This is a genomic window from Brevibacterium pigmentatum, from assembly GCF_011617465.1.
Taxonomy (GTDB): Bacteria; Actinomycetota; Actinomycetes; order Actinomycetales; family Brevibacteriaceae; genus Brevibacterium; species Brevibacterium pigmentatum.
Window position 1 is genome coordinate 2,877,633 of the sequence record NZ_CP050153.1, and the last position, 115,343, is coordinate 2,992,975.

Below are 115,343 nucleotides of genomic sequence, written 5' to 3' on the forward strand. Positions count from 1 at the left end.
GCCGACGTTCGCACCGCCACCGCGCCCACTTCGCCCACCGCTCTGCTTCAGGAGGCCACCGCATGCTGACAGCTGCGACCATCGATTCCGCACTGCGCACCGCCCTCGACGAAGACGCTCCCTGGGGCGATATCACCGGCGAGGTCTTCATCCCTGCCACCGCCTCGGCGAGTGCCGATCTGCGTGCCCGCGAAGACGGTGTGCTCGCCGGGATCGAGGTCTTCGCCCGCGCCTTCACCCTCGTCGACCCGAACGTCACGGTCGAGCTCGCCGCCGCCGATGGTGACTCTTTCACCGCGGGTCAGGTGCTTGCCACGGTCACCGGTCCCGCCCGGGCGGTGTTACAGGCCGAGCGGATCGCGTTGAACTTCTGCCAGCGGATGAGCGGAATCGCCACTCAGACTCACGCCTTTGTCGAGGCCGCCGCGGGGCGGGCACGCATCGTCGACACCCGCAAGACGACTCCTGGCCTGCGGGCGTTCGAGAAGCATGCCGTGGTCTGCGGCGGCGGGCACAACCATCGCTTCGGCCTCTCCGATGCGGTCATGGCCAAGGACAATCACCTCGCCGTGCTCACCGGTGAGGGGCTCAGCGTCGCCGAGGCGATCCGCACCGCCCGTGCCCGTCTGCCGCATACGACGATGTTCGAGGTCGAGGTCGACCGGCTCGAACAGGTGACCGCCGTGCTCGACGGCGGCGCCGATATCATCATGCTCGACAACTTCACCCCTGCTCAGCTGCGCGAAGGCGTCGAGCTCATCGACGGCCGCGCCGTCGTCGAGGCCAGCGGAAATGTCACGCTGGAGACGATCCCGGAGATCGCCGCCACCGGCGTCGACGTCATCTCATCGGGGGCGCTGACCCACAGTGTCCGGGCAATCGACCTCGGACTCGACCTCTCCCTCGAGGCCTGAGATGACCGGGCGCCTCTACCTCGACACCGCGGCTGCGGCCCCCGTGCGCAGGGAGGCCCTCGAAGCCGCTTGGCCGTATCTGGCCGGGGCGTTCGGCAACCCGTCGAGCCACCACGAATTCGGGCGCGGGCCCGCCGAAGCCCTCACCGATGCCCGTGCTCGCGTGGCGAAGGTGCTGGGAATGAGGGCCACGGACATCACGTTCACCAGCGGCGGCACCGAGGCGGACAACCTCGCAATCATCGGCATGGCCCTCGGCGCTCGGACTCAGGGTCGGGCTCAGTCCCAGGGTCAGGCTGGGACCGCGGTGCCGCCTCGGCGACATATCGTCACTTCCCCCATCGAACACGAAGCCGTACTCGCCTCGGTGGAGTTCCTGGCCCGCGTCCACGGATTCACCGTCACCGAGGTGGCCCCGGCCTCCGATGGGACAGTGACCCCCGAAGCCCTCACAGCAGCGATCCGCCCGGACACCGTACTCGTGACCTTGGGTTATGCGAACAATGAGATCGGCACCGTGGCCGACATTCCGGCCTTGGCCGGCATCGCCCACGAGGCCGGAGCACTCTTCCACACGGATGCGGTGCAGGCGGCCGGATGGCTGACGCTGACCGGGTTGGGCGTCGATGCGCTCAGCTTGGCCGGGCACAAGGTCGGAGCGCCGAAGGGCATCGGTGTGGCCGCGATCCGCGCCCGCGTCCCAGTCGAACCGCTCATCCACGGCGGCGGTCAGGAGTCGGGACGACGCTCGGGCACGGAGAATGTGGCCCTGGCCGTCGCGTTCGCCACGGCCCTCGAACTCGCCGAGGCGGAGCGGCATGAGGCCGCCGATCGTGTCCGGGCCGTCCGCGATGAGTTCATCGCCACGGTCCTCAGCGCTGTGCCCGGGGCGTTCCTGACTGGCGCGGCGGGAACGGCCGGCCTTGACGGCCGGACGACTCGGACTCCGAATCATGCGTCGTTCTGCTTCTCGAACACCTCCGGTGAGGCGGTGCTGCTCGAGCTCGAACGCCTCGGGGTGACGGCTTCGAGCGGTTCGGCCTGCGCGGTCGGTTCCGACGAACCCTCGCACGTGCTCACGGCCTTAGGGATCGCTGCCGAGGTCGCGCAGACGAGCGTGCGCTTCACGTTCCCGTCCTCGATCACCCTCGAGCAGGGACGGGCGGCCGCACAGGCCGTCATCAACGCTGCCGAGAGCCTCGCTTCGTCCTTTGCGTGAACGGCGTCTCACGCCCGGGTTGATTTTGATCACCTTTGCGCCCACCAGGTGGGATAGCCCTATCTTTCTCAGTATTTTGGGGCGAGACTGAAAGAGAAGCATTCGCAACAGGGTGTGAGGGGGCCGCCATGGATCTGCTGATTCTGTTCATGATCGCAGTGATGTTCGCAACGATCGTCTTCTTCGTGGGACGATTCGCCTGCCCGAAGCATGACCGAGTGCCCCTCATCGAGGTCGATCACGTCCTCCTGTGGACCACCCTGCGCCGTGGCTGGCATGCGCTCGGATCGTTCGGTCCGCTCACACATTACCCGGATGGTCGTTCGGGAGCGTCTCGCGCCTGAGGCTGCTGACGGCTGTTGTTAGAGTGACAACATGCCTTCCCCTGCACAGCCGCATCGGAACCCACCGAGCGAGAGAGCCGCGCTCGTCTTCGCGATTGCCTCGATTCTCGTCTTCCTCGGGTTCTCCGTCTGGTTCTGGGTGCAGACGCCCGAGAACGTAGCCACTCACTTCGACTCCGGCGGACAGCCCGATGACTGGACGTCGAAGGCTGGTCTACTCTGGATCTTCGTGCCTTTGGGAGTCGGACTGCCCGCTCTCCTGTCGATTCGGCCGCTCTACGAGAAGTTGCCGGCCTCGCTCATCAATGCCCCGCACAAGGAGTATTGGCTCGAGCGCGGCGAGAAGACCTACCTCGTCGACTGCCTCATGGAGCTGCTGCGCATCACCGCGGGGCTCACCGCACTGCTCGTCGCGGCCATCCTCGTCATCATCGCAGAGGGGGCGCGTTCGGCGACGATGTCGGAGTGGCTGACCTTCGTCCCGACGGTCATCTTCCTCATCGCCACGGGGCTCGCCGTTTGGCGTTTCTACCGCAAGCTCACCCCGCCGAGGTGACCGCGCTCAGACAGTGACTTCCTGGGGCAGGAACACGGAGACGTCCCAGTTCTGCATGGCGTGTGCCGAGGCCCAGAAGTGGAGTTCGAAGACGCAGGCCTGCTCGAAGGCGGCGCGCATGCGGGCGGCTTCCTCGCTCGGGGCCTTCGCGAGCTCCTGTTCGAGGATCTGCACGGCGTGGCGGGTCGATTCGTCGAAGTCGGGAGAGTCGTAGGTCTGCACCCAGGTGCGGTAGGGGTGGTCGTCGGCCATCTGCCCGGCCCGGTCGACAAGCACCTTGCCCATATGGGCGTACACCCAGAAGCAGGGCAGCACTGAGGCCACGCCTTCGCCGTAGGATCGGCTGGCGGCGTTGGCGACGAGGAAGGACACGTAGCCCAGCGTCGTCGGGGAGGCCTTGAATCGGGAGCCTTCCGCGGTGAGCTCCTCCAGCGCCGAGGCGAGTCGGGCGTCGGCGAGCAGCTCTGCGTGCATCTCCTCTTCGACGGTGATCGCCTCGGCGGCAGATCCGGCCCAGAATCGGGATTCGTCACGGTCGACGGTCTTCGCGGCCAGGAACGACATGGCCTTGGCATATCCGTTCAGGTAGAGGCTGTCCTGCGAGATGTAATTGACGAAGGCCTTCGGATCGAGGCTGCCGTCGGCGAGCTGGGCGAGGAACGGCAGCTCTTCGATCTGCTTGACGATGGGGCCGACGCGGTCCCACAGCTGGGTGGTCAGTGGGCCGGCGGTAAAGGTGACGGTCATGGGAACTCCTTTGTGCTGGTGTGACGTGGTGATTCGTATGACGTGGTGGTTCGAGTGAGTTGGCGGTTCCGGTGAGGTGGTGGTCAGGCGGGATGGATACCTCAGGCGGGTCGACCGCGGACGATGTCGACCTGGTGGTCGATCGGTCCGTGGGCGCCCTCCGGATTCAGGCTCAGCTGCCAGTCCGCAGCCGAGGTGAGAGCGCGAGCAAGGTAATCGAGGGCGTTTCCGACGGCCTCGCCGAGGATGCCCGACCCGATCTCTGTGTGTTCGCGGCCGAGGACGGCCGCCTCGGCGGTGATCGCGGCTGACAGGGTGCACCCGGTTCCGTGCGTGTTCATCGTCGTCACGCGGGGGTGGGTGAACTCGCGGACCTGGCCATCGGCGGTGGCGAGGATGTCGATGACTTCGTCATGGCTGCCGTGTCCGCCCTTGAGCAGGACCGCTCCGGGCCCGCGTTCGAGCAGGCGCCGGGCCTGGTCACGCATGGCTTCAGTCGTCTGCGCTTCAGGTTCGTCGTCGGAGATCAGCAGGGCCGCCTCGGGGAGGTTGGGGGTGATGAGGTCGGCGACGGGCAGCAGGTGGGTGCGCACGGCGTCGACGGCATCGGTCTCGAGGAGGCGGTGGCCGGAGGTCGCGATCATCACAGGGTCGACGGTATAGAAGCCGAGCCGGCCTTCGGCGGCGCGGGCGACGACGAGTTCGACGAGGTCACGGCTGCCGAGCATTCCCGATTTCGTCGCATCGACGGGCAGGTCGCCGAGCACGGACTCGAACTGATCGGCGACGAAATCGACGTCGATCGGATAGACCCGGGACACACCGTGCGTGTTCTGCGCGACGAGAGCAGTGATGACGGTCGTGCCCATGGTCTTCCGCGCGGTGAAGGTCTTGAGGTCGGCATGGATTCCGGCGCCGCCGGAGGGATCGGTGCCGGCGATGGACAGGGTGATCGGCGGGCGGGTCGTCACTGTGCACTCCCGGTGAAAGCGGCGAGCAGCTCCTCGGCCGCAGTCTTCGGATCGTCAGCCATGCAGATCGCCGAGACCACGCAGATCCCGATCAGCCCACGTCCCTTCAGGTCAGGGGCACGATTGGCGTTGATGCCGCCGATCGCGACCGCGGGGATGCCGGCTTCTGCCACCAGTTCGCCGAGGCGGTCCGGTCCGATTCCGTCGGGGGCGTCTGCTTTCGTGGAAGTGTCAAAGACCGGCCCGATGCCGACGAGGTCGACGACTCCGGAGTCGCGGGCGGCGGCGAATTCGTCGCTGTTCGCGGCCGAGAGACCGATGAGCGGTTCCGCACCCAGGGCGGCGCGCACCTCGGCGACGGTGGTGTCAGTTTGGCCGACGTGGATGTGCACGTTCTCGCCTTCGTCGTTGAGGCGGCGGGCCACCTCGACGCGGTCGTTGAGGACGACGGGGACCGTGCGGTCGGTGTCGCGGGTGGCGGCTTCGACGGCGGCGATGACTTGGCGGGTGAGCGAGTAGAAGTCACCGTCGTCGATGTCTTTGTCGCGGACCTGGACGATGCCCACTCCCCCGGCGACGGCGGCCTGCACGGTCTCGGCGACGCTGCGACCGGCGGCCTCGCATTGCGCCGAGTCGGTGACGAGGTAGAGGCGCGTGTCGATTCCGGCGAAGCGGTCGGTCGCGGCGGCATCGTTCACGGTTGCGCCGTGCGGATCGTCGGTGATGTGGGCGGATCCGGCGGTCATGCCTGGACGCCTTCGCCGACGGTAAGCGTGTCGAGGCCGATTCTCGCCTGCGCGAGTCGGTCACCGTCGACGGTGTGGAGCGCGTCGAGGAAGTTCGCCGAGTAGCTGCCCGGACCCTTCGCACCATCGGCGGCGAGTTCCCCGGCGACCGCGAAGTGGGCGTGGGCGGCGACGACGGCTTCGAACTTCGCCGAGGCGGCCCCACCGTTCGCGGACTGCTCGGGGGCGCTGATTGCTGAGACGTCGGCGTCGGGGTCGGCCAGTCCGGCACGGGCGGCGGCCAGGTATGCGACGGTGACGGCGCCGAGTGAGCAGCCGGTGCCGATGACCAGCGGCATGAATTCGTGTCCGCCGGAGATCCGGGCGACGTGATCGGTGCCGTCGATGTGGGCGACGACGGCGTCGGTGGGTCCGGAGACCGCGACGATCGCGCCGGTCTTTCGCGACAGTTGAGCCGCGGCGGGAAGGACGGCATCGACTTCATCGGTGGATTCGACTCCACGACCACCGAGTCCGACTCCGGCGAGTGCTGCGATCTCGGAGGCGTTGCCGCGGATGGCAGTCGGGTGATCGGCGGCGGCCCGGCGGATGCGGGAGGTGCGGAAGTCGACGGCGCCGACGCTCACGGGGTCGAGGACCCAGGGCTTGCTGGCGGCGTTCGCGACGTCGATGGCTGCGTCGGCGGCGAGCAGCTGATGGTTCGAGGCGGTTCCGAAGTTGACGAGGATTCCGCTGGCGATTCCGGCGAACTGTCCGGCGTCGGCTTCGTGGTCGAGCATCGCCGGGGAGGCGCCGATGGCCAGGAGCACGTTCGCGCTGAACTGCTGCACCACGGTGTTCGTGATGCACTGGATGAGTGGATTGCTTGCGCGCAGTTGCGCATTGGCAGAACGCAGGTCGAAGTCAACCATGACGATCCCTTCGCTAGTATGGCCCAGATCAGGTTCGATGGGTGTTCTCTCAGCCTCGGTGTCCTCCGTGCGCAGCGTCTTGGTGCGAACGGATCCTCATGAGGCACCCCATGTCATTGGCTCCGACTGTATCAGCCCGGTCGGACACGGGGCGACTCCATACTCTGCTTGGATGCTCAGCACCGACCGCTCGACTTAACGTCGCTGTATCAAGCTATGCATTGCGCGCTCGATGCTAAGGCGAGCGGTCGGCAGAGGAAGCTTCACGCCCCACTACCCCCGCCCGACGTACCTCTGTCCGCGGCGGCTCAGCGCATCGATGACGACGGCGGTGAGCAGGACGAGTGCGGTGATGATCTGCTGCGCATCGGAGTTGAAGCCGATGAGATAGAGACCGTTGTTGATCGCACCGACGACCAGGGCACCGAGCACAGCGGCCCAAGCAGTACCGCGACCGCCGAACAACGAGGTGCCGCCGATGACCGCCGCGGCGATCGCATTGAGCAGATCCTGCGTGCTCACCAGCGTCGATCCCGCGTTCGTCGTCACACCGGTCTTGATGAACCCGAACAGCGCGGCCAACACACCTGCGGCCATGAACACGCTGATGCGCACCCAGGTCACGCGGATACCGGCTCGCCGGGCGGCCTCGACCTTGCCGCCGACGGCGTAGATCGAACGACCGTAGCGGGTCTTGCGCAGCACGAGGTCGATGACGATCGCGATGACGATCATCAGGAAGAACGGCATCGCCAGACCGAAGTCCTGGTTGACGAGGATGAGGAAGCCGAACACGATCGCGGCCAGCAGCACGATGCGCACGATCACCGACGTCCAGCTCGGGGCGCTGAGGCCTTCGCGGTGGCGACGCATCTTCGAATAGATGATGCCGCCGCCGAAGCCGATGATCGCAATCGCTCCGAAGATATAGGCCCAGATCGCCGGGAAGTAGAAGCTCGCGAAGTCGAAGGCGAAGGTGTCCGACATCGACAGGTTCTTCTGTGTGCCCAGGGTCGTCAGCGTCAGACCGGTGAATGCGAGCAGACCAGCCAAGGTGACGACGAACGCCGGGATGCCGACGACGGCGAAGAACCAGCCTTGGATCGCGCCGACGACCAGACCGAGCAGCAGCATGATGATCAGCGCCATTGCCGGGGGCACACCCTGCCTGACGACGAGGACACCGAGCAGGGAGGCTGCCAGACCGCCCAACTGCGCCAGAGACAGGTCGATCTCGCCGAGGAGCAGGATGAGGTTGATGCCCAGAGCAAGGATCGCGAGGAACGCCACCTGGGTGGAGAGATTGACGAGGTTGGCCGGCGAGATGAAGTTGGAATCGGCCGACTGGAAGACGATGACGATGACGATGAGGGCGAAGATGACGGGGAACGAACCCAGCTGCCCCTCTTTGACCCGTCGAATGAATGTTCCGACGATACCTTCGGACGAGATCCGCTCATCGGTGATGAAGGAGTTGCGGGTCATCGGCGCTCACCCCTCCGTGCGGCGCGTTTGGTCACGACATTGTCGCTGGCTCCGGTGATCGCGGCGACCAGCACGTCCGTGCGTTCGTCTCCGGGGAAGTCACCGGCGTCCTTGCCCAGGCGCAACACGTGCACCCGGTCGCACACGGCCTGCACATCGGCCATATTGTGGCTGACGAGCAGCACGCCGAGGTCGCGTTCCTTGAGCCGTTCGATGAGATTGAGCACCTCGGCCGTCTGGGCGACACCGAGGGCCGCCGTCGGCTCGTCGAGCATGACCAGCGAAGGATCGCCGAGGAGGGACCGGGCGATGGCGACCGTCTGACGTTGTCCGCCGGACAGTGCCGCGATCGGTACGCGCACGCTCGGGATCTTCGCCGACAGGCTGCGCAGCAGCTCCCAGGATTTGGCTTCCATGGCCACCTCGTCGAGGACTCCCCCACGGGTCTTCTCGTGCCCGAGGAACAGGTTGGCCACGACGTCGAGGTTCTCACACAGAGACAGGTCCTGGAACACGGTGGCCACTCCGGCCCTCTGCGCGTCCTTCGGGGAGGAGAATTTCTGCGATGTCCCATTCATGATGAGTTCGCCCTCATCGGCGGCGTGGACTCCGGCGATGACCTTGATGAGTGTCGATTTGCCGGCGCCGTTGTCGCCGACGAGGCCGACGACTTCGCCGCGACCGACGCTGAGATGGATGTCGGTCAGCGCTTGGACGGCGCCGAACCGTTTGTTGATTCCGCGCAGTTCGAGCACCGGCTCGCTGTCGCTGCCCGGCGTCCGCGTCGCCGCAGCTGCCGGTTCGGGTGTCTCTGGTGTCATCTGTTCCTACTTGTCGCAGTCGTTGACCCCGGCGGCCGGCGACCGGTGATGGTCGCCGGCTCGAGGTCGGTCACGTCAGATCATGAACGCTCACGCGCTCACTTCACGCCGGCATCGGCGCAGAGCTTCTCCACCTTCCCGGTGCAGATGTCCTCGGCCTTGATCTGATCACCGACGATGTCCTTGATGGTGTCGGTGGTGACGACCTTGGCTTCGACGAAGTCCGTGGGGGTGTCCTTGTAGGTCGTTCCTGCACCGACTTCCTCGCCCGCGGCCAGAGCCACGGCGGCCTTGGCTGCGAACTCGGCCTGCGGCGGAATCGACTTGTAGATCGTGGCGTACTGGTCACCTTTGAGGATGTTCTGCAGACCGTCCACCTCGGCGTCCTGACCGGTCACGACGGGATCGACCTTGGCCTTCTTCGTCGCGGCGATGACACCGCCGGCGGTGCCGTCGTTGGCCGCGTAGATCGCGATCGGCTTCTCACCCTTGCCCTGCAGCTGACCCTCGACCCACTGGCGTGCGTCGTCGGGGTTCCAGTCGAGGGTGTCGTGGCTGGCGGCGATGTCGACGCCCGCGCCTTTGAGGGTCTCTTCCGCACCGGCCTTGAAGTCCGCGGCGTTCGGGTCCTTCGGGTCGCCGTTCACCATCCAGACCGGTCCCGACTTCGGGTCGACTCCAGCTTCCTTGAGCCCGTCGAGGACGGCCTGGCCCTGCAGGTTGCCGATCTTCTTGTTGTCGAACGAGGTGTAGTAGGCCGCACCTTCGAAGAAGCGGTCGTAGGAGATGACCGGGATCTTCTTCGCTTCGGCCTTCGACAGCGCAGAGGAGACGGCGGAAGCGTCGACGGGGTCGAGGACGATGGCGTCGACACCCTCGGTCACGGCGGCCTCGACCTGTTGCTGCTGCTGAGTCGCGTCCTGATTGGCGTTGCGGTATTCGACCTTCGCGTCTGGGTTGGCCTCTTTGACGTACTTCTCGAAGTTCGGCTTGTCGAGCGACTCGTACCGGGTGGTCTTCGACTCGGGCAGCAGCAGTGCGATCGTGACATCTCCGTCACCGCCGGATCCGCTGTCTGCCTCGTCGTTTCCCTGGCCTTTCTGGTTGCCGCAGCCGCTGAGTGCAAGAGCACCGATCGCGACCGAGGCACCGAGGAGCGCCAGCTTCTTGTGGGACTTAAGGTTGTGCCTCATTGTGAACCTTTCAATCTTTCTGACAACGTTGTCAGGCTGTTGAATATGATTCGCCGAACGTCGCCTGCTGTCAACTGTTTCGTCAAAAGTTTTCAGCGGGTGTCGGGAGGCTCCTCACCGCTGCCGCGAACGATGACACAGAGCGCGTTGTCGAATTCCGGCACACCGTCATCGACGCGTTCGCGCCCGGTCGTCTCTGACGGATGCGGATTCCCACCCTCGCCGAGGCGGCCCTCTCCTCCCCCGGAATCGGTGGGTTCCGCGCCGGACCGGAGTCGTCGGACCGCCTCGGCGGCGAGGGATTCGACGTTGCGATCGACGACGGTGACGTCGAGGAGTTCGGCAGTGGGGAAATCGTCGATGCCGACCAAGGCCGGCCATTCGCCGAGGCGGCGGCAGGCGTCGATGGCACCTTGGGTCACGGTCGCGGACAGGGTGATGAGTGCGCTGGGGGCGCTGCGCGAGCCCAGCCAGGCGGCGACGACGTTCTTCGCGCTGGCTTCGTCGTGGGCGTCTTCGCGCATATAGGCGCGCCAGCCGACGCCGGTGCGACCGGCGATGGCGTCTTGGATTCCCTGCAGCCGGCGGGTGGTGATGAGGCTGGGCGAATGGTCGCCGATGACGCCGAGCGCCATATGTCCGTGCGCGAGCAGCTGTTCGGCCGCAAGGCGTCCCGCTTCACGGTCGTCACCTGCGACGACGCTGATACCTGGGCCGGTGACCGCGGGGTCGAGGGTGACGATTCGGATGCCCGGCGCCGAGGCGGCGCGTGCGTAGGTCTCGGCCGCCTCGGGGTGGGCGCGGATGACGATGATCCCGGTCAGGTCGTTGGCGAGGCATTCGTCGAGGAAGGCTTCCTCACGGTCCGGGTCGTCACCGACCACGGTCACCACCGGGCGCAGGTCGAGGGCGGCGAGTTCGGCTTCCACGGCGGCAAAGGCGCGGGCTTGGAAAGCGTCCCCGGCGTCGGAGAGGACGACGCCGATATAGGGTGAGCGGCCTCCGGCACGCAAGCGTCGGGCCGTGGGGTTGAGTCGGAATCCGAGTTCCTCGGCGGCGGTTTCGACCTTCTCCGCGGTTGAGGCGGCGACGTGCTTTTCGCCGTTGAGGACGCGGGAGGCCGTTTTTATGCTCACACCGGCGCGTTCGGCGACCGTGGCCAGGGTCGGCCGATCGTTTCGCTTCGCCATGTGCGCACCTTTGAGTCTGTGGACCGGTTCGTGACTCTGCGCATCGACGCGCAGGCAACCGTTGGAATGATACTAACCGGTGGGCATGAGGGATGAACGTACTCGCCGAGGCGGGACATCCTTCCGGAGTCCCGCCTCGGCGAGGTTGTTGTCGGTTCGGCTCAGCTGGCCACGGGGTTGGGCATGGTGCCCGCGTAGAGCAGCGATTCGGCTTGGTTGCCGATGTCGACCATCTGCTTCGTGTTCTTCAGCTGCAGTCGGTTGAGGCACGAATGGGCGAAGTGATCGGCGCGCAGATCGACGTCACCGCTGACCCCGCGTGCGAACTCCGGGTGCTCTGCCTCGTAGCCGTCGAGGGTCTCGGCGACGATCGTCCAGAATCTATCGGCCGGCAGCAGTCCATCGGCGTCGAGGATGCCGGACAGGTGCCGCAGGACCCCGTCGAACATGTCGGTGAACACTGACAGGGCCTTCTCCTCCCCCGACACCACGGCGCGGATGCGTTCGACATCGGCAGGCAGTTCGCGGTGGCCGAGCACGGCGACCTCCTCACCGATGTCCTTCATGAATGCCCCGGTGACCACATGCTCGTCGAGGACGAGGATGAGGTTCTCCCCGTGCGGCATGAACACGAGATCGTGCGCCAGCAGCGCATGCACGAGTGGTTTCAGGTAGGCCCGCAGGTAGCTGCGTGCCCATGCCCCGGCACTCAATCCCGATGCGCTGATGAGCTCGCCGGCCAGCGACACCCCTTGGTGATCCCGGTGCAGCAGGGCTGCCATGGTGATGAGCTTCTGACCTGGTTCGATCTGCTCGACAGGGTTCTCCCGCCACAGGGCGGCGAGCATCTTCCGGTGTGGGTTCGTCTCCTTCGTCTGGTGGTAGACGTCCCCCGTGTAGCCGAGCGCGGCACGCTCCCGCAGCACTCGGAAGCCAGCCGCGGCGAAGGTGTCGTCGGAGGCGATGAGGTTCGCGACCCAGTCGTTGATGGCCGGGGTATCGCGCATGTACTTCGGCGACAGTCCACGCAGGAATCCCATGTTCTGCACGGCGAGCGCGACCTTCACATACGGAGCCCCGGTCCGCGAACGGTTGAAGAACGTCCGCAGGGACTGCTGCGCCTGGTGCTTATCGAGTCCCTCCCCGAGCGGCAGCAGATCACCGCGGGCGATGTCCGCGGCGAAGGTGATCGCCAGGCGGTGGTCGGCCTGCCAGGGGTGGATCGGCATGAGATGGAAGTCCGCCGGGTCCTGTCCCGCCGCCCGGATCCGGGAGCCGAAGAGGTCCCGTTCGGCTTCGCTGAGCGCCTCACCGAGGTGGCACTGCTCGTCGAGTCCAACGCCCAAGGAGAGATGGCTGAGATCGCGCCTCACCGCCACCCATTCGAGGCGGTTCAGTTGTCCGTTTTCCGGTGCCCACGTGCGGAAGTCGCTGAGGCCGAAGCCGATGCGGCCGTTGTTCGCGAGGAACCCCGGGTGGCCCTCGGTCATGGCAGCCTCGGTGGTCTGGAAATCCGCTTCGACGAGTGCACGTGCATCGGGTCTGCGCCCGGCTCGAGCGTCCTCGAGTTTGAACGCGGCTCCGGCCAGGGTCGAGGCGAGCTCCTCAAGGTAGGTGGAGATGAGGTCTTCGGGGATGGAGAGTTCGTCTTGGAGTTCGACGACGAGTTCCTGCGCGTCGAGCGGCACCTCGGATCCGTCGCACCACCGGGTGATGCTGGCTTCGTCGATGACCCAGTGTTCGAGCGGCAGCACGCGCGCGGTGAACGTGTACCGGCTGGCCCCGTCGACGCTCAGTTCCCACGTTTGATCTTCACCATTCGCCGAGGCGGCTCCCCCGTCCGCATGTGCGTTGCCATTCGCGGCGGCTCCCCCGCCCGCACCGACGCTCACCGGATGGATGAGTCGTTCGTGGGCGAATTCGGACAGGGCTTTGGCGACGAGGTGGCGTTGCACGACGGAGAACGCATCGAAGTTGAGATGGGCGTATGGCGCCGGCGGCGTTGCTGCTCTCCGGCTCATTCGTGATTCCGTCAGCTTCTGGTCGCCAGCCGATTCCTCGGTCTCAGCGACGAGAGTCGGTCGCGCGTGATCCGAGTTGATGGGCGTCGGTCCCAGGCCTCCGGCGCCGACGAACGGGGCCAGTGCGCTGGACTCGAAATCCGCGCGGGTGCATACGCTCACGAGCGCGCGTTTCGCGATCTCGCCCATCATGATGGTCGCCTCCGTGATGGGGGTGAAGCCGGCGGCTCGGTTCTTCTCGATGATCGCGTCGTTTCGTGCATCGGGTTCGACGACGACACGTTCGGCACCGCGTCCTCCCTGGCCACCGGGTTTGAGGCAGAAGTCGATGACCGCCGCCATGATCCGGTCGGTAAGTCCGTGCACGGCAGGTCCTGCCGGTGGTGCGACGAGCAGGTGCATCCCGATGTCGCTAGGTCCGGTGGCCAGGACGTTCTGCGGGATGAGGCTGTCAGGAGTGTAGGTCTCGACGTAGAAGCAGTCATCTCCGTCGACGGATCCGACCCAACCGGCGTCGTCCGCTGAGTCGCGAATGCCTTCCAAGTAGGCCCGGACCTCGTTCTCGTTTAGGTCGGTCATCATCCAGTAGTGTGCGCGTGGGTGGGTCAGCCACTCGTGGATCCGGGCGGTGTTCCGGTCGACGTCGAGCGGACGGATGGTCACCGTCGCCGAGGCGGCCGTGAGCTTTACGTCCGCGTTCGGCGTCGTGCCCTTGACGGGAGCAGTCGGTTCGGTGATGAGTTCGGTGGTCATGCGTGTGACATCTCCTTGGAGTCGTCGAGTGCGAAGGTGGCGGAGTCGACCTCGGAATCAGCGTCGGTCGAGCCGGCCCGGGTATTTCCATTGGTCGAGTTCGCGGCTGCCAGAGTGGAGGCATAGGATTCGTCGGCCGGCACTCCGAAGGTCTGGAAGGCGATGGTCCGTTCGATCGGATACGGTTCTCGACCGGTCACCGCGGCGAGCACCACCGAGGCCCGCCAGGGACCGAAGCCCAGGTCAGGGGCGGTGACGCCGTGAGTGTGCTCTTCGCCGTTGAGGACGTGGATGGTGCCCTCGTCGTTGATCGTGTAGTGGCGGCTGACGTCGAGACGGCCGCGAGAGTCCAGACGGATATCGTCGCCGAGGGGGCTGAGGAAGTCCGGCACCTGTGACTTGTATCCGGTGGCTGCGACGACCGATCCGGACCGCCTGGTGAAGGTCTTGCCCAGTGCGGTGTTGCGGAATCCGAGCAGGTATTCGCCGCTGATCGGGTCAATGTCGGCGCTCTCGAGTTCGGCTTCGGAGACGAGGTTCGTCAGCAGCTGCCGCCCGCCGCGGCTGAGTCGGTAGAGAGTGTCGTGGATGTCGTCGACGAGGTCGGCGGAGATGCCCTTGTACAGCGTGCGCTGTTCCCGGCCGACGCGTTCGCGCAGCTCATCGGGCAGCGCCCGGAAGTGGTCGGTGTACTCCGGGGAGGTCATCTCAAGGGTGAGCTTCGTGTACTCCATCGGGAAGAACCGCGGCGAGCGGGTCGCCCAGTCCAGGCGGACGCCTCGGTCTTCGGCGTCGTCGATGAGGTCACGGTAGATCTCGGCGGCGGACTGGCCGCTGCCGACGATCGTGATCGCCCCGGAATCGAGCAGCGCCTCGCGGTTCTCGAGATAGTCGGCGGTGTGGATGAGCGGGCCGGCAGCGGGCGATTCGGCGACACCGTCCGGTCCGGCGGCGGGCGAGTCGGCGCCAGCGTCACGCCTAAGTCCCTGCAGCGCAGGCGGCAGCACTGGCTGCGTTCCCACCCCGAGGACGAGATGCCGAGCGCGGTAGGCCTCGGTCGTCAGGATCGAACCGCAGCCATCGACCACCTCGGCGAGGGCGGTGTACACACCGTCGTCCCTGGTCACGGACACGACGCGACGATTCCATCGCAGCGTATCCAACTGGGCGGCGACCCACCGGCAATATTCGTCGAATTCGGCGCGAAGGGGGTAGAACGATTCGCGGATGTAGAACGGGTAGAGGCGGCGGCGTTCCTTGAGGAAGTTGAGGAACGAGTACGGCGAAGTGGGGTCGGCCATGGTGACGAGGTCGGCGAGAAACGGCACCTGGATGGTCGAGCCTTCGATCATCATGCCCGGATGCCAGCGGAATTCAGGGCGCTGGTCGAGGAAGATCGCGTCGACGTCGTCGAGCGGTTCCGACAGTGCGGCCAGGCCGAGGCCGAAGGGACCGATGCCGACGCCGAGGATGTCGTGGATGGGCGTGGACTCTGCGCTCATGCTGCGCCTCCTTCGGTTGCGGCGCCGTCGACGTCTGCGGCGCCCTCGAGATCTCGACCGGCGAGGATGCCGTGCCCGGTGGCACGGACGAGGTCGAGCACGGCGGTGACGTCATCGAGGCGGGTGTCGGGGTTGAGCAGGGTGAGTTTGAGCCATGGCCGGTCATCGATGACGGTGCGGGCGATGGCGGCGCGGCCGGAGCGGAAGAGGACGCGGCGGATGAGCGGCACGAGTTCGTCGCAGGTGACCTGGTCCGCGGTCGCCGGGGTGAATCGGAAGAGCACCGTGGACAGGTCCGAGGCACCGAGCACTGTGAAGTCAGCCTGATCCTCGAGCAGCGCCCGGACGTCGGCCGCGAGGTCGCAGACCGTGTCGAGCATCGACCCGATCTCGCTTGCACCTCGGGCGCGCAGCGTCGTCCAGAGCTTGAGCGCGTCGAAGCGGCGGGTGGTCTGCAGGGACTTGTCGACCTGGTTCGGTTCGGCGTCGGCAACCTGTGCTTCGGCTTCGGGGTTGAGGTAGTCATGGTGGTGGATCGTCGGCGCGAACAGGCTCGCGTCCCTGATCAGCAGGGCCGAGGAGGACACCGGCTGGAAGAACGTCTTGTGGAAGTCGATGGTCACCGAGGTGGCCTTGGAGATCCCGTCGAGCATGTGGGCTCGTTGTGGGGCCCAGAGCAGCCCGCCGCCGTATGCGGCGTCGACGTGCAGCCAGACGTTCGCCGAGGCGCAGACCTCGGCGATGGTCTCGAGCGGGTCGATGACACCGAGGTCGGTGGTTCCGGCGGTGGCGACGACGGCCATGGGGATCTGGTCGTTCGCCTCGATGGCGAGCAGGCTCGCGTTGAGGGCCTCGGCGTCCATCCGGCCGGACCGGTCGGTCGGGGCGGTCACGACCGCCTCGGCGTCGAGGCCGAGGAGGAAGGCCGCACGGGACACGGAGAAGTGAGCCTGATCGGTCGCGAGGATCCGCAGCCGGGACAGCTGGTCACGGCGTGTGGGCTCGCCCAGGTCGGGGCCGCCTCGGCGAGGTTCTGCGTCAACGGACCCGCCACGTTCGGATTCGTCGGCGTGATCGGCCAGTCCGGCAAGCACGTTTTCGCGGGCGAGGAACAGTGCCTGGAGATTCGACTGGGTGCCTCCGGAGGTGAAGATTCCGTCGCCGCCGGCGAAGCCGAGGTGGCCGCAGGTCCAGTCGATGAGGCGGCGTTCCATGAGGGTGGCGACCTGGGATTGGTCGTAGGTGTCGACCGAAGTGTTGATGGCCGCGAGCATCGCTTCGGCGGCGACGGCGGGCACGGCGACGGGGCAGTTGAGGTGGGCGACGTAGCTGGGGTGGTGGAACCACACGGCGTTGTCGGCGTAGAGGGCGTCGACTTCGCGCAGGGCTTCGGCGTTGCCGACTCCGGCGGTGTCGAGGTCGACAGCATCGACGGCAGCCTGCAGTCCGGAGCGGTCCTTCGCCGAGGCGGCGCGCTCAGTGGTGCGGAATCGTTCGCCGAGTGCGTCGACGACGTTGTGCATGAGCGATGTGTATTCGTCTGCGCTGTGGGCGCCGAGGAGCGCATCGGTACCGGGCGGGTTCCGGACCTCGGCAAGGGTGGGGTTGACGACCTCCGGCGCCGCGATCGGGGCGCTGGACTCGGAGTTCGCGTGGGGGATTTCGGGGGTCTGAAGGGGTGCTGAGGTGGGTGTCGCTTCGGTGTCGTAGAGCAGAGAAGTCGTCACTGTGAGGTTTCCTCCTTCGATGATGCGCACCGCGAAGCGCGGCTCGCATTAGGGAAACCTACCCTAACTTTCTCTGTTTCCGAAGAGCCATCGGCCAGGTTCACCGACTACGGAAGTAGACCTCTCATCGGGGGCGATGCCGCCTCTTCCCAGCACTCATAAGGCAAGGAGCCCATTCGCACTACGGGTGCATCGGCCGGAAAACGAGCGCGTGGTCTTCGTCACAACAGGGTGTGTCATCCAGCATCGTGAGACAGCACGGACCCCGGTAACCGCGAATTGTTGGGTCGATCCACGGTGGTTTCAGCCCGCAGACCACCGTGGATCGACCCAACAATCTGCTCGGGCGCCGCAGAGTCACAGCCGCCCGTTGAAAGGCCAGGAATTCGCCCCGCGCCCTCGGCATCCACATAAGCAAGAAGCCGCAACCTCCGCGCAAACGCGGAAGCTGCGGCTTCTCACTGACCAGAGAACCTCCTACGTCACTTCACGACGTAGTTCGGGGCCTCGACGGTCATCTGGATATCGTGTGGGTGGCTTTCCTTCAGCCCTGCCGTGGTCAGGCGGACGAACTTGCCCTTGGCCTTGAGCTCGCCGACGGTGCGTGCGCCGACGTAGAACATCGTCTGGCGCAGGCCTCCGGTGAGCTGGTGGGCGACCTGCTTGAGGTGACCGCGGTAAGCGACTCGGCCTTCGATGCCCTCGGGGATGAGGTCGGTGTCGGTGGCGATATCGGCCTGGAAATAGCGGTCCTTCGAATACGACTTGCCCTTGCGCGGCGCCATCGCACCCAGTGAGCCCATTCCGCGGTAGGCCTTGTACTGCTTGCCGTTGACGAAGATGAGTTCGCCCGGCGACTCGTTGCATCCGGCCAGCAGGGAGCCGAGCATGACGGTGTCGGCACCGGCGACCAGGGCCTTGCCGATGTCACCGGAGTACTGGAGTCCGCCATCAGCGATGACCGGCACCCCGGCGGCGCGAGCGGCCTGAGCGGCGAGGTGGACAGCGGTGACCTGCGGGACGCCGACACCGGCGACGACACGGGTGGTGCAGATCGATCCGGGTCCCACGCCGACCTTGACGGCGTCGACTCCGGCCTCGACGAGCGCCTGCGCGCCTTCCTTCGTGGCGACGTTTCCGCCGATGATCTGCACGGCGGAGAACGCCGGGTCGGACTTGATCGTCTTGATCATGTCGGTGACTCCGCGGGCGTGGCCGTTGGCGGTGTCGACGACGAGGACGTCGGCGCCCGCCTCGGCGAGCATTCCTGCGCGCTCATAGGCGTCGCCGTAGAACCCGACGGCGGCGCCGACGCGCAGGCGGCCTTCGTCGTCCTTGGTGGCCAGCGGGTATTCCTCGGTCTTGACGAAGTCCTTGACGGTGATGAGGCCCTGGATGACGTTGTTGTCGTCGACCAGGGGCAGCTTCTCGACCTTGTGTTCGGCGAGCAGCTCGAAGGCCTTCTCGGCAGCCACGCCGACAGGCGCGGTGACCAGCGGCATCTTCGTCATCGTCTCGGCGACGGTGCGTGTGGGAAATTCGCTGCGGGTGACGAAGCGCAGGTCGCGGTTGGTCACGATGCCGACGAGCACATTGTTCTCATCGACGACGGGCAGTCCGGAGATGCGGTACTTGCCGCAGATCTCGTCGAGCTCTTCGAGCGTCTTGTCGGCAGTGATCGTCAGCGGGTCGTTGATCATGCCAGATTCGGAACGCTTGACGTAGTCGACCTGCTTCGCCTGATCCTCGGCGGAGAGGTTGCGGTGGATGATGCCGAGGCCGCCGATGCGGGCCATGGCGATCGCCATCCGGGATTCGGTCACGGTGTCCATCGCTGCGGAGACGAGCGGGATGTTGAGCTCGATCTCCTTGGTCAGCCGGGAGGCGGTGGAGGCTTCGGAGGGGATGACATCGGTGTCGCCTGGCAGGAGGAGGACATCGTCATACGTGAGTCCCGTCAGCGAGAACGGATCGTTTGCGGCCTGTGATTCCTGCTCAGGGTTTCCCATGAAGACAGCCTTTCGACGCGAAGATACGGTGGCTCAATGCTATCGGAGCCAGAGTCTCGACCGCTATGGGTTCAAGCACCGGGCACTGTGAGACTGGCTACACAGGAAATGCTGTGGGAATCGCACTAGAGCAGGGCGTTGAGTCGCGTGAGCGGCAAAGTGTCCGAACGCCGACCCCCTAGCGCCCCTCCCCCACGGACCGCGCGAGGTCGAGCGTCGAGGCTTCGGAATCGTCGAGGTGAATGCGCAGCAGTCCCTCGGCCCCCTGCCGATCCCCGGATTTCATCTTCTCGAGGATGTCCCGGTGCGGATTCGCCCAGTGCGAGTGGTATTTGCCGGGTTCGGGCGAGCGCGAGAACGTCGTCGACAGCCGGGCCATGAGGTTGAGGTAGAACTCATCGAGCAGCGGTGAGCCCAGCAGCCCGACGATCGCCCGGTGGAACGACGCCGAGTGCTCCTGGGCATCCGCCCAGGTTTCGTTCTTCGGTGCGGTCTCGGCCCGGACCACGGAGGCTTCGACGGCGGCCATCGCCTCGTCGGTGGCGTCCTGCGATTCCTGGACGGCGCGGATTTCGAAGACCCGGCGGGCGCGGTAGAGGTCCTTGAGTTCGTCGATGCCGAAGGTGGAGACGAAGAAGCCCCGGTTGGGTTCCTGAGTGAGCAGCCCGGCGTGGCGCAGCAGGCTCAGCGATTCGCGGGCGGTGTTGCGCGAAACGTTGAACTCCTTGGCCAAGGCACCATCGCGGACCGGGCTTCCTGCCGGGTACTCACCGTCGGTGATGCGGGTGCGGACAAGGTCGACGATGGCCTCTGATGTGCATCCGGGGGCGTGTGGACTCATAACACCAGGCTACCGGGTTTCGCCTGGATCGGAGCTGACCGCAGCAGGATCGAGGCCGAGTCCGCTCTCGAACCGTCGGCTCACTCCGGTCAGCGGATCGTCGAATGCGATCTCCGCGGCCAACAGCTGCAGCGGCGACGTGAAGTCGTAGGGGTCTGGCGCGAGGTCGACCGGATAGACCGGATCACCGAGGATGGGCAGCCCGAGCGCGTTCATGTGCACCCGCAGCTGGTGGGTCTTACCGGTGACCGGCTCGAGCTCGTACTCGGCAACCCCTCGCCGAGGCGGCGCTCCTCTCTCGCCTTCCCACCTGTCTCGCTGTTCGTGGTCGGATCCCTCACGCTGAGGCGGCCACGCGGCACCCGAGACACTGGTCCTGGTGGTAATGGTCCGCACCAGGCGGATCCGGCTGGTCGCGTTCGACTCCCCCGCGACTTCGAGGACTTGGCGTCCTCCGACGGGCTTCACCAGGCGTGATTCACGGACGAGCGGGAACTCCATGTCTGCAGGTGGTGCCGGGGCCAGGGCGCGGTACGTTTTGTGGACCCTGCGGTCTTGGAACAGGCGCTGGTAGCGGCCGCGTGTCTCGGGCCGTTTCGACAGGACAAGCAGTCCGGCGGTGATCCGGTCGAGGCGATGGATGGCGACGAGGTCGGGCTGGTCGAGGTCGACGCGCAGACGGGTGACGACGCATTCGCGGACGAAGCGTCCGTTCGGGGTGCTGGCCAGGAAGTGGGGTTTGTCGACGACGAGCAGGTCCTCATCCTCGAACACGATGCCGACTTCGAAGGGGATTCGTTCTTCGGGCGGGACAGGACGGTGGAAGAAGTAGAACCCGCCGGGGATGACCTGATCGTCCCAGGTCACCGGGTGCCCCGCCTCGTCGCGGAGGTCCCCATCGGTCAGCAGCGCCCGTCGGGATTCGGGGGCCGCCTCGGGGAATTCGGATTCGAGCCATTCCCCGATCGAGTCGGGAACGGGCAGGTGATTCTTGGCGTGAGTGGCCTTGCCACCGGGGGCGCGCAGCGCGGTCGCCGAGATTCCCTCTCGAGGCGGAAGCGGACTGCGGGGCATGGGCCCAGTCTATGCGGTGCCGCCTTCGTCGCGGTCGCGAATGCACTGGCGCGGAACCGCACGAAGTCTGCCGGATACCGCAGATCGGCAGCGGTTTCCGCAAAACTCCGAGACGCCTTCGGAATCCCGGCGGATGAGGACCTATGGTGGGACACATGGACCGCATCGAACTTACGCAGGATGTGCTCTGCGAGAAGGTCGTCACGCCGATTGTTCTCGGCATGTTCGCCAACTACGAGTGGGACAGCATCGCGATGCTTCGCGATACCGACGATGAGCGTCGGCTGATCGCGCGGATCGTCGTCGCCGGGGAGGCCATTGAAGTCCTCCTCGATTTCCCCGGAAATGATGAGAGCCTCTATGACATGCAGGAGCGGCTGGTCGAGGAGTTCCGGGCGTTCATCGAAACGTCCGAATTCGGCGCGCGCCGCACTCCGGAGTGGGAATCCGACTCACTCGCCCTCGAGCAGAAACCCGCTGTCGTCGCCCGCACTCCCCGACCGGACTTCGACGGCCCGCCGGACTGCGTACAGCGACACCTGCGCAACCGCGGCCGGGTCATGCGCGTCGACCGCCGCCGCTGCGTCTCCACCCACCGCCGCAGCTGAGGCTCCCGGCCCCTCGCGACTGACGCCCACCGCGGCTCAAGCCCACCGCGGCTGAAGCCCGCTGCGGCGCCGCTCACTCACCCCACGCGCCCTAGCCGTGGGCCGGCAGACATTGGTACTGGTTGCTCTGAAATGCTCACTTTCCTCTCTGTGTACTTCAGACAAACCCATACCGAAACCTGGAACGAGCGAGCTGCGGCCAACGCGCGTCGCCACAGGGCCTCCTGCTCAAGCCCACGCCCGCGCGACAGTTCTACACAGTTTCAGTTGAGCAGCCCATGTTTGAAACAGGGCTATTCAGCTCAAACTGGGCCGTTCACCTCAGCGCCGCCGGCTCACGCTACCGCGACAGCGCCGTCCGCTCACACCCGCGCGACGAGGAAGTCGATGTGGACTCCGTCGGGCAGGGCTCCGTATTCGCGGCCCCGGTCGGCACCGAGGCGGGCAGCCGCAAAGCTCGCGGCCACCTCGGCCGGGGCGGATTCGAAGAGGATCGCCGCCTGCATGAGCAGCGCCATCTTCTCGACGACGACTCGACCGCGTGTCTGCAGCGACGCCTGTGCTGCCGCACCCCCGGAGCCCAGATCCTGCGCCGCGTCCTGCAGCGACCGGGCCAGTGACTCGTAGACCGCATCGAAGTCCGCGTGTTTGCCCAATCCGGTCTCGAGGAAGCCGAGGAACGTCTTCGCACTCCGCGGTTCGCGAGCCAGGGCACGCAGCACGTCGAGGACGATGACGTTGCCGGAGCCTTCCCACACCGCCATCACCGGCTGCTCCCGGTAGCGGCGGGCCAGCGGGAAGGACTCGGTGTAGCCGTTGCCGCCGAGGCATTCGAGGGACTCATAGGCGTGCTCGGGTCCGCGTTTGCAGATCCAGTATTTGGCGACAGCTGTTGCCAGTCGGCGGAAGTCGGCCGCCTCGGCGCTGTCGTCGTCATAGGCGGCGGCCAGGTGCAGGGCCGTGTAGGTGGCCGCTTCGGTCTCCAGTTGAAGGTCGGCGATGACGGCGCGCATGAGCGGCTGATCGATGAGCGTGGCGCCGAAGGCCGCGCGTCCGCGGGCGTGCCAGGCCGCCTCGGCGACGCACTGGCGCATCCCCGCTGCTGAGCCGAGGACGCAGTCGAGTCGAGTCTGTGCCACCATCTCGATGATCGTGCGCACTCCCTTGCCGGCCTGGCCGAGCAGCCAGCCTTCGGTGGCGTCGAACTCGACTTCGGAGGAGGCGTTGGACTTGTTACCGAGCTTGTCCTTGAGCCGCTGGATGCGCACCGAGTTGAGGTCGCCGCCGGGCAGCACACGGGGTACGACGAAGCAGCTCGGCCCCTCGTCGAGTTGGGCGATGACGAGGAATGCGTCGGACTGCGGAGCGGAGCAGAACCATTTGTGTCCGGTGATGAGGTAGTGGTCGCCGGAGGGGACCGCGTAGGTGGTGTTCGCGCGGATGTCCGATCCGCCCTGCTTCTCCGTCATCGCCATGCCGAAGGTCACTGCGGACTTCGTCGCCGGGTCGACCCTCCGCGGATCAAAGTCTGCGGCGGTGGCGCGCGGCACCCAGAAATCGGCGAGCGCGGGGTCGGCGCGCAGGGACGGCACGACCGCGTGCGTCATCGACACCGGGCAGGCGTGGCCGGGTTCGACCTGTGAGAAGAGCATGAATCGCGCGGCGCGTTCGACGTTCACTCCCGGCCCGGGATGGGTCCAGGCATAGGAGTGCGCTTCCGCGTCGAGCGCATCGCCGATGATCCGGTGGTAGGCCGGGTGGAACTCGATCTCGTCGATGCGGTTGCCCCAGTCGTCGTGAGTGCGCAGCACCGGCCCGTGGACGTTGGCCAGGCGTGCATCGTTGATGAAGTCGGCGCTGCCGACGAGCGCCCCGATGCGCTCAAGCTCATCGCGCGAGGCACCCGGCGCATAGTGGGCGAGCGCATCCTTCAGTGCCGTATTCAGCGTGAATTCGTTGATATCCCGCCGAGGCGGCGCCTGGTTGAACACCGTGTGCGTCGTCCGCAGGGACGACGGTTCCGACGCGGGTTCCGCGGAGTGAGTGCCCACAGTGTCCGCGGTGGTTGAGGCTGAGTCGTGGGTCGTGGTCATGGTTCTCCTAAAGCGGATCGGGTGAACGTGGTCAGTGCCCTGATGAGAGTCTCGATCTCCGTCGGGCTCGGATTCGGGGCCGCCGGGTCGAGGATGTCGACGAGGTTCTCTCCGACGCTTCCGACGATCGAACGGGCGACCACCTCGGCGGGGAGCTGCGTGCCGCCCACCTGGTCAAGGGCTGCCCCGATGGCGGCGACATATCCGCGGCGCAGCCGCAGCCGTTCGCTCTGCACAGGCTCGGGAACCTCTTCGAGCAGCAGAGCGTGGGCGAGCCTGCGGCCGGCCACGGCGCGACGGACGAAGACTTCGACGGTCGACTCCGCGACCTCAGCGGCAGTGGCTGCTTCGGCGACGGTGCCGGCGATGACGTCCAACTCGTGACCGGCGGCTTGGGCGAAGACCAGCCGCAGCAGCTCGTCTCGGCTGCTGAAGTACGTGTAGATCGACCCAGCACTGCAATCGGCCTCGACGGCAACCGCGGCCACACTCGCCGAGGCGAATCCTCCGCGGGCAATGACATGTCGAGCGGCACGTTCGATGCCCGCCCGACGCGCTTCGGCATTGGCCCGAGTGCGCTGGGTTTCGCGATACGCCATCCTCACCTCGGATCGTCAGAAGGTCTGTCACCGGCAGATGACCACCGAAGGGACACCAGCGGCGGACGGTCCCGGAAGTCATCGGCTTCTTCCACGTTTCATCACTGTGGTGACGTCGCTTCCACAAAGAAATGAATCGTGGTTCAATTGTTTTCAGTATGACACTCGTCACAAGGAGAAGCAATGAAGCTCGGAACCATGCTCGACACCACCGTCCTGCGGAACCCGGACAAGGAAGCCCTGGTCTATGAGGATCAGCGCTTCACCTACGCCGAGCTGCGGCACCGGGCGCTCAAGGCGGCGCAGGTGCTCAGCGACAACGGAATCCGGCCCGGCGACGCCGTGGGCATCATGACGGTGAATGTCCCGGGGTTCGTCTTCGCAGCTTTCGGCGCGTGGTACCTCGGTGCGACCGTCGTACCGGTCAATCACAAGTTCCAGCCCCCAGAGGTCAAGTACACGCTCGAGCATTCGGGAGCGAAGCTCGGCATCGTCAGCACCGAGCTCGCCGAAGTCGCTCGCGCCGGGGCACCGGACATCACCTGGCTGGAGACAGAACCCAGCGCCCCGGGCAGCTTCGATGTCCAGCTCGATGCCGCGACCGAGGCCGACCCCGGGGACTTCACCGATGAACAGGTCGCGCAGATCCTCTACACCTCCGGCACGACGAGCTCGCCGAAGGGATGCGTGCATTCGCACCGCAATATCTTCCAAGTCGGCACTCTCATCAACCTCAACATGGATTACCGCGACGACGACCGGTACCTCATCTGCATGCCGATCTGGCATTCGGCGCCGCTGAACATCGCCCTCATCCCCACCATCCAGATGGGTGGAACGGTCGTCCTCCAGCGGGCGTACCACCCGGTGGACTCGATGCAGATCATCGCGGCGGAACAGATCACGACGTTCTTCGGACCCACCGTCGCCTATGTCGCGCCGATCATGACCGCGAAGAAGCTCGGCCTCGACTTCGCCGACTATGACTTCTCATCCATCCGGCGGTGGAACTACGGCGGCGCCCCGATCGACCGTTCGACGGCCGCGATGCTCATCGAGGCCTACGGCACGAACCAGTTCTACAACCTCTTCGGAATGTCCGAGATGGGTCCGACCGGATGTCTTCTCGGACCTGAGGACCAGCTCCGCAAGGCCGGGTCCGTCGGCAGGCATGCCATGGTCGGCAACGCCATGCGCGTGGTCACGGCCGACGGTGCCGAGGCAGGTCCCGGGGAGACCGGCGAGATCTGGTTCGCCGGTGACACCCGGATGCGCGAATACCTCCGCAATCCCCAAGCCACCGAGGCGGCCTTCGAGGGCGAGTGGTACAAGACCGGTGATCTCGCACGGCTCGACGAGGACGGGTATCTCTATATCGTCGACCGCTCGAAGGACGTCATCATCGTCGGCGGCGAGAATGTATTCTCCCTCGAGGTCGAGGAGGCCGTCATCACTCACGAGCGGGTCGCCGACGTCGCGGTGGTGGCGAAGCCGGATCCGCAGTGGGGCGAGCAGGTCGTCGCCTTCATCACGACCACCGATGGTGAGGACTTCGGTGTCGAAGACCTGCGCGACCACCTGGCCGACAAGCTCGCCCGCTACAAGCTGCCGCGCGAAGTACTGACCGTCGATGAACTGCCGCGCAACCCCTCAGGCAAGCTGCTCAAGCACAAGCTGCGCAGCGAGGTGGCTGCCGGCTGAGCGGCACCCCTCCGGTCCCGCCTCGGCGAGGCGATCCGCCAGGCTGCGGAACCGTCCTCGGTTCCCGAACCTCACACGGCTTCGAGCGCCTCGACTGGGCTGATCGATGTGGCAGCGCGGGCGGGTTCGCGGCTGGCAACGAACACGGCGACGAGGGTGCCTGCGACGACGGCGATGACGACTACCCAGGGCACGCTCGGCGCGAAGAGTCCGAGCAGGGGCGAGAGCAGGGTAAGCGCGCCGACCCAGCCGAAGCCGATACCCAGCGGCACGGCAACCAGGCACGCGGTCAGGCTCAGCTGCAGGCCTTCGGCCGTGATCATCCGCCGCACGCGCTTCGGGGTTTGGCCCAGTGCCATGAGCAGGCCGATCTCCTGAGTGCGCTGCCGCACGGAGAGCATGAGCGTGTTCGCGACGCCGATGACGGCGATGATCACGGAGAAGAGGATGAGGGCGAAGGCGAACAGCATCGACTTGTCGATGACGGTGGCCAGCGCGTCCTCGAGACCGCCCCACCCCTCTTCACCGAGGGAGCGCGCATACCGCAGCAGCTGATCGCGGAAGGTGGTCATGGCGGTGGCGAACATGACGATGAGCGTGATGCCGATGACGAGCCCGATGACCGTGCGCGCGTTCCGGGTGGGATGGCGGGCGATCGTCGATGCGGCCAGCCGGGACACCGCGGTGCGTCCGACCAGCCAGCCGATCGCCGCCTGCACCGGAGGCAGGATCCACGGATGACCGATGACGACACCGAGGAACGTCAGACTCGACCCGAACGCAGTGAGCACCACGCTCATCAGGCTGATCCGATGGTCGGCGGCTCCGATCACGGAATTGACGAGGAACGTCAGGCCCATGGACAGCAGAATCAGCGAGGCCGTGAGTCCCCCGAGTGAGGCACGGACATCCTCGGGGCGGCTTTCGACCGCCTGCGAGGTCGCCTCGATCGGAGAGATCCCCGTGATGCGGCGCGCGCCCAAGTACGCCGACAGCCAGGTCACGATGATGGTGGCGAGCGCGGGAACGACCATGGTCGGGGTGAGGAGAGCGACCTCCTCGGTGATGGCGTTGCCCAGGTAATTCTGGGCCGCTTTCGCCAGCCCGGTCGACGCTGCGAAGGCGAGCACCGCGGCGGTGACGGAGATGATCAGCCCCTCCACCGAGGCGGCCCTGCGCAGCCGTTTCGACGACGCCCCGATGAGGCGCAGCAGAGCCAGTTGGCGGCTGCGGCCGGCGACGATGATCGAGAACGTGTTCGCGATGACCATCGCGGAGACGAAGAGGGCGATGAGGAAGAAGGTGATTCCGACCATCGAGAGGAAGTTCTGTGCTGTCTCGGATTCGGCGATCATCTTCTCCGACGACAGCCATGCCGTGAGAATCGCGACGCCCTGCATGATCGCGGTGCCGAAGAGGGCGGCGATGAAGACGACGAGGACGCTGGGGAAGAACTGCCGCGGGTTGGTTCTGATTTCGCGCAGCGGGTTCATCGGCTCACCGCAGTCTCGGCGCGCTCGTCGATGTCGAGCATGGTCGCGGCGATCGCCTCGGCGCTGATGGATTCGCTCAGCTCCGTCACCGGGGTGCCGTCGGCGATGAAGACGACGCGGTCGGCGTGGGCGGCGACGATCGGGTCGTGGGTGACGAGCACGATCGATTGGCCGAAATCGCGGACAGCTTCCGACATGATCGCCATGACTTCGCGACCGGACTTCGCATCGAGGTTGCCGGTCGGTTCGTCGGCGAAGAGGACGTCGGGGCGGGTCGCGAGCGCCCGGGCGATGGCGGTGCGCTGCTGTTGGCCGCCGGAGAGTTCATTGGGTCGGTGTTTGAGCCGGTCTTCCAACACGAGGCGGTGGACGACCGTGGAGATCCACGCGCGTTCGTCGGCGTTGGGTCGACGGTCGTCGAGCTCGAAGGGCAGCCGGATGTTCTCTTTGACGGTGAGCGTCGGCACGAGGTTGAACGCCTGGAAGACGAATCCGATCCGGCGACGGCGCAGGGCGGTGAGATCGTCGTCGCGCAGCTTCGTGATCTCCTCGTCGCCGAGGTGGACCGTGCCGGAGGTAGGCCGGTCGAGTCCGGCGAGGACGTGCATGAGTGTTGATTTCCCCGAGCCCGAGGGTCCCATCACCGCGGTCAGCTTGGCCGGTGCGATATCGAGGCTGACTCCGTTGAGAGCCGTGACCGCTGCCCCTTTCGGATCGAAGACCTTCGAAACGTCGCGAAGTCGGGCGATGGGCGTCGTTGGGCCGGTGGTCATAGATTCCTCATGCGTCGGTGCAAGCTGTCCTTTCCAGACTAACGAGGATCAAGCCTCAGAAACATGATAAGCGACTGACCAGTAGGTGTGAGCCAGCTGTGTGAGCCAGGTTCTCTGCCCGCGCGCAGCCAGCTGTATGCGCCGCCCATCGGCGACGCCTGGGACGGTGACAGTACGCACCGGCCGCGCGCCCTGGCCGCGTGCGCCACGTTGTGGTCCACTTGGGAAATGACGAATCCAGCGCTCCATCTCTCAACGTCCATCGACGCCTCCCCCGCCGAGGTGGCCGCCTTCGCCGGCGATCCTGCGAATCTTCCGGCGTGGGCCGCGGGACTGAGCAATGGAATCCGCGAAGAGGCCGGCCGCTGGATCACGGACTCACCGATGGGCGAGGTCGAGGTCCGCTTCGGCTCGCACACTGACCTCGGCATCCTCGATCACGACGTGGTCTTCCCCGACGGCACCATCGTGCACGATCCCCTGCGGGTGCTCGCCAACGACACCGCCGCCGAGGCGGTCTTCACTCTGTTCCGTCTGCCCGGTGTCGATGATGCCGAGTTCGACCGCGACGCTGGCATGGTCCGCGCCGACCTCGCCCACCTGCGGACCCATCTCGAGACCGCTCACGGCTCCGGCACAGTCTCAGACGAATAGCACTGTTTCAAACATGGGCTGCTCAACTTTTTCTGTGCCGCTCGCGGACAGGTGGCGCCGCCTCGGTGAGGGTGAGTACGACTGTGAATACACGAGTGGCCCGGAACGTGATGTTCCGGGCCACTGTCGTGGTCAGAGGTGACTCAGTCCGAGCGAGTGGCTCAGGCCTCGTCCTCCTCTTCCTTCTTCTCGACGACCAGGGTCTCGGTGGTGAGAACCAGGGCGGCGATGGATGCGGCGTTGCGCAGTGCCGAACGGGTGACCTTGACGGGGTCGATGATTCCGGCGCCGATGAGGTCGCCGTATTCGTCGCTGGCGGCGTTGTAGCCCTGGCCGGACTCGAGGTCCTGGACCTTGGCGATGACGACGTAGCCGTCCTGGCCGGCGTTGGCGGCGATCCAGCGCAGCGGCTGGACGACTCCGCGCTTGACGATCTCGGCGCCGGTGAGTGCGTCACCGGTGAGGCCGAGGTCGTTGCCGTCGAGGACCTTCGCAGCGTGGATCAGAGCCGATCCACCACCGGCGACGACGCCCTCTTCGATGGCGGCACGAGTAGCGGACACGGCGTCTTCGACGCGGTGCTTGCGCTCCTTCAGCTCCACCTCGGTGGCGGCGCCGACCTTGATGACGGCGACTCCGCCGGAGAGCTTGGCCAAGCGCTCCTGCAGCTTCTCGCGGTCCCAGTCAGAATCGGTGTTCTCGACCTCGGCGCGGATCTGTGCGACGCGACCGGCAACAGCATCGTCGGAACCTGCACCATCGATGATCGTGGTGTTGTCCTTGGTGACGGTGATGGTGCGGGCGTTGCCGAGCTCTTCCAGGGTGACCTGGTCGAGCTTCATGCCCATGTCCGGGGTGACGACCTGGCCACCGGTGAGGACAGCGAGGTCCTCGAGGATGGCCTTGCGGCGGTCACCGAAGCCGGGAGCCTTGACGGCGGCGACGTTGATGATTCCGCGCAGCTTGTTGACGACCAGCGTCGACAGTGCTTCGCCCTCGATGTCCTCGGCGATGATGAACAGCGGCTTGCCGGCCTGCTGCACCTTCTCGAGGACGGGCAGGAGCTCCTGGATGTTGGAGATCTTGCCCTGGTTGATGAGGATGAGCGCGTCGGAGAGCACAGCCTCCTGGCGATCGGCGTCGGTCACGAAGTGCGGCGACAGGTACCCCTTGTCGAACTGCATTCCTTCGGTGATCTCGAGCTCGACGGACGCGGCCTGCGACTCGTCGATCGTGATGACGCCGTCCTTGCCGACCTTGTCGAAGGCATCGGCGATGAGCTTGCCGATCTCAGGCGACTGAGCCGACAGACCGGCGACGTGTGCGATCTCCGAGGAGTCGGCGACATCGCGGGCGATGGTGCCCAGCTGCTGCGAGACGGCCTCGACGGCGGTCTCGATGCCGCGCTTGAGCTGACCGGGTGCGGCACCTGCGGCAACGTTGCGCAGTCCTTCGTTGACGAAGGCCTGAGCGAGAACGGTCGCGGTGGTGGTTCCGTCACCGGCGATGTCGTTGGTCTTGGTGGCGACTTCCTTGGCCAGCTGTGCGCCGAGGTTCTCGTACGGATCGTCGACCTCGACCTCACGGGCGATGGTCACACCATCGTTCGTGATCGTGGGAGCGCCCCACTTCTTGTCGAGCACGACGTTGCGGCCCTTGGGTCCCAGAGTCACCTTGACGGTGTCGGCCAGGGTGTTGACGCCCTTTTCGAGTGCACGACGGGCTTCGTCGTTGAATTCCAATGATTTAGGCATTCGTCCTCCTGTCAGTGAAGTTGTTGTTCAGGGGATTCAGCCGATGACTGCGAGCACGTCGCGAGCCGAGAGCACGAGGAACTCTTCGCCTGCGTACTTGACCTCGGTGCCTCCGTACTTGGAGTAGATGACCTTGTCGCCGACGGCGACGTCGACCGGCACGCGGTTTCCGTTGTCAGCAACGCGGCCCGGGCCCACTGCGACAACTTCGCCTTCCTGAGGCTTTTCCTTGGCGGTTTCGGGAATGACCAGACCACTGGCGGTAGTCTGTTCTGCTTCGACCTGACGGATGACAATCCGATCTTCGAGTGGCTTGATGGAGACCGACATATCGGGCCCTCTCCCTTCACTGGGTTCTATTTCATCGAGTCAGACGGCGGCTGCTGCCATGAACCTCTCGTCGTCGCGGGTGCCGAGCGGTTCGACCGTCTCATGAAACTGGCACTCAATGAGTGCTAGTGCTAATTCGACTCTAGAACGCTCTTAGCACTCGGTCAACTTGAGTGCCAGCAATTCGTCATGCTCTGGGCGAAAGTTCAGATTGGCGCTTCCGGCCCGCTCCCGACAGGCATCAAAAAGCGTGGACCCCGAGGATCTCTCCTCGGGGCCCACGCTCCTTGCTGACCGCCTCAGCTCAGTTGTCGATATCTGTTGTCAATGGCGGCCAGAGTTCATGGCCTATCAGACGTCCAGTCGGCGACTGCGGCTCTGATCTCAGATCAGGCGCAGGCCCACTGACCCCAGCCGGCTTCGGCCTGCAGCTTCTTGGCGCGATCGAACTGCTCCTGCGGGCTGGCATCGATCGGGTTGCCGCTGCCGCCCATGCTCTGCCAGGTCTGGAGCTTGAACTGGAACAGACCGAAGTGTGCGTTGTTCGACTGGTTCACCGCACGGGGGTTGAAGTTCGATTCGCACTCGGCGATCTGGTACCACCTCGACCCGGGTCCTCCGAGCATGGCCTTGATCTCTGCGGTGCTCATGTCGCCGCCTCCGGAGCCGGAGCCGCCGCCGGTGCTCGAGTCGCCGCCGGAGTCACCGGAGTCGCCCGAACCGGAATCGCCGGAGTCACCCGAGTCGGAGCCGCCGGTGTCAGCCGGCTCTTCCTTCTTCTTGGTGCCCTGGATGACGACCTTGGTCTTGGGTTCGGAGAGGACCTTCTCGTCCTTCTTCTCCTTCTTGACCTCTTCGCCGTTGATCGTCTTGACCTTGTAGGTGACCTGCTTCTCGCCGTCCTTGCCTTCGGTCTCGACTTTGGTCTCGCCCTCATAGAGGGAGTCGGACTTCTTGGTCTCGACCTCAGCCTTGATGGGCTGCTTGTCCTTGACGGTGTCGTTCTTCACGCGGTTGACGGTGAGAACCTGGCCGTCGGAGACCTCAGCGGACATCGGCACGGAAAGGAAGTCGTCCTTGTCGAGTTTGACACCCGTGTCCTTGAGCGCTTCCTTCGCGGTGCCCACAGCGGCCGAGACCTTGTGGTCCTTGCCATCGGCGACGACGGTGAGGTTCTTCGCGGTGGTCACCTCGATGTCATTGCCCTGGTCCTTCAGGCGCTGGCTGGCCTTCGCGTTGAGGTCGGCACCCTTCGCGTCCACACCGAGGTCGGCCAGAGCCTGACCCACGGTGTTCGCGTTGGTCCATTCGTTCGTTTCCTTGCCATCGACGGACAGCGCAACCTTCTTCGCCGTGTTGACGGTGATCGTCATGTCACGGTCGACCTTGGTGCCCACGCCGGGCTTGACCTGGTCGCGCTTATCGACATCGATTTCGTGGCTGTCGAGGATGTCCCCGACCGTTCCACCGAAGGTCCGGATCTCTTCCGCCTGTCCGTCGACCTCCAAGGTCACAGGCTTGTTCATGGTCACAACTGCGCCCGTGCCACCGACGAGTCCGGTGATCACGACCGCCTGTGCAGCGATCTGAACCTTGCGGTTCTTCAGAAAATCAATCACAAAAATATCCCTGAGCAGAGTTTATCGACCTGTTCACTGTAACCGATTCGTTACAAGGTTCGCAAAATATCACGGAAATGTAACGGTGTGAGTTTCCTGAGGGCGTGTCTGACCTGGAGTTCCCCGTGTTTTCGGGGCGTTCCCAATCGTGATATTTCCTCGCCGAGGCGGCCCCACGTCGCGTTATCCCGCTCACAGAACGCGGGGCGGAGTCCGGCCCCGGTGCGACTGTGCGACATCCGGCCGGGTGCCGGTTCACGCTTGCCGCGGGTTGGGTCCCGGTCCCGCCCCCTCGCGCGCCGAGGTCCAGTTCCCGCTTCCCCCGGGTCCGGCTCAGTCCCAGCTGCCGAGGGCTCGCTCCGCGTTGTTCCACACGGCCGCGCACAGCTCCTCTTCGCTCATCCCGCGCACTTCGGCGAGTTTCCGCGCCGTGATCGCGGTGAGGTAGGGACCTCCCGGCTTCCCGCGGTGCGGGTGCGGGGTGAGGAAAGGCGCGTCGGTCTCCGTCAGCAGCAGCTCCAGCGGAGCGGCCGCCGCGGCGCGACGCAGCTCGTCGGCGTTCTTGAACGTGAGGTTGCCGGCGAAGGACATGTAATAGCCCTCGGCCGCGCATTCGCGAGCCATCGCTTCATCACCGGAGTAGCAGTGGAAGATCGTGACATCGGGAGCGCCTTCCTCTTTGAGGATGCGCAGCACATCGGCGTGTGCCTCCCGATCGTGGATCTGCAAGGCACGTCCGGTGCGCTTGGCGATCTCGATATGGGCCCGGAAGGAGCGCTGCTGTTCGGCGATGCCCTCCTCTGCCGTGCGGAAGTAGTCGAGACCGGTCTCCCCCACCACGCGCATGCGATCGTGCGAGCTCACGAGTGATTCGATCTCGGTCAGCGCATCGTCGAGCAGGCCACGTTCGGCCAGCCGCGGTGCCTCGTTCGGATGCAGGGCGGCTCCGCCGATCATCCACGTCCGGCCCTCGGCAGGAGGAGTGGGCACGGTCCGGCGGTCGGCCGCCTCGGCGGGAGAACCTGAATACTGCGACGCCACGAGCGCGGTCGTCCACCGGGCTGCCGGAAGGTCGCAGCCGATCTGGACGATGCGACGAACCCCAGCCTCGGCGGCGGTGTCATGGAAGAAATCCAGCGACGGGAACTCTTCGTCCTCATCCGGGGTGACCTCGGGTTCGGGTTCGCCGGCACCCAGCGGCAGCCGAACACCCGTGCAGATGTCCAGGTGGGTGTGGGTGTCGACGATGGGGTGAGCGAGCGGTTCGGGCACCGGTGGATAGGTTCCGGCGGCGCGCGAGGCCATTATTCGGTCTCCTCCACGAACTTCGGGAACACGGGTTCGGGCTTCGGCAGGGGTGTGCCCGGCTCGAGCGGGAACTCGACGGCCGCGAACGACCGGGGATCCGCCTCGGCGGCGGCGATTCCATCGGCAGCGGCCTCGGCGACATTCGGTGCCAGGGCGGCCGAAGCGTAGGCGGCACCGGCGGCGACGCCGATGGACGCACTCGCGGACACGGCTCCCATCGCCTCGGCGCCGGAGCCGGAATCGACGGCGGTCGGCAGGACCTTCGCACCGGCCTCACCGACGCCCGCGGGCACACCGAGGAGGTCGAGGATCTTGCCCGCGGATTCGGGCATGACCGGCTGGATGAGGATGGAGATGATGCGCACGACCTCGATCGTCACCCACAGCACGGTGGCCATGCGATCCGGATCGGTCTTCTTCAGCTTCCACGGCTCCTGAGCGGAGAAGTAGCGGTTTGCCTCCGAAAGCACCTTCCAGCAGGCCTCGACGTAGAGGTGGAGGGCCTGGGTGTCGACGTGGCGACGGGCGGTGTCGGGTACGGCACGGGCGAGGGCGAGGAGCTTCTCGTCCGCCTCGGTGAGCTCACCCGGCTGCGGAACCTGGGCGTCGCAGTTCTTCTGGATCATCGACAGCGACCGCTGGGCGAGGTTGCCGTACTCGTTGGCGAGGTCGGAGTTCTTACGGGTGATAATCGAGTCCTTCGTGTACGAGCCGTCGTGGCCGTAGGAGAACTCGCGGAAGAGGAAGAAGCGCAGGGTGTCCAGTCCGAAGGCGTCGACGAGGTCGAGGGGGTCGACGACGTTGCCGACGGACTTCGACATCTTCTCACCGGAGTTGAAGAGGAAGCCATGGGCATGGACGCGCCCCGGCAGCTCGATGCCGGCGCTCATGAGGAACGCGGGCCAGTAGACGCTGTGGAAGCGGATGATGTCCTTGCCGATGATGTGGACGTCGGCGGGCCACCACTTCGCGAACTTCTCCTCGTCGTCCGGGAATCCGGCGGCGGTGATGTAGTTCGTCAGGGCGTCGATCCACACATACATCACGTGCTTGTCGTTGCCGGGCACCGGCACACCCCAGTCGAAGGTGGTGCGGGAGACCGAGAGGTCCTTGAGCCCGGAGGCGACGAAGGAGGCGATCTCGTTGCGGCGGGAGTCGGGGCCGATGAACTCGGGATGGTTCTTGTACAGCTCGAGCAGCTTGTCCTGGTACTTCGAGAGGCGGAAGAAGTAGGACTCCTCTTCCGTCCAGGTCACCTCGGTGCGAGTCTCCTTGGACAGGCGGACGCCGTCGACGACCTCGGTTTCGTCATCGGTGTAGAAGGCCTCGTCGCGCACGGAGTACCAGCCGGAGTACGTGTCGAGGTAGATGTCGCCGGCCTCTTCGAGCTTGCGCCAGATGGCCTGCGAGGCGGTGTAGTGGTCTTCGTCGGTGGTGCGGATGAACCGGTCGAAGGTCGAGCCGAGGGCGAGTTGAGTGTCGCGGAAGTTCTTCGCGTTGTCGTCAGCGAGCTGTTTGGGGGTGATGCCGAGTTTGTTCGCCGCCTGCAGCATCTTCAGCCCGTGCTCGTCCGTGCCGGTGCAGAAGAAGACATCGTGATTGTCCAGTCGCTTGAACCGGGCGATCGTGTCGGCCGCAATGTACTCATAGGCATGCCCGATGTGAATGGCCCCGTTGGGGTAGGCAATCGCTGTCGTCAAGTAGTAACCCATAGGGAACTCAGTCTAAGGGACGCCGCCGCACAGCCGCGCATGGGCGGGTGCGGTTGGGACGTGGGTGGGACCGCGAGTGAGGATTGAGGATTCGCTAGTGGCACGGTTTGAGTCAAGAAGCACCTGTTTGAACAAGTGCCAAGCGCCTCAAACTGTGCCGTCACCGTTCCCGGCTCCATGAAACACCTCGGCGAGGACGAGTCAGAGAATCAGCCTGTTGCTGCAACGGTTTCGCAGCTCGGGCGCCTGGTGAAACAGTTTCTCGCTGAACAGCTTCGGCGAGTGAACTTCGCTGAATTTGAAACGAACGACTTTGTATCCCATAGCCAGCAGACGATTGTGCTGTCGGCTCTCCTTGCTCATGACGTCGAAGCCTCCATCGACGTACTTCTGCGTCCCATCGACATAGAGAGCAATTCTGTCCTCCCGGAAAAGGAAATCGAGTCTCGTCAGCCGTCGACCTCGGTCGATGATGTCGACCTGCTGGGCAAAGTCGTGCAACCCGAGCAGGTGCAGATTGAACGCCGCTTGGCTTTCCGCATAGCTTTCGGACAGCGGTGAGGCGAGTCTTGCTAGTCTCGACGCAATCATCTTTCCCTTGGCCAGTCGTCTGATCGGCGAGAGAAAGAGGTCGATCTGTGCTTGGGGTACATCGTCAAGCAGGTGCGGCGGATAGCCGAGCTTGAAAATGCGGTCCTCGTCGTCGCCAAGCATATGTCGCCGAACCACCTGCTCCATCGCCGCAAAACCGGCGGCGTTACCGAGTTCGCTACGAAGATCCAGCACGGTTCGAGCCGGCGTTGTCACTCGCAGCCCCTCAACAGTGCAGATGTCTTCTTCCGCGATCACCCTGCGTCGACGCACCAGTTCGCTTGTCCGCGTACTCGCTGCCGGATGGAACACCGACACTGATGTATCCGGCTCATTGAACAACCCGATCCTATGCAAGCGTGCAGCGGAGACTCCGCAGATGATGTCGTCCGGGCGAAAGTGCGGATAGTGGACGATCCGCAGATGCTTCAGATGTTCTTCATACCTGCGTGCATGAGCAGGTTCTTTGCTCAGGCCCGCTTCATGCTGCTCGAGCCAGGGCACGTCCGTTGCGAAGGTGGAGAACCGCCTGTGTGCTCGGACGTCGCACCTTCGGATCACCGAATACACGCCTCGAGACAATCGCTTCAGACAGCAATCCAAGGCTCCCCGGATCTCCGTTGTTGAGACTCCGACATTGCGCAGGTCCTGGAAGTAGACAATATTGCTCTTCATTTCGCCACCATGTCGAAACGCGGTCAACAGCGACAAGACCTGATTCGAAGGCTGTGGATACGGCCTGACCATCCACAGACGGGAGGAGGACGAGTCTGCGGAGACCCTGCATGCCACTGCGTCTGAGTCGTGACGATGTACTGGCGCCCGGGTCTTCGCCTCAAGTCAAGCCGAACCGAGGCCCTAGCTGCTGACGGCCCCGTTTGAGTTGGAAAGCCCCTGTTTGAAACCGTGTTTTCTGACTGCGAGTGTGCCGTAGCCATCCACAGCGGGAGGCGTACGAGTCGCGGCCGGCGAGGGCCTACCTCTCACTCGCGGTGAAGCCAGGCCTCGTAGACGTCGCGCTTCGACAGGCCGAACTTCTTCGCCACCTGACCGGCGGCATCCTTGGCGCGCACACCGGAGTCGACCAGCGCGCTGACCTCACCGAGGTGGTCCTCCGGAGCCGTTTCGACCTCCGTGGCACCGGCGAGCACCAGGGTCAGTTCCCCGCGCAGCCCATCGGCGGCCTGATCGCGCAGGGATCCGACGGTCCCGCGCAGTGTCTCCTCAAAGGTCTTCGTCAACTCGCGGCTGATGGCCATGGGACGGTCGATGCCGATGATCTCGGCAAAGTCGTCCATCGCGTCGGCGATGCGGTGCGGGCTCTCGAAGAAGAGCATCGTCCGCTTCTCAGCCTTGAGCTCGGTCAGCAGGGTCCTGCGCTGCCCGGACTTGCGGGGCAGGAACCCTTCGAAGCTGAACCGATCGCTCGGCAGCCCCGAGACCGCAAGGGCCATGAGCACCGCTGAGGGACCCGGCGTCGACGTGATCGGAAGTCCCGCCTCGCCGCAGGCCTTGACCACGCGGTAGCCGGGATCGGAGACTGCGGGCATCCCCGCGTCGGAGAGCAGAACAACTGTCTCACCAGCAGCGATGATGTCGACAAGCTCGGGCGCTCGGTGGCCCTCATTATGGTCGAAGACGCTCATGACCCGCTTCGTGTGGGTGAGGTCGAGCCGCTGCGCCAGGGACAGGAACCGGCGCGTGTCCTCGGCGGCGATGACATCGGCGGTCTCGATGGCCTCCCGCATCCGCGGGCTCGCATCGCCGAGGTTGCCGATCGGAGTCCCGACCAGGATGAGTCGTCCGCCGGTGAGTTTCGGACCCCGCCCCGCTGGGGCGAGGTCGCCATCGGTGCGGTGGTCGGCCGCCTCGGCGAGGTCGCCGTCAACTCGGTGGTCGGCCGTTTCGGCGGGATCCTCGTCCGAGGTGAACTCAGGATTCGGAATCGAGGAATCCTCGGTCACGAAGCCCCTTCAGCAGCGAAGATCAGCGCGAACATCCCGAGGTAGAGGAGGATCATGAAGACCCAGAAGAGGATCCAGAGGATGGTGCCGATGTAGCCGACCCACAGAGCCGCGATCGCCATGCCGTCGCCGCGCTCACCGCGTTCCTTGATCTGCTTGCGGGCGATATGGCCCATGATGATGCCGGCGATGCCGCCGATGAAGACCGACGAGATGACACCGAAGATCGAGGCGCACATGCCGACGATAGCCAGCACGTTCGTCGGCGGAAGCTGCTGGTACACATAGCCGGGACCACCGGCGTACTGCGCATTGGCCGCGTAGGCGTTGTTCTGGCTGTACGACTGGGCACTGTATGAGCTGCCCGCGTTCGACTGGGGCTGCTGGTAGTACATGTCCGGATTGTTCCAGTTGTTCTGGCTGCTCATAGCGAAGTCTCCTTGTGGTTGCCTTCAACGGTACAGAGTCGTCGGTGGCGGCAAAAGGTGGGGCGGTTACAGGTCAATCACAGTTGGGGATGCGGGCCGTGGGATGGGATGCCGGTTCTGCCTTGCCGGGGCGGGCTCCCCCGACGGGATGCGGCATCAGCTGACGGTTCCTCCTCCGGCAGTGATCGCCGCGCCGATCATGAGGGCGATGACGCCGAAGTAGATCAGCCAGAACGCGGCCCAGAAGAGCACGCTCAGATAGCTCAGCCACAGCCCGGCGACGGCCATTCCGTTGCCGCGTTCACCGCGAGCTTTGATCTGCGAGCGGGCTATATGGCCGAAGATGATGCCGACGATGCCGAGGAGGAAGAACGTGGAGATGAACGAGATGAGGCCGAGCACCAGCGCGACGATCGACGAGGAGTTCGTCGGCGCCACCTGCTGGTAGACGACGACCGGCGCCCGATTTCCGTAGGTCACCGGTGCCTGAACCAAGGCAGGCGCGTGGACCGGTGCGGGCGAGTGAACCGGTGCGGGCGAATGGACCGGCGCGGGTGAGTGGACCGCGACGGGGGCGTGGACCGCGACGGGGGCGTGGACCGCGACGGGGGCGTGGACCGAACCGTTCGATCCGGTGTAGGTGTTCCCGAGGGGCAGTACGCGAGTGTTCATGTCCGTTCCGTTCCGCTGGCTGTCGTTGATCGTCAGGCCTGTTCTGGGCCGTCTTCAACGGTTGTCCAGATGTCTGAGATCAACGCTACCCACGTGCGGCGAGCGCGGTGGCCGAATCGTGTTGCAGTCCTGCACCACACGTTGCAGAACACCCTCGCCGAGGCGGCCCGACCGTCCCGTATCCGCGTGACCTCGGCAGTCGTCCGAGGTCACGCGGAGCGGCTCAGTAGCTGCTCATCATGCCCAGGAAGCCGATGCCCATGATGCCGATCATGATGATCGCCATGAGCAGGCCCAGGGCGATGGTCACGTAGCCGATGATGAGACCGGCGATCGCCTGTCCGCGGCCTTCTTCGCCGGTGGTCTTGATCTGGCTGAGGCCGATGTGGCCGAAGATGACGGCGAGAATCGGTGCGATCCACAGGAGCATCGCGATGATGCTGAAGATGACGCCGATGATCGGAATCATCGACAGCAGGCCGCAGACGAATCCTCCGCCGATTCCGGCGATGCCCATCCACATCGACCACACGGCCATCTTGTTGGGTGCGGGACGGACGAAGACCGGCTGCGCGCCGTAGGTCATCGGCTGACTGTAGGCACCCGGCTGACTGTAGGCATCGTAGGCGTTCGGCTGGCTGTACGCGCCGGGCTGACTGTAGGCGTTCTGCTGGCCGTAGGCGCCGGACTGTCCATACGAATTCTGCTGACCGTACGGCTGCCCCTGCGAGTACTGCCCGGCACCAGACCCATACTGATACTGCCCTGCACCAGACCCATACTGACCTGCGCCGGAACCGTACTGGCCCGGCTGTCCCTGTCCGGGCTGCGGCTGGGATCCATAGTTGTTGTTGAACTGCTGCGAGCCGACCTGGGGAGGATCGCTCGGGCGGTAGTTGGGGTTGTTCGACACGTTGTGCACCATTTTCGCTCGGACTCCGGCTATCTCCCACTACTCTAGTGGTGCACGCAGGCGAATGCCCAAGAATCCTGCTCAAGGTGCCGAACCTCATGCCGAGCCGGCCCAGCCGACCGCCCCGCCTGCTGTCAGCGCACCCCGCACATCCCCGCCGGCCGCAGCAAACCCACCCAGCACTCCCCCGTTCCCCGCCTCTCCGACCGCCCAGCCCCTCAACAACCGCTGTCTTCCCTGCGGGTCGCATGAGAGCCCCGCCCGCCGAGATCTCTAAACTGGACTCCGATGACACACACCGCAGACTCCCCGGCCCCCACCAGGCGCATCGCCCGCGAGCGCCTGGCGAGGAAACGCGAAAAGGTGCGTGCCGGCGCCGCTACGATGCGCCGCGAAACCTTCCACGCCGGCATGTGGGCCACCCGCGCACCGCTGTGGATGTGGCCCACGCTGCTCGTCATCACCGGAATCGGCGCGACCCTGCGCCTCTTCCGCCTCGACTTCCCGCATCGCCTGATCTTCGACGAGACCTACTACGTCAAGGACGGCTACTCGGTCATCAACTTCGGGTACGAACGCTCCTGGCCCGAGAACGCCGACGACTCCTTCAACGCCGGCGACCCCAGCGTCATCGAGCCCACCCCCGAATACGTCGTCCATCCACCCCTGGGCAAATGGCTCATCGGGTGGGGCATCGACCTCTTCGGCGCCGACGATTCGTTCGGCTGGCGCTTCACCGTGGCAATCATCGGCACCCTGACGATCTTCCTCCTCGGCGTCATCGCCTGGAAGCTCTTCCGCTCGGCGTTCTTCGCCTGCGTCGCCGCCGGCCTCCTCGCCATCGACGGCGAGCACTTCGTCCATTCCCGCACGAGCCTGCTCGACATCGTGCTCATGGCCTTCGTCCTCCTCGCCTTCTTCTTCATCCTCCTCGACCGCGAGCAGGTGACGAAACGCTTGGCCACCTGGACCCGATCGACGACGAATCCCTCGCCCCCATCCACTCCCACCGAGGCGGCACCAGCTCCCACACCGAACCTCACCGAGGCGGCGCCGACGCCCACGTCGTCCCCCACCGAGGCGGCCGCCTCCGCCCCTTCCGACCCCAATGAGATCCCCCGAACCTTCCCGCCCGCACTCACCGAGTCGATTTCCTCAACGGCCCCTGTCACCGAGGCGGCCCCGCCCACCGCGGCAGCCCGACGTCGGCATCGGGCCAAATCCAGGGACGTGATCAACTTCGGGCCCCGCCTCGGCGTGCGTCCCTGGATCTTCGCGGCAGGGATCAGCCTCGGCCTGGCTGCGGGAGTGAAGTGGTCGGGTCTGTATGCATTGGCGGCGTTCGGGATTCTGCTCGTTCTGTGGGATGTGCATTCGCGGTATCGGGCCGGGGTCGTGCATCCGTGGCTGGGCATGTTCATCCGCGACAGCATCCCGTCGTTCTTCAAACTCGTGCCGATCGCGGTCGTGACCTATCTGGCGTGCTGGACCGGGTGGATCCGGTCGGACGGTGCGTGGGACCGGCAGTGGGCGGCTGAGAATTTCGGCTGGTGGCGTGCACTGCCGGAGTGGTTGGACTGGCTGCCGTCGCTGGCGCACTACCACTACACGGCGTATTCGTTCCACGTCGGACTGGACTCGGAGCATCCGTACATGTCGAACCCGTGGGGTTGGATCGTGCAGTGGCGGCCGACGTCGTTCTACTACGAGTCCTACGACAAGGGCGATATGGGGTGCATGGCCGCGAAGTGCTCCTCGGCGATCACCTCGGTGGGCAATCCTGTGATCTGGGGCTTGGCCGCCTTGGCGGTGCTCGTCTGCCTCATCGTGTGGATCATCCGCCGAGACGTCCGCCCCGCCGTCATCCTCGCCGGCCTGGCAGCGACCTGGCTGCCATGGTTCGCCTACCAGGAGCGGACGATCTTCACTTTCTACACCATCGTCATGGTGCCCTTCGTGGTGCTCGCGGTGACGTACTGCCTGACTCTCGTCTGGGGACGGGTGCCTGCGGGTGGGCGGGCGGCTGTCACCGGGCAAGCGGCCGCGCACCAGGTCGGTTCGCCGTCGGTGCCGTCAGCTTCGGCCGCTGAGCGAATGGCGGCAGGGCCGGTGAAGAAGCAGCGTTTCGCCCGGATCTCGGCGGCGCTGTTCGCCAGGCGGCTGAGCGTCGGCCTCGTCCTCGTCGCAGCCATCCTCGCCTTCGCCTACTTCTGGCCCATCTACACCGGCGAGGTCATCCCGTTCTCGGCCTGGAACAACCGCATGTGGAACATCACCTGGCGCTGATCGGCTGACGTTGGCGGGTACTTACGCGCCGCACTGGCGTCGCCGAACCACGCCGCTGACAGCTTCGAGCTGCACCTCATTGAGTTCTGTTCGACCTGTCATCGAGTTCTGTTCCACTCGTCATCGCCTTTTGAGCAGATACTCGTATTCGAACCGGATTATCCGTCCAAAAGTCGATGAGGCTTCCACTGGCTCTGCCCAGTCAGCACCCATCGTCCGCCAACCACCAGCGCATCGGTCACGGGTTCGCCATCGAAGGGTCGCCTCGGCGACATAGCGTGTTCACCTCGAGGTAACACCCCGTCGTTAGCGTCGAATCATTGTGAATGACCAATCGACGACCTACGAGCCCAACGCAACCGAGTTTCAGTCAGAAATGAAGCCGGATGCGCGCACCACCGTGGCCGCAAATGAGGCGGCAGAAAGCACCTCCCCCACTCCCCACCGCACCGTCGCGATCATCCCCGCGCGCGGAGGATCCAAGGGCATCCCGCTGAAGAACCTGCAGAAGGTTGCGGGAATCTCGCTGCTGGCCCGCGCCATCAACGCCGCCCAGGCCAGCCCCAGCATCGACCGTGTGATCGTCTCGACCGACCACGACGGAATCGCAGCCGAAGCCGTCCGCGCCGGCGCCGAGGTGGCCCACCGTCCCGCCGAGATCGCCGGAGACACCGCAACCAGCGAATCCGCACTCATCCACACCCTGTCGACCCTCGACGAGGACTTCGACATCACCGTGTTCATGCAGTGCACCTCCCCGTTCATCGACTCCGCCTCGATCGAAAACGCAGTGCGCACGGTCCGTGACGACGACGCCGACGTCGTCTTCTCCGCCGTCGAAGACCACTCCTTCCTGTGGCGCCTCGACGACGACACCCAGGCTGTGGCCGTCGGACACGAAGCCAGCTTCCGCCCGCGCCGCCAGGACCGCGCCAAGCACTTCAACGAAACCGGCGCCTTCTACGTCATGCGCACCTCCGGCCTCATCGAGCACGAGCACCGCTTCTTCGGCCGCATCGGCATCGAGGAGGTCCCGCCCGAGCACGCCCGCGAGATCGACGACATGTCCGACCTCACCCTCGTCCGCGCCATCGCCTCGAAGCAGGAGACCGCGCAGGTCATCGACGTCGACGCCCTGGTCACCGACTTCGACGGCGTCCACACCGACGACGGTGCCTACGTCGACGAGGACGGAAACGAACAGGTCCGCGTCCACCGCGGCGACGGCATGGGCGTCTCGCGCCTCGTGAAGTCCGGCGTGCCCATGATGATCCTGTCGAAGGAACGCAACCCGGTCGTCACCCGCCGTGCGGAGAAGCTGGGCGTCGACGTCGCCCAGGGCATCGACAACAAGGCGAGCATCCTCGACGCGTGGATCACCGCCAACGACCTCGACCCGGCCCGCGTGGCCTACGTCGGCAACGACATCAACGACCTCGAGGCCTTCGACGTCGTCGGTTGGCCCATCGCCGTCGCCGACGCCCACCCGCGGGTCCTCGCTGCCGCCCGCGTCATCCTCGATCGGCCCGGCGGACGGGGTGCGGTGCGTGAGGTCTGCGACCTCATCCCGATCCCCGCCGAGGCGGCCGAACCACTTCCGAATCCGACGCTGACCTCACTGCGGTCGCCCACCGGACACCCATCGACCTTGGCAGGCCACCAGTCAGAACATCTGGCCGGCCACCAGTCGGCGGCCATGTCCGGCCACGCGTCCGCCTTCCCCGACGATCAACCGTCCGTCCCGCGGCACCAGCCGCAGTTCACCCACCGCGCGGAGATTTCGCGTGCCAACCGAAAGCAGGTTTCATGACTGATCAACTCGCCCCCGTGGCCATCGGAGAACACCTCGTCGGCCCGAACCAGCCCGTGTACATGATCGGTGAGATCGGCATCAACCACAACGGAGACGTCGACATCGCCAAGCAGCTCATGGACGTCGCCGTCACCGCCGGCGCCCAGGCTGTGAAGTTCCAGAAGCGCAACCCCGAGGTGGCCGTCCCCGAACACCAGAAGTCGAAGATGCGCTCGACCCCGTGGGGCGAGATGACCTACATCGACTACAAGCACCGCGTCGAGTTCGGCATCGACGAATACACCGAGATCGACCGCTACGCGAAGGAAGTCGGACTGCAGTGGTTCGCCTCCCCGTGGGACACCGACTCCGTCGACTTCCTCGAGAACGAGTTCGACGCCCTGACCTACAAGGTCGCTTCGGCCTCGCTGACGGACTTCGAGCTGCTGCGCGCGATCGCCGCCACCGGCAAGCCCGTCCTGTGCTCCTCGGGCATGTCCGATTGGGAGACCCTCGACCGGGCCGTCGAGGTCTTCGACCGTGACAAGCTCGTGCTCATGCACGCCACCTCGACCTACCCGCTGCCGCCCGAAGAGGTCAACCTCAAGGCGATTCCGGCTATGCGCGAACGCTACGGAGTCCCGGTCGGCTACTCCGGCCACGAGCTCGGCCTCGAGATCTCCTTCGCCGCCGCCGCTCTGGGTGCTGTGACCATCGAACGTCACATCACGCTCGACTCCTCGATGTGGGGATCCGACCAGTCCGCATCGATGGAACCGCGCGAGTTCGCCTCCCTCGTCAAGGGCGTCCGCGTCCTCGAAACCGCATTCGGCGACGGGCAGAAGCGCGTCATGCCGGGCGAGGAATCGAAGATCGACTCGCTGCGCAAGGTCACGGCCTGAACCACACCTGACACCGGGCGCTTGCCCGGACGCGAGCGTTGATTCGGCGCCATCACCTCACCGAGGTGGTGGCGCCGATTCGCGTTCCCTCGCCGAGGTGGTGGTACCGGTTCGCATTCCCGCCGTCGTCAGCGGCGGGTTGGGTTCGCTGTCCCCTCACCGAGGGGGCTCGATCGATCCGTGTCCCCGCCGTCGTCAGCCGCGACGTTTCAGTCGGCGGAGTCTCCACCGGATTCCGTGACGCACCTTGGCCGCGAGCACACGTGCCTCGTCACCTGCGGTGCGCTGCTCCACGTCGTCGAGTGCTTGAGCGCTCCGTGTCGCTTCCTCGCTCAGCGCCGCGATCTGCTTGTCGAGCTCGGCGATGCGGCCGTGCTGATGTTCGACCTCTGTGAACGCTTCGTCGCGTTCGCCTTCGAGGGCGCGCAGCTTCTCCTGCGCTCGGGTGCGGGCGTCTTCCAGGGAGCGTGCGTGTTCGCGTCGCGCCTGATCGAGATCCCGGTCGACCCGGGCCAGCGCGCGGGCCTGTTGGGCCGCGACCTCCTCGGATTCGGCGATGGCGGCGACATGGAATTCCTCAGCGCGGATGTCTTCGGCCATGCGCAGACGCGGACCGTTTGGCTGCGGGGATACGCCGGCGGTGCGCGAATCCGTGTCTTCTATGCACGGACCGGCACCGCCCCCGCCCCAGCCCGGCGACGGCGTCGTCCGGGTGCGCGGCTGCAGAGAGTCACGGATGCCGGCAAGGTTGTCCTCGGTGACTCCGGCGAATCGTGCACGGGTGTCGGCCAGATCGGCCTGCAGATCGGCGCCACCGGCATACGCATGCTCAAGCGCGGCGACCATCCGGGCAGCCAGCGCATCGGCTGCCTCGGAGTTGCTGCCCGCCTCGGTGCCGGTGCCCGGGGTCGTACCGGTGCCCGTCGCCACGCCGCTTCCAACCTCGGCGCCGGAGCCCGACGTCGCCCCGCCGCCCGACGTCGCCCCGCTGCGCATCCCCTCCGGCCCGACCGGCACCACGAACTCCGGATGCCCGATATTCTCAGCGAAATAGCCGAGCTTCGCATGCAGATCGACGGAGATCGGAATCGAACCGACACCGAACGGAATCATCTGCGCATGCCCGCGCCCGCCGAGCACATACGGCACGGACGCGAAGACGTCGATGCCGGAGAAGAACCCGACATCATGGCCGTACAGTCGCACCTCTTCGACTCCGGCCACCTCGGCGACAAGCCGACGGGAGACCTCCGCATCATCGGGATGGAACGGCGTGCTCAGCACTCTCCACCCCTTGCCGACGAGGATCCGAGCGGCACGGACGGTCGCCTCGTGGATGGTCTCGGCATCGTACCCAGCCGCGATCTGCCGCGGATGGACGAGCATCTGGATGGCCACGGTCTTCTCACTCGGATCCGGTCGCCGGGCGGCCAACGGCGCGTACAGGTGATCGAGGATCGTCGTCGGACACGGCTGGAAGACGATGCGGTCCGACTCCCCCAACAGCGCGCCCATCGTCGACATGCTCCCGGTGTTGCGCAATCCGAAGAAGGCCGACTGGTCGAGCACCTGCCTCACGTGCGCGCGCATGAGGTCGTCGAACTCCGGCTGCCCGGGAAACCGGTTGTCCCCGAGCGCATAGACGATGAGGGGAATCTCGAGGCTGCGAAGAGCCTCGGGTGAGATCTTCCACTGCCACCCGGACAGCCGGTTCGGGTTCGTATCCTGCAGGAACAGTCCGCCACCGCCGATGACGACGGCATCAGCGGTGGCATTGATTCGGGCCACCGCCGCCTCATCGACTTCGCGCCGCAGAGCCGCCGCCGAGGCGAACGTGAAGTTCGGCTCCCCACGCGCGGAATCCGCACCGCCGAGGACCCGGAAAGCATCCCTGACGACCGGGAACAGGACTTTGTCACCGAAGTTGCCCCAGGTCGGGATGTCGAAGTGGAAGAGTCGCAGGCTCTGCATCGGCCAAGACTAGAGGCAGGGGACGAACACCAGATGAACGTCGGCGAACATTCCCGGACACCTGCGCGCAACTTTCTGTTCTCTTCCCACCCCTACGATCGATCGGACGCGAACAGCAATCGGGATTCTGCGGAAGGACCACATGCCCCAACCAGTCGTCAGCGTCGTCATCGCGGCGAAGAACGCCGAAGAGACGATCGGCGGAAGCCTCAGAGGCCTCGTCAATCAGGGATTCGGCAAGGACGAACTCGAGGTCGTCGTCGTCAATGACGGCTCGGCCGACGACACGGCCGGGGTGATCGCGGACTACGCCGACCGGCTCAATCTCGTCGAGATCCACAACGCGGAATCCCGTGGGGTCTCCACCGCCCGCAACGCGGCCCTCGAAGCGTCGAGCGGACGGACGATCACCTACCTCGACGCCGACGACTGGTACGCACCCGGGCACCTGCGCTCGCTCACCGACGCCATCACGGGACTCGGTGTCGACTTCGTGAAGACGAACTACCTCATCGTCAACGGCTTCAACCGGAAGCTGCGCCGGGCCCCCTGCGCGAAGCACAACACGGCGCTGAACCCACGCGAGCACATCCTGCCCCATGATGCATCGACGATGGTCGACTTCCCGGAATGCTGGACCGGCATCTACTCCCGCTCCATGGCCGATCGCGGACTCCTCGACTTCAACCCGGAGCTGCGCACCTGCGAGGACCGGCCCTGGACATGGCGCCACCACCTCGAAGCCGACACCTTCGCCGTCGTCGACACGGCGGGCCTGTGCTACCGGAAGGGCAGCACCACCTCGTTGACGGCGATCTTCGACGAACGGCAGCTCGACTTCATCCCGGCCTTCCGGTCGGTCTTCGCCATGCTCGAGACGAACCCGGACAACCGCGACTTCGAGCAGAAGGCCGTGCGCAACTTCCTCTCTATCCTCTACTTCCAGATCTTCAACCGGGGTTCATCGATGTCGCGCACCGTGCGCGAGCAGCTCAACCTCGGTGCCGTGAACACCTTGAAGAACATCAGCAACGACGTCATCGACCTCGCGCTGACGAACTACGGCGAACGCCGGCTGCCCGTGATCGAACCGATCGTCAGGAGGGCCCGCTGATGACCCAGATCATCGAGATCTCCACCCAATACCAGCTCGCGAACATCTCCGCGCTCATCCGCGCTGGCCGCCTCGGTGACCAGGACGAACGTCGGATCCTCGTCGTGGCGAACAATTCCTTCGCCCCCGAACTCACCCCGGCAGCCGACGCCATGCCCGGATCGGCAGGACTGCTCGCCGATTTCGATGCTGTTGTGGATTGGAATGCCACGGTCTGGCCCAACCATCCGAAGGCCTTCGGCATCTCCGGCGAACGTGCGCCGATCATGGAACGCGCCCTGCGCCGGGAATGGGCCATCGACGACCACGATGACCTCGAACTCATCGTCGAGTCCCTGCCCGGCCACCCTGCCGGGGCGCTCACGCAGATCTTCGCCACCGCTGACATCAGCGTCCACTCGGACGGGCTGATGAGCTACGGACCGATCCGCAATCCGCTCACCCTGCCGCAGTGGCAGCGGCTGAAGACGATCTTCTATACGGATCTTCTGCCCGGCATCACCCCACGTCAGCTGGCCGAACATTCCCCGCAGCGCGTGGTCCTGCCGACCGCGGATCTGGCCGGAGTCATCGACGATATGACCGCCGAGGTGGCCGATGAGCTGGCGAGCGCCCGTCTCGATGCGCCGATCGAAGGCAGTGCGCTCGTCCTCGGTCAGTACCTTGCGCAGCTCGACCTCATCACGGCTGAGGAGGAGATCGATCTGCACCTGCGGATGCTCGACAAGGTCAAGGACGCAGGTCTGACCACGGTGATCTTCAAACCGCACCCGACCTCGGCGCGGACGACGATCGGTCCGCTGCGCAGGCGCAGCGAGGAACTCGGCCTCGACTTCGTGCTCGCCGACGTGCCGCTGCTGGCCGAGATCGTCGTCTCCGCCACCCGACCCGAGCTCGTCGTCTCCTGCTTCTCGACCGGACTGGCGACCGCGAAGGGACTCTACGGCTGCGAGACAGCGGCCGTCGGCACCACCGCGCTGCTGGCCGCGCTCGCGCCGTACCAGAACAGCAACCGCATCCCGCTGACCATCATCGATGCCCTCCACTCGGGCCGGTATGCCCTGCCGGGCGACCTCGCCGAGGCGGGGCCGTCGTCCCGTGAGTCTTCCGGGTCGGGGGCGGCGGGTGCCGATGCTCAAGTCGGTGCGACGAAGGATCTCAATCCGCTCATCGATGCCGTCACCTACTGCATGCAGTCGGACTCGGCCTCCTATCTGCGGCAGAACGCGATCGAGTTCCTCGCAGGTGCTGTGGGCGGTCCCGATATGAAGTACTTCAAGCGCAAACGCCTGACCAAGCTCGACCTGCCCGGTCAACAGGAGATCCCCTTGCACAGGAAGACCCTCAGTGCCGTCAAGCAGCGGGTGGTCTCGAAGGCGAAGCGCACCCAACACGTGCTCAAGGACCACGGCATCGCCGTCGATCCATCGAAGCTGAGAAAGAATGGCTGAATTGCTGATGGCTGAGAAGACCAAGGCGAACTCGAAGAAGGCCAAGAAGTCGAGTGACTCGGCGGCCAAGGACGAGGCGGTCAAGAACGGTGCAGGCAAGAGCTGCGCAGGGAAGAAGAGCACCCGAATGACCTCGGTGGCCTTCGTCGAATCCCCGCTGCAGTTCCTCTCTGCACTCGAATCCCACGAGCCGACGGAGGATCTGCTCATTCGCGCCCGGGCGAGCGCGAAGGGAATGACGTCCTTCCTCGACGCCTTCGACCCGGCCTGGCTGCCGAAGAACGTCCGTCTCGAACGTGACGGGGCGAAGCCGGGACTGCTGCGCAAGAACACCTTCGATCGGATCTACCTCGGCGATACCTGTTCGGGTGAGGTCCACAAGGCCTTGTCGCTTGCGTATCTCGAGCGCCGCATGCCCGAGGTCGTCATCCTCGACGACGGTCTGGCCACCTATTCGGCGATCGAGATCCTCGCCGCCAAGCGCGGTCCCCTCGTCCGGCCCCGGCAGAAGCTCAAGGCTTCGCGCACGGTCATGGCCGCACACGTCGCAGACCGGCTTCGCCACCTGGCGACGGTCGGCAAGCTGCGCTGGCACACTGCCCTGCCGGTGGCGAAGCCGCTGCGCAAGGCGTTCCTCAAGTCCGGTGGCGAAATCACCCGCCACCGGTTCGAGCACCTCCAGACCCTGCCCACCGGCGGCAGCCACCCACGGGACAATCCGGTCATCGGTTCGTCCCTGGCCGCCGACGGACTCATCGACGCCTTCGCCTACCGGGCCTGGGTCGACGACATCATCGACACTCACGGATCGATCACGTACTACCCGCATCGGCGTGAAACCGAGGAGTTCCTGGCCGACCTCGGCCGTGATGACCGGGTGCGGATCAAGCACCTCGGCCTGCCGATCGAGCTGCGTCTGATCAACCTGCCGCCGGATTCGACGATCCGCAGCCTGCCGTCGACCGCTGCGGTGTCCCTGTCCGTGCTCAATCCGGACGTGACGATCGACGTCACCGAGATCCCCGCGAAGTGGTGGACCGGTGCTTCACCCGATAGTCTGCGAAAGTCCCTCAACGCCCAGTCGGTCAAGGCAGATGACGATTCCTGAACCAGGCGATCCCCACTACAGCGGGCCGATGCTGCCCCCGTCGCACTCCGACGCGCCACCGCGGCCCTCTCATCTGACGGAGCGCACCCGCGCGGACGGGCCGTCCGCACAGTCGAACTATCCGGACGGCCCGGTGCTGCCGCCTCGGCGATCGGCAGGGCTCGCCCCGATCCGCATCCTCTCGGTCTCCGACAGCGAGTCCTACCTCAAATGGGCGACCCAGCTGCTCTCCAGTCTGCCCGACGTTGAGGGGCGCGTGTTTCTCGTCGACAACCCGATCCTGCCGACCGATGAGCAGATCGACAGTGCCGTCGCCGGCACCGATTGGGAGCACCGCGAGGTCCCCGTCATCGCCCGGTCCGACCTCGCGCAGGTCATCGCCGATCACTCCCCCGATATCGTCCTCGGTGCCGCCACCGGTCCGATCGTCGCCCAGGTCTTCCTCACCGCGCACACCCGCACCGACCGGCCGGCGTTGGTCTCGGGCCTGCCGGGAATGGGTCTGCCGGCCAGCGGCAAAGGAATGAATTATCGCCGGCTGATGGATGCGTTCATCGCCCACTCCTCCGCCGAGGTGAACGCCTACACCGAGGCGAGCGCACAGTCGCAGGTCCCCTGCGAAGTCCTGTTGGCGCGCCTTCCGATGCTGCGTTCGGAGGGCATCCCGCAGCTCGCGGCACCAGCGGAACACCTCGCCGAGGAGACTCCACCATCCGTCACCACCGCGCCCTACTCATCGGGTGCCGCACGAACCGGTGCCCCTGCGACCCCACGCACTCTGGTCTTCGCCCCGCAGGCGAAGGTCCCGGCCGAGCGAGCCGGCCGTGAGGCGATCATTGCTGCCCTGGCCGAATTCGCCGACATTCACCCGGAGTCGACGGCGATCATCAAGATGCGGTCACGCCCCGGTGAGTTCGAGACCCACCACGAGCAGCACTCCTACTTCGAGATCCTGGACGACTTCCGCACTCGCCGAGTGCCTGGAACGGAACGCATCGAGTTGGGTTACGGTCCCCTCAGCGACTTCCTCATGGACGGCTCGGCCCTGGTCACTGTGTCCTCGACTGCGGCACTCGAATCCATCGATCAGGGCATTCCGACCCTGCTCATCTCGGACTTCGGCTTCAACGCCGAGCTGCTCAACGAGGTCTTCGAAGGCTCCGGTGCCACCGGCACATTGGCCGATGTTGCTGCCGGGTCAATCGGATTCCCTGACTCTGAATGGCTGGCCGAGAACTACTTCCACGCGCAAGACGGACAGCTGCGCCGAGACCTCGGACTGTTGGCCACCCGCGCACGGGCCGGTCAGCTGCCAAATCGTCGGTCGGCTTGGCTCAAGCAGAAGAGGATGCTGCTCCGTGCCGAGCTGCGCACCGTCACCCCGACCCCCGTAGTCAGCGCCTACCGCAAGCTCCGCGGCACCGCCTGAGTGCCCAGGCTGGGCTATCTCGTCCCTTCGGTAGGCGAAATGGTCACAGAATACTGCGGAGGACGTGACCATTCACCCCACCTAAGCGGCAGTTTTGCGGTTGCAATCAGCCCGACGCGACAATCTCAGCCAGCAGTGCATGGGGCCGCGGTTCTCAGCTCCGGTCGTCGGGGACTCGGCTCGATTCCTCCATGGGCACGACCACCTCGGCGTGGGGTGATTCGTCTTTGAAGACCCACGTGCGGTAAGCGTAGAAGCGGAAGATCATCGCCAGTCCGATGCCGATGACATTCGTCGAGATGTTGTAGGTGAGCTGGTCGCGCATATCGAGCAGGTACCACGTCACGCCGAGGGGGATGACGGTGATGATCATGCCGGCGAGGTTGACCGCGATGAACAGGACGATGCCGCGCATGTTCGAGTTCGTGGTCCGGTCGCCGTAGGTCCAGAGCTTATTGCCGATCCACACGACGATCATCGACAGAATCGTTGAGACGATCTTCGACTTGATCGGACTGCCCTCGAGGAGAGCGGGGATCGGACCGAACCCATAGGCCAGAAGGTTCGACAGGCCGACGTCGACGATATAGCCGAGCCCGCCGACGGTGAGGAACTTGAAGGCTTCCACCGCCAGGCGCCGGAGACGATCCGATAATGACTCTTTCATAACTGGTGCCAGTCTATGGCCCTAGGATTCGGACTTGCTGGAAGCCGCGCTCGGGCGGGTGGCCGCGTCCCGGTCCGGGCGACGCCACATGGCGATCGCAAGCACGGCGGCCATGGTCAGTCCCAGTGCCGGCCAGAACGTGTACCGGAAATGGTGCTCCGGCACGATCGGGAAGTACCCGAAGACGTAGCACAGCGCCGAGGCGGCCAAGGTCGTGATCTCGGGCCAGAAGGATCGCTTGCGGACCGGTCCCCCGTGACCGCTCCGATGCGCTCGATAGGCAAGGCCGAGCAGCACCACTGCTGTCAGAGTCCAGAACCAGGGGGCGAACAGCATCGGGAATGTGCCGAGCGCGAAGTCCTCGACATACGGGCGCATGATGTAGTCGGCTTTGGGATCACCCTGCTCGATGCCGACATCCGACGCTTTGCCATTCCATTCAGCAGGCCAGTACTCGACCCCGGAGGTGAAGAAATAATAGGAGAACACAGCTGCCCGGTATTCGGCGTACCGCAGCGGGTGAGTGATGACGTGGTCGAGCCACAGCTGCTTGAGCGCGTCCTGGTGAGCGATCGGCGAGAAGTTCTCCCCGCTCTCGCCCTTGCCGAAGCAGTTCCAGTACGAATCCCAGAGCTCACCCTTCTCCAGGCACTTCTCGCGGGCAGAACTGATGTGGTCGGTGAGTTCCTTCGGGGCCCCGGACTTCTTAAGTTCGGCGTCGGGGACGGAGAACATCACATCGTCGAGGAAGATCTGCGAGATCTGGCCGGTCTTCGTCACTCCCATCTGCGAGTCGATGACAGCATCGGTGACCTTGACACCTCCGCCGATGAGTACGAGAACGATCAGTGACGAGGCCGCCGTCAGCAGAAGCGGGCGCCCTTTCTTCGCAGAGGCCGCTGGCGGCTCTGAAGTCTCAGGTGACTCGGAGACCGTCGTGGCTGAGTCTCCAGCTCGTCCGCGACGGTGCCGCCACAGATGCACCAAGCACCATCCGCCGTAGACGGCGATCGGCACGACCGCGAACACCGCGTTCTTCCGGACTCCCACCGCGTAGACGAGGAGGACCAGCGCCGGAAGCCACAGCGGCCACGTCTTCGGGACGGAGCGAGTGATCATAATGAGGACGACGGCCAGCAGGATGGCCACGGCCATCTGTGTGTCCTTCCACAGCGTCGTCATCTGGGAGACGACCCAGGGGGTGACCATGATGGTCGGCCCCAAGAGCGACACCCACCTCGGCGCCCCGGATCGGTGGACGAGCACACCGGTCCCCCACGCGGCCGCGGCGAGCAGGCCGACCTGCAACAGAAGCAGGCTCCCCGGGTCTCCGGTGATGTCGAGGAGGATTCCCCACACCGCGCTCATCACCGGCGGATGCCAATCGGAGTACGGAATCTCTCCAGTGGCCTGAAGGTACTGGTTGGCGATGTCGACGTTGACCCGGCCCGGCCAGAACAGACGCAGGAAGATCGCCGACCAGATCGCGGTGAGGACCCCGAGCAGCAGATCCCACAGCAGAGGTCGCTTCAGCAGAGCACGCACCGACGAGCCGGTGCGCCATGAGGAGGAGGTCAGCGGCTTCGCACTCGGCTTCGGTGAGTCAGTGCGGCGTGGCTCCGGATCATTCGTCGATTGCTGTTCGATCATGAAGCGAAGCGTGCCCGCACCTGCTGGCTCGGCTTCAACCGTGCTGCATCGGCAAAGATCTCCGCCTCCGGAGCTGAGAACTCTCGATCCGCGGGACCAGTCTGTCCCGGGGTCTGGCGCTGTGAGACGGGTCGACCGCTGACGGCAGGCAGACTGAGGTAGGCCAGGCGGGAGGTCTCTCGACGAGCTCGGCGCAGACCGTCCAGGGTCAGGCCGACGCTGCCGAGCAGGAACGCCAGTCCCATGAGTGCAGTGGCGAGGATCGCTGTCGGGAACCTGGGCACGAGTCCGGTCTGCCAGAACTCCCACACCACGGGCAGGCCGAAGGCCAGCGACAGTGCGGCGAGCACGGCGGTGAGTGTGCCGTAGAACAGGCGGGGTCGTTCGTGTCGAACGAGGGCGGAGATCAGCCCGAGGATGCGGAACCCGTCTTTGAAGGTCGACAGCTTCGACTCGCTTCCGTCGGGTCGGTCACGGAAGTCCACGGCCACCTCGGTGGTGGGAAGACGAAGGGACATCGTGTGCACGGTCAGCTCGGTCTCGATCTCGAACCGACGGCTGATCGCGGGGAACGATTTGACGAAGCGGCGGGAGAAGACGCGGTAGCCCGAGAGCATGTCGGAGACTTCGGAGCCGAAGAGCCATCCGGTCAGCCGGTTGAACATCTTGTTCCCGGCTTCATGGCCGGGCCGGTACGACGTGGTCTCCTGGTTGTCCTGGCGGACACCGAGCACGTGGTCGTACGGGCCCGAGATCAGGGTGTCGATCATGTCGGGCAGGTGGGCCGCCTCGTAGGTATCGTCGCCGTCGATCATCACGTAGATGTCGGCATCGATATCGGCGAAGGCGCGGCGGACGACGTTGCCCTTGCCGGGGACGTCCTCCTTGCGGACGATGGCACCAGCTTCCGCGGCGCGCTGTGAGGTGCGATCGCTCGAGCAGTTGTCGTAGACGTAGACCGTGATGCCGGGAAGGGCGGCCTTGAGGTCGCCGACGACCTTGGCGACGGTGATCTCCTCGTTGTGGCAGGGAACGATCGCTGCAATCCTCGTCGTCTGCTCGTGCATGTGCGTCCCATCGTGGCCGGTCCAATCCGATTTTTCAGGGATACGCCGCCGAGGTGGCCGCGGGGTTACGACAAGGAGAACTGCGGTTTGCATTGTCGCCGGCTTTCATTCGAGTTCATCTCGTCGTCACCTTGGACCGGGTCCTCTGAGAGTGAGTTCTCCATCACGATCACTCCGTTATGCGTCTTTTTATGACATCTACCTGTGAGGATCATGCGTTTCCTTGTCATCCTGAATCGTCGGCCCTACTGGACCGTAGACCGACCCATCCCCATTTTTCTGCCGTCCACCACCGTGCGCGGCACTGACCAACCACACGAGGAGGCGCCTGTGATCGAACTGCGCGCACTGCGGAAGGTGTTCGGAGAGACCGTCGCCCTGGAGGAGATCGACCTCTCGGTCCCGGCCGGAGAGATCCACGGCATCGTCGGCCGCTCCGGCGCCGGCAAGTCCACGCTCATCCGCTGCCTGACCGGACTCGAGTCCCCCACCTCCGGGACGGTGTCGATCAACGGCGTCGACCTCACGAACCAGTCCGGTTCCGGACTGCGCGAGGCCCGCCGCAGCATCGGCATGGTCTTCCAACACGTCAACCTCCTCGACTCGAGCACGGCGCTGAAGAACGTCGCCCACCCGCTCAAGATCGCCGGAGTGCCGAAGGCCGAACGTCTGGCCAAGGCCCGTGAGCTCCTCGAGTTCGTCGGCCTCGGCGACCGCGTCGACAACTACCCCTCCCAGCTCTCGGGCGGGCAGAAGCAGCGCGTCGGCATCGCCCGCGCCCTGGCCGCCGAACCGAAGGTGCTGCTGTGCGATGAGCCCACCTCGGCGCTGGATTCGACGACGACGGATCAGATCCTCGGTCTCATCCGCTCGCTGCGCGACCGCCTGGGCATCACCGTCCTCATCATCACGCACGAGATGTCCGTCATCCGCGAGATCTGCGACTCCGTGACGCTGCTCGCCGACGGCCGCGTGGCCAAGACCGGGAAACTCGCCGAGGTCATCGCCGAACCCGGATCGGTCCTGGCCAAGGATCTCGTCCCCCTGCCACCGGTCAGCATCGATGACGGGGCGAGCCGCCTCGTCGAGGTGTCCCTGGCGGGAACGGACCTGCCCACCGTGCTCACCGCCGCGCGGAATGCCGGAGCGAGCGCCGAGGCGATCCTCGCCGGAGCCGTGGAGACGATCGAAGGCCGTCAGGTCGGTCGACTGCGGTTCTCCGTTGACACGGCCGAACAGGCGAAAGAGCTGATCAGCGCCCTGAAAGCCGATGGAATCTATGCGGAGGAGGCTGCCTGATGAACGATCCCACATGGTTCGACAACCCGGCGATCACCGATCAGATGTGGCCGGCCACCATCGAGACTCTGCTCATGACGGCCTGGTCGACCGGACTTGCCGTCCTCTTCGGACTGCCCTTGGGCATCTGGCTGTTCACCGCATCGAGAGGCGGGCTGAACTCGAACCCGGTCGTCTACCGGGTGCTGTCCTTCATCGTCGACATCACTCGCTCGATCCCGTTCATCATCCTCATCATCGCGCTCATCCCCTTCGCCCGATTCGTCGTCGGCTCAGCACTGGGCTGGCAGGCGACCGTGGTGTCGCTGACGATCGGCGCGATCCCCTTCTATGCCCGTCTCGTCGAGAACTCGCTGCGCGAGGTCTCCGAAGGCAAGATCGAAGCCGCCCTGATGATGGGAGCCTCGAACGGCCAGGTCATCCGCCAGGTCTACGTCCCCGAAGCTCTGCCCGGTCTCATCGGAGCTGCCACGGTCACCTCGGTGACATTGGTGTCCTACACCGCGATGGCCGGTGCCGTGGGCGGCGGCGGTCTGGGCGCGCTGGCGATCTCCTACGGCTATCAGCGCTACCAGGCGGACACGATGATCGCCTGCATCATCGTCCTCGTCCTCATCGTCACGATCATCCAGTTCATCGGCGATCGGCTGGCCCGCGCGGTCGACCACCGCTGAGCCGCCTCGGCGACTCCCACCTCAACTGCACTCTTCACCACACAACACACATCTCAAGGAGAACCATGAAGACCAAGCTCATTGCGATCGCGACCAGCGCGACTCTGCTGCTCTCGGGCTGCGGACTCGTCGGCGGCGGCACCGATTCCGTCGGTGAGAAGGACGGCGACATCACGAAGCTCACCGTGGGTGCGACCCCGGTGCCGCAGGGCGACATCCTGCGCTACGTGGATGAGAACCTCGCCGAGGATGCCGGCCTCGACATCGAGGTCACCGAGTACACGGACTACACGCTGCCGAACAAGGCGCTCAACGACGGCGACATCGACGCGAACTACTTCCAGCACAAGCCGTACCTCGATTCCGAGGTCGAGGGCCAGGGTTACGAGATCACCGGGTTCAAGCCCATCAACCTCGAGCCCTTCGCGCTGTTCTCGAAGGACATCAAGGACGTGGGTGACATCCCGAAGAACGCGAAGATCGGCATCAACAACGATCCGTCGAACCAGGGTCGTGCGCTGAAGATGCTCGAAGACGCGAAGCTCATCACCCTCAAGGACGGCGTGGACGCGGTCGACGCGAAGCTCTCCGACGTCGAGGACAACCCGAAGAACGTGAAGTTCGTCGAGGCCGACGCCGCGCAGCTGGCTCGCACCCTCGAGGACGTCGATGCTTCGGTGATCAACGGAAACAACGCCCTCGAAGCCGGACTCAACCCGGCCAAGGACGGCATTCTGCTGGAGAAGGCCGAGGACAACCCTTACGGCAACTTCCTCGCCGTGCGCACGGAGAACAAGGACGACGAGAACATCAAGAAGCTCGACGAGCTGCTCCACTCCCCCGAGGTGAAGAAGTTCATCGAGAAGAAGTGGGCCGACGGCTCCGTCCTCCCCTCCTTCTGAATTACTACCTGACGGCGGCCCAGATACCTCGCGCGAGGTTGCTGGGCCGCCGTCAGGTAGTTCGGGAGGGAAAGAGTGTCTGCGGACCGACGTTCCCCTCACCTCAGCAGATCGTGAAGGGCACGGGCAGCGGCACCGAGAGCAGCCTCCGCGGCGGGCTGAACCGAAGCGGGATTGCTCGATTCGCTGAGCACGACGATGGCGATCGCCTGACCGTCGGCGTGGTCGACGACACCGATCTCGTGCCTGAGATGGAGCAAGGTGCCCGTCTTCGACGACCACCGAGCCGAATCGGACATCAGGTCGGGCGCAAGTCGGTGGCGAACGACGTTCCCGGACATCAGCTCCCGCAGCCGGGCGGCGACGCCGTGGTCGAGCCTCGCGGGGCGCCAGACCTCGGCGAGGAGGCCCATCAGCCCGCGAGCCGTGGCGGAGTTGGCGCGGGAGACGTCGAGCTGCCATATCCGATGCCCGTCGCCCTGGGACGATCGAATCTGTGCGAGGTCGTAGGCCAGGTGCGCTTCGGCTCTGTCGAGGCTCTCCAACGGTGTCATCGTCAGCGCATCGAGCCGGTGGCGGATATCGATGGTCCGCAGCCCGAGAGCATCGAGATCCCTTTGCACCTCGGCTGCAGGAACAAGGTCAAGCAGTGCATCGGCGGCAGTGTTGTCGCTGAAGCACACGGCCAAGGTGAGCAGATCCTCGACCGCGATCCGCGCCGGGTGCCGAAAGCGTGCAGCACTTGTCGGACTCGCAGATTCGGCAACGGCCGGTTCGACTCGGACTTGCTCGTCGGCGGCAAGGTCCCCCGCCACAATCCGATTGAGCACTGCCAGTGCAATCGGCACTTTGACCAGCGACGCCAGCGGCAGCGCTCCGTCGGGTGCGAGCGCAACCTCGGCGTTCGTATCGAGATCACGGGCGATGATTCTGGCGCTCAGACCCGCCTGTTCAAGCTCTGCTCCGGCCGCCCTGATGACTCTCTTCCGTTCGATCATGGCGCTTCACCCCTCGACCGCGTGGTCCGCGGAACGGGCGCCGAGGCGGCACCGCTGGACAGCGATCGTCGCCTTCCCGACCTCGAAGGCCGCCTGTTCGCCTCGGAGGCGACCGGTCCGCCGAGGCAATCAGCGACCTCCTCGGTGAAGTCGGCAAGCAGCATTATGTCCTCGTCCGCGGCGGCCGCCAATTCATAGCCCCGAGAAATCGTCGGGTCGATGAGCGGTGCCCAGGGAAGATCCAATTCTGCGGCCTCGGCCTCGCTGCACAGCAGCAGATCACCGTCACTGAGCACCGCCGCGACCGCGTCAGGGTCTGAGGTGTCCACAATGACTTGGTAGGGAAGCAGACCAGCGGTCTCGGCGGACCGTCGGACCCGGTCGCGAATGTGCGGAACGTTGTCCTCGCTCATCACTCGCAGGCGTCGACCTGCAAGTTCGAGATCATCGCCGGGGACCCGCGCCCGAGATCTCCGCAGGTCGGCGATCCGCACCGGAGCCGTCAGCGGAGAGCGATGAGCACACCCCAACGCGACAATCCAAGTGCCTTCGTCTGCGGGAACGGTCTGCACCGAAGCGCGCACTCGTCTCCCGGCGAGATCGTCGGACCGCCTTCCAGGCGGACTCGAGCGGAAGTCGACCCGAAGCCCCCGGTCCTTCATCGATGCCGCCAGCACCGCAAGATTTCGTGTCGAGCAGGAAGTCGGGACTGCCAGAGAGATGGGCCGCAACTTTGCCCGGTCTGCACCGATGAGCAGCTCGTCTGCCAGTTCGACCAGCCGCGTTGCCGGGACCAGCATGTCGCGACCGAACGGTGTGAGACTCACTCCCCGTCCGGTCCGTTCGAGGAGCCGCGCACCGAGCTGCTTCTCAAGCCCTGCGATGCGCCGACTGGCCACCGGCTGCGGGATTCCGTCGGCGGCAGCACCAAGTGTCATACTGCCGAGTTCGCTGACAGCGGTGAATGTCCGACAGGCGTCTACCAGGTCCATGACCTCATGGTATGCGCTATCGATATGAGAACGAGGGTTTCAGTCTTCGACCGCATGGCAGCAGTGGAGAAAGATGTTCAACAGCGAGCATTGCAAGCACATCGAACCCGAGACAGTGCTCGGCCCGCCGATCCACCTGAAGTCGACTCCCGTCGGGGAGAGAACGGAACGAATCGATGAACGCCCGTATCCTGCAGTGCGTCGCTGCGTCGACACTGGCAGCCATGGCATTGGCCGGCTGCACTCCGAGTGAGGCTCAGCCTGACCGGTCCAATACACAGACCGAAACCTCAAACAGCCCGACTGACAACAACGACCACCAGCGACTCGAAGACCAGCTCAAGAAACTCGAAGCTCGCTACGACGCGAGAGTCGGAGTCAGCGCGCTCGATACCGAGTCCGGCGAATCAGTTGACCACCGTGCAGACGAGCGCTTCGGCTTCGCTTCCTCGCTCAAGGTCTTCGCCGTCGCCGAACTCCTCGATCGCACGACGCCGAAAGAGCTTGAGAAGAACGTGACCTGGACTCAGGCCGATGTCGATGAGGCCGGATGGACACCGGTGACGGAGAAGCACGTCGACGACGGGCTGCCACTGGAAGATGTGGCCGAGAGCGCGCTGAGGGTCAGCGACAACCTGGCGATGAACATTGTGCTTGATGAGCTTGGCGGACCAGAGGCTCTCGACGACGCCATGGAGAAGGACGGTGACTCGACGACCGAGGTCACCGACGAAGAGCCGGAGCTCAACGACGTCGAAGAGGGCAGCACGGACAACACCACCACCCCGGCCGCATTCACCGCCAACCTGCAGGGCCTTCTCGATGCGAAGCGACTCTCGGACGATGATCGCAAGGTTCTCTTCGACTGGATGTCGGCGAACGAGACGGGAGACCCGCTCATCCGCGCGGGCGCGCCCGAAGGATGGGTCGTCAGAGACAAGTCGGGACACTCGGATGCGATTCAGAACGACATCGCAATGGTGACGCCTCCCGATCGCAAGCCCATCATCATCTCCGTCATGACCGAAACCGACGACTCCGAATCGGAGGACAGGCCTGACTTGGTCGCCGCCGTCGCCGAGGTTGTGCTCGACAGCTTCCAATGAGGACGAACGACCCCGTCCCGCTCGATTTACTATCCGACGGCGGCGCAGATACCTCGCGCGAGGTATCTGAGCCGCCGTCGGGTTGTTTGGACGCACGGCAGCTCACCTCCCTTTCGAGGTCCCCGCACCCGGACCATTGAGTCAATGACACAATGCGAACAGGGACACGCCACTCAAGGAGGAGCACATGACACGCATCGGATTCATCGGAGTCGGAGAGATCGCCTCGGCGATGATCGAAGGCCTTGCAGACAGCGAGGCGAAAGCCGACCTCCAGATCTTCCTCTCCCCACGCAATGCCGACCGTGCAGCGAAACTCAGTGAGTCCATCGAGTCTGCCACGGTCTGTCGGAGCAATCAGGACGTCGTCGACCGCAGCGACCTCATCGTCCTCGCGGTCCTGCCGCAGCAGACCGACGCAGTCCCGGACGAGCTCGACATCCCGGCAAAGAAGACCCTGGTCAGCGCCGTTGCCGGCGTCTCAACAATCACGCTCAAGGCCAACCTTCCGCATTCCCCGACGATCGTGCGCGTCATCCCTCTGCCCGCCGTCCGCGAGCGCAAGGGAGTCACCGCTGTGTACCCGGCCAATGACGCGGTCGAAGAGCTGCTGAACCACCTCGGCGGATCGGTGATCGCGGCCGATGAGACGATGTTCTCCACGCTCTCGGCAGTGACCGCGACGATGTCGGCGCATTTCGCATTCTTGCAGACGATCACGGCCTGGCTCGTCGATCGCGGTTGGGACCAGGCGGATGCCGATCACTTCATCCGCGGCCAGTTCGTCGGTCTCGGCACCACTCTCGCCCAGACCACCGACCCCATCGACGACCTGGTCGCAGCTCACGAAACCCCGGGCGGCCTCAACGAAATGCTCAATAACGAGTGGATGGACAAGGCCAACCGCAAGTCCCTGGCATCAGCTCTCGACGCCGTTTTCGATCGCGTCACAGGAAGCGCCGGAGACTGACTGCGGACCGGTCGAAGTACTTGCCCGACCACCGATTGAGAGATCGCCCGCGCGCGTCCGGAGGTCGCTAGGATGACCGGCATGACTGAGTCTCTCACCTTCGCAGATTCCATCCACATCAGCGCCGACCCCATGACGGTCTACAGGACGGTTGCGGACGTGACTCGGACTGGAGAGTGGTCGCCGATCTGCCGAGAGTGCTGGTGGGACGAAGGCGATGGTCCACGAGTAGGAGCTTGGTTCACCGGGCGCAACGTCACCCCTGACCGTGAGTGGCAGACTCGCAGTCGTGTAGTCGTCGCCGACGAAGGGCGGGCTTTCGGATGGAACGTGGGACCCGGCCGAGTCAACTGGACCTACAGTATGCAGGATGCCGATGGAGGCACACTGCTCACCGAATCATGGGAGTTCCTGCCGGAGGGGCAGGAGTTCTTCGCAGAGAAGTACGGTGCGCGGGCATCCGAGGAGATCGCCGCACGGACAGCGTCTGCGCAGACCGGCATTCTCGAGACCCTCGCTGCGATCAAGCAGGTCGTCGAAGCACGCTAGGTCATCGGCAGACGGAGGAACCACAGAACTGGCTGCCCGCCCAGACTGGCCCCTATTGCTACCCGGCGGCGGCTGAGCAACCTGGCGCCAGGTTGCTGAGCCGCCGTCGGGTAGTAATTAGCTCTCAGAAGAGGCCGGTGATGTTGCCGTCCTCGGTGACGTCGATCTTCAGCGCTGAGGGTTCGCGCGGCAGGCCCGGCATCGTCATGATGTCGCCGGCGATGACGACGATGAACCCGGCTCCGGCCGACAGCCGCACATCCTTGATCTCGATGACGTGGTCGGTCGGCGCCCCGCGCAGACTCGCATCCGTCGACAGCGAGTACTGGGTCTTCGCGATGCACACGGGCGCGTCACCGTATCCTTCGTCCGTGAACTGACGCAGCTTCCGCTTCACCTTGGCCGGCAGGTCAATATCGGCTGCCTGGTAGATCCGCTGCGCGATGGTCCGGATCTTCTCCTCCAGCGGCCGCTCCAACTCGTACGAATACCTCGCCGAGGCGGCCGGATCCTCCGGTGCCCCGCCCGCAGCCTCGACAACCGCCTCCGCCAGTGCCAAAGCACCCTTGCCGCCGTCGGCCCAGTGTGTGGACTCCACAGCGGCGACCCCGAGCCCATCCAGATGAGAGATCGCCGCAGCCATCTCCTCGTCGGTGTCCGTGGGGAACCGGTTGAAGCACACGACCGGGGTCAGTCCGTAGATCTCGCGCAGGTTCCGACAGTGCAGTTCGAGGTTGCTCATGCCCTCCAGCACCGCCGATACGTCAGGAGAGTTCACGTCGGCCACGTCGACTCCCCCGTGGTACTTCAGCGCTCGCAAGGTCGCGACGACGACCACGGCAGACGGCCAAATCCCGGCGGTTCGGCACTTGATGTCGAGGAACTTCTCGGCACCGAGGTCGGCACCGAATCCGGCCTCCGTGACAACCCAGTCCCCCAGCGCCAGCCCGGCTTTCGTGGCGAGCAGACTGTTGCAGCCGTGGGCGATATTGGCGAACGGTCCGCCGTGGATGAACGCCGGCGAATGTTCCAAGGACTGCACGAGGTTCGGCGCCAGAGCATTGCGCAGCAGCGCAGTCATCGCCCCCGCCGCCCCGATATCCGCGACCGTGATCGGCTCCCGTCCTCTACTGTGGGCGAGCACGATCCGTCCCAGCCGTTCCTTGAGGTCGGCCAACGAGGTGGCCAGGCAGAACACAGCCATGACCTCGCTGGCGACGACGATGTCGAAGGCATCCTCGCGGGGCACTCCCCCGTTGAGTCCGCCGAGTCCGACGACAACTCCCCGCAGTGCTCGATCGTTGAGGTCGACGACGCGGCGGAGATGAATGCGCCGCGGGTCGACGTCGAGGTCGTTGCCGAAGTGGATGTGGTTATCGAGCATGGTCGCGGCGAGGTTGTTCGCCGCCGCGATGGCCGCGAAGTCGCCGGTGAAGTGGAGGTTGATATCTTCCATCGGCACGACCTGCGCGTATCCGCCGCCGGCCGCCCCGCCCTTCATTCCGAAGACCGGACCCATGCTCGGCTCCCGCAGCGCGAGCACGGCCTTGCCGACCTCGGGCTTCGACCGCGCGAGTTCGTTGAGTCCGTCGGCCAGGCCGATGCTCGTCGTGGTCTTTCCCTCGCCGGCAGGGGTCGGGCTCATAGCGGTGACGAGGATGAGTTTGCCATCTGTGGCGGTTTCGGCCGCCTGGTCGAGGACGTCGATGGGCACCTTCGCCTTCGTCCATCCGTGGGGAATGATGTCCTTCGCGTCGAGACCCAGCCCAGCGGCGATGTCGACGATGGGATCGAGCTCGGCGCTGAGCGCAATATCCATATCTGTGGTCATAAGGCCATCATGCCCGTTCCGCGAGATTTTGTGACCATCACCGACCCGAGAATTCGCGCAATGCGCACTCAGTTCCGCCCACCGCAACATCAACCTCGCCGAGGCGGCCCGCCGCCTCATCGCTCGACGGGTGAGAGTCGTGTGCGCGAGGATGGACACATGCGCGCATTCGACGAGCTCGTCACCGAAGCACAGTCCGCCGATGTCACTGGCTGGGGATTCGACTGGCTCGACGGACGCACCACCGAGGAGCGTCCTGCGTGGAGGTACTCGACGCTGCTCGCCAGGCGGCTGTCGACCGCGACCGCGGCCCTCGACATCGACACCGGCGGCGGTGAGGTCGTCGACGAGGCCCCGATGCTGCCGCCGCGCATGGCGGTGACCGAGTCGCACCGCCCCAACATCGCCGTGGCCCGTCACCGGCTCGGCCCGCGAGGCGTCGATGTCGTCGAAGCCGACCCGCGCCGGCTGCCCTTCGCCAACGGGAGCTTCGACCTCGTCACCTCGCGACATCCAGTGAGTCCCGCGTGGTCGGAGATCAGCCGTGTACTCGTGCCCGGCGGCACCTACCTCGCCCAGCACGTCGGTCCGGCATCGGCGTTCGAACTCATCGAGTTCTTCCTCGGACCGCTGCCCGAGAACCGCCGGGCACGGCATCCCCAGACCGAAACTGACGCCGCCGAGGCGGCCGGACTCGCGGTCGAAACGCTGCGCAGCGCACGCTGCCGCATCGAGTTCTTCGACGTCGGTGCGATCGTGTGGATCCTGCGCAAGTGCCCGTGGTGGGTGCCCGATTTCGCGGTCGCCGACTACCTTCCGCAGCTGCGTGAACTCGACACTCAGATGCGCGGGGGCGAGTCCTTCGTCGCTCACTCGACGCGGCACCTCATCATCGCGTCAAAACACTGAGGCAGCCCCGCGCTAAGACACCGAGTCCCCGAGGCACCCCGCTCGATCACGAAGTCGAAGCGCCACCCACCCGGAACCGTTCCGGCACACTGCTGGCTCCCGTTGCAAGGTCGGCCGCGAACTCACCGAGCAGCGGCGCGAACTTCGCCCCGTGCCCCGAACAGGCAGACACGATGACCAGGCCATCCACCTCGTCGATGACGAAATCCTCGTTCGGTGTGTTCGTGAACAGACACGTGGTCTCCGCGTACGGTTCCGGAACGAGCCCCGGCAGGTTCCGCTTCGCATAGTCGATCATTCGGGTCCGCATCTCCTCGGTGATCTGTCCGTCCTGGTCGAGCGCCGAACCGATGACCTTCCCACCGTTGAACTGCGCGAACTTCTGCCCCGCGAAACCGGCATCCCGCCCGCCGGGCAGTCCGTAGGTGAACATCTCACCGGATTTGTGGATGAACGTCGGCCAGGGTGTGCTCGGCCGTCCGTCTGCGTCGGCATCGCGGTAGGGCATGTGGAAGGCCTGCTCCTGCCGCACTTCGAACCTCGGCAGTGCGTCGAGGAATCCTTGCGGAAGGCCAAGATCGCCGAGGAGGTCGGGCAGCCACCCGCCCGCAGCGACGATCACGCGGTCGCCCTCCACGGATTCCCCCGTCGCCGAGGTGACACTGAAGCCGCCCGCGCAACGTCGGGCCACCTCGGTGACCGTCCAATCGGTGAGTATCCGAGCCCGACCGGTGTCCACTGCACGGTCGAGCATGGTCGTCACCGTGGTCTCGGCATCGATGACGCCGGCGTCGGGGTGCCACAGAACTTCGGTATCGAAGGCGAACTGCGGCCACCGTTCTGCGGCCTGTGCAGGATCGAGGACTTCGTATTCGACGCCGACGGCTTCGAAGATCTCGGCGAGGAGATCCGTGTGCCTGGCGTCGCCGAAGTCGAGAGCTCCGGTGCGAGTGATCAGCTCCGTCCCCGATTTCGCCTCGAGGTCGTCCCACAGTTCACGGGCGCGCACCACGAGTTCGGTGTAGAGACGATCGGGATAGGCATACCGGAAGATCCGCGCTGAGCCATGGGAGCTGCCTCGGTCGTTGGCCGGCGTATGCCGTTCGAGTACGGTGACATCCTCGCCGCGCGCGGTCAGGGAATACGCGGCTGCGGCACCGGCCAAGCCCGCTCCGATGACGATATGGTGGGTCATAGCAGTGCTCCTGTCGAGTGGGTGACGACGGTCGGCCCGGCTTCCTCGTGACTACTTCAACTTGAGGTCGGTCACGCAGGTGGGCCCATCGCTTCTCGTGGAGAAATCGGTCGTACCGGTCTTGCCCTCGGCGGTGACCTCGATGGTACCGGTGATGCCGGACGGCACCCAGAAGCCGACGAACCCGTTATCGAAGGTCGTCGTCGACTCATCCACCACTGCTTCGCCCGTCTCTGAGTCTGTGATCACCACATCGACGTCCTTCTCGCTCAACTCGCCCCGACAGGTCGTGAGGCTGTGGTAGAAGCAGTCGTGCGTCTCATCGACGAAGGGAGCGATGGAGACGTAGCTCTTCCCCTCCGGCAGTGCCATCGTCGCCTCTTGCTGTCCATCGGTGAGAACAAGTTCGTCAGGCTGGACCGAGGCCATGAGGTCGGTGGGCCTCTCGTCGACAGGCAGGCGATCGAGGTGATCGATGACTCCTGTGACGTCCTCGTCGGCCAGATCGAGGTCAGCTAGCAGCGTTTCAGCCGAACCCGACTGCACTGCTGCAGACTCTCCTGATTCTGTGGATGCTTCGCTTCCCGTTCCAGAAGCAGAACACCCGGTCAGAGCAAGAACGAAGGCCGCAGCCCCCAACACGAATTGCGTCGTCTTCATATATATCCCCATGTCACTACGGATGCAGAGCACGTATGCCGTCTTGGCAATCATACCCATAAGGGGTATAGGGTGACCGTGGCGGGTCCACGAGATGGGATGCCCTGAAAGGTTCCCATCTGCCGCCGAGCGAATCCGACGCGACCGTCTCACCGAACCAGGAGACCACTCATGAAGAAGCTCAATCCAGCCGCCCGCCTCACTGCGGTCACCGCAGCACTCGGACTGGCTCTGGCAGGCTGCTCAACTGCGAATGACGAGGGCCGCGGATCGGGCGGAGAAGACCCCCACGGCAGCCACGAGTCCGCCTCGAGCGAAACTGGCGGCTCCGAACACGACGACATGGACCACAGCGAATCCGGACACGAATCGGGTGGCCATGAAGGGCACGCCGCCGACGGCGGCGACCCACCGGAGGGCATCAAGAAAGCCGCCGACCCGAAGTTCGACGTCGGCGACACAGTCGTCCTCTCCGCCGATCACATGCCGGGAATGAAGGGCGCCGAGGCAACAGTCTCCGGCGCCTTCGACACCACGACCTACTCAATCAGCTACACGCCGACCGATGGTGGAGACCCGGTCAAGGATCACAAGTGGGTCGTCCACGAAGAGCTCAAGGACCCGGGCAAGGCACCGCTGAAGAAGGGCGACAAGGCCACCGTCAACGCCGATCATATGCCCGGAATGAAGGGTGCCGAGGCGACGATCGACTCAGCGACGGACGAGACCGTCTACATGGTCGACATCAAGACCGATGAGATGGAGATGACGAACCACAAATGGGTCGTCGAAAGCGAGATGAAACCCGCGAAGTAACGGAGTGGTTCACCAGGTCCGACCAAATCGTGCGAGGCAGTGCCAAAGCTTCTTGCTCTGCTGCCCGTCGAGGTCCCACACCCGTCTGGCACGTGCGACATGAATGGGGAGCAACTGGGTTGAGTTCGCCAGCCTCTCGACGATCCGCTGTGCGAGCTCGACCACATCCTGACCCCGATATTCCGGGTGCGCCGCAATTTCGGCATCCTCGGCGACATAGCCGGGGTGAGTCTCGACAACGAGGCCGCAGCGGCCGGCTCTCTCCACGACCGCATGATCGGCGAAGCTTGGATCGACCACCAATGCTTCAACGTCGTCGGGCACGGTCACCCCTCCGTGGACATGGGCCTCGATGTAGTGATCGAGGCGGTCGCGACACCTCCCGTCCCGTTGAGCAACAGCCCCATCGTTCACCACCTCGTCGCGACGAAAGTCAGCAATGAGCCCCATGTGATCGGCGACTCCGAAGAGTTCCGGGCCGAAAGTGCTGTCCGGATAGGCGAACGTCGCTCGCGCAAGGACCTCCGGGCGAAGCCTCAGATAGGCCGACCCGAATCGTGGTGCCGGTCCATAGGGGTCGCCGTCGAGGTCAAGTGCCCCATAGACCGGTCGGTGGTGCACCTCCACATGGTCATAGGCTCCACCGAAGATTCTCTGCTCCCAGAGCCACCGGTCGCCGCCGGGGAAGGCCGTCAGACCGCCATTGCTCGTGCCTGTGGCGAACTGGGAAAGATACTGTCCCAGCTCGAGAATCGACTCGAGCACCCCAGCCTCAGAGGCGTCGTCACCGGGATGGAAATGCAGTGCCACCCGCGCCCCGACCGGCAGCTCGTGCCCTGGCGCGGAACGTGCTCGGACCCGGTGAAGTGCTGTTGCGGCTGGGTCCGATTGCGTCATCGTTCTTGGTTCGGCAACATCCCCGCGGCCTCGACAGCGCTGCGGACGATCTCCTCGAGACCGAACTCGGCCTTCCAACTGAGCAGGGCGGAGATCCGGGTGACGTCGGCGACCAGCGCCGGCGGGTCACCGGCGCGACGCTCGCCCATTTCGGGGACGATGTCACGGCCGGTCACCTCGGCGATGGTGTCGATGACTTCCTTCACCGAGGCGCCGGCCCCGGTGCCGACGTTGAACACGGTCTCCGTGGTGTCGCCGGCCTTCATGTAGTCGAGGGCGGCGATATGCGCCTCGGCGAGGTCCTTGACGTGGACGTAATCGCGGATGCACGTGCCGTCGGGGGTGTCGTAGTCGTCGCCGAAGATGATCGGCGCCTTGCCGTCCTTGAGCCGCCCGAGCACGATCGGGATGAGGTTCATGACGGCGGTGTCGGCGAGTTCGCTCCAGCCGGCACCGGCGACGTTGAAGTAGCGCAGCTTCACGGCGTTGAACGTGGTGCCCCGCATCCGCGAGGCGGTGATCTGGTTGTCGATCATCCACTCGCCGATGAGCTTCGTCTGGCCGTACGGGTTGATGGGGCGGCAGTCGAGATCCTCAGGCACCATGTCGACATCGGGCATGCCGTAGGTCGCGGCTGAGGAGGAGAAGACGAGCGATTCGATGCCGGTCGCCTCGACGGCGGCGAGGATGTTCGTCAGTGCCCCGATGTTCTGCCGGTAGTACATGACCGGCTCCTCGACGGATTCGCCGACCTGCTTCTTCGCCGCGAAGTGGATGATCGAGTCGACGCCGTGTTCCTTGATCGCGGACACCAGGCGCTCCTCGGCATCGGCCGCAGCCAGATCGAGATCGACCACGGGCAGGCCCTCGACGCGAGCGTCGATGCCGGTGGAGAAGTCGTCGACGACGAGCACGTCGTCTCCGCGTTCGGTGAGCAGCCGCACCACGTGCGAACCGATGTAACCGGCCCCTCCGGTCACCAGAACTGCCATTGACCGCGTCCTCCTTCGTCTCGTCGACACGTCGGTATCAGAATACGCGTTCAGGGGTCCGAGATCAGATTCGGCCTGAAAACCCAGTGGACAAAGCGTCGGAATTCGCCTTCTGGGGCCGGTGGTCGAGCCGATCCGAGTCGGGAGGCCGCACCCTTCATGCTCACACCTTCACCGGCGGAGCTCGCCCCGTCCTGGGCATGACCATGGCCAATGAGCCGCTGCGGATGGCCCGCAGACTCTCTCGTGCCATGGCCGCGGCCGCTGCGACCGGCGCCTTCGGCATCTTCTACAGCTCCATCTGGCAGATGTCCCATCACCTCTCAACCGCTCGTCTCATTTCGATCGGCGCCATCGCCATCGCAGTCATGGTCGGCTGGCTGACCACGATCAATCGGCTCTGAGATCGCCCGGTCAATGAACGCCTGGCTCAGGTCGTCTTCTACTACAACCTGTCCACCGTACTCACACTCATCATCTGCGTGACGGGCCTCTACGCTTTGCTGGTCATCGGCATCCTCGCCGGTGGGCTCATCGTCATCGACCCCGAGTTCATGGCGCAGACGACCCCCGGCCCGAAGCCCGGCTGACGAACTACCTCGACATCGCATGGCTGAGCGCAGCGATGGGCGTCGTCGCCGGCGCGCTCGGCTCAAGCTTCGACAGCGACATCGACCTGAAGAACCTCACACACGCCCAGCGGCTGCGCTCTCGCGTCTATATCGCCCAGGACGACGAGACCGGTAGAAACTGACGGGGGTTCCGTCCCGGTCAGGGCGGCGTTATGGTGGCGAAAGACTCCGGATTCACGTGTAAACCGGAGAGAATAGGAGCAAGAATCATGACACAGTCAGTGACAGTTCCCGACCCCCATGGCTCAGAGAAGACCACTCGCGAGAACGCCGAACGCGGCTTCATCGCCTCCGACGCCCTCACCAAGAACCTCCAGACGGTCCTAGTCGACTTCATCGCCCTAAGCCTCACCGCCAAGCAGGCGCACTGGAATATCGTGGGCGCGAACTTCCGTGACCTCCACCTCAACCTCGACGAAGTCACGGACATCGCCCGTGCAGGCAGCGATGAGATCGCTGAACGCATGCGTGCCCTCCACGCCTCACCGGACGGTCGCCCCGCGGTGATCGCCGAACAGACAGGGCTGCCGGAGTTCCCGAACGGAGAGATCAGCACCCACGACGCCATCGACCACATGGTCGCGTCGATCGAGGCAACCGTAGCGTCGATGCGCAGCACCCATGACGAGGTCGACTCGGCGGACCCGACGACCGCCGACATCTTCCACAGCTACATCGCCCAACTCGAGCAGCAGGCCTGGTTCATCAGCGCAGAGACCCGCACACCCAAGTGAGTCGGTGCGACTGAGCAGCCACCCTGATCTTCGGGCCGCCTCCCCGTCCTCACGGTCGGGTGGGCGGCCCTTCGTCGTCGACGCCCGGCACCGGCATCATCGCCCGTCGATGATGCCGACGAGGTGTTCGGCAATGGCCAGCGCCGAGGTGGCTGCCGGGGACGGCGAGTTCCTGACGAACAGCGTGGCCCCCGCCCGATCGATGACGAAGTCATCAACGAGTGTTCCGTCCCGATTCATGGCCTGCGCGCGGATTCCGCGGGTGGCGCGGTGACCGTCGGCTGCGGCGAGCGACGGAACGTAGCGGGCCGCCTCGGCGACGAATCTCTCGATCGAGAGCACCCCGGGCAGCTCACGGGCGGCGGTGGCCATATTGGCGGCGGCGAAGCGCCAGAATCCGGGGTCGGCGGCCACGGCAAGGGAATCGGGAATACTGAGGCCGAGACCTCGGTAGCCCTCGCGGGAGAAGGAGAGGAAGGCATTGGGCCCGATCATCAGACCGCCGTCGATGCGGCGGGTGACGTGGACGCCGAGGAAGGGATATTTCGGGTCCGGGACGGGATAGATGAGGCCGTTGACTGCGTCACTATAGCCCTCATCGAGGATGAAGTATTGGCCGAAGAACGGCACCACGGTCGGGGTGCGGCTCTCTCCGGAACGAGCGGCTAGGCGGTCGGCTTGGAGGCCAGCGCAGACGATGACGTGGTCGAATTCCTGGGCATCGACCGGGGTGCGGACGATGGCGGTGTCACGGGTGGGGCCGCCTCGGCGGTCGATGTTCTTGACCGGGGTGGAGAAGCGGACGCGGCCGCCGTGGGCGCGGAAGTCGGCTACGAGGGCGTCGGTGAGGCCGGGGTAGTCGATGATCGCGGTGTGGGGTGAGTGGAGTGCGGCAACACCTTCGGCGTTCGGTTCGATGCCGCGCAGACCGTCGCGATCGAGCAGGGCGATGTCGGGCACCCCGTTGGCCAGGGCCCGGTCATGGATGGCGCGGAGGCGTTCGACTTCGACATCGTCAGTGGCGACGACGACCTTGCCGCATTCATCGAAGGCGACTTCTTGCTCGGCGGCGAAGTCGGTGAGGAGGGAGACACCGCGGCGACAGAGTGTAGCTTTGAGGCTGCCGGGCTCGTAGTAGAGGCCGGCGTGGACGACGCCGGAGTTGTGACCGGCCTGGTGCGCGGCTGGACGGTCTTCCTTCTCGAAGAGGGTGACGTCGGCGAACTCATGGCGGCTGAGGATCTCGCGGGCGACCGCGGCTCCGATGATTCCCGCACCGATGACGGCCCATCGTGTCTTCTTCGCCATGTCTCAACTCCTTCGTCGATTCTGCTGTCTACACGCCCGGGTGAAGCGGCGATTCCGGTTGGTTCGACTCTATTCGCGAACGCTGACGACTGGGCGGGGTGTCCGAAACCCGAGGGCAGCTTCGGTGCGTAAAACGCAACATGCCTGGTCATAAGGCCGTTACACAACCTGGTCACGGTTCGATAGCTATGTATCGATTCTGTGGCGCGGATCGTGATTCGACGCTCTAATTCGGATGACTGCCACGTGATCGCATGGTGACGAGACCCACAAGCGATGCGACGACAGGAACACCGCTTTGACCTGGTAATTTACTAGACCTTTCCTGCCCAAGGGAGCTCTTTGGCGGATCCGAGGACACCGCATGAAGTCTATAGTGAAAGAACTATAACGAGCAGATAACATTTGTTGTAATTGCGTGATTACTCCTGCATGACTCCGTAACGTTGTGAGCGTCCTGTCAGGAAACTGCCTGTTTCCGTCCAGGCGGTGCCTGGACCTGATCAGGGTCTGAACGATCTGGAGAACCATGAGAATACTGAGAGGCCGGCCCGGAACCGGTCGAAAAGTTGCTGTAGGCACAGTTGCCGCCGCATCGGCGCTGGCACTGACTGCAATGACCGTGTCCCCCGCGGCAGCCGATGAAGTGAACCCTGGAGAAGATGCAGAGGCATTCGCTCAGCTGATCAACACCGATCTGATCACAGCTGACCTACTTGACGTCTCATCCTCTTATCGCAGCTCACCAACCGACGAGGGCAAAGAGGCAGACAACCAGGCTCTGAATCTCCAATTGCTTCGCGATCTGGGTGTTGAACTGCCAAATATCGGCCTCCCGTTAGTTGCACCCGAAGGCGGAGCTGGACTGCTTCAGATCGGCAATGCCGGAGCCCTGAATTCTTATGCGCACGCACCGAGCTACAACTCGGCGACCGCCGGCACTGGAGCGGTCGGTGAGAACGGTGCCATCAATCTTGACCCCGACAATCCTGCCGCCAGTGGAAACGCCAGCGTTGATCTCACGTCTCTGTTTGACCAGCTTGAGCTTGACGGAGTCACGGACGGAGTCATTGACGAGCTGAGCCTCGACCTGGGTGCGATCGCTTCGACTGCGGAAAGCGACGGGACTACGACCACCCCCGATTATGTTGTTGCAGATGGACAGCTCACCGTTTCGAGTGATCTCGTGGGCGACCTCGGGTCCGATCTGCAGACGATCGTGGAAGGTTCCGGAGGAGCCCTCGATGACGCTTTAGGCAGCGACGGGGCCCTTGACAACGTCGTTAAGTCTGTTGGCAACACTGCCAATATCAACATTCCGGGAGTTGCCCGAGTCGATTTGCGCAATGGCACCGTCGCGGTCAACGGGATGGACACTGCACTCGAAGATGCAGCACAGACACTGATCGAAGAGCCGCTCACAGATGACGAGCGCATCGTCTCCATCGATCTGAAAAACGGCGATATCAAGATTGATCTTGCCAAGGTCGTCAAGGGAGAGACGGGTGAGGACCTTAATGACCTCGATCCGAATACTCAGGTTCTGACATCTGCAACAATCGAGAAGATCGTCGATGCGCTCGAATCCGCACTCGGTACAGTGACGTCAAAAGTCACGGAAACCGTAACGGATGTCTTGAACAACGTTGAGCTGAACATCGAGATCCCAGCAGAGGTCAGCGCAGTGCTTGGCGTTCTCAAAGCTGATGTAACTGTGACCGTGGACGGAACTCTCGGCCAGTTCGCTGGCACCGCAGACGGAGACCCCGTCATTGATGTAGACGGCAATCTGCTTGGAATCATCAGTCTCGATAGGCTCCTGGATCCGCTGACCACGGCGTTGGTCCCTGCGCTTCTGGAACCGGTAAAGGCAGTGGTCGGCCCCATTCTCAAGGCAGTGCCCCAAGAACTCACTTCTGCACTCGAGGGCGTCACTGATCCGCTCTTCGATGGGCTTGCACCCGTCCTCGAAGCTCTCAATCAGGTGGTCGACCTGACGATCAACGAGCAATCTCCGAACCCAACGTCGACTGGCGCCAGCGCCCAGTCCTCGCTGGATTCAAGCGAAGTCGACGGAGATAACGGGCCCGGATTCACTGTTAACGCGGTGAGTCTAGAACTGCTGCCAGAATTGACTGGTGGTCCACTTGCCGACGTCAACCTCGCATCCTCCTCGGTCCGTGCAACTGCTGAGGCTCCCGAGGAACCGGGTGACGACGATGTGAACACCAACGCCGCGGCCTCTGCTGCCGCATCAGCAACCGCCGATGACGACAGCAACGCCTCTGCCGAAGCCGCATCGGACCCGGGCGCGATGGCAGACCAGACGACCACGGCGTCCGCGGCTGCAGACGTCGATGCGACCGCCGCCGCCGAATCTGCCGCCACGGAAGACGCAACTGCGGACACCACGGCAGACGCCACCACCGCCGAGGACGCGTCGTCGACCTCTGCCTCCGAGTCAGCAGCGACTGCTGACGCAACGGACGCGACGAATGCTGATACCACTGCAGCGGCCGACGCCGATCCGGAAGCTTCGGCGGCCGTGGCCTCCAACGCCACGTCGTCGGACGACGCTTCAGTTACGGCAGCTGCCGATGCTGACGCCGCAGCGGATCCTGACGCCGCGGCAGCCGAGGAAGCTGACACGAACACCAATGCCTCGGCATCTGCTGCGGCATCGGCTGAGGCGGATGCCGACAACAACGCAGCAGCAGAGGCAGCAGCAGTAGCCGCCGCCGACGCTGATGCCAACGACACCGCATCCGCAGCAGCCGAGGCAAACGCTGAAGCAGCCGCAGAAGCAGCAGCCGAAGAAGAAGCCTCCACGACGACATCGGCAGATGCCACCGAAGAGGCCAACGCATCCGCACAGGCCGCAGCCACCGCAGCCGCCAACGCAGATAACTCGGACGATGTGAACGCCGCCGCTACCGCGGATGCGGACGCCGATCCTGCCGCATCTGCCAGCACGGCGGCCACGGCCGATTCCTCGAGTGCGGCATCTGCAGAAGCAGCCGCCAATGCCGATGATTCGACCATTGCCGATGCGTCTCAGGACACCACGGCTGATGCCAATGCCTCGGCATCTGCTGCGGCTTCGGCTCAGGCGGATGCCGACAACAACGCAGCAGCCGAAGCAGCAGCAGTAGCCGCCGCCGACGCTGATGCCAACGACACCGCATCCGCGGCAGCCAACGAAAACGCTGAAGCCGCCGCAGAAGCGGCAGCTGAAGAGGAAGCTTCGACCACGGCATCGGCAGATGCCACCGAAGAGGCCAACGCATCGGCACAGGCCGCAGCCACTGCAGCCGCCGATGCGACTGACGAGGATTCTGCAAACGCCGACACCACTGCGGGGGCCAACGCCGACTCGGCAGCAGCTGCATCGGTTGCAGCCAACGCGGATTCCTCCTCCGAAGCATCGGCTGAAGCAGCAGCAGAAGCCGATGCCTCGGCCGATCCGGACGCTTCGGCAGCCGAGGAAGCAGACGCAAACACCAACGCGTCGGCCTCCGCAGCGGCATCGGCAGATGCAGATAACGACAACAACGCAGCAGCCGAAGCAGCAGCAGTAGCCGCCGCCGACGCTGATGCCAACGACACCGCATCCGCGGCAGCCAACGAAAACGCTGAAGCCGCCGCAGAAGCGGCAGCTGAAGAGGAAGCTTCGACCACGGCATCGGCAGATGCCACCGAAGAGGCCAACGCATCGGCACAGGCCGCCGCTACCGCAGCAGCCGACGCTACCGATGAGTCCTCCGCAAGCGCTGACACCACGGCAGCGGCCGACGCCGACACTGCGGCGGCCGCAACCGCGGCAGCCAATGCCGAAGCGTCGAGCGCAGCCTCGGCAGAGGCCGCGGCCAACGCCGACGGAGCTGAGGCCAGCGCTTCCAGCGACGGTGACGAAGCAAACGCTTCAGCCGACGGAGGCGCAGCCAGCGCCTCGGCTGACGGTGCCGAGGCTGAAGCCAGCGCTTCGAACGATTCCGAGAAGGCCGCCTCGGCAAACTCCTCGGCCTCGTCGGACGCCAGCTCGGCAGCGAACGCAGGATCCGCGGCCAACGCCTCGGCCGGTTCGAGCACGAACGCCTCGGGCAATGCCGGTGGAGACCTTCCGCGGACGGGTGCAGAAGGCATCCCGGCCATGGTCGGATTCGCCGCACTGCTCCTCGCCGGCGGTGCTGCAGCGGTGTGGGCAACCCGCCGCTACCGCGCCTCGACAGGCAAGCACTGAGAGGTGACTCAGCTCAGCACATGAGTTGAACCGCACAAGAGCGGGGTCGGAGCAAAAGCTCCGGCCCCGCTCTTTTCGTGCGCTCAATCGGCGTATCGTTACCGTGCGGTAATCAATCGCCTCGGATCAGTCACAACGTCGTCATATTTGGAACTGTGATGTATTTCACATACTGTGTCCACCGGAGGCTCAAGTCGCTTTGTACTCTCTCGTATGCCGAGATCAACGAGTGATGGACTAAAGCACCAGGTCAGCCACGATCCGCTAGCCTAAGCGGAAGAGCGGCATTCAGACCCACCTCTCCGCCGAAAGTGCTGATTCACTCACAATTCACCTTGACGCGAAAGATCGCAACCTGCATTCATTCGTTATTTGTTCGTGACTCTCTCATGACCCTCGCATTATTCTCTCATCCGCTTGTATGGTGTGATGCGTTCGACGAAAACAGCACGCCTTCCAATCGTGCGCTTGGAACTGTCGGGCGTCGCAAACGAAAGTGGATAAATATGAGTAAGCTCCGTAAAGGGCACGTTCCCGTGCGCAAGGCCGCTGTCGGCACCGCCGCAGCAGCTACCGCACTGGGACTGACCGTCATGGCTACAGCTCCCGGTGCTGCAGCCGTCAACCCCGACCCGAATGAAGATGCCGAGGCATTGGGTCAGCTCGTCCAGTCGGACCTCCTCGATGAACAGCTCGTCGACGCAGCGGGAGCGTACAGCAGCTTCCCCAGCAATCCTGAAGAGGCGAAGACTCCGCTCAACGCAGAAGCCCTCAACGCAGTCGACCTCGATCTCGGCAATGGCGTTTCGCTGCCCGTCGTCAGCGAGCCTGGCGGCGACGGCCTCCTGGAGCTCGGCGAAGCCGGAGCCCTCAACTCGTACGGCTATGCCCCGTCCGCGGACAGCGCGAAGGCCAGCGCGGGTGCCGTCGGGGAAGACGGCGCCCTCAACCTCGATGACATCAACAACGGTGCGTACGGCAATGCCAACGTCAACCTCACTCAGGTCCTTTCCCAGGCGGGCCTCGACGGTGTCACCGACCAGATCGTCGACGAGCTTTCACTCGAACTCGGCGCGGTCGCATCGACGGCAGAAGCCAAAGGCTCCGACGAGGCGACCTCTGAATACGCCGTGGCCGACGGAATCCTCACCGTCTCCAGCCCGGCAGTCGGCGATCTGTCCGACTCACTGAACAAGGTCGTCGACGGTACGAGCGGCACGCTCGAAGACGTCATTGCCAAAGAGGGCCTGGCCGACAAACTCGGCAACGCCGGCATCAACGTGAAGACCGGACTTGCCGACATCGAACTCGGCGGCGAGAACACCACCGTCAACGTCGAGGCTCAGGACGCCCTCAACAGCGTCGTCGAGAACGTCGTCAACGAGAAGCTCGAAGACAAGTCGGGCATCGTCTCGATCGACCTCAAGAACGGCGACATCAAGATCGATCTCGCCAAGGTCGTCAAGGGTGAGAACGGCGAGGACCTCAACAGCCTCGATCCCAACACCCAGGTGCTGACCTCCGAGACCATCGGGAAAATCACCGACGCAGTCGCCGACGCACTCGGCAGCCTCTCCGGCAAGCTCAACGAAACCCTCAAAGATGCTCTGAACGATGTTCGCGTCGAGGTTTCGCTGCCGGCCAAGGCCACGGCAGTCGGAGTTCCCGCAGCTGACGGCAAGGTCAACATCGACGCCACCCTGGGTCAGCTCGCCGGCACCGGCGAAGGCGATCCCAAGGTCACCACCGACCTTAAGCTCGCTGGAATCGACGTCGGAGAGCTCCTGAACTCCATCACCGGACCGCTGCTTGAGAAGCTCACCGCAGTGACCAAGCCCCTCATCGGCCCGATCCTCGATGCTACGGCCGACGAGGTCTCCGGCAATGTCACCGAGATCGTCGATCCGCTGCTGTCCGACCTCGACCCAGTCTTCGAAGGGCTCAACCAGGTTGTCGATCTGACGATCAATGAGCAGCCGACGAAGCGGGACCCTGCTGAAGACAGCAACGTCAAGGGCACCGACTCAGACGGCTTCACCGTCAACGCGGTCAGCCTCGAGCTCCTCCCGAACACAGGTGGAACGCAGACGCAGGCAGCGAACGCTGTGGCCGACATCAACCTGGCGTCCTCCTCGGTTCGGGCAACCGCTGCCGACGATGCTCCCGGCGATGACTCGGCAACCGCTGACGCCGACGACTCGGCTTCTGCCACCGCTGACGCCGACGACTCCGCATCCGCCGATGCGAACGACTCAGCTTCGGCCACCGCAGACGCCGACGACTCAACTTCTGCCGATGCGAACGATGCAGCATCCGCCACCGCTGATGCCAACGATGCAGCATCCGCCTCGGCTGATGCCGATGACGCTGCTGCTGCCAATGATTCAGCGAATGCGTCCGCCGATGCTGACGACTCCGCCTCGGCAACTGCCGATGCAGACGATTCGGCTTCCGCGTCCGACGATGCGAATGCCGCTGCTTCGAGCAACGACGAAGCCAACGCTTCGGCCGATTCCGACGTCAACGCCAACGCCTCGGCGGCTGTTGACGGCGGCGGCGATCTGCCCCGCACCGGTGCCAACGGCACCCTGGCACTCGGAGGGCTTGCCGCGCTCCTCGTCGCCGGTGGTGCAGTGGCGGTCTACATGACCCGTCGTCACCGCGCAGGTCTCTGAGATCTGAGCATGTGAACGTCGAAACGGCGGGGTCGGAGTGAGAACTCCGACCCCGCCTTTTGCGTGCCCGCCGTTTGCGTGCCCGCCCTCTGCGTCGACTTCGCGCCAAAGCCAGCCGGCGATGTTCGCGCGCCCTACAACCCGCGCCCGGCCTCCCACGGCTCGTCGGAGGCCCCGGTGATCAGAGCGTTGACCGACATGGCCTGCGCATCGGTGAACGAAGCGATGTAGTCCACGACCGCCCGCGCCCGACCACGCCGCACGATCCCGGCCGCGCCTTCCTGCCCCAGCGCCGAAGGGTTGCGCGCATACAGGTCCGAATACTCCTGCGTGGCCGCCTCGACGGAATCGACCAGACGCCGGGGAATCCGCGTCGCCTCGTCCGGGTCGAGCAGCCACTCATGGAATCCCTCGACCAGGGACGCGATGATCCGCGTCTGCCCGCGCTGATACACGGCCAGGTCAGACCGTTCGAGCACGAACCGCGAATGCACGAACTTGAGCACCACGACGTCGTGCCAAGCCTCCTGACTCAGCCGCACATGACCGCTGCGGACATGCGGGTCCGGGTCGACGACGATGGACGCCTGCAGACGGTCGATCCACCGCCGAGTGAAGCCGGTGACCGCCCGATCCGCCTCCAGTCCCCCGTCGTAGGGAACGCCGAGCAGTCCCTCGACGAGATCCCGGTTGACCCGCTCCACCGATTCCCGGAACGCCTCCTCCGATGCGATCCACGGATCCTTCTCCTGCGTATGCCTCCGGATCGCCTCAAGCGCATGCCCGGGCCGCCGCCGATCCAGCTCGGAAGAATCGAGCGCCGCCAGTTCTCGGCAGTCGCGCAGCCACCGCCCGAGCTCGGCGGACACTGCCGTGTACTGCAGCACGTTCGACCGGTAGAAATCGTCGAGATCGTGCACGGCATAGGCAATATCGTCGGCGACATCCATGACCGCGCACTCGAGCGTCTGCTGATACTTTTCGATCGCCGGGAACGCCGAAAGCACGTCCGCCATCTCCTCGAGCTCGGTGGCATAGGCGGAAAACTTCATCGCTCCCTCGCCGACATCGTCACCGACCCCGCGCGGCATCCGCGCCGCCGACGACGCCCGATCGCCGAACCATTCCCCGCGCTCCCACGGATATTTGAGCACCGCGGCCCGAACCGCGCGCGTGAGGTTGAGACCGCGCGCCGTTGCCTCGCAACTGTCGAGGGCGGTGAGAATCCGAAACGTCTGCGCATTCCCCTCGAACCCGTCATCGAGGCGCAGCACCTGCCGCGACACCCGGTCGAGTTCCTTCTCGCCGAGGTGGCCGAACGGCGGGTGTCCCAGATCGTGGGCGGCCGCGGCCGCCTGCACGACAACAGGATCACACCCGCCGAGGCGGCTGACCGTATCCCGGGTCGCTTCGTCGGCGTTGTTCAACGTGATCGCGATCGACCGGGCCACCGCGGAGACCTTGAGCGAATGGGTCAGCCGGTTGTGGATGACCGTGCCCGACCCTGCCTGCGGGATGACCTGGGTGACCGAGGCCAGGCGGGAGAAGAACGGGGAGAACCGGATTCGTTCGATATCGACGCGGAACTCGTCCTCTCCGGGGCGGGCCTCCTCGGCGACATTGCGATCGCGACCACCGGACAAGTGAAATCTCTGGCGTTCCATGAACTCAGACTACCGATTCCGCACCCTGAAGACCCTCTATTGCTACCTGACGGGGGCCCAGCAACCTGGCGCGAGGTTGCTGGGCCGCCGTCAGGTAGCAATAGGGACCCTTGAGACTCAGATCACAGCATCGTAAGGTGAAGATACCTATAGGAGGTGGTCACAATGACCGGAGTCAATGAAGATTTCTACCAGCCCCAGACCCATCCCGGCGACATCATCGACGTCGAGGACGAAGAGACCGGTGAGATGGTCAAGCACATGATCTACCTCGATGAGTTCGGCAACGGCACGAAGACGCGACCGTTGAGCGAAGAAGAGCTCAAAGACCTCGACGACGCCTGAGTCTTCCCTCGCCGAGGCGGCTTCCCCACTTCCCGTCTCACCAGCGGGCGCGCACGGTCTCGGTTGGACCGTCGACTTCGGTGAAACCTGCGTCGATGACGCTGATCTGCTGGTCGTTCGCCGCCCACGCGTCCTTCGTCGCAGTCTGCACGCGCAGACTGAACCCCGACTCACGCCAACGGTCCCGCACATCGTCGGGCATCTGCTCGAACGCCAGCTGCGCTGCGTGTCCGCATTGCGCGGCGGCCTTACCGGTCGTCAGCGTCAGCTCGGGAGAGAGCTCGATCGTCACGACTGCCTCGGCGGCGGGGATCGAGGATTCGCCCTCATCCGGGAATTCGGTGCCGCCGACCTGGAGCTTCTTCAGCTCAGTCGGCAGAGGTTCGACGGGTCCGGGGGCGAACACGAGCGCCTCGGCGGGAGCGAAATCGTCGGTGCCGCCGAAGGTCACGCTCACACACCCGAGGGCGCGTGCGTCCTCAAGCTTCTTCCCGTCACCACGGCGCACGACCTTGCGGATGGCTCCGTCACGCCAGTATTCAACGGCCTCGTTCCAGTCCCCGCCCGGCTGTGAGCGCGGATCGTCGAGGAAGGTCACGACGGCGCGGGAGGTGGCCTCGAGGACGTCGATGTGGCGGGCGATGGCGGCCTTGGACCGGCGCACGACGATCGGCAGGGACCACGGGATATCGTGGTCGGTTTCGTGTCGGCGCATGTGTTCGGTCACGGGTTCGCTCCTGCAGTGTCTTCGGCGGTGAAGGACTGGTGTCACAGTCCCCTTGTCATAACAGCGACGGTCGGCGGATATTCCGGATCTTCGCAGGTGAGTCCTACCGTGGCCGCCGCCGCTGGCCTCGCTAAGCTGGGAATCATTGCCGCCGACCAAGAATGAGGCTGATGATTCCCGGCGTGACCGTCGACCCCGCGCTCACCGAAGCGCTGCTGGCCACTATTCCTGCCGACATCGTGGCATCGATGTCGCCACAGATGCGCGAGGTCATGGCCGTCCAGGCCACTCGGGCCGACGAATGCCGCAAGGCTGGCGAAGATTTCGCCTCTGCCGCCGGTGACCTCTCCCCTGCCGCTCGATCCTTGGCCGCCAAACGCGCCGAATACCGGACCGAACGCACGCTGTGGAACGAAGGTGGCCCGACCATGGCCCGCACCGATGATCACCACATCCGCACCGCCGGGATCGACGTTCCGATCCGCATCCATCGCCCCTCCATCGAGGCGGCCCTGCCCGGTCTCCTGTTCCTCCACGGCGGTGGGTTCAGCCTCGGCGACCTCGATACACATGACCGGATCATGCGCGTGCTCGCCGCTGCCGGCGGTTTCGCCGTGATCGGAGTCGACTATTCGCTGTCGCCGGAGGTGAAGTTCCCACAGGCGCTGCACGAGTGTGCCGGGGTCGTCGACCACCTCGCCGGCCACGGTGAGGATTTGGGCATCGACGGCACACGTCTGGCCATCTCCGGAGATTCTGCCGGGGCGGTTCTCACCCTCGGCGCAGGTCTGCTTCTGCGCGATGAACCGGAGACCATCGGGGCGAGTCCCGCGAGCTTCTCGGCTCTGCGCGCCCTCCTGCCCATCTACGGCAGCCACGGTCTCATCGACTCGGCCAGTCGCAGGCTCTACGGCGGCGACTGGGACGGCATGGGCATCCACGACCTCAGCAACCTCCTCGACGACTACCTGCCGACCCCGGAGGACGAACATTCACCGTTCGTCGCGCACCTCACCGCCGATCTGTCCGGTCTGCCGCCGGTATTCGTCGCGGCCGCCGGGCTCGATCCGCTGCGCGATGACTGCCGGGCATTGGCCAGGACCCTGCAGCGGGCAGGCAACGACGTCCGCTTCGAGGAGTATCCGCATGTGCTCCATTCGTTCCTCCACTTCGGTCGGATCCTCGACGACACAACCACGGTGCTCCACAACGCTGCGGCTTTCGCTGCACACCATCTGAACTGATTCGTGCGGTCGGCGCCCAGCGGACGCCGACGAGACGGGCTTCCGGTCAGCGGCCCGTGGCCTGGTTCCTCGGCCCCGAGTTGCTGTGACTGCGGTCAGCAGGACGCCCCTGGCTGCCGTGAGTGCGGTCAGCAGGACGCCCCTGGCTGCCGCGATCCGAACGACCGCCTCCCGTCGGCCGTCGGAACAGCACGTCTGCGTCACCGTCGGACTGCCGTTGCCGCTCGCGTTCGATCTCGGCGTCGAACTCGGCGCCGAGGAGCAGCGAGAGGTTGACCATCCACACCCAGACGAGCCCGACGATCACTCCCCCGATCGACCCATAGGTGACGTTGTAGCTGCTGAAATTGTTGATGTAGAGCACGAAGCAGGCCGAGACGGCAAGCAGCACGAACATGGCGACGAACGCACCGAGGCTGACCCACCGGAACTTCGACCGCCTGACGTTCGGGGTCACGTAGTAGAGCAGGGCGATGAGCAGCATGACGAAGAAGACGAAGACCGGCCATCTGACCACGTTCCAGATCAACAAAGCAGTCGCGCCCATTCCGATGAGCTCGCCGAGCGTTTCGGCGATGGGCCCGGACAGCACGAGCAGCAGCCCCAGAGCGGCCAGGACGATAAGCGTGACCACGGTCATCAGGAGCATGAGCGGCTTGAACTTCCAATACGGTCTGGTCTCCTCGACCCGGTAGACAGCGTTCAGGGCACGACCGAGCGCGCCGATGTATTTCGACGATGACCAGATCGCCAGCAGCAGGCTGCCGATGAGGGTGACTCCGGCCGAAGACGACTCGGTGAGTTCGACGATGAGCGGGCGGATCGCCGAGGCCGCCTCGGCCGAGACTCCGTGGACCAGGGAGAGCACCGCCTTCGTGGTCGACTCGGCTTCCCCGACCACGCCGAGCAGTGACACCATGGCGAGGATCGCCGGGGCAGCAGAGAGCAGAGCGTAGAAGCTCAGCCCGGCAGCTCTGTCGAGGCACTCGTCGTCGCGCAGACGCCGAAGCGCGCCCCTGACGATCTCCAATCGGTTCAACCGTGGCCCGGCCCTTCTCAACGCTGTCCCACTCTGTAGTCTTTGGCCGTATGGATCATCGCATTGAGAGTCGCGATGACCGGCACGGAGAAGAAAGCCCCGGCGATGCCCGCCACCGCTGCTCCCGCTGTCACCCCGAGGATCACCGCCAGGGGGTGGATCTTCACTGTGGGCCCTGTCAGCCACGGCTGCAGAACGTGGCTTTCGAGCTGTTGGACGACGATGACGATCCCGAGCATGATCAGGCCGTGCACCCACCCGTTGAAGAGCAGCGCCAAGCCCACCGCGACCGCTCCGCCCACGATCGCTCCGACGAACGGCACGAAGGCACCGAGGAAGACCACCATGGCGATCGGCACCGCCAAGGGGACGCCGAGGATCAGAGCACCCACTCCGATTCCGATCGCATCGCTGGCCGCGACGACGAGCTGGATCCGAATGAAGTTCGTCAGCGTCTTCCAACCGGCCTCACCGGCCGCGAAGATCCGCGCATGCGCCTTCTTCGGCCAGATGTTGACGACCCAGGTCCAGATGCCGCGCCCGTCGATGAGCGCGAAGAGGGTGACGAACAGGATGATGATGACGCCTTCGATGACATGAGCCGCCGTCGTGCCCACCTCGGCGGCACCGGAGCCGAGACCGGCGGCGTTGTCCTGCAGCCACTTCCCCGAGGAATCGACGAGATCATTGAGTTTGGCTTCGGTGAGTCCGAACGGCTGCGTGGCCAAGAGCTGCTTCGCCGCGTCCAGGGTCGTCGCCACCTGCTTCTGGATCTCAGGTATCTCACTTCTGATCTGAAAGGTGATGAGGAGGACGAGCCCGGCCAACAGGCCGAGGACGACCACCCAGACGGTGACCACCGCCAACCATTTCGGCCACCGATGCCGCAGCAGGAACGTCGACATGGGGACCAGGAGGGCAGAGAGCACGAGGCCGGCCAGGAATGGAACGACGATCTGTGCGACCTGCAGTGCCACGAAGATCGCGACTGTGATTCCCGCGATGATCACCAGCAGGTATCCGGTGAAACGGGCACCTAGTTTGAGTCCCTCGGGTATCGGGTCATCGCGATTCGGAGGCGCGTTCAATGGACCTTCTGTCATGGACCAACACTAATGCCGCGAGCCGCACAGTGGGTGGGCCATTCTGTTCTGGTCCGCCGGCACGGGCGAGACGGGCTACGGTCAGCGGCTTCCGAGGAAAATCCGAAGATGTACTAAAAGTGAATTACTACGGTGTTCCGATGACCAGATTGCGACGTTGGCCCTACACCTTTGCCATGGCTCTCGCTCTCCTCGTCGGAGCGGTCGCCATGTTCTCCTCCCTCTACCTCGATCTCCCGTTGCGGGATCCCGACGGTTTCCTCGGACCCTCATACATTCGGTTGCCCTTGTTGGCTCTCGGATTCATCGGCGGCGGTCTGGTCGTGGAAGCAGTGAGGCGAAACGGGTGGCGGAATCTGCCGACGACCATCGCCGACATCGCCCGGAAGGAGTGGAACACCCACCGGCTGCTGTGCATCGGCGCCGGACTGCTGAGCTTCTACATCTGCTACGTCGCCTATCGCAATCTCAAGAGCGTGCTGCCGGTGTACCGCGAAGGCACCCTCTTCGATCGGCAGCTGTTCCGGCTCGACAACTGGCTCAGCTTCGGACACACCCCGTCGGTGTTGCTGCACGATCTCCTCGGCACCGGCATCGCGGCGAACTTCCTGTCCATCGCCTACCTCGCCTACCTTCCGGCCATCCCGATCACCCTCGGCGGGTTCCTCGTGCTCAACCGCAATCACAGAATCGGCGCCTGGCTCGCGACGACGTTGAGCCTCAATTGGGTTCTCGGCACGGTCAGCTACTACCTCCTGCCCTCGGTCGGACCGGTGTTCAGCCATCCCGAGGCCTACCGTGCTCTTCCCGATACCGGAGTCAGTCAGCTCCAGGAATCCCTCATCGACACCCGGCTCGCGTATCTCAGCAATCCCATCGGCAGCGACTCCATCCAGGGTGTCGCCGCGTTCGCTTCGCTCCACGTCTCGGTGACCTTCGCCGCGGCTCTCTTCATGACGCTGACGAAACAGAAGCGCATCGTCCAGACGATCACGTGGGTCTTCTTCGCAGTCACCGTCGTGGCCACCCTCTACTTCGGCTGGCACTACATCCTCGACGACATCGCCGGAATCGGCATCGGCTGGGCGTCGGTGGCCATCGGGGCATGGGCTACCGGGCGACGCAGGCCACGTCGTAAGCCGACCGTACCCGTACTCGCAGAGTCGGAATCGACCGTGCCCGGCACCGTGCCCAGTTCAATGCCCGACACCGAGGCGGCTTCCCTCGAACCGCTCGACGCCGTCCCGGACACCGCCTCGGAGCTGTCAACCGACGAACGACTCGGCCGTCCGGCTTAAGCCTGGCGGGGCCGGGCATCCCACCGGCGGATTCTGCTCGCGACCCCGCCGGCGGTATACTGAAGGTACTTGCGAACCCGTTTTCGGGTTCCCTGCGTCGTCAGGACGCCTCGTCTCTGCAGCTGGGTGAAAGAACCCGCGCATTTCCGAAGCTGTTTTCTCTCGGCGATCGAGAGCGCCGACAGCGCTCATTCCATGACCGGAAGCGGCTGCCTGCCACCTATTCACGGCACCAGCACGCCCTCCGGCACGTCGAAGGGCCACCCCATCACTACGTCACAGACTCGCACCAATCCCCGCAACACCCGCACCCGCGGCAGCAACAACCGAAACACCAACACAACCAGCACCGGCAATCGCACGAAGAAGGCCACTCAGGCACCGACCACCTTCGCCGAATTCGGAGTTCCCCAGAAGCTGGTCGACACGCTCAGCAAGGAAGGCAAGACCCAGGCTTTCCCGATCCAGCAGGACACCCTGCCCGACACGCTGGCCGGCCGCGATGTGCTCGGCCGCGGAAAGACCGGGTCCGGCAAGACCCTGGCCTTCTCCATTCCGCTCGTCACCCGCCTGGCCGAATCCGGCAAAGGATCCCAGAAGTTCCGCCACCCGCGCGGACTCGTCCTTGCCCCCACCCGTGAGCTCGCCACGCAGATCACCGAGGTCATCGACCCGTTGGCCAAGGCCGTGGGCCTGAGGACGACGACGATCTTCGGCGGCGTCAAACAGAAGCGGCAGGAGACTGCACTCAACTCCGGCGTCGACATCGTCGTGGCCTGCCCCGGCCGCCTCGAGGACCTGCTCCAGCAGGACATTCTCACGCTTGAGAACATCGAGGTCACCATCCTCGACGAGGCCGATCACATGGCTGACCTCGGCTTCCTTCCCGGAGTCACCCGCATCCTCAAGCAGACCCCGGCCGAGGGACAGCGGATGTTCTTCTCCGCCACCTTGGACAACGACGTCGACAAGCTCGTCCGTCGTTTCCTCCACAACGAGGTTCTGCACTCCGTCGACGAGGCGACCTCGCATGTGTCGGCCATGACCCACCACGTGTTCGAGGTGTCGGTCGACGACAAGAACGAACTCGTGCACAAGCTCGCCTCCGGCACGGGCCGCCGCATCCTCTTCACCCGCACGAAGCACCGAGCCAAGCGCTTCGCCCGCCAACTCACGGCAGCGGGCATTCCCGCCGTCGACCTGCACGGCAACCTGTCGCAGGGCGCGCGCGATCGCAACCTCGCCGCGTTCACCGATGGTGAGGCGAAGGTGCTCGTGGCCACGGACATCGCCGCCCGCGGCGTCCACGTCGACTCCGTCGAGCTCGTCGTCCACGTCGATCCCCCGACCGAGCACAAGGCGTACCTGCACCGCTCCGGTCGCACCGCACGTGCCGGCAGCGCCGGTGACGTCGTCACGGTGATGACCGCCGAAGAGCGCAAGGACACTCAGATCCTCCTGCGCAAGGCCGCCATCAAGGCGACCCCGCAGAAGGTCACCGCCGACTCCCCCGAGGTGACCGAGCTCGTCGGTGAGATCGCCGAGTACGTCGCCCCGCAGCCGAAGGAACCCATCCAGCCGCGCAAGAAGACCGGACCTTCCACGTCGAATGGTCGTTCATCCCGCCGTCGCCGAGGTGGCCGTAGCGGACGCGGCGGAAGCTCGGGTCGCGATGCCGCCGGCAACGGCGGCAGCGACCGCAGCCGTGGGAACTCGACCGCCACCGGTGGCGGTCGCAGCGGCGAATCGCGTCGCAGCGAGAGCGGCGGCCGGGGCGCCGGGCACACCAGCGAGAGAAATCGTCGTCGCGAGAACTCCCGCGGCGGCCGCTCCGGCAATGGCCGCTCGGGCGGTCAGCGCGCGGAATCTTCGAGTCGTCAGCCGAGCAGCCGCCGCACGTCCGAATCCCGCGGCACCAGCCCCGAGACTCGTCGCCGCAACCGCACCCGTGCCGGAGGTTCGCAGCAGGTCTACTCGACCAGCAGCTGACACCCTCACGATGCAATAACTCTCTGCATATACTACACTTTGGTGTACTGTATGCGGAGAGTTATTCTTCTACGACCGAGGGACGGGAATCAGTAGGATTGCGGCATGGAGCCATCGGAGGCCGCGGGCGCTCACGACCCGATCGCAGAGAACATGTACACCGGATCGCAGAACAGCTTTCCCGGCGACCTCATCGACTCCTCCGACCTGTCGGACGCCGACCGCGAGCAGATCGCTCAGCTCATGAACGCGCTTGCCCGACTGCGCGAGGCCGAGCGCACCCTCTCCGAGGCTTCGCGCAGATTCATGAAGCTCAGCGAACAGGACATGCGTGCGCTGCACTATCTCATCGCAGCGAAGCGGCAGAACGCGGTGGTGACTCCGAAGATGCTGTCTGCCCACATGGTCATGTCGGCGGCCTCGGTGACGAAGCTGATCAATCGCCTGGAGCGGGAGGGGCATGTCATCAGGAAGCTGCATCCCAGCGATCGCCGGGCATACGCCATCGACGTCACTGCGGCGACAGCACGCTCGGCACGAGAGACTGTGGGACGTGCTCAGGCCAGACGAGTCCATGCCGCCGCCGACCTCACCAGCCGCGAACGCGATGCCGTCATCCGCTTCCTCGACGGCATGGCCGAGGAGCTGTCCCTGAGCAACGCCGACTGGGCGAAGCAGCTGTGATCGGAGGTCCCCGGTGAGCCACGACCGTGAGCACCTGACCCTCGTCTGGTTCCGCGACGACCTGCGGGTCGACGACCACGAGGCACTGACCGAAGCCCGCGCCGACGGTCAGGTCATCGGCCTCTGGATCAGAGAGTGTCGCGATGACGACGGGCTGGGCCCACGCCCGCTGGGAGGGGCCGCTCGCTGGTGGGCACACGAGTCCCTGCGAGCCCTGGAGTCAGAACTCGCGACGCTCGGGATCCCGCTGCTCTTCGCCGCAGGTTCTGCCGCAGACATCATCCCCCGAGCCGCCGCGGACCTGGAGGTCGATGCGGTCCGCTGGTCGCGCCGCTATGCACCGGCCTCCCGTGACCTCGACGCGCAGATCAAGACGCGGCTGACCGATGCCGGGTGTCCGGCGCACTCCCATTGCGGTGCGCTTCTCGTCGAGCCTTGGACGGTCAGCCCGCAGGGCGGAGACTTCTACAAGGTCTTCACCCCGTTCTTCAAAGCCGTCCGCGATTGCACAGTCGGCGACGTCCTCCCTCCGCCTGCCGAACAGAAGCCTCTGTCCGATGCGCGACGGAAATCCCTGGACGAGCACCCCTGGGTGCGCAGCCTCGAGAGTCTCGGTCTGCTCGACGGGACCGATACGGCCTCCGGCGATTTCGCTTCGGCTCGGACTCCGCAATGGTGGCGCACGACCGTGGCCGAGCACTGGAATCCCGGGAGTCGGGAGGCCCTCCGGAAGCTGCAGGAGCTGAGCGAGGCCATCGGCGACTACGCCGAGTCGCACGATGTCCCGGCCGACCCCGACAGTACGTCCGGCCTGTCGCCGCGACTGCGCTTCGGCGAACTCTCCCCCCGCCAGCTGCTGGCAGCGGCCCTGGACATACCGGAGGTGCGGGACGATGATCGGCAGGCATGGATCCGCCAGCTCTACTGGCGCGAGTTCTCCTGGCACCTGGCCTATCACCTGCCGGGCGTCGAATCCGAACCGATGCGACCTGAATTCGCGTCCTTCCCCTATGAGGACGACCCCGAGGCACTCGACCACTGGTGCAGCGGCACGACCGGGATCGACCTCGTCGACGCCGGCATGGCTCAGCTGTGGCAGACCGGATGGATGCACAATCGAGTGCGGATGGCCACGGCGAGCTTCCTGACGAAGAATCTGCTCATCCACTGGTGGCACGGCGAACAGTGGTTCTGGGACACGCTCGTCGATGCCGACGAAGCGAACAATCCGGTGTCGTGGCAATGGGTGGCCGGGTGCGGAGCCGATGCGGCTCCGTATTTTCGGATCTTCAATCCCGAACGCCAACGTGAGCGTTTCGATCCCGACTGCGAGTACGTGGGCAGGTGGTTGGGCCGCGGTCCGGGCGGTCTCACTCGGGCGGAACGCTCGCAGAATGATCGCGAGCCGATCGTCGATCTCAAGGCATCGCGCCAGGCGGCATTGGCCGCCTATGACCGGATGAAGAGTGAGGCGAAATGAGCACGACGAACGGTCGCAGGATTCTCATGGCCGGGTGCGGAGACCTGGGCACACGGCTGGGCCTGCGACTGGTCGACCAGGGGCACCGGGTGATCGGACTGCGCCGACGCGTCTCCGAACTGCCCGACGCCTTCGAGACGATCAGTATGGACCTCTCCGGATTCGGAGCTCCCGGCCGCACTGATGCAGAAGTCCCTACCCGCAGCGATTCGCGGTTAAACGAACTTGACGCGGTTGTCATCACTCTCACCCCGGACGAGCCGACCCGGGCCGGATACGAACACTCGTACCTCCACGGGCTGAGGGGGCTTGCCCGCGTGCTCGGGTCACAGCCGGGCCGAGTCGTCCTGGTCTCCTCCACGCGTGTCCTTGCGGAGGACCCGACGCGTGTGATCACCGAAGACGCTCCACTCGCCCCAGGGTCCGGGCCGGGTGAGGTCCTCGCTGCGGCCGAGTCCGAGGCGGCCGAGCTCTTCGACCACCTCACCATCGTCCGCCCGGCTGGTATCTACGGACCTGGCCGCACCCGCCTCATCGACTCCGTGCGACGCGGCCAGCGGTTCAACCATCAGCGGTGGACGAATCGCATCCACCGAAACGACCTCGTGCGCGGCCTCGAGCGCTTGGCACTCGGCTCGGAACCGCCGGACCTGGTCCACGCTGTCGATTCGCTTCCTGCCCAGATGGGCGACGTCGCCGCCTTCATCGCCGGCCGCCTCGGCGTGCCCGTCCCCGGCCATGCCGACGACGAGAAGCCGAGCGGCAAACGGATCGACGGAACTCGCTTCGGCTCGCTCATGGGCGAACTCGGCTACCCCACGTACCGGCACGGCTTCGCTTCGATGCTGACGACAGCCCCCTGATCATGGACAAAACCGGGAACGTTCAGGCTCGGCGCCGCGCCTCGGCTGCGATGTTCTTCGCCATCGCGGGAAAGATGAAGCGATGAAACGGGGCGACGAGGGCCCAGTAGATGCGGCCTCGCACTCCAATGGGGATGAAGGTCGCCGTCTGGTGATACTCACAGCCTTCGACTGAGTCTGTCAGAGCGAATTCGAGCCACGCGTGACCGGAGACCTTCATCTCGGCGCGCAGCAGAAGACGAGAGTTCGGCTCCAGCTGTTCGACTCGCCACCAGTCGACGGGATCGCCGATGCGCAGGCTGTCGGGCAGCCGTCGGCCCCGGTTGAGGCCAGCGCCTCCGACTGCTTTGTCCCAGATCCCACGAATCTTCCATGCGAGCGGCCACGAGTACCAGCCGTTGGTCCCACCGATCCCCTCGATCACAGGCCACACCTCGGCGGCGCTGACACCGCTGATCGTCGTCGACCGCTCATCGGTGAAGATGCGCCGGCCGGACCACTTCGGATCACTGGGCGACGGCTGGGCCGCCTCGTCGAGCTCTCCGGCGTCGGCGTCCCAGTTCGTATCCACGGCACCTTCGACTTCGCGGCGCAGGGCGAGTCGGACGGCGTCGGCGAACCCGATGAGTCCGGACTCGGGCGGCGGGATGACCGCGTCGACGTCCTGGTCCGAGGCCACAGCATCCTCCTGCAAGGATTGGACGAGCGGCAAGGTGAGGCTGAACGGCAGCGGGGTGACCAACCCGACCCAGATGCCTGACAGCGTCGGTGCGGGAAGAGGCAAAGCGATGACGTGGCGGGGCTTGAGCCCTGCGACGGCAGCAAAAGTACGCATCACGTTCGCATAAGTGAGGATCTGACGTGAACCGATGTCGAAGGACCGGTTGACCGCCTCCTGCACATCGGCCGCGGAGAGAAGGTAGTAGAGCGCGTCCCGAACCGACAGCGGCTCGACACGGTTGGCCACCCAGTCCGGTGCCGGCATCCATCTGAGGGTCAGAGCGAGATGGCGAACCATCTCGAACGAGGCAGAGCCGGAGCCGATGATGATGCCGGCGTTGAAGACGATCGCGTCGACCTCGGAGTCGAGCAGAATGCGGCCGACGTTCGCCCGTGAGCGCATATGCTTTGACAGCTCACGTCCCTCCGGATGGAGCCCTCCGAGGTAGACGACGCGGCGGACGCCGGCGGACGCAGCCGCACTGGCGAAGCGCCTGGCTGCTTCGGCCTCAGCCGCCTCGAAGTCCCCACCGGACCCCATGGAATGCACCAGGTAATAGGCCGTATCGATGCCGCTGAGGCTGTCATCGAGACCGCGACCGGTGTCGAGGTCGACGGTTCTCACGTCGACGTCAGCCGCCCATGGAACCTGCTTGAGCTTCTCCGGTCGCCGCACCCCGGCCCGCACCTCGTGACCAGCCTGCAGCAGGCGAGGCACAAGGCGACCACCGATGTAGCCGGTCGCCCCGAGCACGAGGATACGGCGCGGGGTGCGGGTCTGTCGGATGACTTCGTCGCCGGGCGACTTCGAGTTGTGCGGGGTCAAGCATTTCGTCGGGCGATTCATCAGAGGATCCTTCCGGCCTGCCGAGATCGGCTGTCATGGACCAACCCTACACATTTTATTAACTCATTGGATACTATCTACCAGCAGATAGTTGCGCCTCAGTCCGCCAGCGCAGCGCCGACGTCGTAGCGGAGAATCGCAGCGATGCCTTCGGACATCGGCTCATGACTGAGCCCGATCTCTGCTGAGGACAGAACAGCTTGGGCGATGATGCCTGCTTCGCCCTCTGCCGCTTCGGCGTCGTCGAGCAGCAGGGTCGCCACCGCACCGCGCTCGACTGCCTTCGCGACTTCGGCGTGGCCTTCGACCGCACGGTCGTGGGCCTTGCTCTCGGCCAGCCGTTCGGAGTTCTCGGCCTCGCGCTCGCCGGCGAGTCTGGTCACGAGTGTTCGGACCGCCACATCGATCGCCTCTTCGGCACCGTCATCGTCATTGCCGCCTTCTGAGATCTCGTGAAGCAGCTCTTCGGCCCTTACGGACAGTTCGGCCTTGACGACAGTTCTGCCCTGCACTTCTCCTGCCAGGACGACGGCGTCGGGTGCATGATCGGTGATCAATCGGTCGATGAAGTCGGCGACCGCGCGCGCGTTGTCTTTGATGATCTCATCGACGCGGCGCCGGATCTGGTTGTGTGAGTAAGCTCCTCGCCGCGGCTTGTTGATGTCTTCGTCGTTGTCGCCGGTCACGTGGACCGGCTCGTTCTCGATGCGTTCGCGATCCGGGGTCACGCTCAGTTCACGGACGGCCGCACCATCCTGCCCGGCGATGACGAGAACGACGTCGAACTGTCTGGACTCCTGGCGGAGGTAGGCTCCGAGTTCGGGCACGTCTCCGTAGTGCGCCGCGTCGCCATCTCCCAACGCCGCGTCCCAATGTTCGTCCAGCAGAACTCCTTGTGAGTTCGCCACGATGGTCCGACCGTCCGTGTGCACCTCGGTGGGTTCATCGACGAGGATGATCGCATCGATGGACTCGAGGAGAGACTCCTCTGCCCCGCTTTCGGACAGCTGGTCTCGCAGCTCCGACCAGCGCAGACGCAGCTGCGTCTCGGCATCGGCTGAAGGAGTACGACCCTCAAGGTAGACCGTGGCATATGGACCGCCGCTCCCGTAGACCGTGCGCAAGTGACTGTGGTTCATCCCTTGTTCCTCCTCAGCATCTGTGTTTATCTGTCCGGACCCCGCGGGGACCCGCCGCGGTGTACGCGGTCTTCTTAGCCTGGCATTGTGCGGAGACCCCTGTAAACAGTCTTGACAACCCTGAGCCGGGCCTTTATCGATACGATCTCAGGTCAACTTCGCGGACCGGCCGGAGGCCCTCCGAAGAAGGCGGTCAGCACGGGACCGACGATGCAGGCGGCGATGAGACAGACGATGCCCAATTTGTACTCCTTTCGGAACAGAGCGAGGACGCCAGACAGGGCCAGAACTCCTGCGATGACCCACAAGACGATGAGCATGATATTCTCCTTCTCTCCGCGAGGCAGGACGTCTCGATCGTCGGTTCGCCCAACTACACAATGGTCTTCATCGTGACACCTCTCACTCCCGCTGACAACGGCCCGAGCCTGACAATGGACCCCTGCGAAGACAGACGGTCAGCTCATCGACGACTTCGCCATCGAACAGCAGGGCCCCGCTGCACTCGGCCGCAATGCACCATCGCCCCGGGGATTGTCAGGCCAGCTTCGGCTTCTGAAGTGACACAATGGGAATATGAACACCGAGATCAACACCGAAACGATGATGCGCGCCGTCAGTCAGCAGACTTTTGGAAGCGCCGACGTCCTCGAAATCACCGAGATCCCACGACCGAAGCCCCGCCCCAACGAAATCCTTGTGAAAGTCCACGCTGCGGGTCTCAACCCGACCGATTGGAAGCACCGTTCCGGCCACGGCTTCGTCGACGATCTGCCATTGGTGCTCGGCTGGGACGTCTCCGGAGTGGTCGAAGCCGTCGGCATCGGCGTCGCGACGTTCGCGCCCGGAGACGAGGTGTTCGGCATGCTGTCGTATCCGTTTGGGCTCGGCTCCCACGCCGAATACGTCGCCGCCCCGGCCAGATTCTTCGCGTCGAAACCCCGATCGGTCGACCATGTGCAGGCGGGAGCACTCCCCCTCGCCTCTCTGACCGCTTGGCAGGCGCTCGTCGACAACGCCGGCTTACAGCCCGGACAGCGTGTGCTGATTCACGCGGCCGCAGGCGGCGTCGGGCACATAGCCGTACAGATCGCGAAATCGCTGGGCGCATACGTGATCGGAACCGCGAGTTCGGCGAAGCACGGCTTCCTGCGCGAGCTCGGCGTCGATGAGGTCGTCGACTACCGCACAGAGGACCTAACCGAGCGAGTGCAAGACGTCGACGCGGTGCTCGACACGATCGGCGGTGACACGGCAATGCGCTCCCTGCACACGCTTCGAAAGGGCGGCTCTCTCGTGTCGCTCATCCCTGTCGGCTCCGCTGATCTCCTTCGCGAAGCAGATCAGCTCGGAGTGCGAGCACTTCGGATGCTCGTGGACTCCTCGCGCAGCACACTGGAAACCATCTCCGGGCTCGTCGACGACGGTGCACTGCGTGCCACAATCGCCGGCACTTTCCCGCTCTCGAAGGCAGCAGAAGCCCACCGAGAGGGCGAGACCAACCGCACCACCGGCAAACTCGTACTCACAATGGACGAGTAGGCCAAGCGCAATCTGGTCAGTTCCTCAGTCGAAGCGGCACTATGCTCACTGCCGCGACGCAGGGCCCGGCACCTGTGCATCGGTGCCGGGCCCTGCGATCACGGAAGTCAGTAGTGTGCTGGCGGATCGCTCGCGGGGAAGGACTCTTCCTCCCACTCATCGACCAATTCGTCCTCTTTCTCCTTCGACGCGGAATCCGTGCCGGGCATTTCCGCAACGTCATCCCTGGCTCCCTCGGGGGCCACTTTCGGATCCTTCTCGTCTTCGCTGAAATCGCTCATCACGATCATCCCTTCTCTATCGAGTGTACGAACCTATGCTGACACGCTTTGATCCAACTGGGTAGGGGTGCGGGCATGTTGGCATGAGGCATTACGGGGGTGCCGCTCGGCAGAGGCACCACGTAGACTGATCACCTATCCGCGCTCTCCAGCGAAAGGTGACCAGAATGTCAACCGACGACAACAGCACCGAAGGCAACACATCAGACAGCATGCGCAAAGCTGCGGAGAACCTCGATCACGAGGCCGGAGGTGCACCGTCATCCGAGTACCTCGATAAGGTCGATCCCGACGACTTCGGCCGCACCGATGAAACCGGCGAGGATGAGGACCGCGACGAGGATGCCGCCTCCGACGATAACGCATCGGCGAACGGTTCTACCTCGACTGATCGCTGACGACCTTCAGAGCATCGTCGGCTCACAACACAGTTTGGGGCGGGTAGCACCTGTTTGAACAGGTGCTACCCGCCCCAAACTGTGCCACAAGCCCTCAGAACTTCGGCACGTCGGCGATCAGCGCCCGCGTGTACTCGTGCGTCGGGTTCTCGAGCACCTGCGCGGTCGGACCGTAATCGACGATTTTGCCCTGGTTGAGCACCGCAAGATTGTCGGCGATGTGCCGGGAGAGTGCGATGTTGTGCGTGACGAAGAGCATCGCCAGCTGACGTTCCTCCCGCAAGCTCCGCAGCAGGGCGACGATCGATGCCTGCACGCTGACGTCGAGCGCCGAGGTGATCTCATCACAGACCATCACCGACGGTGCGTTGACCAGCGCACGGGCGATCGCCGCCCTCTGCCGCTCACCACCGGAGAGGTCACCGGGGCGCCGGTGGTAGAACGTCCGTCCCAGACGCACCGAATCCAGCGCCTCCTCGACAGCGGCCTTCCGGCTCGCGGCCGTTCCCTGACCGCTCATCTCCAATGGCACCGTCAGCGACTGACCGATGGATCGTCGCGGATTGAGTGAGGAGAACGGCGACTGGAACACGTACTGGATGCCCACGCGCTCCTCGTTCGTGCGCTTGCGCGTCGACCGCGCCAGCTCCGTTCCGCGCAGCTTCACCGAGCCCTTGTAGTCGTCGTTGAGCCCGGCCACACACTGCGACAGAGTTGTCTTACCCGACCCGGATTCTCCGAGCAGCATCGTGCACTCCCCCGGCTCGAGCGTCAGGTTGATCCCGTCGAGGATCTGCGTCTTCCCGTAGGCGAGCGCCACATCTTTGACCTCGAGCAGAGGCGCAGTCACCGAGGGGGCCTCACCGCCCCCATCCCTCACCGAGGCGGCCGCCCCGTCAGCATCGGTCCGTTCCGTTTCCGAATCGCCGGACTTCTCCCCCGCCGACACGAGGATATGTGTCTTCTCATCAGCCTCGACGACGGCTTTCGCTTCCGCGGCCCCGTCACCGATCGTCTTCCGCCCGGCCAAGTCCGGCACCGCTGCCATGAGCATCTTCGTGTACTCATGCTGCGGACGTTCGAGCACTGCCGACACCGGTCCCTCTTCGACGAGGTCGCCGCGCAGCATCACGGCCACTCGGTCGGAGATGTCCTTGATCACCGCGAGGTCGTGGGTGATGTAGAGACCGGCGACGTTGTTCGCCACCGTCATCTGCCGGATCGTGTCGAGCACGACCGACTGCGTGGACACGTCCAGACCCGTCGTCGGTTCGTCGAGAATGAGCACGTCAGGATACATGGCGAAGGCCATGGCGATGCCGATGCGCTGCTGCTGACCGCCGGAGAGCTGATGGGGCCAGCGTCGCTGATAGGCACGATCCCCGGGCAAGCCGACGTCAACGAGCACCTCTGCAACGCGATCAGCTCGCTCACGATCCGAGGCTCCGAAGTCGTGGATGTCGAGGACCTCCCGGATCTGCTCGCCCACACGCATTGCCGGGTTGAGCGAGAGTGCCGGATCCTGGGGGATGTACGCGATTCGGGATCCGCGCAGATCCCGCAGGGCCACCTCGTCGAGTTCGCCGACCTCGAGGTGGGTGGCGTCACCGCGCGGCCAGATGCTCACGGATCCCGACCCGAACTTCAGGCCTTCCCGGAAGTGTCCCATGCAGGCCAGACCGGCCGTGGTCTTACCGGAACCGGACTCGCCCACGAGCCCGAGGATCTCTCCTCGGGACAGGGCGAAGTCGACACCGTGGAGGATCTCATCCCCGGCGTTCGTCAGCACGCGCAGGTCGCTGACGCGCAGGACGATCTTCTCGTTCGGTTCGTTTGCATCGTCGTGGCGAACGGTCTCTGTCTTCGGGCTCATCATGCCTCCACGGATGTTGATGCGGTGGCTCGGGCGAAGGAGTCCGCGAGCAGGTTGGTGCCAATGGTCAGCAGTGCGATCGCGATGACCGGCAGCAGCACACCCCAGGGTTGGATGGACAGGGCGATGCGGTTCTCGTTGATCATCAGACCCCAGTCAGCCGCCGGCGGCTGCAGACCGAGTCCGAGGAACGACAGCGAGGCGATATAGCCGATCGAGTAGGTCAGGCGCAGCCCTGCCTCGACGCTCAGCGGTCCGGTGATGTTGGGCAGCAGCTCACGCAGCAGCACCTTCCACCGGGGCATCGCGTACATCTCCGCGGCCTTGATGTAGTCCTCGGTGATGACGCCCAGGGTCGCTGACCGCGCCACGCGGGCGATGCGCGGGGCGTGGGTGAGGCCGATGACGGTCACGAGCACCCACCCCTGCGGTCCGAGCACCGTGATCGCCAGCAGGGCGAACACGAGCTGCGGGATGGCGAGGATGACATCGTTGAGTCGCATGATCACGGCGTCGAAGGTTCCGCCGACATAGGCGGCGAGCATGCCGATGATCGCGCCGACGACCATGCCGAGCGCGGTGGCGAGCACACCGTAGATTATGAGCGTCACACCGCCGGCGAGGAACCGGGAGAGCACATCGCGGCCCAGGTTGTCGGAGCCGAAGAGCCCGTAGGGACTGAACGGCTTCGTGACGAACTCGGTGGCGGTGTTGCCGGTCGCCCAGGGCAGCAGCAACGGCCCGCACAAGGCGAGCAGCGTGACCACCACAGTGATGATCAGGCCGATCTTGCCCTGTTTCTGGGCGAGCACCCGCTTGTAGAAGGGAACATAGGTGGTGGCGGATTCCTTGGGCACCTCAGCGGCATCGGTGGCCGCGGACTTGAGGTCATCAAGACTGTTGGCGTCGGTGCTCATGCTGCGCTCCTGAGTTTCGGGTTGGTGAGGATGCCGACGACATCGGCCGCCAGGTTCACCACGACGTAGACGGCGGCGACGAGCATGGAGATCGCTTGGACGACCTGCACGTCACGGTAGGTCACCGCATCGATGAGTGCTTGGCCGAGTCCCGGGTAGCGGAAGAGGAACTCGACGACGACCACGCCGCCGGCCAGCCAGGCCAGCTGGATCGCGACGACCTGAGCGACCGGTCCGAGTGCGTGGGGCACGGCATGGCGCATGATCACGCGCTTCTCCGGGACACCCTTGAGCCGCGCCATTTCGACGAATCCGGAGTCGAGGACTTCGATCATCGTCGCCCGCATCATCCGCACAATATAGGGCGTGACGACGAGGATGAGAGTCAAGGTGGGCAGGATCAGCTGTTCCGGCCGGTTCCACACGGGCTCTCCCGGCGGGGCCAGGGTCACGGCCGGCAGGATCTGGAACACCGAGGTGGCGAAGATGGCGATGAGGCCGATGCCGATGACGAATTCGGGCATGGCCGCGAGCACGAGGCTGATTCCGGTCATCCCCTGGTCGCGACGCTTCCCGCGGTGCAGGGCCTGGTAGACGCCGAGGCCGATGCCCAAGGGCACGGAGATGATCGCAGCCAGTCCCATGAGGATGAAGGAAGCCCCGATCCGATCGCCGAGGAGTGCGCCGACCGATCCTCCCGTCGCCGAGGAGGTTCCGAAGTCTCCGACGAAGAGTCCTCCCAGCCAGGTGAAGTACCGCTGCCAGGCGGGTTGGTCGAGTCCCAGCTGTTCGTTCAGGGCCGCGATGCGCTCCGGGGTGGCCTGCTGGCCGAGGATCGCTCGGGCGGCATCGCCGGGCAGCAGCAGGGTGGCGCCGAAGACGAGCAGCGAGACCGCGATGAGGATGAACGCGGAGAACAGCAGCCGCTTACCGATGACTTTTCCGAACATGTCAGACCTCTCCGATCCATACGCGGTCGAATCTCCAACCGCTCAGCGGACGTCCTGTCGAGTTGGGGACGAGCCCTCCGACGTACTTCTGGAAGGCGTCGACCTGGTTGGCGAAGCCCCAGACGATGTATCCGCCCTCGTCGTAGAGCATCTTCTGCAGCTCGTGCTCGAGGTCCCGGCGCTTCTCGGGCTCCGGAATCGCGCGGGCCTTGTCGAAGACCTTGTTGAACTGCGGGTCGTCCCAGTGGGTTTCGTTGAACGGCGATTCGTCCAGGGCGCAGGAGATGACCTGCGGCATGAAGTCGCGGGTATACCAGAAGTCCTGGGCGAAATCCCATTTGAGGTAGCCGTCGCCGAAGAACGTGGTGGCGTCGACCTTGCGGATCTTGACCCGGATTCCGGCGTCGGCGGCCTGCTGAGCGAAGACCTGGGCGGCTTCGACGGCTCCGGATTGGATGGGGGCGGTGACGAGTTCGACGTCGAGTCCGTCGGGGTAGCCCGCCTCGGCGAGGAGCTTCTTCGCTTTGTCCAGGTCCTGTTTGCGCTGCGGGAACTTCGGGTAGTTCTCGCTCAGCGGCCCGAACATGTCGTTGCCCACGGTGCCATAGCCCGAGAGCACCTGTTCGATCATCTGTTCGCGGTCGACGACGAGGCGGAAGGCCTGCCGGACCTTGACGTCGTCGAAGGGCTTCTTGTCCACCCGCATGGTGAAGGGCAGCCACATGCCGGTCTTCGAGTTGAGGATGGACATGCGCTCATCGGCGTCGATGACTTCGACGAGCGCGAGCGGGATGCCGGCGATCGCGTCGACCTGGGTGGACAGGAGGGCGTTGATGAGGGCGTCGTCGTCGTTGAAGTTGAGGATCTCAACCTCGTCGAGGTACATCTTGTCGAAGTCGAAGTAGTGCTCGTTGGGCACGAGCACCGTCGACTGAGCGGCGGTGAAGGATTTGAGTTTGAACGGTCCCGAGCACACCGGGTTCTCCGGATCGTAGCCGACGGGGACGATGGCGGCGGTGTATTCGGCGACGGCGTCCTTGAACAGGCCGTTAGATTCGTTGAGTCGGAACTCGACGGTGCGATCGTCCTTGGCGACGACTTTCTCCAGCATGGAGAAGTTCGCTGCCGCGGTCTTCGGGTCGTCGGGATCGTTGATCCTCTCGAACGTGAACACGACGTCTTCGGAGGTGATCGGTTTGCCGTCGGAGAATTTGAGGCCCTCTTTCAGTGTGCACGTCCACACGGTGGAGTCGCAGTTGGCCTTGATCGATTCGGCCAGCAGCGGCACGACCTGGGAGTCGTCGTCCCAGCCGTAGAGGGCGTTGTAGAGGTTGACGGTTCTCGCGATGTCACCGTTGTTGACGGGGATGTGGGCGTCGATGGTGTCCGCGGAGTTGCCGCCGGTGACGCCGACGCGCAGGGTTCCGCCCTTGACGGGTTCGCCGGCGTCGGCGGCGCCGACTTCCCCGCCGCCGCAGGCGCTCAAGCCCGCGACGCCGGCGACGGCAAGGCCTGCCCCCAGCGCTTGTCTTCGGTTCGGTGTATTCATGTGCCTTCTTCCTGGGACGTCGGTTCGGGCCGGCTGCCTGAGGCGACCCGGTCTGACTTCGGGATTGGACTGCCAAAGGAGTGCGTATCGTCGCTGAGGACGTGGGCGGCGAGGTAGTTCTCGAGCATGGTCAGCGCTTCGTCATCGGTGATGGGCATGTGTTCGGTGGTGCGGGCCACGCCGAGGCCGTCGATGAAGATCGACAGGGATTTGACCAGGAGTGCGGTATCGCCGGAGCGGATCCTGCCGGATCGTTGGCCGCCGTCGATGACGGTGGTGATCATGTCCATCCATTCGCCGTAGACGGCGGTGAGGTTCGCGCGGGCGCTTTCGTCGGTGGCCGCACGGGCCCAGCACTGGAGCCAGATCGACCACACTCTTCGGATCTTCGGGTCGACTCCGGCATGGATGCGTGCGAAGTGGCGGAGCACGCCGATGGGGTCGGAGGAGTCGTTGAGGTGGCGGGTCTCGGCGATGACATCGAGGGAGTGCCGTAGGGCCGACTGCAGCAGCTGGTCTTTCGTCCGGAAGTGGTAGTTCACCGCCGAGGCGCTCACCCCGGCCGCGTCGGCGACATCCTCGGTGCGGACCTTGTCGATGCCGAGATCGGCGTAGAGCCGCCAGGCGGCCGCGATGATCTTCAGCCGATTGCGAGTGCCCTTCGACATCCACTCGGGCACCGGTGTCCGCGGCGGCGTCTCGGCCGCCGGCATCGGACCGGCGGTGTGATCCTCACCCGGACCAGCGGGCACGACCGGAAGGTCAGCGACGATGCTTCGCCGAGGCGGCCGTGTTGTTCTCCCGGTCGTGAGCCAGTCCGTGGTGACCTCGGTGAGTTCGGCGATGAGCGAGATCTCCTCGACCCTGAACTTCCGAGTCCCGGCTAGAGATTTCGAGAGTTTGCTGGCGTCGAGCCCGATGTGCCGGGCGACTTCGCTGTGGTTGATTCCAGTGCCTTTGATGGCGGTGCGGACACGGCTGACCAGCGTCGTCTCTGTGCTGTCAGCACCGTTGCCTGTCGTAACCACCACTCAAGTCTGCACAGAAGTTGCGATTTTGGCAAGACTTACTGGGGTTTTAGGTAGTAGATCGTGATGCTCGGGCGAGTCAACGATGAGCACTTCGCAGACAGCAATCTTGAGGTTCGTCAGCACGTTGATAGCCATTCTTCGGGCAGGGACGATAGAGTCGCACTCAATGAACCTTGGCGGTATCCCCTTCTCACTGCCGCCCATCCCCTGATTCCGGTATAACGCAAGGAGGCGTTACCAGAATGTGGTACTCACCGTCGTCGGTGCGTTCGTTCCTCGCCGACAGGTTGACGCCTGATCGCAAAGCCTGGTTCTCTCGAACGCGCCATGGTGAACAGCCCTGGCAGAAATCGGCTGCTCTCAGACATCGCGCGTCGACCGCGAACGGCTCTTCGACGAGACTGCGGGTCTACGACGCCCGTGACGAGCAGATTCAGGCGCTCTCGGCGGTGCGCTCCGCATTAGCCGGCGCCGACATCGAATTCGCGGAGCTCCCCCGGCTGAGCCACTTCCGCCCGACGTTGGTCGTCGATGCGGAGAATACTGATGCAGTCGTTGCTGCCTTGTCGGATCTTCCCAACGAGGGAGGCGTTGAGACGCACGGGGATGACACCTGGTCGGTCCGGTTTCGCAATGTCCGAGGTGCGAGGTTGAGTCGGAGAACTGCGCGCGAACGCCCGGCCAGGCTCGGCAGCGTGACATGCCTGCGCCGTCTCCGCGCCGGCAACGGCAGAGAACTCACCACTTCGGCGCTGACCATCACTGTCGAATTGTGGAAGCAGGTGAACGAGAATGTGCCCCGGGCCGACGGAGCCTGTCACCTGCCCGGAACCCTGGTCCGACGCCAGAACGATCACTCCCTCACCGTCGACTACATCGAACCGACGGCCTGGTACGCCGCCGTCGCCAATGACAATCGGCTCAGGCTGCCTGCACCGCAGCTTCGAGTGCTCAGCGAACCCGTCGACGCCGTCTACACCTGGGTAGACGGCGCCGACCCCGAATGGCGAGCGCGAATGCAAGCCACTCGAGACGGCGTCGATCTGAGAACGAACGCGCCCAGCTCCGTCTCCGACTCTCGGTTCACGTCCCGCGATGAGCTGCGATTCTCTCTGCGTTCGCTCGAATACTACGCATCATGGGTGCGAAAGATCTTCATCGTCACGGACCGTCAAGTTCCATCGTGGTTGGACACCGACGATCCGAAGATCAGTGTGGTCGACCACAGGGACATCTTCTCCGATCCCAGCGTGCTTCCCGTCTTCAATTCGCACGCCATCGAATCGCAGCTGCATCACATCCCAGGACTGGCCGACCACTACCTCTACCTCAATGACGACTGCTTCTTCCTCCGCCCGACAGGTCCGGAACTGTTCTTCACCGCCAATGGCCTGAGGCACGCCTGTCGAGCATCAGCATCGAAGGCAGCGTGATCTCTATTGGTGTGACTCTCAGCGGAGCAGCTGCGTCGGATCCCGATTGGGCTCTGCTGCGATGGACCGAACGAAAGGGAGGACGCTTCGGGCGGTTGCCTGCTCGACTTGAGCAGGCCGACGGCGAGGTTCAGGTCGTCACGAAAGCTCACGCGGATGACTTCGCTGCAGTCGATCACGGTCACATCGATTTCTGGATCGATCTGAGGGTCGCTGGCCTTCCCCGCAGACTCCGCGTGAAAGGAGCCGGCGGGGTCGAACCTCAGCCGTTGGGCCACTTCGAGGTGTACCCGACGAGGTTCGGCAGCCTCAGCCTCCGGTTTCCGGCTCGAGTCCCGGCGAACGACGAATGACAGTCTCTGATCTCAGTCGGTTGCGGCGCTTCCGTCAGGCCTCAGAGTCGAGTTCTCCCGTTCCGATATCGCGCGTTCAACAGCATTGATGAAAGCCTGAGTCGATCCCCCGACCTGATGGCCGTCGAAGTAGTGTGACTTGAGTCGTTGCCTACTGCTCAACGCGTGCGATCCGTTAAGCGCCTGTTCGACGATCTCAGCAAGCCCCTGGACGGTGCTCGAAGAGAGTACACCCAACTCAGTCCCGATCGCCGACTGGCTCCTCGTGCCCGTCGGATCGTCGTGCCGGTCCGTAACAATGAGACCTTTGTCAGTGTGCAGATAGAGGAAGTCCAAACTCACACTTGAAATATCAGAGATCAGGACATCTGCATCTTCGAAGAGGTCAAAGATCGATTGGTCCGTCGCAATGAACTGTTCGCTTCCCTTTGCAGCAGCCGACAGGGTAGACCGAATCTCCGCATCAGCTTTTTGGACAGCTGACTCCCCCATGTCCGTCAGACGAGGATGGGGTCGATAGACAACTCGAACCCCGTCTGCCAATAGTTGTCGAATGATCTCCGGTCCCAACACATCGACTGATGTGAAGTTGTTCGCCTCGTTTTCTCCTTGCCAGGTAGGTGCGTAGAGCACCGTAGGCCGCGGGTCGGTGGGGAGGACAGGTTTGAAGTCTCCGTCCAGGGGTGGCCGTCCTATTGAGATCAGCTTGTTCGGATCGATTCCCCACACCGCGCGCAGGCACCGGTCCTTCGCAGCTTGTCCTGCCACGAATACTTTGTCGTAAGCCTTGAGTTGGTTCGAGATCGAACTGGTCTTATCGCTCTCACCATGATCCACGTGAACATGAATGATCGATGTATCGGCCATCGACTGGAAGTTGCGCATACTGTTGTTGACATAGATCGCAAGTCGGTAATCGTTCTGCGCGTACAGATCGATCAGATCAGGTTGAGTTTCTGCCAGTACCAGTGGGAGGTCGGTGATGCCTTTGGCCGTTGCAAAGGACTCTGCGTTCCTCATGACTACGGCCACCGGACGACTCTGATTGAGGCGCTCGAATGCCGGTAGCCATTGTTCGAGTTGGTACAGCTTATCCAAGCTGTCACCGAAGTAGGCTATTACCTCTGCCGACTGCCTGGAACCATGCACGAAGATGCCTTTCCGACGTGCAGGTCCGGTGTCTCTGACCAGGGATTTGAGGTAGTTGCCGGTGTTGGAATCCAACAGCAATCGTGCAGCTCGTCGAAATTGCCGCCTCATTTACGCGTCCCGAGCTTACGTGCAGCCCGTCTGCGCCACGAGCTGATCAGTTTCCGAGCCTCTGCCTCGATGGAATAATCTGCAACGAACTTCTCCAACTCTTCGACTCGGGCTTCAAGCTCGATATGTTCGTGGTGGAGCGCACGAACTCTATTGAGAATAGCTGTCCGGCCTTCGTTCTGAGTGGCGTAGATCGTCGTTACCATACCCGGTAGTTCAGCCGCCTCAAGCTTCTCGTCAAACTCAGCGGCTGCATCAGTTTCATTCAGTACATGGCTCAAACCGTTCTTCTCCAGGAAAGCAACTAATGCCTGCCGGATATCGGGAATCCGAGAGTTGTATTCTGAATAGTCCGTCTGCTCGTACAGCTCTTTCGCATCGGACTTCGAATTCAGCTCACTCACCTTCAGATGTGGAATGGCATGGTATTCGGCGAGTTCCAGAGTGCGGGAGTCGTGAGCCAACAGCATAGTCGGCACTCCAGCCAAAATTCCTGCGATGGAACCGTGGATGCGGCTGCCGAAGACGAAATCGAAGTCACTGAGGTAATCAATCCAGGTGAGCGGATCAAGAGGAAACCTCATCCGATCCTCGGTATACAGAGGATGAGCAACATGAGTGGGGTTCCAACGATTCTTCGGATTCGCGCGGTTCTCTCCCCAGACCATCATGTTGAGGTCCGTAAGGTTCTGAGGTACATAGGTGAGATTCTTGTAGCGCCTCGTGTGCGAAGCCACGATCGCATTGAGACGACCAACATAGGGCGAGATCGTCATCGCGATCATCGAATCGTCCGTCAGTGACGGTGCTGTCTTCACGACGGGTTGGGGATCACCGGTCATGAACACTGAGGGGCACCCGATGACGTCCACCTGGTTGCCGTCGAAACCCAGCGTTTCGAGGAAGTCCGCTGTTCGCTCCCCACGTACACCGACACTGGACGAGCGATCGAGAACGGCGGACATGAATCCTTGTACATCTCGACCCAGATCCCCGTCGACTACACCGTCGTCAAGCTTGTGCTGACTACCGACGCCGATAACTGTCACAGGCACCTTCAGCCGCCGAACGACTCTAGTCAGTCGTCGGAGAGCCGGCCTGAAAGCAGGACGAAAAGCATTGGCCAGTGGGATGACGAAATGGTCGAAAGAGTCATTGATCCAATCTGCATATGCAGCTGGCTCTCTTGTACGATGACTGGAGTAGTGATCAGGGGTAATCGTCACGTCCGAGGCTGAGAGCATTCGATACACCGATTGGGCGAACAACAGATTTCCCGTGTTGTTAGCAATCGTGTTGGCTTTCAGTACGTCTGCAGCTGAGGTGGGTTCCCATGGTTCCTTAGCGGCACGAAGCAGAATCTCAGTCATTTTCTCCACCTTGGTCCGACGTGAATTCCTCTTCGCATTGATGCCTCTGCTGTCCAGCGGCAATCATCTGCCTCGAGGTCGCGAGGAACGTATCTGCATATGTCTCGGGTGGAAAATCTCCGAGGTAGTACTTCCGCATTGAGTCGCGCTCAGAGGCCTTCACATCTTCGACGAGTAATCCGTCAAGGACCTCGGAGAGATTCGACAGGTCCTCTTCAAGAATATATGCGGCTTTCGCAGCTGGAACTTCGGTGAGCAGCTCCTCTCTTGTCCTTGCGACAGATACGACTGACAGCGGCTTTCCGGATTGAAGGAAATCGGTCACAACAGCCGAAACGTCAGAAATCATGGCGTCCGACGCGTTGAAGCACTCGTCAGTGGTCATCTCTTTCTCTGCTGCACGTCCCCATAGGTGCTGACGACCGGTTGCGTTCGAATCGTTCTCCAGAATCTCCTTGATCTCCGCTATGTACGTCTTGGCTTTTGCATACCTGTAGTTCAACGGATGGGCCCTGAAAATGACGGTGCAACCTCTGGCGAGGAGTTCGCGGACGATTTCTGTTCCGGCTGGGAGTGAATAGAGTTCCGAATCCTGATAAGCGCCTTTCCACGTTGGAGCGTAGAGCACGGTCTTTCCTGCGCTTTGATCGGTTGGTTCGCTCCCCCCGAGCTTGATCTGATCAACCTGCGGTCGACCGACGATTTTGAATTTCTCCAGAGGGATCCGAACTCCGTGCCGTTCATACCGATCTATCCCAGCCTGGCCGGCGGCAAAGATCACGTCATAGATTGCGTGGACCGGGTTGAAGCATGCAGGCTTCTCCGAGTCTCCGTGGTTGAGCCATACGTGCTTGATTTCTCGGCGCTCGATGAAATGGGTGTTTTTACCCGCATTGTTCACGTAGAACGCTGCACCGACCGATGGAGTGATCACTTCTTCGAGGCTTCGAAGAGTCGGTCGGTTGATCACGGGGGCATCTGTGATTTGTCCCGCGGCTCTCATCATCTTCAAGCTGCGGGTCACAACAATGAATTTCTTCCCGATCCGGTCCAAGTACGGTAGCCACATACCCAGTTGGTAGGTGATGCCGACGTTCGAACCGAAATAGACGACGAACTCGGCTCCATACTCATCGAGCAGGTCATATAGTTGCCAGTCCAATCGGATACTGCGCAGTCCTCGTTTCAGCCCGGCAATGAACAGAATCGTGGCCAGAACTGTTGGAACGACGGACAGAGCAAGTAGGAGATACTCGAACGTGCCGAAGGCTGCGAAAAGCCACCCCAGAGAGATCACGACTCCGTTGGCGACGGCCACAGTTCCCCGGCTCACGGGCTGGAAACCTCGCGTCTCTGCATTCGGAAGATTCCTTGCTTCAAGTCCGGTCACTTTCCAGGACTTAGCCAAACTGGACTCCATCACGATGGTGATGACAAGAACAGCAACGGCTGAGTTCACCGCCCAATTCGGGCCATATGCACTGGCCCAGAAGCTTGCCAGCAATGCGGCGGCCGCGGCTCGTGCAGAGTTGCTTGCTCGAAGGACTCCGGCCAGCCTGCTCTTTGATTTGAAACTGCGGCGGTGGACGAAGAGGAAGCCCAGGCCGACCAACATTCCGGAAGCGCACACGAGAACTGAAGGCACTCCAGCTGAGACCAGAATGAAGGTCAGTGAGGCGAGTGCAGCTGGGATAAGGGTTCTGCCACCGAGTTTGCGATAGATCAGTGACAGAGTGCCGCGAACCGTTCTGGAATCGACGAGGTCGACGTCTGACTCGGGCGCTTCACTGGCGTTTTCGGCGAATGAGGTTTCTTCGTTTCCATCGTCGCCGTCGTTATCAGTCTCTGATTCAATTTCGACAAAGTTGTCGGACTCTTCAATAGCACCCGCGTCGTTATGAAGCTCTGCGACCATCCGTGCTGCTGCGGAAACGAAGTTCTCGGCGTAACCTTCATCTGGAAAATCACCCAGATAGAAACTTCGATACTGAAGTCGGTTCTTCCGTTCCGGATCTGTCTCGAGTATTGCGTTGAGCACTTCGTCGAGGTTGCTGAGGTCACCGTTGAGGACATAGGACGCTCGAGCAATCGGGTACTGCTCGATGAAGTCCTCACCTTGAGCGCTGACCGCTGTCATGGCGAAGGGTTTGCCGGAATAGAGATAGTCCGACACCACGCTGGAGACATCTGAGATCATGGCGTCGGACAGGTTCATGCATTCGATGACGTCCATGTCCTTTTCGGCGGCATCGCCGAAGATATGTTGGCGTCCGCTCTGCATGCGGTCTTCGTCGAGGATCCCCTGGATCTGCCGGATAGTCGCCGCGTCCTCTTCGAATTCGTAACTGAACGGGTGAGGTCGGAATATCACTGTCTTTCCACGCTTGATCAGCTCTGTGATCATTTGTGGCGCAACTGGCAGCGAGTGAAGCATCGTCTCGTCAACGTGTCCGCGCCAGGTGGGGGCGTATAGGACGGTTGTACTGCCGCCTGCGGGCAATTCGGTCGTAACGTCGACGGTCTCCAGCTGTGGCCGACCAACGATCTCGAATTTTTCGGGTGAGATCGTCACGCCATGTGCCCCGTATCTCTCAGTCGCAGCCTGACCTGCGGCGAAGATTCGGTTGTACATTGCGTGGGTCGGATTATAAGAAGGCGGCTTGTCTGAGTCGCCATGGCCAAGATAGACGTGGGTGTACTCCTGGTGACGGATCATTTCTCCGTTACGAGAAGATGCGTTGACATAGAACACAGCGCCCAATGAAGGGACCAGCGCCTTCTCTAGATCGGCCGATTTTGGGCAGGTGATGATCGGAGCATCCGTGAGCTCGGCAAGAGCTTTGGCCGGGACATTGTTCCGTGTGATGATAGCGAACTTCTTCTTTGTCCGCGCCAGGTAGGGAAGCCACATCATCACCTGATATGACGCATCATCGGGCCGTGATGTGTAGATGTAGAACTCTGGCTGGTAGGAAACAAGGGCTTCGTGCAGACTGTCCTTTGCTTCCGCGTTCTTCCGAATGCGGATAAAAGCCACCGCCGCCAGGGCGAAATAGAGAGCGTCAAGGAACAATGCTGATATCAGCCACAGAATTGGGCCGGCGCCCAGCCAGACAGTTATCGCTCCAATGAGTATGACGATCTCGCTGACGGTAAGCAGAGGACGGTCGTAATCCTTCAATGGTCCGTAGGTTCGGACACCTGGAAGGCCGGTTATGAAGGTCTCTTTGCTGTTGGTTCCTTTTGCCAGCAGGCTCTCGAAGAAGATAGGTCCGACCACGGCTACTCCCGCGATAGCAGCTAGCAACCCGTTATTGGAGTTGACCGCCGTAAACGCTGTGCTGACCGCGACGACCAGCAGTGTCCTGACAACTGCACGGTGGCCCAGTCGGGAACGCTTCCTCCACAATCGGAACGTATCCCAGGCCGAGATCACCAGAACCCCTACGGCAAACAGCAATAGTGCCCTACCGCCCATGGCAATGAAGACACAGAACAGCGACAACAACGCCAGTACCTCGTATGAAGCAAACGAGGTCAACGCACCCTTCAAGAAAGCTCTTGCGGGCTCATTGCCAGCCCCACTGTCCTGTGCTGACTTGGGTTCGGAATCTGCCACTATGTTCTACCTTGTCTGATGATCGACTCTTGGTCGGAAGGCAGTCCAGATCAATCGATCCGATAGACCGAATCCTCTTGGTGCTGGGCCCGCCCGGTTTAACTCAGTTTTTGTCAGTCAACCTGATCTGCTGCGTACCCTGAGAGCGGGTCCTCGCGTCGGACGTCGATCACATGTCCGGTCTTATTGGCTACCAACACTTCGAGAGATGCTCTGGCAACTGTCTTCGACTCCAGCAGTGAATCCGGATCTTCGGCACCGAATGCTTTAGTCCTCATCGGAGTGCCGGTCCTTTCGGGATTCACACAATTGACCCGCACCTTCTCGTTCGCCCATTCATCGGCAAGCGCCTGCGTCAAATTGACAGTCGCAGCCTTCGCTGAGCTGTACAGGCTGTAGTTGCCTCGCCCCCGTGTGTAGGAGCTCGACGTAAAGAGGAGCAGCGAACCTTGGGTCTTGACCAGCTCGGGATAGAAGGTCTGCGCCAGTAGGATAGGTCCGATGTAGTTGATCTCGGTAGCTTCATAAATCGTCTCGTCGCTCGTGTCTTCCAGACGAGCAAGTGGCAGGACTCCCGCAGTGTTGACGACAAAATCCACTTGCCCTGTTTCTGCTAAGACTTCGTCTCGAGCTGTAATGAGGTCATCGCGCCTGTTGATGTGAGTCTTCGTCGATGAACGCGAGAAGGTCTTAACAGTTGCCCCGTACTCACGCGCCAGAGCTGCGATGTCCGCACCGATCCCGTAAGAACCACCGAAGACCGCCATCGTCTTACCCGCCAGCGCAGCCTTAAGGTGCTCCTCGGCCGCAGCGTGCTCATTGCGGGCAGGTAGCTGGAAGAGCTTGTCGGCAATGTAAATGTCGATCGGCTCTGTCACCTTCATATTGCTGTCGTCACCAGTGACGACTGCAACCGGAACATCGGGTGTATATCTGAGAACGACTGTGCAATCATCTGTGGCCTCGAAATTCGCATCTTGATTTGCGAGGTCGTACGCACGTCGGATTGCTGAGAGCTTGAAGGCCTGGGGAGTCTGTCCACGCCGAAGATTGGCACGCGCGGGCACGTCTTTGATTACGGGATAGTTTCCGGCACCAGGCTCGACTTCAATGATGGTGTCAGCGGACGGTATTGCAACGTCAACTGCGTCATTCGACTCTAAAGCAAGAACCACATCGTTGATGATCGACGGGGCCATCAACGGCCTTACCGCATCGTGCAGGATGACGTTGCAGTCATCATACTTGTCCGCGATTGCGCTGAGAGCTACTTGAGTCGTGTCGTTGCGTGTCCCCGACCCCTCGAGAACAGCGGTTACCTTGCCAAAATCGTTCTTCCGGACGATTTCATGCACCTTGTCGAGATGGCCCCGCGCCATCAGAACAATCACTTCATCAATCAGTGGATGCTCGTTGAAAATTGACAAAGTGTGTTCCATGATCGGGCGACCCGCAATTTTTATCAGCTGCTTGGGGGTATCCAGACCGATCCTGGTCCCAACTCCTCCGGCAAGGACTACAGCAATATTGCGCGCGCTTTCCAACGACTTACTCCCAGTAGACTCGACATTCGCTGCCCGAAGTCTCACGAGCAACCTCAAGCAGTCTACCAGCGCAAAATTCACCCGTCGTTCATCCGGCTTTCACGCTGCCGAAGTGATCTCTTAAGTGCAACTGAGCCGAGTAATTCAAGCTTTGGAGATTATCATCGCTCGAGCAGACAGAGTTGCAACTAGCAATCCCAGCGCATCCCAACACCGTGACACGCGTCCTGAACACTGATGGACCGAGACTCCGACCAGGGCCCGGCGCGCCAGAAATCAGTGCGAGTCGACTTCAACCGCCATCTAGACCAAATCAGTTTTTTCGGAGAAGCTTCCAACTGTCCCCCGTTTGCCAGAATCATCGATTCCGTTGATCCCAGCCTGCAGTAGATATTCAAAACGGAGCCGTAGCCGACTTACTGTTGTCAGCGACATGCACATCACTCACACAAAAGTTCGATACTGAAATTGTCATTCTTAGTTGAATAGGCATTGACTCGTTCAGTGACATTGGGCAAATCAGCGTCCCCAGAAGTTACCCGTAACCTTTGCATTCCTCCCTCAACCTGAATATCCAAAAAGATATCAAGAATATCACTGCTGCCAGCCGCAAATCGACCCATCGGAATCTCAGCTGAAAGAACAAGTCGGTCGTTCTGCACTGAAGCGTGGGCGGTTACACGACCGTAGAAATCGTACTTTCGACTCTTCCAGGCCAACCCGGCAAACTCTGGCGGTGAGTCCAGATCAGTCACCACAACATGAGCAAGCACGGAATCCGGACTGATTCCCACGGAATCGAGACTGGCCCGCCTTCGCGGCGCGACAGCGGATGGCCTCTTTTCTATAGCCTGCTGGAGCACTTCGCCCCAGCGTTCGACTATTCGCGAAGGGCTGTACTTGCTTGCCTTCACGACACAGGCTCTCCTCATGGCCATGAGTTCGTGTTCGGGCTTCTCGATAACATGCCTGATAGTTTCCGAAAGCGCTTTGATATCACCTGCAGGGACAAGAAACCCATCTACGCCATGATCGATCATGCTCGCGGGCCCGTAATTGATATCGTATGCAATAGGAATGCACCCAAGAGACATACTTTCAATGACGACAAGACCCTGACCTTCATACAGGCTGGGAAGAAGACTGAAGGACGCGGAAGCGAAATAGCTCTTGGCGTTCCTATCGTATCCGTGCAGAACAACACTGTCCGACACGCCGAGGTCATGGATCAGGTCGTGGAGTCGCTTCTCAAGTTCAGCCGAATGAGCGAATCCGAATACGTCAAGGCTTGCTTCTGGCACTTCGGAAATAGCCTTAATAGAATGGTCAACCTGCTTCTCGTAGGCCAGTCGAGAAACCTGTATTCCTTTACCTGCCGGCCGAGGCTGAACCTTATCTGCAAGATCCCCTCTGAACATATTAGATACCGTGTAGAGGTTTCCAGGATTTAACTGAGTTTCAGTTAAGTCATTAAGTTGTTGGTCTGTCAAAACAGCAAGAACATCATATTTGTCCGAGTTGACTACTATATTCTTCCACTTTGGCGCAATTGATCCAGTCGAGTTATCTCCTGGATCTGCTAAATGAAAATTATGAAGAACTTGGCTCTTTACGATGTTGTCTCGATCATAGTTTCGGAATCTTCCTCCTATCCCAGGAGAGTCAGTAATTAATACTGCGGGAGCCCCCTTAGTTATACGATCAACCCACGAGTAATAGAACTCAGAAGCATTTGTCCACTGGGCTACTATGATTCCGCGACTATTGAACAGAGTAATGACTCGGCCATTGTGATTAGCGCTTGTTTTCAGGTCGTGCTTATCGCTGACGACTATCGATCCGTCGCTTCGGTAGTAGTCGGTTTGAAGTAGCTTGCCCTTCGCATCTCTCAGTTCTGTTCTGTCATTCCCGTCAGGTGTAAGCAGGTCGTCATCCGAAATCTCGACTGGCACTTTAAGGTTGCCGACGTATTTCGCTAGCAACCGATCCGGTGAACGACGTAGATCGTGCCAAAGATTGCGAAGTTTGA

Annotated in this window: 96 protein-coding genes and 1 riboswitch (2 of these 97 cut by a window edge); of the genes, 38 read left to right on the top strand and 58 right to left on the bottom strand. The window is 63.9% G+C overall.

Annotated features, from left to right (window positions below; all coding sequences use genetic code 11):
• The 5 genes from nadB to GUY30_RS13095 form a co-directional block, all read left to right on the top strand.
• Positions 1 to 69: the final stretch of an L-aspartate oxidase gene (nadB, locus tag GUY30_RS13075; RefSeq protein ID WP_167198358.1), read on the top strand. 1,617 nt of this gene lie to the left of the window's left edge; the window shows 69 of its 1,686 coding nt (coding positions 1,618–1,686); the start codon falls outside the window, past its left edge; the stop codon is at positions 67 to 69.
• Positions 63 to 914 (top strand): carboxylating nicotinate-nucleotide diphosphorylase, encoded by an 852-nt coding sequence (gene nadC / locus GUY30_RS13080; protein ID WP_167198361.1) that lies wholly within the window; start codon positions 63 to 65, stop codon positions 912 to 914. Before nadB ends, nadC begins: the two co-directional genes overlap by 7 nt.
• A gap of 1 nt (position 915) precedes the next feature.
• Positions 916 to 2,133 (top strand): cysteine desulfurase family protein, encoded by a 1,218-nt coding sequence (locus GUY30_RS13085; protein ID WP_167198364.1) that lies wholly within the window; start codon positions 916 to 918, stop codon positions 2,131 to 2,133.
• 128 nt (positions 2,134 to 2,261) lie between these two features.
• Positions 2,262 to 2,477, top strand: a complete 216-nt coding sequence (locus tag GUY30_RS13090) for a hypothetical protein (RefSeq protein ID WP_167198367.1) — start codon at positions 2,262 to 2,264, stop codon at positions 2,475 to 2,477.
• A gap of 31 nt (positions 2,478 to 2,508) precedes the next feature.
• Positions 2,509 to 3,033, top strand: a complete 525-nt coding sequence (locus GUY30_RS13095; protein ID WP_167198370.1) for a DUF1648 domain-containing protein — start codon at positions 2,509 to 2,511, stop codon at positions 3,031 to 3,033.
• 6 nt (positions 3,034 to 3,039) lie between these two features.
• On the opposite strand, the gene GUY30_RS13100 is transcribed toward GUY30_RS13095, so the two are convergent.
• From GUY30_RS13100 to GUY30_RS13165, 14 genes are all read right to left on the bottom strand, one after another.
• Positions 3,040 to 3,780 (bottom strand): TenA family protein, encoded by a 741-nt coding sequence (locus tag GUY30_RS13100; protein ID WP_167198373.1) that lies wholly within the window; start codon positions 3,778 to 3,780, stop codon positions 3,040 to 3,042.
• A gap of 101 nt (positions 3,781 to 3,881) precedes the next feature.
• Positions 3,882 to 4,751 (bottom strand): bifunctional hydroxymethylpyrimidine kinase/phosphomethylpyrimidine kinase, encoded by an 870-nt coding sequence (gene thiD / locus GUY30_RS13105; protein ID WP_167198377.1) that lies wholly within the window; start codon positions 4,749 to 4,751, stop codon positions 3,882 to 3,884.
• Positions 4,748 to 5,497, bottom strand: a complete 750-nt coding sequence (gene thiE, locus GUY30_RS13110) for a thiamine phosphate synthase (RefSeq protein ID WP_167198380.1) — start codon at positions 5,495 to 5,497, stop codon at positions 4,748 to 4,750. Before thiE ends, thiD begins: the two co-directional genes overlap by 4 nt.
• Entirely contained in the window at positions 5,494 to 6,408 is a 915-nt protein-coding gene (locus GUY30_RS13115; RefSeq protein ID WP_167198384.1) for a hydroxyethylthiazole kinase, read from the bottom strand. Before GUY30_RS13115 ends, thiE begins: the two co-directional genes overlap by 4 nt.
• A riboswitch (TPP riboswitch) is annotated at positions 6,396 to 6,529 on the bottom strand. Its footprint overlaps the gene before it by 13 nt.
• A 152-nt stretch (positions 6,530 to 6,681) precedes the next feature.
• Positions 6,682 to 7,893 (bottom strand): sugar ABC transporter permease, encoded by a 1,212-nt coding sequence (locus GUY30_RS13120; protein ID WP_167198387.1) that lies wholly within the window; start codon positions 7,891 to 7,893, stop codon positions 6,682 to 6,684.
• Positions 7,890 to 8,714 (bottom strand): ATP-binding cassette domain-containing protein, encoded by an 825-nt coding sequence (locus GUY30_RS13125; RefSeq protein WP_167198390.1) that lies wholly within the window; start codon positions 8,712 to 8,714, stop codon positions 7,890 to 7,892. The genes GUY30_RS13120 and GUY30_RS13125 overlap by 4 nt, the downstream gene beginning before the upstream one ends.
• Positions 8,715 to 8,812: 98 nt before the next feature.
• Positions 8,813 to 9,907 carry a substrate-binding domain-containing protein gene (locus GUY30_RS13130; protein ID WP_167198393.1) on the bottom strand — a complete coding sequence of 365 codons (1,095 nt, stop codon included), beginning with the start codon at positions 9,905 to 9,907 and terminating at the stop codon, positions 8,813 to 8,815.
• Between the two features lie 92 nt (positions 9,908 to 9,999).
• The gene (locus tag GUY30_RS13135) at positions 10,000 to 11,097 is read right to left on the bottom strand and encodes a LacI family DNA-binding transcriptional regulator (protein ID WP_167198396.1); all 1,098 of its coding nucleotides are present in this window, start codon (positions 11,095 to 11,097) and stop codon (positions 10,000 to 10,002) included.
• 161 nt (positions 11,098 to 11,258) lie between these two features.
• A complete protein-coding gene (locus GUY30_RS13140) occupies positions 11,259 to 13,871 on the bottom strand; it encodes a GNAT family N-acetyltransferase (protein ID WP_167198399.1) in 2,613 nt (870 codons plus the stop codon).
• Positions 13,868 to 15,373 (bottom strand): lysine N(6)-hydroxylase/L-ornithine N(5)-oxygenase family protein, encoded by a 1,506-nt coding sequence (locus GUY30_RS13145; RefSeq protein ID WP_167198402.1) that lies wholly within the window; start codon positions 15,371 to 15,373, stop codon positions 13,868 to 13,870. The genes GUY30_RS13140 and GUY30_RS13145 overlap by 4 nt, the downstream gene beginning before the upstream one ends.
• Positions 15,370 to 17,100: a pyridoxal phosphate-dependent decarboxylase family protein gene (locus tag GUY30_RS13150; protein WP_323127757.1), complete on the bottom strand. Its 1,731-nt coding sequence runs from the start codon at positions 17,098 to 17,100 to the stop codon at positions 15,370 to 15,372. Before GUY30_RS13150 ends, GUY30_RS13145 begins: the two co-directional genes overlap by 4 nt.
• Positions 17,101 to 17,582: 482 nt before the next feature.
• Positions 17,583 to 19,109 (bottom strand): IMP dehydrogenase, encoded by a 1,527-nt coding sequence (gene guaB / locus GUY30_RS13155; protein WP_167198405.1) that lies wholly within the window; start codon positions 19,107 to 19,109, stop codon positions 17,583 to 17,585.
• 178 nt (positions 19,110 to 19,287) lie between these two features.
• A complete protein-coding gene (locus tag GUY30_RS13160) occupies positions 19,288 to 19,950 on the bottom strand; it encodes a GntR family transcriptional regulator (protein WP_062862180.1) in 663 nt (220 codons plus the stop codon).
• 9 nt (positions 19,951 to 19,959) lie between these two features.
• Entirely contained in the window at positions 19,960 to 21,024 is a 1,065-nt protein-coding gene (locus tag GUY30_RS13165) for a pseudouridine synthase (protein ID WP_167198408.1), read from the bottom strand.
• Positions 21,025 to 21,179: 155 nt separating this feature from the next.
• Here GUY30_RS13165 and GUY30_RS13170 point away from each other — a divergent pair, with 155 nt between their 5' ends.
• On the top strand, positions 21,180 to 21,632 hold the full coding sequence (locus GUY30_RS13170) for a hypothetical protein (protein ID WP_167198411.1): 453 nt from the start codon (positions 21,180 to 21,182) through the stop codon (positions 21,630 to 21,632).
• A gap of 362 nt (positions 21,633 to 21,994) precedes the next feature.
• On the opposite strand, the gene GUY30_RS13175 is transcribed toward GUY30_RS13170, so the two are convergent.
• Together GUY30_RS13175 and GUY30_RS13180 are read right to left on the bottom strand one after the other, a co-directional pair.
• On the bottom strand, positions 21,995 to 23,725 hold the full coding sequence (locus GUY30_RS13175) for an acyl-CoA dehydrogenase family protein (protein ID WP_167198414.1): 1,731 nt from the start codon (positions 23,723 to 23,725) through the stop codon (positions 21,995 to 21,997).
• A complete protein-coding gene (locus tag GUY30_RS13180; protein ID WP_167198417.1) occupies positions 23,722 to 24,324 on the bottom strand; it encodes a TetR family transcriptional regulator in 603 nt (200 codons plus the stop codon). Before GUY30_RS13180 ends, GUY30_RS13175 begins: the two co-directional genes overlap by 4 nt.
• A gap of 183 nt (positions 24,325 to 24,507) precedes the next feature.
• On the opposite strand from GUY30_RS13180, the gene GUY30_RS13185 reads away from it, so the two are divergent.
• The gene (locus tag GUY30_RS13185) at positions 24,508 to 26,025 is read left to right on the top strand and encodes a class I adenylate-forming enzyme family protein (RefSeq protein WP_167198420.1); all 1,518 of its coding nucleotides are present in this window, start codon (positions 24,508 to 24,510) and stop codon (positions 26,023 to 26,025) included.
• Between the two features lie 71 nt (positions 26,026 to 26,096).
• On the opposite strand, the gene GUY30_RS13190 is transcribed toward GUY30_RS13185, so the two are convergent.
• Positions 26,097 to 27,518, bottom strand: coding sequence for an ABC transporter permease (locus GUY30_RS13190; protein ID WP_167198423.1), 1,422 nt, complete (start codon positions 27,516 to 27,518; stop codon positions 26,097 to 26,099).
• Complete coding sequence (locus tag GUY30_RS13195; RefSeq protein ID WP_167198427.1) at positions 27,515 to 28,291, bottom strand: ABC transporter ATP-binding protein; 777 nt, start codon at positions 28,289 to 28,291, stop codon at positions 27,515 to 27,517. The genes GUY30_RS13190 and GUY30_RS13195 overlap by 4 nt, the downstream gene beginning before the upstream one ends.
• A gap of 228 nt (positions 28,292 to 28,519) precedes the next feature.
• On the opposite strand from GUY30_RS13195, the gene GUY30_RS13200 reads away from it, so the two are divergent.
• On the top strand, positions 28,520 to 28,945 hold the full coding sequence (locus GUY30_RS13200) for an SRPBCC family protein (RefSeq protein WP_167198430.1): 426 nt from the start codon (positions 28,520 to 28,522) through the stop codon (positions 28,943 to 28,945).
• A gap of 161 nt (positions 28,946 to 29,106) precedes the next feature.
• On the opposite strand, the gene groL is transcribed toward GUY30_RS13200, so the two are convergent.
• From groL to GUY30_RS13250, 10 genes are all read right to left on the bottom strand, one after another.
• Positions 29,107 to 30,699: a chaperonin GroEL gene (gene groL, locus GUY30_RS13205; RefSeq protein ID WP_167198433.1), complete on the bottom strand. Its 1,593-nt coding sequence runs from the start codon at positions 30,697 to 30,699 to the stop codon at positions 29,107 to 29,109.
• Positions 30,700 to 30,735: 36 nt separating this feature from the next.
• Complete coding sequence (gene groES / locus GUY30_RS13210; RefSeq protein ID WP_039209993.1) at positions 30,736 to 31,029, bottom strand: co-chaperone GroES; 294 nt, start codon at positions 31,027 to 31,029, stop codon at positions 30,736 to 30,738.
• A gap of 389 nt (positions 31,030 to 31,418) precedes the next feature.
• Complete coding sequence (locus GUY30_RS13215; RefSeq protein ID WP_167198436.1) at positions 31,419 to 32,648, bottom strand: resuscitation-promoting factor; 1,230 nt, start codon at positions 32,646 to 32,648, stop codon at positions 31,419 to 31,421.
• Between the two features lie 333 nt (positions 32,649 to 32,981).
• Entirely contained in the window at positions 32,982 to 33,953 is a 972-nt protein-coding gene (locus GUY30_RS13220) for a TatD family hydrolase (protein WP_167198439.1), read from the bottom strand.
• Positions 33,953 to 35,668: a methionine--tRNA ligase gene (gene metG, locus GUY30_RS13225; RefSeq protein ID WP_167198442.1), complete on the bottom strand. Its 1,716-nt coding sequence runs from the start codon at positions 35,666 to 35,668 to the stop codon at positions 33,953 to 33,955. Before metG ends, GUY30_RS13220 begins: the two co-directional genes overlap by 1 nt.
• Positions 35,669 to 35,869: 201 nt before the next feature.
• On the bottom strand, positions 35,870 to 36,934 hold the full coding sequence (locus tag GUY30_RS13230; RefSeq protein ID WP_167198444.1) for a type IV toxin-antitoxin system AbiEi family antitoxin: 1,065 nt from the start codon (positions 36,932 to 36,934) through the stop codon (positions 35,870 to 35,872).
• 308 nt (positions 36,935 to 37,242) lie between these two features.
• On the bottom strand, positions 37,243 to 38,223 hold the full coding sequence (gene rsmI, locus GUY30_RS13235) for a 16S rRNA (cytidine(1402)-2'-O)-methyltransferase (protein ID WP_407645283.1): 981 nt from the start codon (positions 38,221 to 38,223) through the stop codon (positions 37,243 to 37,245).
• A complete protein-coding gene (locus tag GUY30_RS13240) occupies positions 38,220 to 38,651 on the bottom strand; it encodes a DUF4190 domain-containing protein (protein ID WP_101554169.1) in 432 nt (143 codons plus the stop codon). Before GUY30_RS13240 ends, rsmI begins: the two co-directional genes overlap by 4 nt.
• A 156-nt stretch (positions 38,652 to 38,807) precedes the next feature.
• Positions 38,808 to 39,323 (bottom strand): DUF4190 domain-containing protein, encoded by a 516-nt coding sequence (locus GUY30_RS13245; protein WP_167198446.1) that lies wholly within the window; start codon positions 39,321 to 39,323, stop codon positions 38,808 to 38,810.
• A gap of 223 nt (positions 39,324 to 39,546) precedes the next feature.
• On the bottom strand, positions 39,547 to 40,236 hold the full coding sequence (locus tag GUY30_RS13250; protein WP_228281330.1) for a DUF4190 domain-containing protein: 690 nt from the start codon (positions 40,234 to 40,236) through the stop codon (positions 39,547 to 39,549).
• Positions 40,237 to 40,524: 288 nt separating this feature from the next.
• Here GUY30_RS13250 and GUY30_RS13255 point away from each other — a divergent pair, with 288 nt between their 5' ends.
• The 3 genes from GUY30_RS13255 (at position 40,525) to GUY30_RS13265 (ending at position 45,216) form a co-directional block, all read left to right on the top strand.
• Positions 40,525 to 42,522 carry a dolichyl-phosphate-mannose--protein mannosyltransferase gene (locus GUY30_RS13255; protein WP_228281331.1) on the top strand — a complete coding sequence of 666 codons (1,998 nt, stop codon included), beginning with the start codon at positions 40,525 to 40,527 and terminating at the stop codon, positions 42,520 to 42,522.
• Between the two features lie 376 nt (positions 42,523 to 42,898).
• On the top strand, positions 42,899 to 44,332 hold the full coding sequence (locus tag GUY30_RS13260) for an acylneuraminate cytidylyltransferase (protein WP_228281335.1): 1,434 nt from the start codon (positions 42,899 to 42,901) through the stop codon (positions 44,330 to 44,332).
• Positions 44,329 to 45,216 (top strand): N-acetylneuraminate synthase family protein, encoded by an 888-nt coding sequence (locus tag GUY30_RS13265; protein WP_167198448.1) that lies wholly within the window; start codon positions 44,329 to 44,331, stop codon positions 45,214 to 45,216. Before GUY30_RS13260 ends, GUY30_RS13265 begins: the two co-directional genes overlap by 4 nt.
• 195 nt (positions 45,217 to 45,411) lie before the next feature.
• Here the strand turns inward: GUY30_RS13265 and GUY30_RS13270 are convergent, their stop codons facing one another.
• A complete protein-coding gene (locus GUY30_RS13270) occupies positions 45,412 to 47,187 on the bottom strand; it encodes a polysaccharide pyruvyl transferase family protein (RefSeq protein WP_167198450.1) in 1,776 nt (591 codons plus the stop codon).
• A 142-nt stretch (positions 47,188 to 47,329) separates the two neighbouring features.
• Between GUY30_RS13270 and GUY30_RS13275 the strand changes: the two genes are divergently transcribed.
• The 4 genes from GUY30_RS13275 to GUY30_RS13290 are packed head-to-tail and all read left to right on the top strand — an operon-like array spanning position 47,330 to position 52,289.
• Positions 47,330 to 48,301 carry a glycosyltransferase family 2 protein gene (locus GUY30_RS13275; RefSeq protein WP_167198453.1) on the top strand — a complete coding sequence of 324 codons (972 nt, stop codon included), beginning with the start codon at positions 47,330 to 47,332 and terminating at the stop codon, positions 48,299 to 48,301.
• Complete coding sequence (locus GUY30_RS13280; protein WP_167198456.1) at positions 48,301 to 49,752, top strand: polysialyltransferase family glycosyltransferase; 1,452 nt, start codon at positions 48,301 to 48,303, stop codon at positions 49,750 to 49,752. The genes GUY30_RS13275 and GUY30_RS13280 overlap by 1 nt, the downstream gene beginning before the upstream one ends.
• On the top strand, positions 49,745 to 50,860 hold the full coding sequence (locus GUY30_RS13285; RefSeq protein WP_228281337.1) for a polysialyltransferase family glycosyltransferase: 1,116 nt from the start codon (positions 49,745 to 49,747) through the stop codon (positions 50,858 to 50,860). The genes GUY30_RS13280 and GUY30_RS13285 overlap by 8 nt, the downstream gene beginning before the upstream one ends.
• A 28-nt stretch (positions 50,861 to 50,888) precedes the next feature.
• Positions 50,889 to 52,289 carry a DUF6716 putative glycosyltransferase gene (locus GUY30_RS13290; RefSeq protein WP_228281338.1) on the top strand — a complete coding sequence of 467 codons (1,401 nt, stop codon included), beginning with the start codon at positions 50,889 to 50,891 and terminating at the stop codon, positions 52,287 to 52,289.
• Between the two features lie 154 nt (positions 52,290 to 52,443).
• On the opposite strand, the gene GUY30_RS13295 is transcribed toward GUY30_RS13290, so the two are convergent.
• From GUY30_RS13295 to GUY30_RS13305, 3 genes are read right to left on the bottom strand one after another with little or no spacing between them, the layout of a single operon-like run.
• A complete protein-coding gene (locus GUY30_RS13295) occupies positions 52,444 to 52,917 on the bottom strand; it encodes a GtrA family protein (protein WP_228281345.1) in 474 nt (157 codons plus the stop codon).
• A gap of 60 nt (positions 52,918 to 52,977) precedes the next feature.
• Positions 52,978 to 54,606: a hypothetical protein gene (locus GUY30_RS13300; RefSeq protein ID WP_167198460.1), complete on the bottom strand. Its 1,629-nt coding sequence runs from the start codon at positions 54,604 to 54,606 to the stop codon at positions 52,978 to 52,980.
• On the bottom strand, positions 54,603 to 55,673 hold the full coding sequence (locus tag GUY30_RS13305; RefSeq protein WP_167198463.1) for a glycosyltransferase: 1,071 nt from the start codon (positions 55,671 to 55,673) through the stop codon (positions 54,603 to 54,605). Before GUY30_RS13305 ends, GUY30_RS13300 begins: the two co-directional genes overlap by 4 nt.
• 330 nt (positions 55,674 to 56,003) lie before the next feature.
• On the opposite strand from GUY30_RS13305, the gene GUY30_RS13310 reads away from it, so the two are divergent.
• The 3 genes from GUY30_RS13310 (at position 56,004) to GUY30_RS13320 (ending at position 58,548) form a co-directional block, all read left to right on the top strand.
• On the top strand, positions 56,004 to 56,972 hold the full coding sequence (locus GUY30_RS13310; protein ID WP_167198465.1) for a methionine ABC transporter ATP-binding protein: 969 nt from the start codon (positions 56,004 to 56,006) through the stop codon (positions 56,970 to 56,972).
• Positions 56,972 to 57,646 carry a methionine ABC transporter permease gene (locus tag GUY30_RS13315; protein WP_167198467.1) on the top strand — a complete coding sequence of 225 codons (675 nt, stop codon included), beginning with the start codon at positions 56,972 to 56,974 and terminating at the stop codon, positions 57,644 to 57,646. Before GUY30_RS13310 ends, GUY30_RS13315 begins: the two co-directional genes overlap by 1 nt.
• Positions 57,647 to 57,711: 65 nt before the next feature.
• Positions 57,712 to 58,548, top strand: coding sequence for a MetQ/NlpA family ABC transporter substrate-binding protein (locus GUY30_RS13320; protein WP_167198469.1), 837 nt, complete (start codon positions 57,712 to 57,714; stop codon positions 58,546 to 58,548).
• A gap of 98 nt (positions 58,549 to 58,646) precedes the next feature.
• Here the strand turns inward: GUY30_RS13320 and GUY30_RS13325 are convergent, their stop codons facing one another.
• A complete protein-coding gene (locus tag GUY30_RS13325) occupies positions 58,647 to 59,546 on the bottom strand; it encodes a serine hydrolase (protein WP_167198472.1) in 900 nt (299 codons plus the stop codon).
• Positions 59,543 to 60,538 (bottom strand): LysR family transcriptional regulator, encoded by a 996-nt coding sequence (locus GUY30_RS13330; RefSeq protein WP_167198475.1) that lies wholly within the window; start codon positions 60,536 to 60,538, stop codon positions 59,543 to 59,545. The genes GUY30_RS13325 and GUY30_RS13330 overlap by 4 nt, the downstream gene beginning before the upstream one ends.
• A gap of 176 nt (positions 60,539 to 60,714) precedes the next feature.
• Between GUY30_RS13330 and bla the strand changes: the two genes are divergently transcribed.
• The 3 genes from bla (at position 60,715) to GUY30_RS13345 (ending at position 63,163) form a co-directional block, all read left to right on the top strand.
• Positions 60,715 to 61,644, top strand: coding sequence for a class A beta-lactamase (gene bla / locus GUY30_RS13335; RefSeq protein WP_167198478.1), 930 nt, complete (start codon positions 60,715 to 60,717; stop codon positions 61,642 to 61,644).
• 187 nt (positions 61,645 to 61,831) lie between these two features.
• Complete coding sequence (locus tag GUY30_RS13340; protein ID WP_167198481.1) at positions 61,832 to 62,614, top strand: NAD(P)-binding domain-containing protein; 783 nt, start codon at positions 61,832 to 61,834, stop codon at positions 62,612 to 62,614.
• Positions 62,615 to 62,695: 81 nt separating this feature from the next.
• Positions 62,696 to 63,163, top strand: a complete 468-nt coding sequence (locus GUY30_RS13345; protein WP_167198484.1) for an SRPBCC family protein — start codon at positions 62,696 to 62,698, stop codon at positions 63,161 to 63,163.
• 124 nt (positions 63,164 to 63,287) lie between these two features.
• Here the strand turns inward: GUY30_RS13345 and GUY30_RS13350 are convergent, their stop codons facing one another.
• The gene (locus tag GUY30_RS13350; protein ID WP_167198487.1) at positions 63,288 to 64,994 is read right to left on the bottom strand and encodes a formate--tetrahydrofolate ligase; all 1,707 of its coding nucleotides are present in this window, start codon (positions 64,992 to 64,994) and stop codon (positions 63,288 to 63,290) included.
• Between the two features lie 159 nt (positions 64,995 to 65,153).
• Here GUY30_RS13350 and GUY30_RS13355 point away from each other — a divergent pair, with 159 nt between their 5' ends.
• A complete protein-coding gene (locus GUY30_RS13355) occupies positions 65,154 to 65,903 on the top strand; it encodes a class I SAM-dependent methyltransferase (protein WP_167198490.1) in 750 nt (249 codons plus the stop codon).
• A 46-nt stretch (positions 65,904 to 65,949) separates the two neighbouring features.
• On the opposite strand, the gene GUY30_RS13360 is transcribed toward GUY30_RS13355, so the two are convergent.
• Together GUY30_RS13360 and GUY30_RS13365 are read right to left on the bottom strand one after the other, a co-directional pair.
• Complete coding sequence (locus GUY30_RS13360) at positions 65,950 to 67,098, bottom strand: FAD-dependent oxidoreductase (protein WP_167198494.1); 1,149 nt, start codon at positions 67,096 to 67,098, stop codon at positions 65,950 to 65,952.
• 51 nt (positions 67,099 to 67,149) lie between these two features.
• Positions 67,150 to 67,911: a CueP family metal-binding protein gene (locus tag GUY30_RS13365; protein WP_228281347.1), complete on the bottom strand. Its 762-nt coding sequence runs from the start codon at positions 67,909 to 67,911 to the stop codon at positions 67,150 to 67,152.
• Between the two features lie 18 nt (positions 67,912 to 67,929).
• On the opposite strand from GUY30_RS13365, the gene GUY30_RS13370 reads away from it, so the two are divergent.
• A complete protein-coding gene (locus GUY30_RS13370) occupies positions 67,930 to 68,574 on the top strand; it encodes a YdhK family protein (RefSeq protein WP_167198497.1) in 645 nt (214 codons plus the stop codon).
• 9 nt (positions 68,575 to 68,583) lie between these two features.
• Here the strand turns inward: GUY30_RS13370 and GUY30_RS13375 are convergent, their stop codons facing one another.
• Positions 68,584 to 69,384 (bottom strand): DUF3626 domain-containing protein, encoded by an 801-nt coding sequence (locus GUY30_RS13375; RefSeq protein WP_167198500.1) that lies wholly within the window; start codon positions 69,382 to 69,384, stop codon positions 68,584 to 68,586.
• An 83-nt stretch (positions 69,385 to 69,467) separates the two neighbouring features.
• Positions 69,468 to 70,463, bottom strand: a complete 996-nt coding sequence (gene galE, locus GUY30_RS13380; protein ID WP_167198503.1) for a UDP-glucose 4-epimerase GalE — start codon at positions 70,461 to 70,463, stop codon at positions 69,468 to 69,470.
• 86 nt (positions 70,464 to 70,549) lie between these two features.
• Here galE and GUY30_RS17790 point away from each other — a divergent pair, with 86 nt between their 5' ends.
• The 3 genes from GUY30_RS17790 (at position 70,550) to GUY30_RS13390 (ending at position 71,829) form a co-directional block, all read left to right on the top strand.
• Entirely contained in the window at positions 70,550 to 70,867 is a 318-nt protein-coding gene (locus tag GUY30_RS17790) for a hypothetical protein (RefSeq protein ID WP_208091415.1), read from the top strand.
• 221 nt (positions 70,868 to 71,088) lie between these two features.
• On the top strand, positions 71,089 to 71,217 hold the full coding sequence (locus GUY30_RS18060; RefSeq protein ID WP_266096027.1) for a hypothetical protein: 129 nt from the start codon (positions 71,089 to 71,091) through the stop codon (positions 71,215 to 71,217).
• 87 nt (positions 71,218 to 71,304) lie between these two features.
• Positions 71,305 to 71,829: a Dps family protein gene (locus GUY30_RS13390; RefSeq protein ID WP_167198505.1), complete on the top strand. Its 525-nt coding sequence runs from the start codon at positions 71,305 to 71,307 to the stop codon at positions 71,827 to 71,829.
• A 96-nt stretch (positions 71,830 to 71,925) separates the two neighbouring features.
• On the opposite strand, the gene lhgO is transcribed toward GUY30_RS13390, so the two are convergent.
• A complete protein-coding gene (lhgO, locus tag GUY30_RS13395) occupies positions 71,926 to 73,137 on the bottom strand; it encodes an L-2-hydroxyglutarate dehydrogenase (protein ID WP_167198509.1) in 1,212 nt (403 codons plus the stop codon).
• A gap of 616 nt (positions 73,138 to 73,753) precedes the next feature.
• On the opposite strand from lhgO, the gene GUY30_RS13400 reads away from it, so the two are divergent.
• Together GUY30_RS13400 and GUY30_RS13405 are read left to right on the top strand one after the other, a co-directional pair.
• Complete coding sequence (locus tag GUY30_RS13400) at positions 73,754 to 77,377, top strand: choice-of-anchor G family protein (protein ID WP_167198512.1); 3,624 nt, start codon at positions 73,754 to 73,756, stop codon at positions 77,375 to 77,377.
• Between the two features lie 506 nt (positions 77,378 to 77,883).
• On the top strand, positions 77,884 to 80,052 hold the full coding sequence (locus tag GUY30_RS13405) for a choice-of-anchor G family protein (protein WP_167198515.1): 2,169 nt from the start codon (positions 77,884 to 77,886) through the stop codon (positions 80,050 to 80,052).
• Positions 80,053 to 80,186: 134 nt separating this feature from the next.
• Here GUY30_RS13405 and GUY30_RS13410 read toward each other — a convergent pair whose 3' ends face one another.
• Positions 80,187 to 81,716: a deoxyguanosinetriphosphate triphosphohydrolase family protein gene (locus GUY30_RS13410; protein WP_167198518.1), complete on the bottom strand. Its 1,530-nt coding sequence runs from the start codon at positions 81,714 to 81,716 to the stop codon at positions 80,187 to 80,189.
• Between the two features lie 165 nt (positions 81,717 to 81,881).
• Between GUY30_RS13410 and GUY30_RS13415 the strand changes: the two genes are divergently transcribed.
• A complete protein-coding gene (locus tag GUY30_RS13415; protein ID WP_167198521.1) occupies positions 81,882 to 82,061 on the top strand; it encodes a hypothetical protein in 180 nt (59 codons plus the stop codon).
• A gap of 37 nt (positions 82,062 to 82,098) precedes the next feature.
• On the opposite strand, the gene GUY30_RS13420 is transcribed toward GUY30_RS13415, so the two are convergent.
• Complete coding sequence (locus GUY30_RS13420; protein WP_228281349.1) at positions 82,099 to 82,788, bottom strand: aminoacyl-tRNA hydrolase; 690 nt, start codon at positions 82,786 to 82,788, stop codon at positions 82,099 to 82,101.
• Between the two features lie 182 nt (positions 82,789 to 82,970).
• On the opposite strand from GUY30_RS13420, the gene GUY30_RS13425 reads away from it, so the two are divergent.
• The gene (locus GUY30_RS13425; RefSeq protein WP_228281352.1) at positions 82,971 to 84,032 is read left to right on the top strand and encodes an alpha/beta hydrolase fold domain-containing protein; all 1,062 of its coding nucleotides are present in this window, start codon (positions 82,971 to 82,973) and stop codon (positions 84,030 to 84,032) included.
• A gap of 46 nt (positions 84,033 to 84,078) precedes the next feature.
• Here GUY30_RS13425 and GUY30_RS13430 read toward each other — a convergent pair whose 3' ends face one another.
• Together GUY30_RS13430 and GUY30_RS13435 are read right to left on the bottom strand one after the other, a co-directional pair.
• Positions 84,079 to 85,062, bottom strand: coding sequence for a YihY/virulence factor BrkB family protein (locus GUY30_RS13430; RefSeq protein ID WP_167198523.1), 984 nt, complete (start codon positions 85,060 to 85,062; stop codon positions 84,079 to 84,081).
• 26 nt (positions 85,063 to 85,088) lie between these two features.
• On the bottom strand, positions 85,089 to 86,174 hold the full coding sequence (locus GUY30_RS13435; protein ID WP_167198526.1) for an AI-2E family transporter: 1,086 nt from the start codon (positions 86,172 to 86,174) through the stop codon (positions 85,089 to 85,091).
• A 176-nt stretch (positions 86,175 to 86,350) separates the two neighbouring features.
• On the opposite strand from GUY30_RS13435, the gene GUY30_RS13440 reads away from it, so the two are divergent.
• The 5 genes from GUY30_RS13440 to GUY30_RS13460 all read left to right on the top strand — a co-directional run bounded on the left by GUY30_RS13440 (position 86,351) and on the right by GUY30_RS13460 (position 92,488).
• Positions 86,351 to 87,472 (top strand): phosphatase PAP2 family protein, encoded by a 1,122-nt coding sequence (locus GUY30_RS13440; protein ID WP_167198529.1) that lies wholly within the window; start codon positions 86,351 to 86,353, stop codon positions 87,470 to 87,472.
• 195 nt (positions 87,473 to 87,667) lie between these two features.
• A complete protein-coding gene (locus GUY30_RS13445) occupies positions 87,668 to 89,461 on the top strand; it encodes a DEAD/DEAH box helicase (RefSeq protein WP_167198532.1) in 1,794 nt (597 codons plus the stop codon).
• Between the two features lie 105 nt (positions 89,462 to 89,566).
• On the top strand, positions 89,567 to 90,145 hold the full coding sequence (locus tag GUY30_RS13450; protein ID WP_167198535.1) for a MarR family winged helix-turn-helix transcriptional regulator: 579 nt from the start codon (positions 89,567 to 89,569) through the stop codon (positions 90,143 to 90,145).
• A gap of 13 nt (positions 90,146 to 90,158) precedes the next feature.
• Positions 90,159 to 91,625 (top strand): cryptochrome/photolyase family protein, encoded by a 1,467-nt coding sequence (locus GUY30_RS13455; protein WP_208091416.1) that lies wholly within the window; start codon positions 90,159 to 90,161, stop codon positions 91,623 to 91,625.
• Entirely contained in the window at positions 91,622 to 92,488 is an 867-nt protein-coding gene (locus GUY30_RS13460; protein WP_167198538.1) for a Rossmann-fold NAD(P)-binding domain-containing protein, read from the top strand. The genes GUY30_RS13455 and GUY30_RS13460 overlap by 4 nt, the downstream gene beginning before the upstream one ends.
• Before the next feature lie 22 nt (positions 92,489 to 92,510).
• Here the strand turns inward: GUY30_RS13460 and GUY30_RS13465 are convergent, their stop codons facing one another.
• The 3 genes from GUY30_RS13465 to GUY30_RS13475 all read right to left on the bottom strand — a co-directional run bounded on the left by GUY30_RS13465 (position 92,511) and on the right by GUY30_RS13475 (position 95,514).
• On the bottom strand, positions 92,511 to 94,055 hold the full coding sequence (locus tag GUY30_RS13465) for an SDR family oxidoreductase (protein ID WP_167198541.1): 1,545 nt from the start codon (positions 94,053 to 94,055) through the stop codon (positions 92,511 to 92,513).
• Between the two features lie 98 nt (positions 94,056 to 94,153).
• Complete coding sequence (locus tag GUY30_RS13470) at positions 94,154 to 95,194, bottom strand: baeRF2 domain-containing protein (RefSeq protein WP_167198545.1); 1,041 nt, start codon at positions 95,192 to 95,194, stop codon at positions 94,154 to 94,156.
• Positions 95,195 to 95,346: 152 nt separating this feature from the next.
• A complete protein-coding gene (locus GUY30_RS13475) occupies positions 95,347 to 95,514 on the bottom strand; it encodes a GPGG-motif small membrane protein (protein ID WP_162835618.1) in 168 nt (55 codons plus the stop codon).
• Between the two features lie 256 nt (positions 95,515 to 95,770).
• On the opposite strand from GUY30_RS13475, the gene GUY30_RS13480 reads away from it, so the two are divergent.
• Positions 95,771 to 96,736 (top strand): NADP-dependent oxidoreductase, encoded by a 966-nt coding sequence (locus GUY30_RS13480; RefSeq protein WP_208091417.1) that lies wholly within the window; start codon positions 95,771 to 95,773, stop codon positions 96,734 to 96,736.
• A gap of 107 nt (positions 96,737 to 96,843) precedes the next feature.
• Here the strand turns inward: GUY30_RS13480 and GUY30_RS13485 are convergent, their stop codons facing one another.
• Positions 96,844 to 97,017 (bottom strand): hypothetical protein, encoded by a 174-nt coding sequence (locus tag GUY30_RS13485; RefSeq protein WP_156483920.1) that lies wholly within the window; start codon positions 97,015 to 97,017, stop codon positions 96,844 to 96,846.
• A 167-nt stretch (positions 97,018 to 97,184) separates the two neighbouring features.
• Here GUY30_RS13485 and GUY30_RS13490 point away from each other — a divergent pair, with 167 nt between their 5' ends.
• Positions 97,185 to 97,415, top strand: a complete 231-nt coding sequence (locus GUY30_RS13490) for a hypothetical protein (protein WP_167198548.1) — start codon at positions 97,185 to 97,187, stop codon at positions 97,413 to 97,415.
• Positions 97,416 to 97,509: 94 nt separating this feature from the next.
• Here GUY30_RS13490 and GUY30_RS13495 read toward each other — a convergent pair whose 3' ends face one another.
• From GUY30_RS13495 to GUY30_RS13515, 5 genes are read right to left on the bottom strand one after another with little or no spacing between them, the layout of a single operon-like run.
• Positions 97,510 to 99,288 (bottom strand): ABC transporter ATP-binding protein, encoded by a 1,779-nt coding sequence (locus tag GUY30_RS13495; protein WP_167198551.1) that lies wholly within the window; start codon positions 99,286 to 99,288, stop codon positions 97,510 to 97,512.
• Positions 99,288 to 100,205: an ABC transporter permease gene (locus tag GUY30_RS13500; protein WP_208091418.1), complete on the bottom strand. Its 918-nt coding sequence runs from the start codon at positions 100,203 to 100,205 to the stop codon at positions 99,288 to 99,290. Before GUY30_RS13500 ends, GUY30_RS13495 begins: the two co-directional genes overlap by 1 nt.
• Positions 100,202 to 101,155 carry an ABC transporter permease gene (locus GUY30_RS13505; protein ID WP_039206970.1) on the bottom strand — a complete coding sequence of 318 codons (954 nt, stop codon included), beginning with the start codon at positions 101,153 to 101,155 and terminating at the stop codon, positions 100,202 to 100,204. The genes GUY30_RS13500 and GUY30_RS13505 overlap by 4 nt, the downstream gene beginning before the upstream one ends.
• A 1-nt stretch (position 101,156) precedes the next feature.
• The gene (locus GUY30_RS13510; RefSeq protein ID WP_167198554.1) at positions 101,157 to 102,704 is read right to left on the bottom strand and encodes an ABC transporter substrate-binding protein; all 1,548 of its coding nucleotides are present in this window, start codon (positions 102,702 to 102,704) and stop codon (positions 101,157 to 101,159) included.
• Positions 102,701 to 103,732 (bottom strand): TetR/AcrR family transcriptional regulator, encoded by a 1,032-nt coding sequence (locus GUY30_RS13515; RefSeq protein WP_228281356.1) that lies wholly within the window; start codon positions 103,730 to 103,732, stop codon positions 102,701 to 102,703. The genes GUY30_RS13510 and GUY30_RS13515 overlap by 4 nt, the downstream gene beginning before the upstream one ends.
• A gap of 698 nt (positions 103,733 to 104,430) precedes the next feature.
• Between GUY30_RS13515 and GUY30_RS17795 the strand changes: the two genes are divergently transcribed.
• Positions 104,431 to 105,168, top strand: a complete 738-nt coding sequence (locus tag GUY30_RS17795; RefSeq protein WP_208091419.1) for a stealth family protein — start codon at positions 104,431 to 104,433, stop codon at positions 105,166 to 105,168.
• 365 nt (positions 105,169 to 105,533) lie between these two features.
• On the opposite strand, the gene GUY30_RS13525 is transcribed toward GUY30_RS17795, so the two are convergent.
• The 5 genes from GUY30_RS13525 to GUY30_RS13545 all read right to left on the bottom strand — a co-directional run.
• Positions 105,534 to 106,745: a CDP-glycerol glycerophosphotransferase family protein gene (locus tag GUY30_RS13525; RefSeq protein ID WP_167198560.1), complete on the bottom strand. Its 1,212-nt coding sequence runs from the start codon at positions 106,743 to 106,745 to the stop codon at positions 105,534 to 105,536.
• A gap of 32 nt (positions 106,746 to 106,777) precedes the next feature.
• Positions 106,778 to 108,151 carry a polysaccharide pyruvyl transferase family protein gene (locus GUY30_RS13530; RefSeq protein ID WP_167198563.1) on the bottom strand — a complete coding sequence of 458 codons (1,374 nt, stop codon included), beginning with the start codon at positions 108,149 to 108,151 and terminating at the stop codon, positions 106,778 to 106,780.
• Positions 108,144 to 111,770 (bottom strand): CDP-glycerol glycerophosphotransferase family protein, encoded by a 3,627-nt coding sequence (locus tag GUY30_RS13535; protein WP_167198571.1) that lies wholly within the window; start codon positions 111,768 to 111,770, stop codon positions 108,144 to 108,146. Before GUY30_RS13535 ends, GUY30_RS13530 begins: the two co-directional genes overlap by 8 nt.
• A gap of 113 nt (positions 111,771 to 111,883) precedes the next feature.
• Positions 111,884 to 113,314, bottom strand: a complete 1,431-nt coding sequence (locus tag GUY30_RS13540; RefSeq protein WP_167198574.1) for a bifunctional cytidylyltransferase/SDR family oxidoreductase — start codon at positions 113,312 to 113,314, stop codon at positions 111,884 to 111,886.
• Positions 113,315 to 113,754: 440 nt separating this feature from the next.
• Positions 113,755 to 115,343: the 3' portion of a glycosyltransferase gene (locus GUY30_RS13545; RefSeq protein WP_167198576.1), read on the bottom strand. It continues 190 nt past the right edge of the window; 1,589 of the gene's 1,779 nt are visible here — the last part of the coding sequence; the start codon falls outside the window, past its right edge; the stop codon is at positions 113,755 to 113,757.

What these genes read in the sequence shown, in the direction of transcription:
- nadC (WP_167198361.1), top strand. Translation starts at nt 63, where the DNA reads ATGCTGACAGCTGCGACCATCGATTCCGCACTGCGCACCGCCCTCGAC.
- GUY30_RS13085 (WP_167198364.1), top strand. Translation starts at nt 916, where the DNA reads ATGACCGGGCGCCTCTACCTCGACACCGCGGCTGCGGCCCCCGTGCGC.
- GUY30_RS13090 (WP_167198367.1), top strand. Translation starts at nt 2,262, where the DNA reads ATGGATCTGCTGATTCTGTTCATGATCGCAGTGATGTTCGCAACGATC.
- GUY30_RS13095 (WP_167198370.1), top strand. Translation starts at nt 2,509, where the DNA reads ATGCCTTCCCCTGCACAGCCGCATCGGAACCCACCGAGCGAGAGAGCC.
- GUY30_RS13100 (WP_167198373.1), bottom strand. Translation starts at nt 3,780, where the DNA reads ATGACCGTCACCTTTACCGCCGGCCCACTGACCACCCAGCTGTGGGAC.
- thiE (WP_167198380.1), bottom strand. Translation starts at nt 5,497, where the DNA reads ATGACCGCCGGATCCGCCCACATCACCGACGATCCGCACGGCGCAACC.
- GUY30_RS13115 (WP_167198384.1), bottom strand. Translation starts at nt 6,408, where the DNA reads ATGGTTGACTTCGACCTGCGTTCTGCCAATGCGCAACTGCGCGCAAGC.
- GUY30_RS13120 (WP_167198387.1), bottom strand. Translation starts at nt 7,893, where the DNA reads ATGACCCGCAACTCCTTCATCACCGATGAGCGGATCTCGTCCGAAGGT.
- GUY30_RS13125 (WP_167198390.1), bottom strand. Translation starts at nt 8,714, where the DNA reads ATGACACCAGAGACACCCGAACCGGCAGCTGCGGCGACGCGGACGCCG.
- GUY30_RS13130 (WP_167198393.1), bottom strand. Translation starts at nt 9,907, where the DNA reads ATGAGGCACAACCTTAAGTCCCACAAGAAGCTGGCGCTCCTCGGTGCC.
- GUY30_RS13135 (WP_167198396.1), bottom strand. Translation starts at nt 11,097, where the DNA reads ATGGCGAAGCGAAACGATCGGCCGACCCTGGCCACGGTCGCCGAACGC.
- GUY30_RS13140 (WP_167198399.1), bottom strand. Translation starts at nt 13,871, where the DNA reads ATGACCACCGAACTCATCACCGAACCGACTGCTCCCGTCAAGGGCACG.
- GUY30_RS13145 (WP_167198402.1), bottom strand. Translation starts at nt 15,373, where the DNA reads ATGAGCGCAGAGTCCACGCCCATCCACGACATCCTCGGCGTCGGCATC.
- guaB (WP_167198405.1), bottom strand. Translation starts at nt 19,109, where the DNA reads ATGGGAAACCCTGAGCAGGAATCACAGGCCGCAAACGATCCGTTCTCG.
- GUY30_RS13160 (WP_062862180.1), bottom strand. Translation starts at nt 19,950, where the DNA reads ATGAGTCCACACGCCCCCGGATGCACATCAGAGGCCATCGTCGACCTT.
- GUY30_RS13165 (WP_167198408.1), bottom strand. Translation starts at nt 21,024, where the DNA reads ATGCCCCGCAGTCCGCTTCCGCCTCGAGAGGGAATCTCGGCGACCGCG.
- GUY30_RS13170 (WP_167198411.1), top strand. Translation starts at nt 21,180, where the DNA reads ATGGACCGCATCGAACTTACGCAGGATGTGCTCTGCGAGAAGGTCGTC.
- GUY30_RS13175 (WP_167198414.1), bottom strand. Translation starts at nt 23,725, where the DNA reads ATGACCACGACCCACGACTCAGCCTCAACCACCGCGGACACTGTGGGC.
- GUY30_RS13180 (WP_167198417.1), bottom strand. Translation starts at nt 24,324, where the DNA reads ATGGCGTATCGCGAAACCCAGCGCACTCGGGCCAATGCCGAAGCGCGT.
- GUY30_RS13185 (WP_167198420.1), top strand. Translation starts at nt 24,508, where the DNA reads ATGAAGCTCGGAACCATGCTCGACACCACCGTCCTGCGGAACCCGGAC.
- GUY30_RS13190 (WP_167198423.1), bottom strand. Translation starts at nt 27,518, where the DNA reads ATGAACCCGCTGCGCGAAATCAGAACCAACCCGCGGCAGTTCTTCCCC.
- GUY30_RS13195 (WP_167198427.1), bottom strand. Translation starts at nt 28,291, where the DNA reads ATGACCACCGGCCCAACGACGCCCATCGCCCGACTTCGCGACGTTTCG.
- GUY30_RS13200 (WP_167198430.1), top strand. Translation starts at nt 28,520, where the DNA reads ATGACGAATCCAGCGCTCCATCTCTCAACGTCCATCGACGCCTCCCCC.
- groL (WP_167198433.1), bottom strand. Translation starts at nt 30,699, where the DNA reads ATGCCTAAATCATTGGAATTCAACGACGAAGCCCGTCGTGCACTCGAA.
- groES (WP_039209993.1), bottom strand. Translation starts at nt 31,029, where the DNA reads ATGTCGGTCTCCATCAAGCCACTCGAAGATCGGATTGTCATCCGTCAG.
- GUY30_RS13220 (WP_167198439.1), bottom strand. Translation starts at nt 33,953, where the DNA reads ATGGCCTCGCGCGCCGCCGGAACCTATCCACCGGTGCCCGAACCGCTC.
- metG (WP_167198442.1), bottom strand. Translation starts at nt 35,668, where the DNA reads ATGGGTTACTACTTGACGACAGCGATTGCCTACCCCAACGGGGCCATT.
- GUY30_RS13230 (WP_167198444.1), bottom strand. Translation starts at nt 36,934, where the DNA reads ATGAAGAGCAATATTGTCTACTTCCAGGACCTGCGCAATGTCGGAGTC.
- GUY30_RS13240 (WP_101554169.1), bottom strand. Translation starts at nt 38,651, where the DNA reads ATGAGCAGCCAGAACAACTGGAACAATCCGGACATGTACTACCAGCAG.
- GUY30_RS13245 (WP_167198446.1), bottom strand. Translation starts at nt 39,323, where the DNA reads ATGAACACTCGCGTACTGCCCCTCGGGAACACCTACACCGGATCGAAC.
- GUY30_RS13255 (WP_228281331.1), top strand. Translation starts at nt 40,525, where the DNA reads ATGACACACACCGCAGACTCCCCGGCCCCCACCAGGCGCATCGCCCGC.
- GUY30_RS13260 (WP_228281335.1), top strand. Translation starts at nt 42,899, where the DNA reads ATGAAGCCGGATGCGCGCACCACCGTGGCCGCAAATGAGGCGGCAGAA.
- GUY30_RS13265 (WP_167198448.1), top strand. Translation starts at nt 44,329, where the DNA reads ATGACTGATCAACTCGCCCCCGTGGCCATCGGAGAACACCTCGTCGGC.
- GUY30_RS13270 (WP_167198450.1), bottom strand. Translation starts at nt 47,187, where the DNA reads ATGCAGAGCCTGCGACTCTTCCACTTCGACATCCCGACCTGGGGCAAC.
- GUY30_RS13275 (WP_167198453.1), top strand. Translation starts at nt 47,330, where the DNA reads ATGCCCCAACCAGTCGTCAGCGTCGTCATCGCGGCGAAGAACGCCGAA.
- GUY30_RS13280 (WP_167198456.1), top strand. Translation starts at nt 48,301, where the DNA reads ATGACCCAGATCATCGAGATCTCCACCCAATACCAGCTCGCGAACATC.
- GUY30_RS13285 (WP_228281337.1), top strand. Translation starts at nt 49,745, where the DNA reads ATGGCTGAATTGCTGATGGCTGAGAAGACCAAGGCGAACTCGAAGAAG.
- GUY30_RS13290 (WP_228281338.1), top strand. Translation starts at nt 50,889, where the DNA reads ATGCTGCCCCCGTCGCACTCCGACGCGCCACCGCGGCCCTCTCATCTG.
- GUY30_RS13300 (WP_167198460.1), bottom strand. Translation starts at nt 54,606, where the DNA reads ATGATCGAACAGCAATCGACGAATGATCCGGAGCCACGCCGCACTGAC.
- GUY30_RS13305 (WP_167198463.1), bottom strand. Translation starts at nt 55,673, where the DNA reads ATGCACGAGCAGACGACGAGGATTGCAGCGATCGTTCCCTGCCACAAC.
- GUY30_RS13315 (WP_167198467.1), top strand. Translation starts at nt 56,972, where the DNA reads ATGAACGATCCCACATGGTTCGACAACCCGGCGATCACCGATCAGATG.
- GUY30_RS13320 (WP_167198469.1), top strand. Translation starts at nt 57,712, where the DNA reads ATGAAGACCAAGCTCATTGCGATCGCGACCAGCGCGACTCTGCTGCTC.
- GUY30_RS13325 (WP_167198472.1), bottom strand. Translation starts at nt 59,546, where the DNA reads ATGATCGAACGGAAGAGAGTCATCAGGGCGGCCGGAGCAGAGCTTGAA.
- GUY30_RS13330 (WP_167198475.1), bottom strand. Translation starts at nt 60,538, where the DNA reads ATGGACCTGGTAGACGCCTGTCGGACATTCACCGCTGTCAGCGAACTC.
- bla (WP_167198478.1), top strand. Translation starts at nt 60,715, where the DNA reads ATGAACGCCCGTATCCTGCAGTGCGTCGCTGCGTCGACACTGGCAGCC.
- GUY30_RS13340 (WP_167198481.1), top strand. Translation starts at nt 61,832, where the DNA reads ATGACACGCATCGGATTCATCGGAGTCGGAGAGATCGCCTCGGCGATG.
- GUY30_RS13345 (WP_167198484.1), top strand. Translation starts at nt 62,696, where the DNA reads ATGACTGAGTCTCTCACCTTCGCAGATTCCATCCACATCAGCGCCGAC.
- GUY30_RS13350 (WP_167198487.1), bottom strand. Translation starts at nt 64,994, where the DNA reads ATGACCACAGATATGGATATTGCGCTCAGCGCCGAGCTCGATCCCATC.
- GUY30_RS13355 (WP_167198490.1), top strand. Translation starts at nt 65,154, where the DNA reads ATGCGCGCATTCGACGAGCTCGTCACCGAAGCACAGTCCGCCGATGTC.
- GUY30_RS13360 (WP_167198494.1), bottom strand. Translation starts at nt 67,098, where the DNA reads ATGACCCACCATATCGTCATCGGAGCGGGCTTGGCCGGTGCCGCAGCC.
- GUY30_RS13370 (WP_167198497.1), top strand. Translation starts at nt 67,930, where the DNA reads ATGAAGAAGCTCAATCCAGCCGCCCGCCTCACTGCGGTCACCGCAGCA.
- galE (WP_167198503.1), bottom strand. Translation starts at nt 70,463, where the DNA reads ATGGCAGTTCTGGTGACCGGAGGGGCCGGTTACATCGGTTCGCACGTG.
- GUY30_RS18060 (WP_266096027.1), top strand. Translation starts at nt 71,089, where the DNA reads ATGGGCGTCGTCGCCGGCGCGCTCGGCTCAAGCTTCGACAGCGACATC.
- GUY30_RS13390 (WP_167198505.1), top strand. Translation starts at nt 71,305, where the DNA reads ATGACACAGTCAGTGACAGTTCCCGACCCCCATGGCTCAGAGAAGACC.
- lhgO (WP_167198509.1), bottom strand. Translation starts at nt 73,137, where the DNA reads ATGGCGAAGAAGACACGATGGGCCGTCATCGGTGCGGGAATCATCGGA.
- GUY30_RS13400 (WP_167198512.1), top strand. Translation starts at nt 73,754, where the DNA reads ATGACCGTGTCCCCCGCGGCAGCCGATGAAGTGAACCCTGGAGAAGAT.
- GUY30_RS13405 (WP_167198515.1), top strand. Translation starts at nt 77,884, where the DNA reads ATGAGTAAGCTCCGTAAAGGGCACGTTCCCGTGCGCAAGGCCGCTGTC.
- GUY30_RS13410 (WP_167198518.1), bottom strand. Translation starts at nt 81,716, where the DNA reads ATGGAACGCCAGAGATTTCACTTGTCCGGTGGTCGCGATCGCAATGTC.
- GUY30_RS13415 (WP_167198521.1), top strand. Translation starts at nt 81,882, where the DNA reads ATGACCGGAGTCAATGAAGATTTCTACCAGCCCCAGACCCATCCCGGC.
- GUY30_RS13435 (WP_167198526.1), bottom strand. Translation starts at nt 86,174, where the DNA reads ATGACAGAAGGTCCATTGAACGCGCCTCCGAATCGCGATGACCCGATA.
- GUY30_RS13440 (WP_167198529.1), top strand. Translation starts at nt 86,351, where the DNA reads ATGGCTCTCGCTCTCCTCGTCGGAGCGGTCGCCATGTTCTCCTCCCTC.
- GUY30_RS13445 (WP_167198532.1), top strand. Translation starts at nt 87,668, where the DNA reads ATGACCGGAAGCGGCTGCCTGCCACCTATTCACGGCACCAGCACGCCC.
- GUY30_RS13450 (WP_167198535.1), top strand. Translation starts at nt 89,567, where the DNA reads ATGGAGCCATCGGAGGCCGCGGGCGCTCACGACCCGATCGCAGAGAAC.
- GUY30_RS13460 (WP_167198538.1), top strand. Translation starts at nt 91,622, where the DNA reads ATGAGCACGACGAACGGTCGCAGGATTCTCATGGCCGGGTGCGGAGAC.
- GUY30_RS13465 (WP_167198541.1), bottom strand. Translation starts at nt 94,055, where the DNA reads ATGAATCGCCCGACGAAATGCTTGACCCCGCACAACTCGAAGTCGCCC.
- GUY30_RS13470 (WP_167198545.1), bottom strand. Translation starts at nt 95,194, where the DNA reads ATGAACCACAGTCACTTGCGCACGGTCTACGGGAGCGGCGGTCCATAT.
- GUY30_RS13475 (WP_162835618.1), bottom strand. Translation starts at nt 95,514, where the DNA reads ATGCTCATCGTCTTGTGGGTCATCGCAGGAGTTCTGGCCCTGTCTGGC.
- GUY30_RS13480 (WP_208091417.1), top strand. Translation starts at nt 95,771, where the DNA reads ATGAACACCGAGATCAACACCGAAACGATGATGCGCGCCGTCAGTCAG.
- GUY30_RS13485 (WP_156483920.1), bottom strand. Translation starts at nt 97,017, where the DNA reads ATGAGCGATTTCAGCGAAGACGAGAAGGATCCGAAAGTGGCCCCCGAG.
- GUY30_RS13490 (WP_167198548.1), top strand. Translation starts at nt 97,185, where the DNA reads ATGTCAACCGACGACAACAGCACCGAAGGCAACACATCAGACAGCATG.
- GUY30_RS13495 (WP_167198551.1), bottom strand. Translation starts at nt 99,288, where the DNA reads ATGAGCCCGAAGACAGAGACCGTTCGCCACGACGATGCAAACGAACCG.
- GUY30_RS13500 (WP_208091418.1), bottom strand. Translation starts at nt 100,205, where the DNA reads ATGAGCACCGACGCCAACAGTCTTGATGACCTCAAGTCCGCGGCCACC.
- GUY30_RS13505 (WP_039206970.1), bottom strand. Translation starts at nt 101,155, where the DNA reads ATGTTCGGAAAAGTCATCGGTAAGCGGCTGCTGTTCTCCGCGTTCATC.
- GUY30_RS13510 (WP_167198554.1), bottom strand. Translation starts at nt 102,704, where the DNA reads ATGAATACACCGAACCGAAGACAAGCGCTGGGGGCAGGCCTTGCCGTC.
- GUY30_RS13530 (WP_167198563.1), bottom strand. Translation starts at nt 108,151, where the DNA reads ATGACTGAGATTCTGCTTCGTGCCGCTAAGGAACCATGGGAACCCACC.